The organism is Microbulbifer sp. HZ11 (assembly GCF_000708675.1).
Classification (GTDB): domain Bacteria; phylum Pseudomonadota; class Gammaproteobacteria; order Pseudomonadales; family Cellvibrionaceae; genus Microbulbifer.
This window is the reverse complement of the sequence record NZ_JELR01000002.1, coordinates 57672-173014: the sequence shown is the minus strand read 5'-3', so window position 1 is coordinate 173014 and position 115343 is coordinate 57672. Positions and strand designations below refer to the sequence as shown.

At 57.3% G+C, this 115343-nt stretch carries 85 protein-coding genes (2 of these 85 cut by a window edge); 53 read left to right on the top strand and 32 right to left on the bottom strand.

Translation table 11 applies throughout. The features are described from left to right. Both AU11_RS08570 and AU11_RS08565 read right to left on the bottom strand, forming a co-directional pair. On the bottom strand, positions 1-1475 hold the 5' portion of the coding sequence (locus tag AU11_RS08570) for a succinylglutamate desuccinylase/aspartoacylase family protein (RefSeq protein ID WP_081848170.1). 85 nt of this gene lie to the left of the window's left edge; 1475 of the gene's 1560 nt are visible here — the first part of the coding sequence; it begins with the start codon at positions 1473-1475; the stop codon falls past the left edge of the window. A gap of 109 nt (positions 1476-1584) precedes the next feature. Further along, entirely contained in the window at positions 1585-2940 is a 1356-nt protein-coding gene (locus AU11_RS08565; RefSeq protein ID WP_043320264.1) for an MATE family efflux transporter, read from the bottom strand. 146 nt (positions 2941-3086) lie between these two features. Between AU11_RS08565 and AU11_RS08560 the strand changes: the two genes are divergently transcribed. Continuing rightward, the gene (locus tag AU11_RS08560) at positions 3087-3713 is read left to right on the top strand and encodes a DoxX family protein (RefSeq protein ID WP_081848026.1); all 627 of its coding nucleotides are present in this window, start codon (positions 3087-3089) and stop codon (positions 3711-3713) included. Positions 3714-3879: 166 nt separating this feature from the next. Next, complete coding sequence (gene rhlB / locus AU11_RS08555; RefSeq protein WP_043318725.1) at positions 3880-5433, top strand: ATP-dependent RNA helicase RhlB; 1554 nt, start codon at positions 3880-3882, stop codon at positions 5431-5433. 88 nt (positions 5434-5521) lie between these two features. Here the strand turns inward: rhlB and cysZ are convergent, their stop codons facing one another. The 5 genes from cysZ to gatC form a co-directional block, all read right to left on the bottom strand. Beyond that, a complete protein-coding gene (gene cysZ, locus AU11_RS08550; protein WP_043318723.1) occupies positions 5522-6418 on the bottom strand; it encodes a sulfate transporter CysZ in 897 nt (298 codons plus the stop codon). Between the two features lie 3 nt (positions 6419-6421). Beyond that, entirely contained in the window at positions 6422-6718 is a 297-nt protein-coding gene (locus tag AU11_RS08545) for a PA4642 family protein (RefSeq protein WP_043318721.1), read from the bottom strand. Between the two features lie 455 nt (positions 6719-7173). After that, on the bottom strand, positions 7174-8625 hold the full coding sequence (gene gatB / locus AU11_RS08540) for an Asp-tRNA(Asn)/Glu-tRNA(Gln) amidotransferase subunit GatB (protein ID WP_043318720.1): 1452 nt from the start codon (positions 8623-8625) through the stop codon (positions 7174-7176). 11 nt (positions 8626-8636) lie between these two features. Then, the gene (gene gatA, locus AU11_RS08535; RefSeq protein WP_043318718.1) at positions 8637-10091 is read right to left on the bottom strand and encodes an Asp-tRNA(Asn)/Glu-tRNA(Gln) amidotransferase subunit GatA; all 1455 of its coding nucleotides are present in this window, start codon (positions 10089-10091) and stop codon (positions 8637-8639) included. A gap of 66 nt (positions 10092-10157) precedes the next feature. Next, positions 10158-10445 carry an Asp-tRNA(Asn)/Glu-tRNA(Gln) amidotransferase subunit GatC gene (gene gatC / locus AU11_RS08530; RefSeq protein WP_043318716.1) on the bottom strand — a complete coding sequence of 96 codons (288 nt, stop codon included), beginning with the start codon at positions 10443-10445 and terminating at the stop codon, positions 10158-10160. Positions 10446-10812: 367 nt separating this feature from the next. Here gatC and AU11_RS08525 point away from each other — a divergent pair, with 367 nt between their 5' ends. From AU11_RS08525 to AU11_RS08495, 7 genes are all read left to right on the top strand, one after another. Continuing rightward, entirely contained in the window at positions 10813-11847 is a 1035-nt protein-coding gene (locus AU11_RS08525) for a rod shape-determining protein (RefSeq protein WP_043318714.1), read from the top strand. A gap of 167 nt (positions 11848-12014) precedes the next feature. Then, positions 12015-12806 (top strand): rod shape-determining protein MreC, encoded by a 792-nt coding sequence (mreC, locus tag AU11_RS08520; RefSeq protein ID WP_051687107.1) that lies wholly within the window; start codon positions 12015-12017, stop codon positions 12804-12806. A gap of 4 nt (positions 12807-12810) precedes the next feature. After that, entirely contained in the window at positions 12811-13290 is a 480-nt protein-coding gene (mreD, locus tag AU11_RS08515) for a rod shape-determining protein MreD (protein ID WP_043318709.1), read from the top strand. Between the two features lie 171 nt (positions 13291-13461). After that, positions 13462-14115: a nucleoside triphosphate pyrophosphatase gene (locus AU11_RS08510; protein ID WP_081848023.1), complete on the top strand. Its 654-nt coding sequence runs from the start codon at positions 13462-13464 to the stop codon at positions 14113-14115. 11 nt (positions 14116-14126) lie between these two features. After that, positions 14127-15614, top strand: a complete 1488-nt coding sequence (gene rng, locus AU11_RS08505; RefSeq protein ID WP_043318707.1) for a ribonuclease G — start codon at positions 14127-14129, stop codon at positions 15612-15614. A 54-nt stretch (positions 15615-15668) separates the two neighbouring features. Beyond that, on the top strand, positions 15669-19766 hold the full coding sequence (locus tag AU11_RS08500) for a YhdP family protein (RefSeq protein ID WP_043318705.1): 4098 nt from the start codon (positions 15669-15671) through the stop codon (positions 19764-19766). A gap of 151 nt (positions 19767-19917) precedes the next feature. Further along, positions 19918-20757: a hypothetical protein gene (locus tag AU11_RS08495; RefSeq protein ID WP_043318702.1), complete on the top strand. Its 840-nt coding sequence runs from the start codon at positions 19918-19920 to the stop codon at positions 20755-20757. A 244-nt stretch (positions 20758-21001) separates the two neighbouring features. On the opposite strand, the gene AU11_RS08490 is transcribed toward AU11_RS08495, so the two are convergent. Both AU11_RS08490 and AU11_RS08485 read right to left on the bottom strand, forming a co-directional pair. Further along, a complete protein-coding gene (locus AU11_RS08490; protein ID WP_043318700.1) occupies positions 21002-21283 on the bottom strand; it encodes a peptidylprolyl isomerase in 282 nt (93 codons plus the stop codon). Between the two features lie 291 nt (positions 21284-21574). Next, entirely contained in the window at positions 21575-22483 is a 909-nt protein-coding gene (locus AU11_RS08485; RefSeq protein ID WP_043318698.1) for a neutral zinc metallopeptidase, read from the bottom strand. A gap of 152 nt (positions 22484-22635) precedes the next feature. Here AU11_RS08485 and AU11_RS08480 point away from each other — a divergent pair, with 152 nt between their 5' ends. The 15 genes from AU11_RS08480 (at position 22636) to AU11_RS08405 (ending at position 40506) form a co-directional block, all read left to right on the top strand. Beyond that, entirely contained in the window at positions 22636-23211 is a 576-nt protein-coding gene (locus AU11_RS08480) for an LON peptidase substrate-binding domain-containing protein (protein ID WP_043318685.1), read from the top strand. Positions 23212-23286: 75 nt separating this feature from the next. Further along, positions 23287-25947, top strand: a complete 2661-nt coding sequence (locus AU11_RS08475; RefSeq protein WP_043318684.1) for a DUF2339 domain-containing protein — start codon at positions 23287-23289, stop codon at positions 25945-25947. 158 nt (positions 25948-26105) lie between these two features. Next, on the top strand, positions 26106-27410 hold the full coding sequence (locus AU11_RS08470) for a glutamate-5-semialdehyde dehydrogenase (protein ID WP_081848022.1): 1305 nt from the start codon (positions 26106-26108) through the stop codon (positions 27408-27410). A 13-nt stretch (positions 27411-27423) separates the two neighbouring features. Further along, a complete protein-coding gene (gene nadD / locus AU11_RS08465) occupies positions 27424-28068 on the top strand; it encodes a nicotinate-nucleotide adenylyltransferase (protein ID WP_043318683.1) in 645 nt (214 codons plus the stop codon). Positions 28069-28125: 57 nt separating this feature from the next. After that, entirely contained in the window at positions 28126-28482 is a 357-nt protein-coding gene (rsfS, locus tag AU11_RS08460) for a ribosome silencing factor (RefSeq protein ID WP_043318682.1), read from the top strand. A 24-nt stretch (positions 28483-28506) separates the two neighbouring features. Continuing rightward, on the top strand, positions 28507-28983 hold the full coding sequence (gene rlmH, locus AU11_RS08455; protein WP_043318681.1) for a 23S rRNA (pseudouridine(1915)-N(3))-methyltransferase RlmH: 477 nt from the start codon (positions 28507-28509) through the stop codon (positions 28981-28983). A 207-nt stretch (positions 28984-29190) separates the two neighbouring features. Next, a complete protein-coding gene (gene mrdA / locus AU11_RS08450) occupies positions 29191-31104 on the top strand; it encodes a penicillin-binding protein 2 (RefSeq protein WP_081848169.1) in 1914 nt (637 codons plus the stop codon). After that, positions 31105-32250, top strand: a complete 1146-nt coding sequence (gene rodA, locus AU11_RS08445) for a rod shape-determining protein RodA (RefSeq protein WP_231491774.1) — start codon at positions 31105-31107, stop codon at positions 32248-32250. Between the two features lie 213 nt (positions 32251-32463). Then, positions 32464-33453: a lytic murein transglycosylase B gene (gene mltB / locus AU11_RS08440; protein ID WP_043318680.1), complete on the top strand. Its 990-nt coding sequence runs from the start codon at positions 32464-32466 to the stop codon at positions 33451-33453. A gap of 93 nt (positions 33454-33546) precedes the next feature. Continuing rightward, a complete protein-coding gene (locus AU11_RS08435) occupies positions 33547-34449 on the top strand; it encodes a septal ring lytic transglycosylase RlpA family protein (RefSeq protein WP_043318678.1) in 903 nt (300 codons plus the stop codon). 81 nt (positions 34450-34530) lie between these two features. Then, entirely contained in the window at positions 34531-35679 is a 1149-nt protein-coding gene (locus AU11_RS08430; RefSeq protein ID WP_043318676.1) for a D-alanyl-D-alanine carboxypeptidase family protein, read from the top strand. A 328-nt stretch (positions 35680-36007) separates the two neighbouring features. Continuing rightward, positions 36008-36289: a YbeD family protein gene (locus AU11_RS08425; protein WP_043320255.1), complete on the top strand. Its 282-nt coding sequence runs from the start codon at positions 36008-36010 to the stop codon at positions 36287-36289. Positions 36290-36369: 80 nt separating this feature from the next. Next, the gene (gene lipB / locus AU11_RS08420) at positions 36370-37056 is read left to right on the top strand and encodes a lipoyl(octanoyl) transferase LipB (RefSeq protein WP_369797828.1); all 687 of its coding nucleotides are present in this window, start codon (positions 36370-36372) and stop codon (positions 37054-37056) included. Continuing rightward, positions 37049-38113: a lipoyl synthase gene (gene lipA, locus AU11_RS08415; protein ID WP_231491771.1), complete on the top strand. Its 1065-nt coding sequence runs from the start codon at positions 37049-37051 to the stop codon at positions 38111-38113. Before lipB ends, lipA begins: the two co-directional genes overlap by 8 nt. Positions 38114-38454: 341 nt before the next feature. After that, positions 38455-40506, top strand: coding sequence for a cellulase family glycosylhydrolase (locus AU11_RS08405; RefSeq protein ID WP_156035232.1), 2052 nt, complete (start codon positions 38455-38457; stop codon positions 40504-40506). A 121-nt stretch (positions 40507-40627) separates the two neighbouring features. Here the strand turns inward: AU11_RS08405 and AU11_RS08400 are convergent, their stop codons facing one another. After that, positions 40628-40918 carry a DUF1540 domain-containing protein gene (locus AU11_RS08400; RefSeq protein WP_043320249.1) on the bottom strand — a complete coding sequence of 97 codons (291 nt, stop codon included), beginning with the start codon at positions 40916-40918 and terminating at the stop codon, positions 40628-40630. Positions 40919-41140: 222 nt separating this feature from the next. On the opposite strand from AU11_RS08400, the gene AU11_RS08395 reads away from it, so the two are divergent. Continuing rightward, complete coding sequence (locus AU11_RS08395) at positions 41141-44659, top strand: PAS domain-containing hybrid sensor histidine kinase/response regulator (RefSeq protein ID WP_081848021.1); 3519 nt, start codon at positions 41141-41143, stop codon at positions 44657-44659. A 117-nt stretch (positions 44660-44776) separates the two neighbouring features. Here the strand turns inward: AU11_RS08395 and AU11_RS08390 are convergent, their stop codons facing one another. Continuing rightward, a complete protein-coding gene (locus tag AU11_RS08390; protein ID WP_051687103.1) occupies positions 44777-45517 on the bottom strand; it encodes a response regulator transcription factor in 741 nt (246 codons plus the stop codon). Positions 45518-45679: 162 nt separating this feature from the next. Continuing rightward, entirely contained in the window at positions 45680-47647 is a 1968-nt protein-coding gene (acs, locus tag AU11_RS08385) for an acetate--CoA ligase (RefSeq protein ID WP_043320243.1), read from the bottom strand. A gap of 226 nt (positions 47648-47873) precedes the next feature. Here acs and AU11_RS08380 point away from each other — a divergent pair, with 226 nt between their 5' ends. The 3 genes from AU11_RS08380 (at position 47874) to AU11_RS08370 (ending at position 51349) form a co-directional block, all read left to right on the top strand. Further along, positions 47874-49211, top strand: coding sequence for a DcaP family trimeric outer membrane transporter (locus tag AU11_RS08380; protein WP_197023807.1), 1338 nt, complete (start codon positions 47874-47876; stop codon positions 49209-49211). A gap of 86 nt (positions 49212-49297) precedes the next feature. Continuing rightward, positions 49298-49645, top strand: a complete 348-nt coding sequence (locus tag AU11_RS08375) for a DUF4212 domain-containing protein (protein WP_043318672.1) — start codon at positions 49298-49300, stop codon at positions 49643-49645. A gap of 3 nt (positions 49646-49648) precedes the next feature. Then, positions 49649-51349 (top strand): sodium:solute symporter family protein, encoded by a 1701-nt coding sequence (locus AU11_RS08370; protein WP_043318670.1) that lies wholly within the window; start codon positions 49649-49651, stop codon positions 51347-51349. 19 nt (positions 51350-51368) lie between these two features. Here AU11_RS08370 and AU11_RS08365 read toward each other — a convergent pair whose 3' ends face one another. The 4 genes from AU11_RS08365 to AU11_RS08350 form a co-directional block, all read right to left on the bottom strand. Then, positions 51369-53351: an alkyl/aryl-sulfatase gene (locus AU11_RS08365; protein ID WP_051687100.1), complete on the bottom strand. Its 1983-nt coding sequence runs from the start codon at positions 53349-53351 to the stop codon at positions 51369-51371. 414 nt (positions 53352-53765) lie between these two features. After that, positions 53766-54278 (bottom strand): GNAT family N-acetyltransferase, encoded by a 513-nt coding sequence (locus AU11_RS08360; RefSeq protein WP_043318667.1) that lies wholly within the window; start codon positions 54276-54278, stop codon positions 53766-53768. A 55-nt stretch (positions 54279-54333) separates the two neighbouring features. Continuing rightward, a complete protein-coding gene (locus AU11_RS08355; protein ID WP_043318665.1) occupies positions 54334-56322 on the bottom strand; it encodes a choline BCCT transporter BetT in 1989 nt (662 codons plus the stop codon). Positions 56323-56384: 62 nt separating this feature from the next. After that, a complete protein-coding gene (locus AU11_RS08350) occupies positions 56385-58376 on the bottom strand; it encodes a choline BCCT transporter BetT (RefSeq protein WP_043318663.1) in 1992 nt (663 codons plus the stop codon). 113 nt (positions 58377-58489) lie between these two features. Here AU11_RS08350 and arfB point away from each other — a divergent pair, with 113 nt between their 5' ends. From arfB to AU11_RS08315, 7 genes are all read left to right on the top strand, one after another. After that, positions 58490-58906 carry an alternative ribosome rescue aminoacyl-tRNA hydrolase ArfB gene (gene arfB, locus AU11_RS08345; RefSeq protein WP_043318662.1) on the top strand — a complete coding sequence of 139 codons (417 nt, stop codon included), beginning with the start codon at positions 58490-58492 and terminating at the stop codon, positions 58904-58906. A gap of 26 nt (positions 58907-58932) precedes the next feature. Continuing rightward, positions 58933-59988, top strand: coding sequence for an Ldh family oxidoreductase (locus AU11_RS08340; RefSeq protein WP_043318660.1), 1056 nt, complete (start codon positions 58933-58935; stop codon positions 59986-59988). Between the two features lie 185 nt (positions 59989-60173). Further along, on the top strand, positions 60174-62774 hold the full coding sequence (locus AU11_RS08335) for a TonB-dependent receptor (protein ID WP_043318657.1): 2601 nt from the start codon (positions 60174-60176) through the stop codon (positions 62772-62774). Between the two features lie 131 nt (positions 62775-62905). Then, a complete protein-coding gene (locus AU11_RS08330; protein WP_051687099.1) occupies positions 62906-63775 on the top strand; it encodes a hypothetical protein in 870 nt (289 codons plus the stop codon). Between the two features lie 137 nt (positions 63776-63912). After that, the gene (locus AU11_RS08325) at positions 63913-65367 is read left to right on the top strand and encodes an amidase (RefSeq protein ID WP_051687098.1); all 1455 of its coding nucleotides are present in this window, start codon (positions 63913-63915) and stop codon (positions 65365-65367) included. After that, entirely contained in the window at positions 65364-66572 is a 1209-nt protein-coding gene (locus AU11_RS08320; protein WP_043318655.1) for a pyridoxal phosphate-dependent aminotransferase, read from the top strand. Before AU11_RS08325 ends, AU11_RS08320 begins: the two co-directional genes overlap by 4 nt. A gap of 250 nt (positions 66573-66822) precedes the next feature. After that, positions 66823-69423 (top strand): TonB-dependent siderophore receptor, encoded by a 2601-nt coding sequence (locus AU11_RS08315; RefSeq protein WP_043318652.1) that lies wholly within the window; start codon positions 66823-66825, stop codon positions 69421-69423. A gap of 63 nt (positions 69424-69486) precedes the next feature. Here the strand turns inward: AU11_RS08315 and AU11_RS08310 are convergent, their stop codons facing one another. From AU11_RS08310 to imuA, 4 genes are all read right to left on the bottom strand, one after another. Then, positions 69487-72582, bottom strand: a complete 3096-nt coding sequence (locus AU11_RS08310) for an error-prone DNA polymerase (protein ID WP_043320237.1) — start codon at positions 72580-72582, stop codon at positions 69487-69489. Between the two features lie 484 nt (positions 72583-73066). Further along, positions 73067-73363: a GIY-YIG nuclease family protein gene (locus AU11_RS08305; protein WP_043318650.1), complete on the bottom strand. Its 297-nt coding sequence runs from the start codon at positions 73361-73363 to the stop codon at positions 73067-73069. After that, positions 73360-74865, bottom strand: a complete 1506-nt coding sequence (locus tag AU11_RS08300) for a DNA polymerase Y family protein (RefSeq protein ID WP_043318648.1) — start codon at positions 74863-74865, stop codon at positions 73360-73362. Before AU11_RS08300 ends, AU11_RS08305 begins: the two co-directional genes overlap by 4 nt. Before the next feature lie 129 nt (positions 74866-74994). Continuing rightward, positions 74995-75714: a translesion DNA synthesis-associated protein ImuA gene (gene imuA, locus AU11_RS08295; RefSeq protein ID WP_043320235.1), complete on the bottom strand. Its 720-nt coding sequence runs from the start codon at positions 75712-75714 to the stop codon at positions 74995-74997. Positions 75715-75946: 232 nt separating this feature from the next. On the opposite strand from imuA, the gene dcd reads away from it, so the two are divergent. Genes dcd through AU11_RS18580 form a run of 3 tightly spaced genes read left to right on the top strand, consistent with a single transcriptional unit; the run spans position 75947 to position 77925 of the window. Beyond that, complete coding sequence (gene dcd, locus AU11_RS08290; RefSeq protein ID WP_043318646.1) at positions 75947-76516, top strand: dCTP deaminase; 570 nt, start codon at positions 75947-75949, stop codon at positions 76514-76516. Between the two features lie 18 nt (positions 76517-76534). After that, on the top strand, positions 76535-77740 hold the full coding sequence (locus AU11_RS08285; protein WP_043318644.1) for an NAD(P)/FAD-dependent oxidoreductase: 1206 nt from the start codon (positions 76535-76537) through the stop codon (positions 77738-77740). Then, positions 77740-77925, top strand: coding sequence for a hypothetical protein (locus tag AU11_RS18580; protein ID WP_043318642.1), 186 nt, complete (start codon positions 77740-77742; stop codon positions 77923-77925). The genes AU11_RS08285 and AU11_RS18580 overlap by 1 nt, the downstream gene beginning before the upstream one ends. Before the next feature lie 120 nt (positions 77926-78045). Here AU11_RS18580 and AU11_RS08275 read toward each other — a convergent pair whose 3' ends face one another. Next, the gene (locus AU11_RS08275) at positions 78046-80298 is read right to left on the bottom strand and encodes a S46 family peptidase (protein ID WP_369797827.1); all 2253 of its coding nucleotides are present in this window, start codon (positions 80296-80298) and stop codon (positions 78046-78048) included. 265 nt (positions 80299-80563) lie between these two features. Here AU11_RS08275 and AU11_RS08270 point away from each other — a divergent pair, with 265 nt between their 5' ends. Beyond that, on the top strand, positions 80564-80779 hold the full coding sequence (locus AU11_RS08270) for a DUF3820 family protein (protein ID WP_043320233.1): 216 nt from the start codon (positions 80564-80566) through the stop codon (positions 80777-80779). Positions 80780-80809: 30 nt separating this feature from the next. Here AU11_RS08270 and AU11_RS08265 read toward each other — a convergent pair whose 3' ends face one another. Both AU11_RS08265 and chaB read right to left on the bottom strand, forming a co-directional pair. Then, positions 80810-81079: a glycine zipper domain-containing protein gene (locus tag AU11_RS08265; RefSeq protein ID WP_043318639.1), complete on the bottom strand. Its 270-nt coding sequence runs from the start codon at positions 81077-81079 to the stop codon at positions 80810-80812. A gap of 84 nt (positions 81080-81163) precedes the next feature. Next, entirely contained in the window at positions 81164-81394 is a 231-nt protein-coding gene (gene chaB / locus AU11_RS08260) for a putative cation transport regulator ChaB (protein ID WP_043318637.1), read from the bottom strand. A 777-nt stretch (positions 81395-82171) separates the two neighbouring features. Here chaB and AU11_RS08255 point away from each other — a divergent pair. Together AU11_RS08255 and AU11_RS08250 are read left to right on the top strand one after the other, a co-directional pair. Then, positions 82172-85051, top strand: a complete 2880-nt coding sequence (locus AU11_RS08255) for a glycosyl hydrolase family 18 protein (protein ID WP_043318634.1) — start codon at positions 82172-82174, stop codon at positions 85049-85051. A gap of 94 nt (positions 85052-85145) precedes the next feature. Next, the gene (locus tag AU11_RS08250; protein ID WP_043318632.1) at positions 85146-86723 is read left to right on the top strand and encodes a glycosyl hydrolase family 18 protein; all 1578 of its coding nucleotides are present in this window, start codon (positions 85146-85148) and stop codon (positions 86721-86723) included. Between the two features lie 84 nt (positions 86724-86807). Here the strand turns inward: AU11_RS08250 and AU11_RS08245 are convergent, their stop codons facing one another. The 6 genes from AU11_RS08245 to gltA all read right to left on the bottom strand — a co-directional run bounded on the left by AU11_RS08245 (position 86808) and on the right by gltA (position 94741). Next, a complete protein-coding gene (locus AU11_RS08245; protein ID WP_043318630.1) occupies positions 86808-87356 on the bottom strand; it encodes a DUF3365 domain-containing protein in 549 nt (182 codons plus the stop codon). Between the two features lie 18 nt (positions 87357-87374). Next, a complete protein-coding gene (locus AU11_RS08240) occupies positions 87375-88721 on the bottom strand; it encodes a cytochrome c3 family protein (protein ID WP_043318628.1) in 1347 nt (448 codons plus the stop codon). Next, a complete protein-coding gene (locus tag AU11_RS08235; protein WP_081848020.1) occupies positions 88722-90752 on the bottom strand; it encodes an FAD-dependent oxidoreductase in 2031 nt (676 codons plus the stop codon). A 169-nt stretch (positions 90753-90921) separates the two neighbouring features. Beyond that, positions 90922-91422 carry a hemerythrin domain-containing protein gene (locus tag AU11_RS08225; protein WP_043318622.1) on the bottom strand — a complete coding sequence of 167 codons (501 nt, stop codon included), beginning with the start codon at positions 91420-91422 and terminating at the stop codon, positions 90922-90924. A gap of 305 nt (positions 91423-91727) precedes the next feature. Then, positions 91728-93248 (bottom strand): vanadium-dependent haloperoxidase, encoded by a 1521-nt coding sequence (locus tag AU11_RS08220; RefSeq protein WP_156035230.1) that lies wholly within the window; start codon positions 93246-93248, stop codon positions 91728-91730. A 203-nt stretch (positions 93249-93451) separates the two neighbouring features. Then, positions 93452-94741, bottom strand: coding sequence for a citrate synthase (gltA, locus tag AU11_RS08215; protein WP_043318620.1), 1290 nt, complete (start codon positions 94739-94741; stop codon positions 93452-93454). Positions 94742-95398: 657 nt separating this feature from the next. Here gltA and sdhC point away from each other — a divergent pair. The 9 genes from sdhC to sucD all read left to right on the top strand — a co-directional run bounded on the left by sdhC (position 95399) and on the right by sucD (position 106845). Next, positions 95399-95773 (top strand): succinate dehydrogenase, cytochrome b556 subunit, encoded by a 375-nt coding sequence (sdhC, locus tag AU11_RS08210; protein ID WP_043318618.1) that lies wholly within the window; start codon positions 95399-95401, stop codon positions 95771-95773. Further along, a complete protein-coding gene (gene sdhD, locus AU11_RS08205) occupies positions 95767-96135 on the top strand; it encodes a succinate dehydrogenase, hydrophobic membrane anchor protein (protein ID WP_043318617.1) in 369 nt (122 codons plus the stop codon). Before sdhC ends, sdhD begins: the two co-directional genes overlap by 7 nt. Positions 96136-96138: 3 nt before the next feature. Then, entirely contained in the window at positions 96139-97911 is a 1773-nt protein-coding gene (gene sdhA / locus AU11_RS08200) for a succinate dehydrogenase flavoprotein subunit (protein WP_043318614.1), read from the top strand. Between the two features lie 18 nt (positions 97912-97929). Beyond that, a complete protein-coding gene (locus AU11_RS08195) occupies positions 97930-98634 on the top strand; it encodes a succinate dehydrogenase iron-sulfur subunit (protein WP_043318613.1) in 705 nt (234 codons plus the stop codon). Between the two features lie 190 nt (positions 98635-98824). Then, a complete protein-coding gene (locus AU11_RS08190; protein ID WP_043318612.1) occupies positions 98825-101650 on the top strand; it encodes a 2-oxoglutarate dehydrogenase E1 component in 2826 nt (941 codons plus the stop codon). Positions 101651-101720: 70 nt separating this feature from the next. Continuing rightward, positions 101721-102923, top strand: a complete 1203-nt coding sequence (gene odhB / locus AU11_RS08185; protein WP_043318610.1) for a 2-oxoglutarate dehydrogenase complex dihydrolipoyllysine-residue succinyltransferase — start codon at positions 101721-101723, stop codon at positions 102921-102923. A 171-nt stretch (positions 102924-103094) separates the two neighbouring features. Further along, complete coding sequence (lpdA, locus tag AU11_RS08180; RefSeq protein ID WP_043318607.1) at positions 103095-104537, top strand: dihydrolipoyl dehydrogenase; 1443 nt, start codon at positions 103095-103097, stop codon at positions 104535-104537. A gap of 152 nt (positions 104538-104689) precedes the next feature. After that, entirely contained in the window at positions 104690-105850 is a 1161-nt protein-coding gene (gene sucC, locus AU11_RS08175; protein ID WP_043318605.1) for an ADP-forming succinate--CoA ligase subunit beta, read from the top strand. 122 nt (positions 105851-105972) lie between these two features. Next, complete coding sequence (gene sucD, locus AU11_RS08170) at positions 105973-106845, top strand: succinate--CoA ligase subunit alpha (RefSeq protein ID WP_043318603.1); 873 nt, start codon at positions 105973-105975, stop codon at positions 106843-106845. A 63-nt stretch (positions 106846-106908) separates the two neighbouring features. Here sucD and mnmH read toward each other — a convergent pair whose 3' ends face one another. Both mnmH and selD read right to left on the bottom strand, forming a co-directional pair. Continuing rightward, a complete protein-coding gene (gene mnmH / locus AU11_RS08165) occupies positions 106909-108015 on the bottom strand; it encodes a tRNA 2-selenouridine(34) synthase MnmH (RefSeq protein WP_043318602.1) in 1107 nt (368 codons plus the stop codon). A gap of 11 nt (positions 108016-108026) precedes the next feature. Then, positions 108027-109064 (bottom strand): selenide, water dikinase SelD, encoded by a 1038-nt coding sequence (gene selD, locus AU11_RS08160; RefSeq protein ID WP_043320230.1) that lies wholly within the window; start codon positions 109062-109064, stop codon positions 108027-108029. 201 nt (positions 109065-109265) lie between these two features. Here selD and AU11_RS08155 point away from each other — a divergent pair, with 201 nt between their 5' ends. From AU11_RS08155 to AU11_RS08145, 3 genes are all read left to right on the top strand, one after another. After that, positions 109266-110711, top strand: coding sequence for a catalase (locus tag AU11_RS08155; protein ID WP_043318600.1), 1446 nt, complete (start codon positions 109266-109268; stop codon positions 110709-110711). Positions 110712-110902: 191 nt separating this feature from the next. Continuing rightward, complete coding sequence (locus AU11_RS08150) at positions 110903-112969, top strand: protein-disulfide reductase DsbD (protein WP_231491760.1); 2067 nt, start codon at positions 110903-110905, stop codon at positions 112967-112969. Between the two features lie 37 nt (positions 112970-113006). Further along, positions 113007-113639 (top strand): thioredoxin family protein, encoded by a 633-nt coding sequence (locus tag AU11_RS08145; RefSeq protein ID WP_043318596.1) that lies wholly within the window; start codon positions 113007-113009, stop codon positions 113637-113639. A gap of 102 nt (positions 113640-113741) precedes the next feature. Here AU11_RS08145 and AU11_RS08140 read toward each other — a convergent pair whose 3' ends face one another. Further along, a protein-coding gene (locus tag AU11_RS08140) for a cellulase family glycosylhydrolase (protein WP_043318594.1) crosses the window boundary here: on the bottom strand, positions 113742-115343 show its 3' portion. Its footprint extends 288 nt past the window's final position; 1602 of the gene's 1890 nt are visible here — the last part of the coding sequence; the start codon falls outside the window, past its right edge — the gene reads right to left on this strand; the stop codon is at positions 113742-113744.

Here is a 115343-nt window from a genome sequence, read left to right as displayed (position 1 = left end):
TCTTCTGACGCGGCTTCTGTTGAGGGGGTGGCGGTTGCCGCTCCTGCTCCCGTTTCTGCAGAAACGGGCTCTGCTTCCGCTGTAACCTCCTCTGGTGCCGGAATCTGTTCTTCCGGTGCCTGAATGCCTATGTGGTAGGCGGCAAAGCCCGGTTGCACCACCTGGTTCATCGCCATACCCAGAATGCGGCCGTTGTATTCGGAGCGGATTTCCTTGCGGACGTTGGTGATGGGGTTGGTTACCGTTCCCAATAGGTCCCCTTTGCTGACGGATTCACCCAGCTCCACCTTACTGAAAATAATGCCGCCGGTGGTGGCGCGTTGCCAGGTGGAGTTGTAGTACACCGGCTCGGGGTCACCCCACAGGCGGAATTTGCTCACCATCCCCAATTGGTTCAACAGGGTGCGAATACCTTTTACGCTGTGGCTGACGGAGGGTTCGTCCAGCACCATGGGCGCGCCGGCCTCTAATGTGACCGTGGGAATACCGGCTTCTACTGCCGCACGGCGCAGAGTGCCCTCGGCGCCGTCGCTGTGCAGCACCACGGTGGAACCGAAGCCCTTGGTGAGTTTTACCACTTTCGGATTCGTCAGGTCGCCGCGCAGCTGCGGCAGGTTGGTGCGGTAGAAGGAGCCGGTGTGCAGATCCACAATGGCGTTACAGTGAGTGACTACTTCATCGAAAAACGAACGTGCGATACGGGAGGCGGATGAGCCCTGCTGATGGCCGGGGAAGTGGCGGTTCAGATCCCGGCGGTCAGTGAGATAACGGGAGCCGCGGTGAAACCCCTGCAGGTTGACGATGGGGACACCGATAACCGCGCCTTTAAGTGTTTTCGGGTTCAGGTTGTACATCACCCGGCGCACGGTTTCGATGCCATTCAGCTCATCACCGTGAATCGCGGCAAACAGGCACAGGGTAGGTCCGGCTTCGGCACCGTTGACCACCAGCACCGGCGTTGCGCTATAGACCCCTTCAAAATGCTGGCTGGGAGACCAGGCCAGGCGGGTGGAGGTCGCCGGAGACACTTCCGAGCCGAGTAATTGCAAAGGCTGGCCGACGGGCTCTTCCGGCTCTGATGCTTCCGGGGCGGCGCTCTCGGCGGGTACCTGAGGCATGGTTTCTGACTTGGCTTCGGTATTGTCCGCTTGCGGGGGCGCTACCAGTTCCTGTTCACTGACCGGCTTATCCAGCTCGATGCTTTTTGCCTTCGGCATCGGCTTTTCCGGCTGGGCATCGGTTTCCAGCTGCTCGCCTTCACTCAGTCCTTGCGCGGGCGGATCACTCTTGGGCTGTTCTGATTCCTGTGGCTGTGATTCCTGTTGTTGCTTTTCCGTTACCGCCTCAAGCGGCTGCTGGATTTCCACCGGCTCGCCGTTCTCGTCAGACTCCTCCGCCGGCAGGTTTACGGCATAACTGGCGAGAGCAAAAAACAGGGGCAGACTTGCAGAGAGGCTCAGAGAGCGACGGCGCATGAAAAACTCCATTGCGGGAAAACAGGTGTCAGGTTGCTGAGAGCGCGAGTATAGCCAATCGGTTCCCGCAGATTTGCGCGGCATTTGGCGATTTCGGAATGCAAGCGGGTTAGTGGGGGCGTACCAATGCTTTGTGGCTGGTGCGGCGCAATCGCAAGATCAGTAATACCGCAGCGGTACCGAGGCCGATACAGATGCCCACCCAGTAGCCGTATACCCCCCAGAATTGCTCGCCCAACCAATAGGCAGAGCTGAGCCCCACCAGCCAGTAGGAAAACAGCTGCAGGTACATGGGCACTCTGGTGTCCTTGTACCCGCGCAGAGCGCCCCAGGCCATGGCCTGAGCCACGTCCACCAGCTGGAAGGCGGCGGCCAGCAACAGCAGATTGGTAGCAACGGCAATGATTTCCGGGTTGTCGGTGTAAGCGAGCACCAACAGATTGCGCAGGCTGATCAGCACGATGCCGGTACACAGGGCGTAAATCAGGCCGCTGCCGACGCCGACGATACTGACAAATTTGGCCCGTTTGGGGCGCCCCTGACCGAGTACCTGGGCGGTGCGAATACTCACGGCCTGCGCCAGTGCCAGTGCCACCAGATAGAAAATCGAACCGATACTCAGGCCGATCTGGTGCGCGGCAACGATGGTGGCGCCGTAGGCGGCCAGCAGCAGGGTAAGGCTGGCAAAGAAGGTCACTTCACTGGCGGCGCCAATACAGATGGGCATACCCACTGCCAACAGGTGCTTCAGGGTAGGCCAGTGGGGGCGCGGAGGTAGCAGTTTCAGGCTTAGCGCGCGGTAGGCGGGATCGTGACCCGCGTGCCAGTATAGGGCGATGGCAATACACCAGCACACCAGACTGGTGGCCCAGCCACAGCCGGCACCACCCATTGCGGGAATCGGCCCCCAGCCAAATACCAGCAGGACATCCAGGGGAATATTGAGCGCTGCGGCGGCGAGATAGATCCGCATCACCGGTCGCACCTGCGCCATTCCCTCGCAGTAACCGCGCAGGGCGCTGCCAAAGGCAAAGGGCAGGGTGCCGGTGGCCAGTGCCAGCAAATATTGCACCATCACCTTGCGCACCGGCTCCTCGGTCTGGATCCACTGGCTCCAGAGGGGCGAGGCCAGCAGTGCGCCGGCTACCAGTAATCCGCCGATCAGCGCAATCCACACCGACTGGCTCATCTGTCGCGCGCAGCCCTGTTCGTCGCGAGCACCGCGCAGGTTTGCCACCACCGGCGAAACAGCGGCGAGCATGCCGATCAGCGTCACCGCACATACCGCCCAGATACTGGAACCCAGCGCCAGCCCAGCCAGGTCCACCTCGCCGGACTGGCCGGCAACGATGGTATCGGTGACGCCCATGCTGACCACCGCCAGATTGCTCACAACCAGTGGCCCACCGAGATTGGTGAGATGGCGCAGCTCCGTGGCTGTGGCGCGTTTGTAGAGTCTGAACATGGATTTGGTATGGGTAAAAGCTAGAGGCTGGCTAAACTGATCGAACTTGGTTCGGGACAGCGTGTAAGAATCCACTGTCTCCGGCGACCAGTCTTCAGTGAACAGTATGTTACTGAATTCAGTATTGTCGAAAACGGGAGCGGATTATGGATGGGGCACACAGCGGGTTCAATCGGATTTACAGCTGTTTTCTGCACGCACTGCGGCCATTGAGTGGATTGGGCCCACTGGCACTGCGCCTGTTTCTCGGCCCAATCTTTATTCTCGCGGGCTGGAATAAAATCACTGGCATCGACAATGTGGCGGCTTGGTTTGGTAACCCTGACTGGGGCCTGGGGCTGCCAGCGCCGCTGTTAATGGCGTGGCTGGCGGCGTTGACCGAGTTTTTCGGGGGTATCGCCCTGGTGCTGGGTTTGGGGGTGCGCCTCGCGGCCATTCCGCTGATGTTCACCATGGCGGTTGCCGCGCTAACGGCGCACTGGCAGTACGGCTGGCACGCGCTGCCGGAGCAAACACTGACCATGCCCTGGGAGTGGCGCAAGGACCTGATCGAAGAGGCGGTGGTACGCAAGGAGAAGGCGGTAGAGCTGCTCAAGGCGCACGGCAACTACCAGTGGCTGACAGAGGCGGGCAGCTTCACCGTGCTCAAGAACGGGATCGAGTTTGCGGCCACTTACTTCGTCATGCTGCTGGCGTTGTTGTTTACCGGTGGCGGACGTTATGTGAGCCTGGATTACTGGATCGCCCGCCGGCGGGGGCTGCTGCGGGATTGATGGCCGGTAATGGCTGGAACAGTGGAGTTTGCGCCAGTAACTCGCAATTCGCATATAGATGATATACTCGCCGATTATTTAACCCGTTTCCGTGGCCCGCTGGTCACGGCTGCAACCCCGGCCCGGCCATTTCCGGCCCCGCTGGCGCAATTGAGCGAGCAATCTTTTGATAGGCAAGTTTTTCCGTCGTTCCGCTGAGCAATCAGGCGCAGACAAGTCTGACAACGCATCCAAAGGGCAGAAGCCCGAGTCCAAGAAATCCGCTTCTGGCTCTGAAAAGCGCGTCGCAGAGAGCGGCAAAGCGGACGGTCGCTCCGGCGGTCGCCAGCGCAACCGTCGCCGCGGCGGGGGTGAAGGTGGCGGACAGGGCGGTCGCGACAAGCGCAAAGACACTCGCCAGAAGGCACCGGAAAAGCCCTGGAGCCTGGACGAGTTCCAGGTCCCGGAGCAGGAAGGCAAGGTGCGCTTCCACGATCTGGACCTGCCGCTGCCGCTGATGCACGCCATTGCCGATCTCGGCTTCCAGTACGCCTCGCCGATTCAGGGGCAGTCACTGCCCCACACCCTTAACGGCCACGATCTGGTGGGCAAGGCCCAGACCGGTACCGGCAAGACCGCGGCCTTCCTTATTACCGTGATCGACGACCTGCTCAAGAACCCATTTGAGGGCGAGCGCTACGCCGGTGAGGCCCGCGCGCTGATCATCGCGCCGACCCGCGAGCTGGTGATGCAGATCGCCGACGACGCCAAGGGGCTGTGTAAATACACCGATCTTGAAATACACACCCTGGTCGGCGGTATGGATTACCAGAAGCAGCAGAAGGCGCTGAACGAGCGCCTGGTGGATATCCTCGTTGCTACCCCTGGCCGGCTGCTGGACTTCGTCAGCAAACGCGACTGCTTCCTCGACCAGACCGAGATACTGGTAATTGACGAGGCGGATCGCATGCTGGATATGGGCTTTATTCCCGACGTGCGCCGCATCGTGCGCCAGACCCCGCGCAAGACCCACCGCCAGACCATGTTCTTCTCTGCCACGTTTACGCCGGAAGTGGACGACCTGGTAGAGCAGTGGACGTCGGAGCCCGTCATCGTGGAAATCGAGCCGGAGCACGTGGCCACGGATACCGTAACCCAGCATGTCTACATGCTGTCCGGCGACGAAAAATATCCGTTGCTGTACAACATCGTGCAGCAGGACGATGTAGAAAGCCTGATCGTTTTTGCTAATCGTCGCGATCAGTGCCGTCGCCTCCATGAAAACCTGGTGGCTCATGGTATTGCGGCGGGCCTGCTGTCCGGTGAAGTGGCGCAGAACAAGCGTGTGCGCACCCTGGAAGACTTCAAGACCGGCAAGTCCAAAGTGCTGGTGGCCACCGATGTAGCGGGCCGCGGTATTCATATCGACGGTATCAGCCACGTGGTGAACTACACCCTGCCGGAAGAGCCGGAAGACTACGTACACCGCATCGGCCGTACCGGCCGCGCGGGCAAGAGCGGCACGTCTATCAGCTTTGCCTGTGAAGACGATGCGATGCGCCTGGAGCCCATCGAAAAGCTGCTGGGCAGTAAACTGAAATGTGAAGTCCCGCCGGAAGAGCTGCTGGTGGCACCACCCAAAGTACACGTGAAGCGCAGTAGCGGTGGTGATCGCAATGACCGCGGTGGTCGGGGTGGAAGCCGTGACGGGCGCCGCGGCGGTGGACGTCCGCGCCGTTAATTGAGCGGTAGATGCGCTGCGCTTATCCACCCTACAGGTGGGGTATCCTTGTGTTCGTAGGGTGGATAAGCGCAGCGCATCCACCAGGTTATTTATCCGGGCCCTGAATGCCTTTCGGCCATTTTTTTTCGGAGGCCGCCGACTGCTCTACCGGAATATTCCTTCCATTGGGGCCCTTGCCCGGGTCACCATCGGCCCAGATTCTCTCGACCCACAGCGCAGTTCCCCCCGCCACTGCGGCAGGCATTACAAAAATATTCAGGATCGGCACCATCTTTGCCAGCATCACCGCACCGCCAAAGCCCAAGGTGGTGAACTTCTTGCGCATCAGGACACTTTTAAGCTCACCGAAAGAGCGCTGATGGTTGTCCAGCGGATAGTCCACATACTGGATTGCCATACACCAGGCTCCCCAGAGTGCGCCGAGAATTGCGGGGATAAACACCGTCCAGCTGGTAAGCAAGGCGATCACAAAAATCACGAGTCCCCAGCCAATAAAGTACATCAGTTTGCGCAGTTCCCGGCCGAGCGTTCGGAGTACCATGCTGTGCAGGGCTTCCGGGGGCGGTGGGTGGCCGGTAAGAAGTTCTTCGACTTTTTCTGCGAGAAAGCCGTTAAACGGGGCGGCGATGATGTTGGTGATAATGCCGAACAGGTAGCCGTAGACGAAGAAGAACAGGAGCACCACGACAATGGCGATCAGCCATGCGAGCCACTGGAATACACTCGCGGCCCAGTCTGCGCCTTTGGCGAGAATCGCACGCCACCAGGACATGTTGGAGGTGTCGACGGGGGTATCGGAGAGCAGGCTGCCGATATAGCGGCCGAGGTCGTCGAACTGGCTGATCATCAGGACACCCAGTCCGATAAACAGTACCAGGTTGATGAGCAGGGGAATAATGATGAATGGGCGCAGCTCTTTCCGGGTAAGCAGCTGCGCCCCCCGGATCAGTGCGTGTACGCCATGTGCCGGGTTGGAAGTCATGTTTTACTGTGCTCCTGCTGCCTTCAGAATGGCGGCGTATTCCGCACTCTGGTTGTGTTCGCTGATGCGCGCGAGCAGAGTCTGGCCTTCGGGGCTCTGGCTGTTCAGGTCCAGGCCCTGTTCTTTGAACAGGCGCACGAAGGTTTCAAAGTTCTCTGCTTTCATACCGCGGTAGGCGCGCTCCAGCAGGTAGAAATCCCGATTGAATCCTTCCGGTGCGTCACCCTCCAGAAAACCGGCGATACGCTCATCGTCGAATACTTCACCGAGGATTTTTTGTTTGTCTTTTTTCAGGCTCACTTGTTAATTCCTTTCGTGGTCTGTTTTCTACGTTTGTGTCTTTACCACCTCCGCTCCTTGTCGGGCGGTTTGGTGGCGGCGCTGCCGCCGGTATTTGTTTGCGAAACACGAGCTAGGCGCCCCCCGTTAACCCATCCATGGGGGCTCTTCCGCGAGGTCCCTCTCGCGGAAGGTTTCGCAAACAAATCCCGGCGACATCGCCTTCGCATCAATTTTTAGAGTGCTTGGTTAGCTCGCCGAGTTGATACGAAGTACATTTGTCGAAATTTAAGGTTGGGTGCCGGGTGAAGCTTTTCGAAAGCGTCGCAAACAGGGACGTTTGCGACGCAGCGTACAGGGACGTATTCCCAGGGGGACGCCTAGTTCGGTTTCGAAAAGCTTCACCCGGTGCACGACCGCCACTGAAGGTTGCTAGTAGGGACCTCTGAGCTAGAAGAACCCGACATGCAAGACTTCTACAGCAGTGCGTCCAGTTTCTCTTTCAGAATCTTGTTGATCATCTGCGGATTCGCCTGCCCCTTGGAAGCCTTCATGATCTGGCCAACAAAGAAGCCCATCATTTTCGGGCGCTTGTCCGGGTCGGCATTGCGGTAGTTTTCTACTTGAGAAGTAGAGGCCGCGATTACATCGTCCACCATCTTCTCAATGGCACCCGTGTCAGAAACCTGCTTCAGGCCCTTGGCCTCGATGACTGTGTCCGCATCACCGTCACCATTCGCCATCGCCTCAAACACCTGCTTGGCGATCTTTGAGGAAATGGTGTTGTCCTTGATGCGCGCGATCAGGCCCGCCAGGTGCTCCGCAGAAACCGGAGAATCGGCGATAGATTTTTCCTCGCGGTTCAACAGCGCCGCCAGTTCACCCATCACCCAGTTAGCTGCCAGTTTAGGCTCGCCAGACTTGGCTGCCACCTGCTCAAAGTAATCTGCAGTGGCGCGCTCCTGGGTCAGCTGATCCGCATCGTAGGCAGACAGGCCGTAGTCCTTCTCGAAACGCGCACACTTCGCATCCGGTAGCTCCGGCAGCTCGCTGCGAATCTGCTCCACGTAATCGTCGGTCAGAACCACCGGCAGCAGGTCCGGGCAGGGGAAGTAGCGGTAGTCGTTGGCCACTTCCTTGCTGCGCATGGAGCGGGTTTCGTTCTTGTCCGCATCGTACAGGCGGGTTTCCTGCGTCACCTTACCACCGTCCTCGATCAGATCGATCTGGCGCTGGGCTTCCACCTTGATCGCCTTCTCGATAAAGCGGAAGGAGTTCAGGTTCTTGATCTCGGTGCGGGTACCCAGTTCCTCTTCGCCTTTCAAACGCACGGAAACGTTGGCGTCACAGCGCAGGGAGCCCTGAGACATATCACCGTCGGAAATACCCAGGTAGGTGACGATGCTGTGGATCTTTTTCAGGTAGGCAACCGCTTCCGCAGCGCTGCGCATATCAGGTTCGGATACGATTTCGATTAGCGGCGTACCGGCGCGGTTGAGGTCGATGCCGGACATGCCGTGGAAGTCTTCGTGTAAAGATTTGCCCGCATCCTCTTCCAGGTGCGCGTGGTGCAAACGCACAGTCTTGCTGCTGCCATCTTCCAGGTGAATTTCGATCTGGCCGGCGCCGACGATCGGTTGTTCCAACTGGGTGGTCTGGTAGCCCTTGGGCAGGTCCGGGTAGAAATAGTTTTTGCGCTCGAATACCGAGCGCTTGCCAATTTCCGCATTCATGGCGAGGCCGAACATTACCGCAAAGCGGAAAGCCTCTTCATTGGGTACCGGCAGGGTGCCCGGCATGGCCAAGTCGACCGCGCAGGCCTGGGTGTTCGGCTCCGCACCAAAGGCGGTGCTGGCTCCGGAGAAAATTTTTGATTGGGTGGCCAGTTGCACATGCACTTCCAACCCGATGACGACTTCCCATTCCACGTCTCGTCTCCTTATTCTGCTGCCGGGGCGGTTTTCTGGTGCCAGTCACTGGCTTGCTGGAACTGGTGCGCGACGTTGAGCATGCGCGCTTCATCCAGATAGTTGCCAATGATCTGCAGGCCGACGGGCAGGCCGTGGGCAAAACCGCAGGGGATGGACATGCCGGGCAGGCCGGCCAGGTTGGTGGCGATGGTGTAAATGTCTTCCAGATACATGGCCACCGGATCGGCATTTTTCTCGCCCAGCTTGAACGCCGGGTTGGGGGCGGTGGGGCCCATAATGACGTCGACCTTGTCGAAGGCGTCGACAAAATCCTGTTTGATCAGGCGGCGCACCTGCTGGGCCTTGTTGTAGTAGGCGTCGTAGTAACCGGCAGACAGGGCGTAGCTGCCCACCAAGATGCGGCGCTTCACTTCCTCACCGAAACCTTCGCCGCGAGAGCGCATATACAGGTCGCGCAGGTCCGCCGGATTTTCACAGCGGTAGCCGTAGCGAACGCCGTCGAAGCGGGACAGGTTGGCGGAGGCTTCCGCCGGGGCGATCACGTAGTAGGCTGGCACCGCCAGTTTGCTGTGGGGCAGGCTGATTTCCACCAGTTCCGCGCCGAGTTTTTCGTAGTCTTTCAGTGCTTCCTGCACACGCGCACCCACTTCGCTATCCAGGCCTTCACCGAAGTACTCGCTGGGCACGCCGATCTTCAGTCCCTTGATGGAGTCGTTCAGATTGGCGGTGTAGTCCTGGGTCGGGCGGTCCAGGCAGGTGGAATCTTTCTTGTCTGGGCTTGCCATCACCGACAGCATCAGCGCGGCGTCTTCCGCGGTGCGGGTAATGGGGCCGCCCTGGTCGAGGCTGGAGGCGAAGGCAATCATGCCCCAGCGGGATACGCGGCCGTAGGTGGGTTTGAGGCCTGTGGTGCCGGTCATGGCCGCGGGCTGGCGGATGGAGCCGCCGGTGTCGGTGGCGGTGGTGCCGGGTACCAACAGCGCGGCCACCGCGGCGGCGGAACCACCGGAGGAACCACCGGGAATGCGCTCCACATTCCACGGGTTTTTTACCGCGCCGTAGAAGCTGGATTCGTTGGAGGAGCCCATGGCGAACTCGTCCATATTGGTTTTACCCAGGCTGACCGCGCCGGCCTGCTGGAAGTTATCCACAACGGTGGCGTCGTAGGGGGGCACGAAGTTGTCGAGCATCTTCGAGCCGCAGCTGGTGCGCACGCCATTGGTACAGAAGATGTCCTTGTGGGCGATGGGTACGCCGCACAGGGCCGGGGCGTCGCCCTGGGCCAGGCGGGCGTCGGCGGCGGCGGCTTCTTTGATCGCCTGGTCGCCGGTGACGGTAATGAAGCTGTTGAACTGGTTGTCCAGCTCCTGGATACGCTCCAGCAGATGGCTGGTGATCTCGACGCTGGAGAACTGTTTGTCGCGCAGGCCGCGAATGATCTCGGCGATGGTCAACTGATGCATTGGAAATCCGGTTTCTTGTCTATTCTGTATTCGCTCGGGACTGGTGATGCGATAATCAATGGCCTCTTAGTCGATGACCTTGGGCACCAGATACAGGCCCGCCTCTGTCTGTGGGGCCAGGGCGAGGAAGTCTTCGCGACGGTTGGGCTCGGTTACTTCGTCTTTGCGCAGTACCTGCACTTCGTCCAGGGGGTGCGCCATAGGCGCGACGCCGTCGGTATTGACGGCCTGCAACTGGTCCACCAGTTGCAGTACATCGCCCAGGCGGCTGCTGACTTCGTCTATGGTTTCTTCGGAAATGGCGATGCGGGCCAGTTCGGCCAGCTTTTCAACGGTTTGCGCGTCCACGGCCATGGGGATAGAGACTCCAGCTTCTCATTGGCTAAATTGCGGCCAAACCCGGGTTTAGCCGGGCCGGCGGGAACAGAAGGTGCGCAAATTTAGCATATCTGTGGGGGAAACTCTTAATCCTCATTCTTTTATGCTTACTATTTCGCCTTGCCCTCAACCCGCGCCGTTGTTAGAGTTTGCCGATTCTGGCTAGGCTACGAGTGTGTCTGGCTAATTTGTCGAAAAGCGGACGAAAACGCCGTCCGGAACACAGAATTATTTGCGTGGACTAATTACCCTGTGGCGCATCTTCGCCCGGGGCTTCTGTCGGCGCCCGCGGCACCCGACCCGGATTGGGTGTTGTACATCAGAATTAAGGTAACCGAATTCCATGTTTAAACGTTTGCGGGGCATGTTCTCCAGTGATCTCTCTATCGACCTGGGTACTGCCAACACGCTGATCTACGTGCGCGATCGCGGCGTAGTCCTTGATGAACCCTCTGTTGTCGCCATTCGCCACTATAACGGCACCAAAATCGTGGAAGCGGTAGGTGTAGAGGCGAAGCGTATGCTGGGCCGTACCCCGGGCAATATCACCGCCATCCGCCCACTAAAAGACGGCGTGATTGCGGACTTCCAGGTCACCGAGAAGATGCTGCAGCACTTCATCAAGAAGGTGCACGAGAACAGCTGGATGCGCCCAAGCCCGCGGGTTCTGGTGTGTGTTCCCTGCCAGTCCACGGAAGTGGAACGCCGTGCGATCCGCGAATCCGCCCTGGGCGCCGGTGCCCGCGAGGTGTGGTTGATCGAAGAGCCAATGGCCGCCGCCATCGGTGCCGGCCTGAAAGTAGAAGAAGCCTCTGGTTCCATGGTGGTGGATATCGGTGGTGGTACCACCGAGATCGCGATCATCTCCCTGAACGGCGTGGTTTACTCCGATTCCGTACGTATCGGTGGCGACCGGTTCGACGAGGCCATCGTCAACTATGTGCGCCGCAACTACGGCAGTGTCATTGGCGATGCCACCGCAGAGCGTATCAAAGAGGAAATCGGCTGTGCCTACGCTGGTAGCGAAGTGCGCGAGATCGACGTGCGCGGTCGCAACCTGGCGGAAGGTGTACCGCGCAGCTTTACCCTGAACAGCGACGAGATTCTGGAAGCACTGCAAGAGCCGCTGACCGGTATTGTACAGGCGGTGAAGAGCGCGCTGGAGCAGTCTCCCCCCGAGCTGGCATCCGATATTGCCGAGCGCGGTATGGTGCTGACCGGTGGTGGCGCGTTGCTGCGTGATCTGGATCGCCTGTTGATGGAAGAGTCCGGTCTGCCGGTGATCGTCGCCGACGATCCGCTTACCTGCGTCGCCCGTGGTGGCGGTCAGGCGCTGGATATGATGGACAAGAGCCGTCTATACCTGGTTTCCAACTGATAACGCCTGCCTGATTGATGGTGGTGCTCATGGATAGGGCGCCGCCGCTGCACCCGCGCACGGAATCGCGCCACAGCCAATAACAACATCATTGCTGAACTGGTCAATGGGGGCCGCCCATTAAACCGCTATTTACCCGAGGACCGTCGCCGGAGTCCCGCATCATCGTGCTGGGGGCATTGGCGACGGCGCTGATTCTGGTCAACCTTTACACCGACTGGCTTGACCCGGTACGCGAGCGCCTCTCCAGTCTCGCTGCACCTTTCTACTGGATTACCGGAACCCCGTCCCGTGTGGGTGACTGGGCCGGTGAGCAGCTGCGTACCCGCGAAGAGCTGGTGGAGGAAAACAGTCGCCTCAAGCACCAGGTGATGCTGCTGGAACAGCAGGCTCAGCTGCTGGCCGCAGTGCGCGCAGAAAATACCCAGCTGAAAGAGTTGATGAACTCTGCGGAAAGCGTGGACGAGCGAGTACTGGTGGCTCAGGTGATCGGCGTTTCTCCGGATCCCCTGGAGCACGTACTGATTATCGACAAGGGGCGCAGTGACGGTGTGCGGCAGGGTACCGCGATCATGGATGCCAGTGGCCTGCTGGGGCAGGTGATTGAAGCGGGAGACTTTTCCAGTCGGGTACTGCTGATTACCGACGCCAACCACGCTCTGCCGGTGCAGGTGCTGCGTAACAGTGTGCGTGCGGTGGCCGAGGGCACCGGTGACCTGTACCGTCTCAAACTGCGTCATCTGGCGAATACCAGTGATATCCGCGAAGGTGATCTGCTGCTGAGTTCCGGTCTTGGTGGCCGCTTCCCCGCAGGATATCCGGTGGGCGAGGTGATCTCCGTCAAGCGCGACCCGGGGAGGGCGTTTGCCGATGTGGATGTGCAGCCTCGCGGTCTGATGAATCGCAGTCGCTTCGTGCTTGCGGTGCTCAGCGAGACGTTGACAGACGGGCAGAACTGATCTCATGGATGCCCACAATCGCTGGTTTATCCTGTTCACCTTTGTCGTCGCCCTGCTGCTGGCGGTGATGCCTCTGCCCGCAAACTGGTTGTGGTTTCGCCCCGCCTTCTGTGCACTGCTGGTGATCTTCTGGACCACCCGTATGCCCCAGGAGCTGGGAGTGGGGTTTGCCTGGATCGCCGGGCTGGCGGAAGACCTGGTCACCGGTTCTACCCTTGGCGCCCACGCACTGGCGTTGGCGGTACTGGCTTATTTCAGTCTGCTGACTTATCGGCGCACACGGGCGTTCAATCCCGGGCAGCAGTTGATGTGGGTATTTGTGCTGGTGGGGATCAATCAGCTCCTCGGCAATTGGGTGCACAGTCTGGCGGGAAAGACGGTGCCCGGGCTGACATTTCTGTGGCCAGCGCTGACTACCGCATTGCTGTGGCCGCTGGTGACTCCCTGGCTGCACCGTATGGCTACCAGTCTGCGAATCCGGTAGTGGCAAGTGGTAGGGTCCTTAAATAGACGGTTGTCTTATTTGTGGCGTTGCCGGAGTCGAGAAGAACAATTGAAAAATAGTGTTAAGTGTCCGCGCAGGCCGGTTATTTTTCGAGCGTGGCCGCTATAATCAGGCCTTCTGCCAGCAAACACATAATCATAAGCGTTGCCCGTGCCACGATCAGACTCCCGACAAGCCAGTCCTTCCTCGCGCCTCATTCTCGCCTCCGGGTCCCCCCGGCGTGCAGAGCTGCTGATGCAGATCGGTGTTCCCTTTTCCTCCGCAGCGACCTCAGTTGAAGAGATTCGCCAACCCGGTGAATCCGGGCGTGAATACGTGCTGCGGCTCGCTCAGGAAAAATCCCGTGCGGGCCTCGCACTGGCCCATAACGATGCGACAGCCTGGTCATTGGGGGCGGATACGCTGGGTCTGGTAGACGATGAGATCCTGGAGAAACCCCGTGATTTCACCGATTTTGCGCGCATGATGCGGCTGATGTCCGGGCGCGAGCATACCGTGTTGACCGCCATCAGCCTGACTGGCACGGAGCAGTCATTTTGTGACGTTGTCGAAACCCGGGTGCGTTTTCGCCCGCTGGACCGAGCGCTGATTGAGGGTTACTGGAATACCGGTGAACCCCAGGACAAGGCCGGTGGCTACGGTATCCAGGGTATGGGGGCGCTGTTAGTGGAATCCATCCATGGTAGTTACAGCAACGTAGTGGGGCTGCCGCTGGAAACCCTGGCCGGGTTTCTGCAGCGAGCGGGTATTCCCTACTGGCAATTTGACAAGCGCTCTTCTGGGGCGGATGCAGGGACGATTTAGGAGTTACGCCCGTGAGCGAAGAATTACTCATCAACGTGGCGCCCATGGAAACCCGCGTGGCGCTGGTGGAAAACGGTGTGCTGCAGGAAGTGTATCTGGAGCGAACCGCCAGCCGTGGCATCGTCGGCAATATCTATAAAGGAAAAGTTGTACGGGTGCTGCCGGGGATGCAGGCTGCGTTTGTGGATATTGGTCTGGAACGGGCGGGGTTTATCCACGCATCGGATATCGCGCCCCTGGACGATGAAGGCATGGAATCCCGCGAAGGCGAAGTTGCCGATATTCGCGCTCTGGTGCGGGAGGGGCAGTCGCTGGTGGTGCAGGTGGTCAAAGACCCCATCTCCAGCAAGGGCGCGCGTCTCACCACGCATCTGTCCGTATCCGCACGCTACCTGGTGTATATGCCCCAGACCCGTCATATCGGTATTTCCAACCGCATCGAGGACGAATCTGAGCGCGAGCGCCTGCGCGAGCTGGTGGATCTTGCCTCGACCAAACTCGCCGATGAAGGATTGAGCGGCGATGGTGGTTTTATCCTACGCACCGTGGCCGAAGGTGTCAGCGAGGAAGAGTTACTGCGGGATATCCCGTTTCTTTACAAACTGTGGAAAGAGCTGGAGCAGCGGATCAAGTCGGAGAAAGAGCCGGCCATCATCTACGAAGACCTGCCGCTGTTTATGCGCGCCCTGCGGGATCTGGCGCGGCCGCATACGGAAAAGATCCGTATCGATTCCCGCGAGGCACACGCCCGCGCGGCCAAGTTCACCAGCAAGTACGCGCCGGAAATTGCCCCGCGTATCGAGCACTATCCCGGTGAGCGCCCGCTGTTTGATTTGTACGGTGTTGAAGAAGAAATCCGCAAGGCACTACAGAACAAGGTGACCCTGAAATCCGGCGGCTACCTGATCGTCGAGCAGACCGAGGCCATGAGTACCATCGATGTGAACACCGGTGCGTTTGTCGGCCATCGCAATCTCGAAGAGACCATTTTCAAGACCAACCTGGAAGCGGCCACTGCCATTGCCCGCCAACTACGCCTGCGCAACCTGGGTGGCATCATCATCATCGACTTTATCGATATGCAGGACACCGAGCACCAGCGTCAGGTCCTGCGCACCCTGGAAAAAGCGCTGGAGCGGGATCACGCCAAGAGCAGCATTACCGGCGTGTCCGAACTGGGCCTGGTGGAGATGACCCGTAAGCGTACTCGCGAATCTCTCGGTCAGATGCTTTGTGAGCCGTGCTCCGTCTGTGCCGGCCGCGGCACACTGAAAACGGCAGAAACCGTCTGCTACGAAATCTTTCGCGAGATCATTCGCGAGGCGCGAGCCTATGACAGCGACAAAATCATGGTCCTGGCCAGCCAGGTGGTGATCGATTTACTGCTGGATGAAGAGTCCGCAAATGTGGCGGACCTGGAAGAATTTATCGCGCGCCCCATCCAGTTTCAGGTGGAACCCATCTACAACCAGGAGCAGTACGACATTGTTCTGGTGTAACCGCCCGACTGTGACGGCTTTCGCGCGTGTCACCCCTGTGGGGGAGGCCGGCTGATGCTGTGGTTGCGCTGGTTTGCCCGCAAGTTCTGGTTGCTGGTGGTGATCACTGTGATCACTCTGGCAATCCTTGTGCAGACCGGTCGTATGCTCTCGCCACAGGTTGGCAAATACAGCGCGCAGATTGGCCAGGCGCTATCAGAACGCCTGGGAGCGCCGGTAGCGCTGGAACACATTTCTCTACAGTGGCAGGCCCTGGAGGTCGCGCTGCAGATCGATGGGCTGAAAATTGGCGCCGAGGGTCAGGTAAAACTGCAACGGGGGCTGTTCCACCTGGATCTGCTGGCGAGCCTGTGGAATCGCGAGCTGATCTGGAAAAACCTGGAAGTGGACGGTTTTTCCGCAGAACTGGAGCAGCGTCCGGAAGGCGGCTGGCAGGTGCGTGGTTTTCCCCTGGCCAGTAAACCGGCAGAGGAAAGCCGTGGCGGCGTGCGCCTTGGTGATCCGGCGCGTATCTTTCAGCTCGGCCCCAAGGTGCTGGTGCGGGATGCCAGCATCAGCCTGTCTCTCACCGATGGACAGTCCGCCAATCTGAATCTTAAGGAAATTCTGCTGGAGAACAGCGGCGGGTTTCACCGGCTGGTGGCCCGGGCATTTGTCACTGGCGCCATGGAGAGTCTACACAGCGGCGAAGAAAGCCTGCGGCTGGTACTGGAAGGACGCGGTAACCCGCGGCGCAGCGATGATTTTTCTCTGCGCGGATACGTTCAGCTCAATGAGCTATTGATCGATGCTGATCTGGTGGGGCTTCTGTACCAGCTGTCACCGCTACCGGAAAAACTGTATTGGCCAGGACGCAAGCTCGCCGGTGGGCGCTTGTGGTTGAGTTCGGATGCAACCTCCGGGTACAGCCTGCGCGGTAATTTGAGTCTCGCCCAGCAATCGGAAGAAACCGCCGGTGCTGTCGCCTCGACAAGTGCCGCCGGCGCACTGGAGACTCTGAATGCGACTTCCAGCAATATTTCCGGTCATTGGCGGCCGGGGAAAAACTGGGAGTTGGTGTTACAGGATCTGGGGTTGAACTGGCAGCAGCTGGAAGTTCCCGCCGTCAATATTCAGGCCAGCGGTGACCAGGATGGTGGCTTGCAGCTCGCCGTGGATCAGATTGAACTGCAGGCCTGGCACCGGGTATTGAAGGTGCTGGAACTGATTCCTGCGAAAGCCGATGAATGGCTGCAGGCGCTTGAGCCCTCGGGGGAGTTGCTGAATGTGCGTCTGTCCCGGTTGGATGGTGAAGTCACGGTTTCCGCGAACTTGCGCGATGTCGCGGCGGGAGCGCATCGCGGCGCACCGGCGGTTACCGGGGTCAACGGTTTTCTGTCGTTGAATGGAAAGGGGGGGCGCGTCGAACTGGACAGTGAGCAGGGTTTCAGTGCCCATTTTCCCAAGTTGTATGACACCCCGTTTCACTTTTCTATGGCTCGCGGCACCGTAGCCTGGGAAGTCGACCGGGAACACGAAACCGTATCGGTGTATTCGGGGCCGCTGTCTCTGGACGCAGTGGATAATGCAGGTAATGAAACCATACCCGGTGGCGGGGTCTTTATGGGGCAGTTCCTGCTGCAGATCCCGCTGGTGCCATTTACCCGGGCTGCGGACTTTACCCTGGCGCTGGGGCTGCGTGATGTGGCCGTTTCCGAACAGCGCCATCTGGTACCCACGGCGGTGAGCGACGACCTGCGTAACTGGCTCAACAGCGGTATCGGTGCAAACAATAAGGGCCGTATCCCCGCAGCGGGCTTTGTCTACCGCGGATATAGCTATCGGGATGGGGAGGACCCGGCGCTCCTCGCACTGGGACAGCATGCTCAGCGTCAGACAGTGCAGTTGCAGGCCGATATTGCCGATAGTCGATTGCAGTACAGTCCTGGCTGGCCAGCTGCCGAAGATGTGGATGGACACCTGGGGATTAATGATACCGAGGTCGTCGTCATTGCTCCCACGGCAAGGTTGTGGAATGTCGAAGGTACCAATGTCGCGGTGCGGATATCTCCCGCGCCCGGTGGCTCGCGTCTGGATGTATTTGCAGAATTGCAGGGGCCAGCGGCGGATGGCCTCAAATTGCTGCGGGAGTCGCCATTGCGTAACAACCTGGGGGACGCCTTTGACAGCTGGTCGTTGGACGGCGCCATGCAGGGAACACTGGAGATTGCGCAACCGTTAGGGGGGGCCGAATTTACCCCAGAACAAACCGTCGAGCTGGCACTTTCCGATGCCAGCCTGGAACTGCAACGTCTGAATCTGGAAATTCAGCAGCTCAATGGCAGCGTGCGCTATCACAGTGAGACCGGCCTCGAGGGCTCGCGTTTTCGCGGCCAGCTGTGGGGACAGCCGCTTCGGGCGTCAATTCAGCACCTGGGGCATGGCGATGAGCGAGATACCCAGGTCGTGGTGAATGGTACAGCGAGTACCGATGGTATCGGCGTGTGGAGTGGACGCCCGGAATTGCAGTGGTTGGACGGAGAGCTCGATTACCAGGCCCTAGTGACCATCCCTGCCAAATCCAAAGAAAAACCCTATCGTGCGATCCTGGAGCTGACATCTGACCTGCAGCAGGTTGCGGTCAACCTGCCAGTGCCTCTCGGTAAGCCCAGTGGCGACAAGTCCCGTTTCGTAATGCGCGTGCCTGTCGGCGATCAGGGGAACCTCTATCACATCAGCTACGGCGAGCATCTGCAGGGGCAGTTGTGGCAGGTGGATGGCAGGCTCGAGCGTGCAGCCATTGCCCTGAATGCGCCGGCGAAATTGCCGGATACACCCGGTATTTCGGTTGTGGGGGACCTCTCGCTGGTGGAGCTGGCGCCATGGAAGAAAGCGCTTGAGATATACACCGCGCCGACCGCCGAATCCAGCGCGGAACCGAGCGAGTCACCGCTGCCGATCAATCTGGACCTCAGCACAGATCTGTTGAAGGTGTCTGATGCGGTGCAGATTGACAATATTCACGTGCGTGGCCGCGGCCTTGGTGCGGATTGGCAGCTTGCGTTCGACAGTGAAATTGCCGCGGGTGAACTGAGTGGCATGCTTAACTCCGCGTCACCGCTGCGAGTAAAACTGGAACACCTGCGCTTGCCTGCGTTCGCAGCAGAAAACCCGCCGAGGGAAGACGCGTCAGAGGCGCAGCCTGTAGATGCGCTGATGTCAGACAGTGGACTTTCCCGGCCGGATCGCTGGCAAGGTTTTGATTTTACCAGTCTGCCACGAGTGGACTTTTCTACCGAACACCTGTGGTTGGGCGACGAGGCCATGGGGCCCTGGTCATTCCGCCTGCGCCCATCTGAGCAGCGCCTGGTCATCAGTGAAATTCAGGGTGCCATACGAGGTATCCGTGTCGAAGGGCGCGGTGAGGGCGAAAACAAGCTGGGCGCACAGTTGATGTGGATGCGCGATGAGGATGGTACCGAGTCCTCCCAGTTTATCGGTCGACTGCGTGGGGACAACCTTGGAGATGTCTTGCAGGCCTGGGGGCAGGAAGCGGCGATCGAGAGCCGCAGTGCGGTATTTGACACGGCTTTGCGTTGGAGCGGTTCCCCCGCCATGGTCAGCCCGAATGGTATGAATGGCGAGATCAGTATTGATATTCGCAATGGCCGTTTCCTGCGCGCCAGTGATAACGCGGGTACTTCACTGCTGCGTCTGCTGTCACTCTTCAATTTCGATACCTGGGCACGTCGCTTGCGTCTGGATTTTTCCGACCTGGTACAGAGTGGTCTTACCTTCGACCAGGTGCGCGGCGAAGTTTACTTTGAGGGGGATGGGGAGTTGCTGATCGCGGTGCCCATTCAGGTGGAAGGCCCGACCAGTGAACTACAGATGGCGGGGCGGGTGAATCTGCGCCGGGAAGACCTCAATCTGACGCTGGTGGCAACCTTGCCAGTGGGGAACAATCTCGCGTTTGTCGCAGCGTTGGCCGGAGGCCTGCCGGCGGCGGCGGGTGTCTACCTGATCAGTAAGGTGTTCAAGAAGCAGGTGGACCGGGTGGCTAGCGTGAGCTATCGGATCAGTGGCGAGTGGTCGGATCCGAAAGTGCAGTTCGACCGCCTGTTTGATGACGGTGCCGGGGCACAGGAGGCTGAGCGCGCGGGGGCGAACTGAATCTGTCTGTTGGTCAATCTGCATACGGATGGTTGCATAAACCGAACAATTATTCGATATTTACGTATCTTGCCGTGGATTACTGGCCGTTGGTTCTCGGTTAGGGCTGGGCAGAATAAAACAATAATTACGTGATCGAGGTGCGTCGCCAATGTCCGAGGTGGTTTCTTTGGCTGGTATTTCCGCTAACCGCTATACCCTGTTCAAAATCTTCAAGTACACCGTTTACTGCCTTTTGGCGTACAACGTGTATGCGTTCTTCGTCGAGAACCACGCAGCGGCCGGTACGGTATTTGCCGACGGTGTAAGCCTGAGCAAAATCATTGAGGCCTATAACGATTCCATCGATACGCTGGCGTGGGTATTACTGCTGTTGGTGTTCGAGCTGGAAACCTGGGTGCTCTCTGATGAGCGGCTTAAAGGCGCTACCAAGTGGGCGCTCAATGCGGTTTCCGCATTCTGTTATGTATTTATCATCTATTCGTTTTATGGCTATTTCTCGGAGATGGTGTCACTGACGCATCTTTTGCCGGTAACCGGTTCTGCCTGTGATCTGGCGGCCAGCGGTGGCTGGTCGATGGTGCTGGAACAGGACGATTACGTGGCGCTGACGGCGGCAAACTGCGGTTCGCTGGCGGATACGAGCTTGCTTCGTCTTGCCGATGCACAAATCTTGGGTGATGCGGAGATCTGGCGAGAGATTCAGTGGCTGGCGTGGGTGGATGTGATCAATGCCGGTGCCTGGCTGCTGGTGGTGGCGATCCTGGCATTCGATGTGTGGCTGCAACTGCGTCACCAGCTGTCGGACTCCATCATGCGTTATTCCCAGGTCATCAAGGGCCTGCTCTATTTCACCCTGCTGCTGTGCGCCATTTACTGGGGTATCAACGGCAGCTTCCTGGATTTCTGGGACGCCTTCCTGTGGCTGGTGGCCTTCTTCTTTATCGAGATGAACCTGTTCGAGTGGCAGGCTGAGACTAGCGCTGAGTAATGTGTTCGTAGTCTTGTGGTTCACGGGCGCTTCGTATCTGGCACCGTGGCGGTTCCGCTGTCGGGGGCAGTCTTACGAGACACGCCGTGAACCCATCCCTGGGGGCTCTGCAAAAAGTACCCAGCCGCTCCATGTATTCACGGCGCCTTCGGCCCTGTTTTTGAAGGTCTCGTAAGACTGCCCCCGACATCGGCACCTTCGATTCAGGCTTCAGTATTTCTTACGTGATGCCTGAATCGCGATATCAATCGGTACGGCTAGTTACTTCCAACAGGTGATAACCAAACTGGGTTTTCACCGGACCGTGTACCTTGTTCAACTCATCGTTGAAAACCACCTTGTCGAATTCCGGCACCATCTGACCCTGACCAAACTCACCCAGGTCGCCACCGTTGCGGCCGGAGGGGCACTTGGAGTATTGCTGGGCAACCTTTCCGAAATCGGCGCCGTCTTCAATTTGCTTTTTCAGGTCCTGACACTGGGCTTCGCTTTCTACCAGAATGTGGCGGGCTGTTGCTCTTGGCACGGGAATCTCCCTAATAGTTTGGTAATGAATAATTTCGTGAGCGGCAAGCTTAGTGTGTAACGAACTAAGGAGCCAGCATACACAGCCTTATAAGGACTCAAACGCCGAAGCGAAAGTGTCGATACCGGGTGCGGCTTCGCGAGACCTTCTAAAACAGGGATGTTTTAGGAGAGCCCCCATGGATGGGTTGAGGGGGGCGCCTAGCTCGTGTCTCAAAAGGTAGTACCCGGTAGCGGCGCTGCCACCGGGCTCGATTTCGACGTTTTTTTCGGACTACGAGGTACTGAACTGTTACTGCCCAGATAGTGCCGCAAAGGTATTGCACTTGTTGACGTCACCGGTGCTGAACCCCTGCTGGAACCAGTAGGCCCGCTGTTCGGCGCTGCCGTGGGTGAAGGCGTCGGGGGAGACGGCGCGGCCGGCTCGGCGTTGCAGGTGGTCGTCGCCTACCGCCGCAGCGGCACGAAGGCCTTCTTCAACATCACCGGGCTCCAGCATCTGCTTGTCGCGATTGGCATAGAACGCCCAAACTCCTGCATAACAGTCTGCCTGTAACTCCAGCATTACCGAAAGGCGGTTCGCCGTTACCTTGTCTGCCTGCATGCGCGCTTGCTGTACTTTCGCGGAGATACCCTGCAGATTCTGCACATGGTGACCCACCTCGTGGGCTATCACATAGGCGAATGCGAAGTCACCCGGCGCCCCCAGTTTTTTCAATTCGTTTAAGAAGCTCAGGTCCAGATACACCTTCTGGTCCCCGGGGCAGTAAAAGGGGCCGACTGCTGCGGAACTCAGGCCACACGCGGAGCGCACAGCATCCGTATAAAGTACCAGTTTGGGGGCAGAGTACTGTGAGCCCGCTTGCTGGAAAATCTGCCCCCAAACATCCTCAGTCGTTCCCAGAACAACAGAAACAAACTCCGCGACCTCGTCGTCCGCTGCCGGCGCTCCAGGTGCCGTCTGCGCGTCGGGCCCAAGGCTTGGAGATTCCGTGCTCGGCATACCGCTGAACAGGTTACCGCCAAAGTAATACAGCGCTGCCAGTGCCAGCAGAATCAGCCAACCTTTCTTGCTGCGCAGTAGGAAGGGTGCCAGTGCCACCAGGTTGCCCAGGCCGCCCATGCCCCCGCCGCCTCCCGCAGAGCGTTGCCCGCGGCGATCTTCAACGTTCGAACTTCTGCGACCTTCGCGCCAGCGCATGGGATACCTCTCACTGAATAACCGTTCGCATATAGATTTGAGCATAGAACAGTTGGCGCGAGTTTTTGTTTTGAGGTGGGGAGATTATTCTTGTGCCATCCACAGGAGTGGTATCTTTGTCGCCACCCCAAAATAGCCAGAGAGTCGAAATTTTGTCCCTTATCCCACTCTTTCCCCTCAACATGGCGCTGTTTCCTGGTGTGACCCTGCCGTTGCGAATTTTTGAGCAGCGTTACCTGCGGCTGGTGACCGACTCGTTGAAATCCGATACCGGCTTCGGGGTGGCACTTATCCGTAGTGGCAGGGAAGTGGGGCCGGCGGAAGTCTGGCCGCTGGGGTTGTATGTGCGTATCGTCGACTGGAGCCAGGGAGAGGAAGGGCTGTTGCATATCGATGTGGCCGGCGAGTCCCGCTTCCGCATTGTGGAAACGTTCCCCGAGGAAGATGGCCTGTTGATGGCAGAGGTAGAGTGGTTGCCGGATGAAGACGCCCACCCGGTACCGGAAACCTACGACGGGCTGATGGCCGTGTTAAACGAACTCAAGCAACACACCGCCACGCTCTCGCTGAAGTTTGCCCCGGTGGAAACTGCCGAAGCATTGTCCTGGCAGCTCGCCCAACTGCTTCCCCTGGACGATGCCGCACGTGTGGAGTTACTGGCCAGCCACGACCCTCTGGAGCGGTTGGCAAATATCGCGGCGAATCTGGATCGCTGGGCTAAAGAGTAACCGTCGCGTGGTGACATTGCGCAATGAGGTTGCGCAGGCGGACAATAAATAAACATAAAGAAACCCGATTTTCCTATGGATAACTTTATCTTTATCGGTGTGATGCTGATTCTCGCCATCATCATCGGTTCCTTTCTGGGCATTTTTGCATTCGCCGAAGTCAGGCAATTGCGCCGCGAAGTCACTCGCCTGCGAGAGCGGCTGGATGAGGTCGTGGATGGGCTAGCACAACCTCCTGCCACAGTGTCTCCGCCTCAAGAGCCGGCACTGGATGAGCTGAAACTCGATATCGAAATTGACGAACCAGAAACGGCGAGGCCGGCTCCGTCCCCGGCTCCGCAGGCCCCTAGCGATAAGGCGCGCTGGTCGAGTGCTCAGAATGCCAGGCCCGGGGCGCCAACGAAAAGTGGCCGTGGCAACCCCATTGTCGAAAGTCTGCAGGAAAACTGGATGGTGTGGCTGGGCGGCGCCTGTGTTGCGTTGTCCGGGGTTTTTCTGGCCCGTTACGGTATCGAGCAGGGGCTACTGGGGCCGAAGGTGCGGGTGATCCTGGGACTGCTGACCGCGCTTGCTCTGTATGTGGCAGCAGAAGTGCTGCGACGCAAAACCGGTAACACCCACCCCACGTTTGCCGCACTCGCCGGTGGCGGCGCCATTACCGCCTTTGCCGCGGTATTGTCCGCGGTGCACCTGTACACCCTGGTGGAGCCCGGCGTGGCCTTCGGCGTACTGACGCTGGTGGCCCTGATCACCATGTGGCTGGCGCGACTGCATGGCCCGGTACTCGCCGCCATTGGCATGCTAGGCGCCTATGCGGTGCCCATTCTGGTATCCACTGGCTCAGGCAATGTGCTGGGTGCGATGGCGTACGCACTGATTATTTCCATCTCGGTATTGTTGCTATTGCGTTATGTATACCGCAGTTGGCTATGGCTCGGACTGATGGCTGGCGCGCTGATGTGGTGGTTGATTTCACTGGTCGGGCACCAGGCCGATGGCTGGCGCGGTCCATACCTGGCGGCGCTGGGATACCTGGTGATTGCGGTTATTCCCGGGAACTGGCTGCTGCGGGAGCGGCTGCCGGCAAGCGGGTCGTCGGCGGCACTGGTGCTGCCGAGCCTGCTGGTGATTGCGACGGCTCAGTGCTTGTCGATTTTCCGTGAAGGTATTGAGCTTTCGGCGGTTTCAGTTCTCTCTCTGCTCGTCACCTGGAGCCCGCTGGCCCTGGTAGCGCTGATCGCCGGGCGCAGAAATTCCACACTGGCGCCGGTGTCATGGGCGCTGTTCCTTGGACAATTGGCGGCCTGGTTCGCTAGCCGACTGGATCAGGGGGACGCGGTGCGCCTGTTACCTGTGGCCGCGGAGGTGCAGGGCGCTTTTCTGTCGTACCTGCTGGTCACTGCGGTTCTGTTCAGCGCTATGGCCATATACAACTATGTCTCAATCAATCAGGCGAAACAGGGTAGCCATCGCGCTGCAGGTGCCTGGTGGGCGTCCCTTGCGGTGATGGCCCCGCTGCTGTCTCTGCTGATCGGATACGCACTGGCTGGGGACTATCTCTCCAAGTTCTGGTGGTGTCTGTACGCCGCTATTTTTGGTGCGGTGTTTATGTTTTTGGGCAGTCGCGGTGTCGGCCGGCACTGGTCCCGGGGCATGGTGGTGTGGCTGTTTATCGCCGCCCATTTCGCCTACAGCCTGGCGGTGTGCCTGTGGTTGAAGCAGGCGAGCCTGACCCTTGCGCTGGCGCTGCAGGCAATTTCTCTGGCCTGGGTGATTCGCCGGTTTGAAGTGCCGGCGCTGGGCTGGCTGCTGAAAGCAGTACTGGTACTGGTGGTTGTGCGCCTTACCCTGAATCCCTGGCTGCTTTCCTATGACAACGTGGCCCACTGGTCCCTGTGGACCTACGGTGGTTCCGCCCTGTGCGCGTGGCTGGCTGCGCGTCTTTTGCGGGAATCTCAGTTGAACCTGGCCCGCTGGGCTGAGGCGGCGGCACTGCACCTGCTGGTACTGACTCTGTGGGCGGAATGTCGCTACTGGCTTTACGACGGCAATGCCCTGGCCGGGGAATACCGATTTGCCGAGGCGGTGATCAATATGTGGCTGTTTACCGCCCTGGGGCTGGTGTACTACCGCAAAAGCCTTATTGCCGGCAGCTTTGTCAACTGGTACGACCGCTACGGTCGGCTGCTGATGGCTGGGGGGCTGATCAATTACCTGTGGATTCTGCTGGCCACCGCCACCAGCGAGCCCTGGGCGTGGCGCGCCATCGGCGAGCGGCCACTGTTCAATATGCTGCTGCCGGCGTTTGCCGGGCCGGTGTTGCTGGCTTTCGCTGTGAGTCGTCTCTATCTACCTGCGGTACGCCGCTACGCGGCGCTGCTGGCGGCATTTGCGGCGTTTGTATGGGTATCCCTGGAGGTGCGGCACCTGTGGCAGGGCAGTATCCGCCTGGATACATCTGCTGCCACCGGTGAGCTCTACACCTATTCTGCGGTATGGCTGGCGTTGGCGGTCACGGCCATTTTACTGGGTAGCTGGCGCGGCTGGCGCAACTGTTACCAGGGTGGTATGGCGGTGCTGGCACTCGTCATCGTCAAGTTGTTCCTGGTGGATATGTCGGGTCTTGAAGGACTGCTGCGGGTGGCGTCGTTTATGGGGATGGGGCTGGCGCTATTGGGGATTGCCTTTCTCCACCAGAAACTGGGGCAGCAGCGGCCGGAAGAAACGGTTCAATAACCATTTCTGGCCAATAACCGCTTTCGTTGGGCAATTTTCCGGCGCTGTTGCGGTATACTGCGCGGCCGTTTTCCGGCGGCCATGCCGGGAGATGAGAGATTTGACGCGGGATTGGCGACAATCCCGGCGAGATAGCGTGTTTTGCAAGGAGATCAGCAATGAACAGTGTCAGCGCCACCGAGCGAGAGCAGGAATCTACCGGCTCTACATCTGCCATGGAAACAATGCAGGCCATGGGCCGTGCGGCCCGCGCCGCTGCCCGCCTGATGGCTCGCGCTGACACCGGAATCAAGAATGCTGCCCTCAAGGCCATCGCCACGGAGCTGAACAATCAGCGACCACAGCTGGCGGCGGCCAACGCCCAGGATATGCAGAACGGCCGCGACAACGGCCTGGATGCGGCCCTGTTGGACCGCCTGGAGCTGAACGATGCGCGCATCGACGCCATGATCGACGGGCTCAACCAGATTGCCGAGCTGCCGGACCCGGTGGGTGAAGTCAGCGACCTCAAATACCGCCCTAGTGGTATCCAGGTGGGCAAGATGCGGGTGCCTCTCGGGGTAGTGGGGATCATCTATGAGTCCCGCCCCAACGTGACCATCGATGCGGCCAGCCTGTGCCTGAAATCCGGTAACGCCACCATCCTGCGGGGCGGCTCCGAGGCGCTGCATTCCAACCGCGCCATTGCGGTCTGTATCTCTGCAGGCCTGAAGCAGGTCGGCCTGCCGGAAACCGCGGTACAGGTGGTGGGTACCACCGATCGCGCTGCGGTTGGCGCACTGATTAGCATGCCGGAATACGTGGACGTGATCGTCCCCCGCGGTGGCAAAGGGCTGATCGAACGCATCAGTAACGATGCACGGGTGCCGGTGATCAAGCACCTCGACGGTATCTGCCACGTGTACCTGGACGATCGCGCGGATACGGAAAAGGCGTTCAACATTGCTCTGAACGCCAAAACCCACCGCTATGGTGTGTGTAACGCCATGGAAACCCTGCTGGTGGCGGAAGCGGTGGCGGCAGAGTTCCTGCCGCGCCTGGCCGCGGCCTACGGGGAAAAGGGCGTTGAGCTGCGGGGTTGCGACAAGACCTGCGCCATCCTGCCCCAGGCACTGCCGGCAACGGAAGAAGACTGGGGTACGGAGTACCTGGCCCCGGTACTGGCGATTCGCGTGGTGGCGGATATGGACGGCGCCATGGAGCACATTGCCCGTTACAGCTCCGGCCACACCGAGGCCATTGTCACCGAGGACTACAGCCGTGCCCGCCGGTTTATGGCGGAAGTGGATTCCAGTTCGGTGATTGTCAATGCCTCCACCCGCTTTGCGGACGGCTTTGAATACGGCCTCGGTGCGGAAATCGGTATCAGTACGGACAAGATTCACGCCCGCGGGCCGGTGGGCCTGGAAGGCCTGACATCGCAGAAATGGATCGTGTTCGGGGACGGCCAGATTCGTCAATGAACCCGAACCTATAATGAACCAGACGTCAAAAACCCTGGCCCTGTTTGGCGGCACCTTTGACCCGGTGCACTTCGGTCACCTGCGTATGGCGCTGGAACTGAAGCAGGTCCTGGGTTTTCAAGAGATGCGCTTGCTGCCGTCCCATCAGCCGGCGCACCGCGCCGCCCCTGGCGTCACCGCAGAAAGGCGGCGGGACATGCTGGCACTGGCATTGCAGGGCTGCCCTGAGCTGGTGCTGGATCCACGCGAGTTGCAACGAGCCGGCCCCACCTACACGGTGGATACCCTGGAAGAACTGCGCAGTGAGCTGGGAGATCAGATCTCTATCAGCTTCTGTATGGGGATGGATTCCCTGCTGGGCCTGCCCGGTTGGCATCGTTGGCAGCGGCTGCTGGAGCTGGCGCATCTGGTGGTTGTCGCCCGCCCCGGATTCGACATCCCCGGCGAAGGGGAGGTGGCTGAACTGGTGGCGGCAAAGCGCGGCGCCTTGGTGGACATCCAACAGCAGCCAGCGGGCTCTATTTTGCTGCAGGAACTCAGCCTGCTGCCGATTTCCGCTACAGACATTCGCGCTCAAATTCACAGCGGTCATTCTCCGCAGTTTCTACTGCCGGAGCGGGTGCTGGACTACATTCAAACTCATCGGCTCTATCTGTAAGAAAGAGCTCGGATCTCAGACTAGAACGGCGGAGCCCAGGCTCCCGAAACAGGTGTTATGACGGATATCAGATCAATTGCGGTAAACGCACTGGAAGACCTCAAGGGTAAAGACATTGTATCCATGGACGTGTCGGAGCTCAGTGACGTGATGGACACGCTCATCATCTGCACCGGTACCTCCAACCGTCAGGTGAAGTCCCTGGCCAACAATGTGGTCGAGGACGGTAAGGAAGCGGGCATTCGCCCCATCGGTGTGGAAGGCATGGAGCAGGGCGAGTGGGTACTTGTCGACTATGGCGACGTGGTGATTCATGTGATGCAGGCGGAAACCCGCGGCTTCTATGACCTGGAAAAACTCTGGTCCATGACCCCGAACACCCGCGAGGATGCGGACGGGTCCGACCCTCACTAAGCCCCAGGTGTCTTTGTTCTTCCTATGAAGATTCGAATCATCGCCGCCGGTGGCAAGATGCCCGGGTGGGTGCAGGAGGGTTACAACGAATACGCCAAGCGCCTGCCCCGGGAACTGACCCTGGAAATGGTGGAAATCCCCCTCGGCAATCGCGGCCAGAAAAATTCCCCGGCACTGGCGGAAAAGGCCCGCCAGAAAGAGGGAGAGGCGATGCTGGCGGCGATCAATCCGCGGGAGCATGTGGTGGCGCTGGAGGTAAAGGGCAAGGCCTGGAGCACCGAGCAGCTGTCCCGAGAGCTGGCGGACTGGCAGATGGGCGGCGACAACGTCTGTCTGCTGATCGGCGGTCCAGACGGGCTGGCACCGGCGTGCGTGGCGCGAGCCAATCAGAAGTGGTCCCTGTCCGCGCTCACCATGCCCCATCCTCTGGTTCGGGTGTTGCTGGCGGAACAGATCTACCGGGCCTGGACATTGCTTGCCGGGCACCCATACCACAAATAACGGCTAGCCAGTTCCCTATCAGCGTCGCGGTAGAGTGAACTGCTGCCAGCACTGGTTGTCATATTTCTGTGGCGCGGTGTTCAACCGATTTGCCCGTTGACCTGTTTCGAATTTGGCGTCATCTCCGCCGTTATCTCCGCATGAGCGGCAAACTTGTGTACACTCCGTGGTCATTTTCGCGCCACCGAAGAATCTGTTTTCACCAGCATGTCTGAAAACCTGCACTTTAAAGATCACCACTCGGAACAGCGGCTATTCCGCAACCGTATGCTGGTGGCCATCTTCGGTGTCGTGGCGCTGCTGAGTGTGCTAGTGGCGCGTCTGTACAATCTGCAGGTAGTCAATTATGAAGACTACCGCACCCAATCCGACCAAAACCGTATCCAGGTTCGCCCGGTGCCGCCCACCCGCGGGCTGATCTACGACCGCAACGGGGAACTGCTTGCGGACAACCGCCCCAGTTATACCCTGTCGATCGTGCGTGAGCGGGTCAAAGACCTGGACGCGACCCTGGAGCTGCTCGGCCAGCTGGTAGAGCTGGATGATAGCGATGTAGAAAAATTCAAGCGCCGTCTACCTCGTCGCCGTCCATTCGAGCCCGTTCCCCTGCGCTACCGCCTGAGCGAGGAGGAAATTGCCCGTATCAGCGTCAATGAGTTTCATCTGCTCGGGGTGTCTGTAGAGGCGGAGCTGGTCCGCTACTACCCGGAGAGGGAACTGTTCGCCCACAGTGTCGGGTATGTGGGGCGGATCAATGAGCGTGAGCTATCGAGCTTTTCCGAGGAAGACGTGAGCCGCTACCGGGGCACCCAGAGTATCGGCAAAGTGGGATTGGAGCGTTCCTACGAGGACTTGCTTCTAGGTGAAGTCGGCTATGAAAACGTCGAGACCAATGCCCGTGGCCGGGTTCTGCGGGTGTTGGAACGCCAGGACCCCAAACCCGGCGCGGAGCTGACCCTGCACCTGGATACCCGTCTGCAACAGGTGGCGACCGAGGCGCTGGGAGATAGCCGCGGCGCGGTTGTGGCCATCGATGTGAAAACCGGTGGTGTACTTGCCTTTGTCAGCCAGCCATCCTTCGACCCCAATCTGTTTGTGACCGGCATCAGTTTCAAGGACTACAGTGCGCTGCGGGATTCCCTGGACGTGCCGTTGTTCAATCGCGTGGTGCAGGGGCAATATCCGCCGGGCTCAACCCTTAAGCCGATGATGGGGCTGGGTGGGCTCGCCGCGGGGGTCATCACCGCTGAGACCAAGGTGGCGGACCCGGGTTTTTTCAAGTTACCCAACGATTCTCGTATCTATCGCGACTGGAAGCGCTGGGGCCACGGCAAGCACGTGGATCTGATCCAGGGCCTGGCGCAGAGTTGTGATGTGTACTTCTGGGACATGGCGCATCGCTGGGGCATTGACGGCATGTACGATATCGCCACCCGTTTCGGTCTCGGCGAGAAGACCGGCATTGACCTGCCCCGGGAATATCCGGGGCTGTTCCCCTCACGGGACTGGAAGCGCGGCGCGCGCGGCGTGCCCTGGTTTCCCGGCGATAGCCTGAATGCGGTGCTGGGGCAGGGCTTTGTGCTGGCGACGCCTCTGCAGCTTGCGGTGATGACCGCCACCATCGCCAATCGCGGTACGCACTATCGGCCGCAGGTAGTAATGGCGGTGGATGGGATCGAACAGCCACCGGAGATACTGCACCACGTGGACGCTCGCCCGGAACACTGGGATCTGGTGTTCGAAGGTATGGAGGCGGTGGTCTACAGCACCCATGGCACCGGTAAGCGCGCCGGTGCCGGCCTCGACTTCAAGGTGGCGGGCAAGTCCGGTACTGCTCAGGTCGTCGGTATCGCCCAGGGGGAGAAATACGACTCCGAAGCGCTCAAAGAGCGCCATCGGGACCACGCATTGTTTGTGGCCTTCGCGCCGGTGGACGACCCGCAGATTGCGGTGTCGGTCCTGGTGGAAAACGGCGAGGGTGGAGGCAGAGTCGCTGCACCGGTGGCCCGGGAAGTGTTCTTTGACTGGATGTCGCGGACCTATGAGGATACCGCTATGGGCACAGGCTGGCGGCCGCCAATGTCGCCGTCCGCCTTAAACGGACACAGGGAGGCGGGGTAAGTGGCGAGCCGCGATTATATGAACCGGCTGCCGGATACCGGCAGTAGTCTGCGCCGCCCGGAAAGCTTTTCCCGCCGCTGGCATATCGACTTGCCGCTACTGCTGTTGTTGTTGGCACTGGCGGGTGTTGGGCTGGTGGTGCTCTACAGTGCAGCCGGCGAGGAATTCCATTACGTGAAACGCCAGGCTGTGTTTATGGGGCTGGCGTTTATCGGCATGCTCATTGCGGCGCAGATTCCTCTGGAATTTTATCGCCGCTGGTCCCCCTGGTTTTATCTGGCCGGCTGCTGCCTGTTGGTGGCGGTACTGTTTGTGGGTGTCGGTGCCAAGGGGGCCCAGCGCTGGCTGCAAGTGGGTGGGTTTCGCTTCCAGCCATCTGAAGCCCTCAAACTGGCGGTGCCCATTGCTGTGGCGGCCTATTTGCACAAACGCACATTGCCACCGTCGTTGCTGACGGTACTGGGCGCGCTGGTGATTATCGCGGTGCCGGCGGTACTGATCGTGCGTCAGCCGGATCTGGGCACCTCCATTCTGATCGCCGCCTCCGGCATTTTCGCCCTGTATCTGTCTGGTCTCAGCTGGAAGATGATCGGCAGTGCCATCGTCATGGGACTGATGGCGGCCTGGCCCATGTGGATGTGGGGACTTCGGGATTACCAGAGACAGCGGATTCTCACCCTGTTCAATCCGGATGCAGATCGGTTGGGCGCCGGCTGGAATATTTTCCAGTCCAAGGCCGCTATCGGCTCCGGGGGGTGGTCTGGCAAGGGCTTTATGCAGGGCACCCAGTCGCAGCTGGATTTCCTGCCAGAAAGTCACACGGATTTCATCATCGCGGTACTGGCAGAAGAGTGGGGAATGCGGGGTGCACTGATCCTGTTGGCCCTGTACCTGTTGATCATCGCTCGGGGCATCTATATTAGTTTTATGGCCCAGCACGTATTCGGTCGGTTATTGGCGGGCAGTATCACGCTGACCTTCTTCGTGTACGTGTTCGTGAATATCGGAATGGTGACCGGTCTATTGCCAGTGGTAGGGGTACCTCTGCCGCTAGTCAGCCACGGTGGCACATCGGTGATTACCCTGATGGCGGGGTTCGGTATTCTCATGGCCGTCAGCACGGAAAGGCGCAGAGTACTTTTCTGACGATGCAGGCTGGAATTCCATCGCGAACGCAAGAACGTGAGCCGGTTCAGGCTGCCTTCACTTTTTCGGGTGTATCGTGCCACTTTTTGGCGCGGTTGTAGTCACAATAGCCAAACGCACCGGTCACCGGTTGGCCAGCGGGCGCGACTGAACAGCAAACATCGATAAGTGAAAAGTAGTTGGAAGTACTTTATGAAGACAGGAGCGGTTGTTTTGAAGTGGACCACGGGATTGTTGGCCGGCTTGGGGCTGGTGCTTGGCGCCTGTGCCCAGGAGCAGGGGCACGATGAAAATGCCCAGGCCAAGGCCTTTGTGGATTACATGGTGGCCGAGCACAATTTCAGCCGCGATGAACTTCAGGGGCTGATGCGGGAAGCCAAGCGTAAGGAGTCCATTCTCAAAGCCATCAAGCGCCCGGCGGAAAAAGCCAAGCCTTGGTACGAATACCGCAAAATCTTCATTACCGACTCCCGTATTCGCGGCGGAGTGGACTTCTGGGATAAAAATGCCGAGGCGCTCAAGGCCGCTGAAGAAAAGTACGGGGTGCCACCGGAGCTGATTGTGGCGATCATTGGAGTTGAAACCCGCTACGGTGGCAATATGGGAAGCTACCGGGTAATTGATGCGCTTTCCACGCTCTCGTTCAACTATCCCCGTCGCTCCAAGTTTTTCACCAAAGAACTGGAAAATTATCTGTTGCTGACCCGGGATGAAAAAATCGATCCCACCAGCCTCAAGGGATCTTACGCCGGTGCCATGGGGTTCGGCCAGTTTATGCCGTCCAGTTATCGCCACTACGCGGTGGACTTTAATGGCGATGGCCGAGTGGATATCTGGGAAGATACCGAAGATGCCATTGGCAGTGTGGCCAACTATTTTGTGGAGCATGGCTGGAAGACCGGTGAGCCGGTCACCGTAATTACCCAGCCGTTACCCAATGCGGATATGACCATCGTCAACGATGATCTCAAGCCCAACTGGACGGTGGGTGAGGTTGAGGCCAAAGGCTTCCCAACCACGGCACAGGTGACCAAAGATATGCCGGCCAATGTGTTTTCATTGAAAACCGAAGACGGCGAGCAGTTCTGGATCGGGCTGAATAATTTCTACACCATCACCCGGTACAACCACAGCCGCCTCTACGCCATGGCGGTTTACGAGCTGGGGCAGGAAATCATAAAAGCCCGTGGCGGCCGGTCCTGAACCGCCGCGAGCTCCAGACAAAGTGAAAACATAACGAATTAGAGCGATAACACACGGTTGCGGGCGGCGTCTGCCCGGCACCAGGGGGAAGTCATGATAAAACCACGACTCGGGTTTTCCGCCCGAATAGGCGGCGCCTGTGCGCTGTTATTGCTGTCGGCCTGTAGCACCGTGCCACTGAACGATAGTGGCCGTGCCAAGGTGGAGCCGGATGATGTGCCTTTCGATCAGATCCGCGACAGCGGTCCGGCTGTCCCGGTAGACATGCTGGCGACTCCGGAGGTAACGCCGGTGCGTGAGCCAATAGGTGTCGCTGGTAACAAATCCCCATATGTTGTGAATGGCGTCAAGTATCGGGTGCGTGAGGATGTAAAAGGGTATCGTGAACGGGGCCACGCCTCTTGGTACGGTACCAAGTTTCACGGACGCAAGACCGCAAATGGTGAGGTGTACAACATGTACGCCATGTCTGCCGCCCACAAAACCCTGCCATTGCCAAGTTACGCAAAGGTCACCAACCTGGATAACGGCCGCAGTATCATCGTGCGGGTAAACGACCGCGGTCCCTTCGTCCCCGGGCGTATTATCGATCTCAGCTACACCGCTGCGCAGAAGCTCGGTTATATCGACAAGGGGGTAGCGCGCGTCGAGGTAGAGGCGCTCGACCCAGAAAGTCTGCCCAGTGCCATCGAAACCCTTGCTGTGGAAAAAGATGCCGCAGCACGCAAAGGGCTTCCGCAGGATGCCAGCTTCAAACTCCCCGATAATACCTACCTGCAGGTAGGTGCCTATAGCTCATCCAGTCAGGCAGAAGAGATTCGTGCGCAGCTCGCCGCCGCATTCGGCTATCCTGTATCCGTTAGTCCGGTAAATCGCGGCGGGAAAATGCTGTACAGGGTCCGGATTGGGCCTATTGAACAGCAGCGGGCACTGGCTGCCTTGAGGGAATCCGTTGAACAGAAAAACTTCGGTCAACCTCAGGTAGTGGTGGATTAACCCTTATACTCGCACCGTCTTTTTCCCTGGCAGGCGCCGGGGATCTGACACACATTGATTGCAAGGAATAAAGAGAGACCCATGTTCAAACGCTTATTTGCCTGTCTGCTCCTGATCGTCAGCGCCAGCGTGGCCCAGGCCGATAAACCCCTGATTCCCGCGCCCCCGCAACTTGCGGCTACCGCTTACATCCTGGTAGATGCCCACACCGGTCAGGTACTGGTGGAACACGACGCCGATAAACAGATTCCCCCGGCCAGCCTCACCAAGATGATGACCAGCTACATCGTTTCTGAAGAGCTGGAAAAGGGCACCATCAAAGAGCAGGACTCAGTCAATATCTCTGAGAAGGCCTGGCGCAAGGGTGGCTCGAAAATGTTCGTCAAGGTTGGCGACAAAGTGCCGGTCATTGACCTGTTGCGCGGCGTTATCGTCCAGTCCGGCAACGACGCCAGCATCGCTCTCGCGGAATACGTCTCCGGAAGTGAGGAAGTTTTCGCGGAAGTCATGAACCAGCAGGCGCAACTGCTCGGTATGGACGACACCCACTTCGTCAACGCCACCGGCTGGCCCGCGGAAGGGCACCTCACCACCGCTCGTGACCTCAGCAAACTGGCGCGCGCGTTGATTCAGGATCATCCCAGCCATTACGCGCTGTACTCGGAAAAATACTTCCGTTTCAACGGCATCAACCAGCCCAATCGCAACCGCCTGTTATGGCGTGATCCCGCTGTTGACGGCATCAAGACCGGTCACACTGAGGAAGCGGGGTACTGCCTGGTAGCCTCCGCGGTCAAGCGGGGTATGCGCCTCATCTCCGTTGTCGTCGGCACCGACAGTGACGAAAAGCGCGCTGCGGAAACCCAGAAGCTGCTTGCCTATGGATTCCGTTACTTCCAGACCCACAAGGTGTATGGCAGCAACGACGTCTTGCAGACCGAACGCGTATGGGGCGGTAAAGCCGACACCGTCGGCGTCGCCGTCTCCCGCGATGTTTTCGTCACCATCCCCCGCGGCGGTGAAGAGAGCATCAAAGCCGACCTGATCATTGACGGCGAGCTCAAAGCCCCACTGGCCAAAGGCCAGCAGGTGGGTAAAGTCGTGGTGAATCTGGACGGCGAGACTGTTGCCGACGTAGCGGCGGTGGTAGCCGAGGATGTGGAAGAGGCCGGCTTCTTCAAGCGCCTTTGGGATTCCATCAAGCGCTTTGTGATGGGGTTCTTCCAGTAAGTGAGTCCAAAACTCAAGAACGGACAAAACCAGATGCGAAGGCACTGCTAGCAAGGTACCGCCTTCTGAGACCTTCGCCGCCATGGATGGCGGTACAGAGCCCCCAGGGATGGGTGCACGGCGTGTCTCAGTAGGCGGTACCTGCTGGCAGTACCGCCACCGCACTTTCCAAGAACTAGAACCCGGCAACTGCCCAGCATGTTTCATCTGCAATCTATCATCCCTGTCCAGTGCCTCGTCGGCACTGTATAATCGCCGCCCGGCCGCAACTCTTGCCGGAATAGTGACCGGCGATCCCACTTCTGACCTGCGGCCCAGTGAGAGTGGTATGACCCAGGATTCAGAGCAGCAACCTCCCAAAATCGAGTTTCCCTGTGAAGACTACATGGTCAAAGTCGTACGCGACTCCGATGACCAGGTACACGAATTCGTTCTCGAAGTAATGCGCCGTCACGCCCCCGAGCTGGACGAGAGCAAACTGACGCTCAAGCCCAGCCGCAACGGCAAATTTACCTCAGTGACCTTTTACATCCTTGCCACCGGCAAAGATCAGCTGCAGGCACTGACCGACGAACTCACCGCCCACTCGGGCGTTTATATGGTGATTTGATGCCCGCTTCAGAACCGGTTATCACCAAACCGGCCATCTGCAATTTGGGCCGCCGCGACTACGAAACCGTATGGCGCGCCATGGCCCACTACACAGACAACCGCGGCAACGACGCCGAGGATCAGATCTGGTGTGTCGAGCACCCCCCGGTATTCACCCAGGGCCAGGCCGGCAAAGCCGAACACCTGCTCAACACCGGCGATATTCCCGTAGTCCAGGTCGATCGCGGTGGCCAGGTCACCTACCACGGTCCCGGCCAGCTGGTGGTGTACCCGCTGCTGGACCTGCGCCGCAGCAAAATTGGCGTGCGTGATCTGGTCACGGCTCTGGAAGAAGCCACCGTCGCGATGCTCGGGGAATTCGGCATTGCCGCCGCACCGCGCGCCGATGCTCCCGGCGTGTATCTGACCGAGGGCCCACGCGCTGGCAACAAGATTGCCTCTATCGGTCTGCGGGTACGCCGGGGCTGCAGCTTCCACGGTATTGCCATCAATATCGATATGGACCTGGGTCCCTTTCTGCGGATCAACCCGTGCGGTTACGCAGGTATGCAGATGGTACAGATGGCGGAAATTATCCAGCCCACCCCCCAGTGGGATGCGGTAGCGAAATGCTTTGTCGCGGCTCTGCTGGATAAGCTGCAGTTACCGGGAGCCGACTGGCAGCCGGTGGATGAGCGAATATTTGACGACTCCTCGTCTGACGAGAAAGTAATTGAGGCGGCCGCACCTACGCAGGCTGCCGAATCAGGAACCAACAATGTCTGAACGATTCGACGCCGACCAGTCCGAAGTCAAGGCGACCACCGTGAATCCAGGTGAAGGAAAGGGTGCCAGCGCCAAGCCGGAAATCACTCCGGTAAAACGCACCCGTCGCCTGCAACAGGGTGAAAAACTCCGCGATGGCGACAAGGTAGAGCGCATCCCGGTGAAGGTGATCGCTAGCGACCAGACACTGCGTAAACCGGACTGGATCCGGGTAAAGGTGCCTTCGGTCAAAGCGTCCAAGGAAGTGGATCGGATCAAGAGTATCCTGCGCTCGCAGAAGCTCGCAACCGTGTGTGAAGAAGCCAGCTGCCCGAACCTGGGCGAGTGCTTCAGTGGTGGTACCGCCACCTTCATGATCATGGGGGAAATCTGTACCCGCCGCTGCCCCTTCTGCGATGTGGGCCACGGCAAACCAAACCCGCTGGACCCGGATGAGCCGCAGCACCTGGCCGAAGCCATCGCCGCCATGAGCCTGCGCTACGTGGTGATCACCTCCGTAGACCGCGACGATCTGCGCGACGGCGGTGCCGAGCACTTTGCTGAATGTATCAAACGCTCCCGCGAACTGTCGCCCAATCTGCAGGTCGAGATTCTGACTCCGGATTTCCGCGGGCGTATGGATATTGCTCTGGATATTCTGGAAGCGGACGCTCCAGACGTATTCAATCATAACCTGGAAACCGTACCGCGCCTCTATCGGGAATCCCGCCCGGGTGCCAACTACAAGTGGTCGCTGAAACTGCTGCAGGAGTATAAAAAGCGTCGCCCGGATGTGCTCACCAAATCTGGCCTGATGGTAGGACTCGGTGAGACCAGGGAAGAAATTTTTGAAGTGATGGACGATATGCGCGCGCACGATATCGACATGCTCACCATCGGTCAGTATCTGCAGCCGAGTAAAGAACACCTGCCCGTGCAACGTTACGTGCACCCGGATGAGTTCGAAGACTATCGCGTGTATGCCGAGAAAATTGGCTTTAAACACGCGGCCTGTGGGCCAATGGTACGCTCGTCTTACCATGCAGATAAGCAGGCGCACGGTGAAGTCGTCAGCTGATTAGGTACGCTGCCTGAAAAATCCCGGCCTGGTGTCGGGATTTTTTTTGCCCAATTTTTACTGTGATATCCCCCTCGTTTTACTTCCGTAACGGTTCACGCTGGTGATCCAGAAAAAATAAATTATTTCTCAACTGTAAAAAAATGGCCTGAAACTCATCTTTTTACGGGGTTCATTTTCTTTTTCCGCACGTTGCATCAGAGCGTCTCGAATGAGAACGCACTATGAAAATACTATTGAAAATACGTTGTTTCGCCGCTTTTTATCGGGGAATTGGTGCCTATCAATTTTCCACAGATCGATGATCGGTGGTGAATCAGTTACAACGACCGGAGAGAAAAATGGAAGCAAGTGTTTCGGGTAAACGACCCTTTCAGCGGCAATCGCTGTACCGGGCCTGCGCCAAGGCCGGGTTGGCCTTCTGGCTGGCCTCGTCATCGGCTGCGTTGATGGCGGCGGAAGCGGAAATGCGGATTGTCAGTGACTGGGGCGGTGGATTCCAGGGGGAAATTCTTGTCGTCAATGACGGCAGTGAGCCACTTACCGACTGGACTGTATCATTCGACATGGATGTGGATATCAACAACCTGTGGAACGGTGTGCTCGAGTCGCAAAGTGCCAGCCAATACGTTGTGGCAGCCGCCTCGTACAACAGTACCATTGCACCCGGCGGTGAAGTGATCATAGGTTTTATCGCCAACCCCGGCGGCCAGGCACCCGTGCCGGTGGTTGTGGATGGAAATGGTGGTGGTTCTTCCTCGGGCGGCTCGTCCAGTAGCTCCTCGTCCAGCTCCTCCAGTTCATCCGGCTCCTCTGGCGGCAGCTCTTCCAGTTCCTCGAGCTCCTCCGGTTCGTCGGGTGGTTCAAGTTCCGGCAGTGGTTCTTCCAGCTCCTCCAGCTCATCCGGTGGCTCCAGCTCAGGTGGCGGCTCGTCCAGCTCGTCCAGCTCCTCCGGTGGCAGTTCCGGTGGTGAGCCCACGGCAGGTCGTTTCCGTGTGGACGCAACCGGTAATATCACCAAAAACGGAGAAGTCATCCCGGTAAATTGTGGTTCCTGGTTCGGTCTGGAAGGGCGTCATGAGCCGTCCGATGCAGAAGTGAACCCCAGCGGTGCGCCTCTGGAGCTCTACGTGGGCAACACCTTCTGGGCCAACGGCAGTGCGGGTACCGGTCGTACCATTCAGCAGACCATGAGTGAGATCACCGCAATGGGAGTGAACGTGGTGCGCTTCCCGGTGGTACCGCAAACACTCGACCCCAACGATCCGCAGGCCAGCGGCGAAGTGTTGAAGAACCATGAATCTGTGCGTGTACCTAATGCGCGCCAGGCGATGGAAGAATTTATTATCGCCGCAGATCAGAACAACATTGAAGTCATGCTCGATGTGCATTCCTGCTCCAACTATGTGGGCTGGCGTGCGGGTCGCCTGGATGCCCGTCCTCCCTACGTGGATGCGGATCGGGAAATGTACGATTACCCGCGGGAAGACAGCTCTTGTGCCGCCACCGGCAACCCGGATTCCGTCACCAATGTGCAGGCGTATAACCGCGACATCTGGCTGGATAACCTGCGTGAGCTGGCTGGCCTCGAAGAAGCGCTGGGTGTGGATAACATCATCGGTATCGATATCTACAACGAGCCTTGGGACTACACCTGGGAAGAGTGGAAAAGCCTGACCGAAGATGCGTTTGCTGCTATCGACGAAGTCAGCCCGCATATGCTGTTGTTTGTGCAGGGTGTTTCCGCCACTGCCGGTAATCAGGACGGTACCCCGGACACCATTGTCCAGGTGCCGCACGGCAACGAACTGACCAACCCGAACTGGGGGGAAAATCTGTTTGAAGCCGGTGACAATCCGCCGGATATCCCCAAAGACCGCCTGGTATGGTCACCGCATACCTATGGTCCGTCCGTATTTGTGCAGAAAGGCTTTATGGACCCGGTGTCGCAGCCGGAATGTGAGGGCCTGGAGGGCGATGCGGCCGGCGATGCAGACTGTAATATCGTGATCGATGAAGAGTTGCTGCGCGCCGGTTGGGACGAGCACTTTGGTTACCTGCGGGAAATGGGCTATGCCATTGTGGTCGGTGAGTTCGGCGGCAACCTGGACTGGCCGGCAAAAGCCGCTCTGCGCGATCAGGCGCGCTGGGATCACATTCAGCCGGGTGTGGTTGATGCGCAGTGGCAGGATACTTTTGTCGATTACATGGTCGAGAAAAATATCCAGGGCTGCTACTGGTCCATCAACCCGGAGTCTGGTGACACCGGTGGCTGGTACGGCCATGCCTACGACCCGCAGAGCAATACTGCCGGGTGGGGTGAGTGGCTTGAGTTCGATCAGCGGAAAACCAATCTGTTGAACCGCCTGTGGGGCAATGCACCCGAGCAGTAACTGCAGAGAGTAATCTAGAGGTTGCAGTTGAGGGCTGGCAGAAAGCAATCTGCCAGCCCTTTTTCATTTGTGGCAAGGGCAGCACTCGGTTGCGTGTGCAGATGAGGCTTACTGTCGGGGCTCAGTGGGCGTAGGTCAGGCAGTTGACGGAGTCGCCACTGTAGCCGAGTTCTATCTGATCTGCGCCGCACTCGAAATCGACATTATGGCTGCACCCGGTGACCTTGCAGGCGCCAACACCGGCATTGCGTTCGCGCTTGGTGTGATGGCTGTTGCTGAAATAGGTGTCACAGTCCGGACTGGTGCCATCGCCGACCGTAATGGCGCGGGCGTGGCAGGCGGCATCGGTGTTGTAAGCGCATTCGATGGCGGTACAGCTGGATACTTCGGGCATATCGGTGGCGATGATCATGGCGCGATACTCTTTGATAATTGTCGAAGGGCCAAACTTCCCCATTAAGCCTAGTTCAGCATCGTGCCGAGTCAAGCCACGTGGGAGCGATCGATTGCCGGCCAACTGATCTACCGGGGCTCGAGGGTCTCAAGCGCACCATACGCTTCGACCTTTCTCCAATTGCCCCGGGGCCATTCCATCGGGTATACAGGTACGCCGAACCGGTTGCGCGAGGAACTCATGATCGGCACATCTCTGTTGCTGTTGTTTGCCCTGCTTTACGTGGCACTCCTGTTTGTGGTTGCCTGGCGGGCAGGGCGGCATATGGGGTGGATCCAGCATGTGCGCCCACTTCTGTACGGCCTTACCCTCGCGGTCTACTGCAGCTCGTGGACGTTTTTTGGCGCCGTGGGACAGGCGGTGAGCGATACCTGGAGCTACCTGCCAATCTATCTGGGGCCTATTCTGCTGTTTCTTTTTGCCGGCGGCTTTTTGCACAAGCTGGTTCAGGTGGGGGAGCGCCAGAAGATCACTTCCATCGCCGACTTTATTGGCTCCCGCTATGGCAAAAGTCGCGGGCTATCCGCTTTGGTCACCCTGTTGGCGATTGTTGGCAGCCTGCCGTATATCGCGCTGCAGTTGCGCGCGGTGACCATGGGCTGGGAGGTTATTGGCGGCGGTGATAGTGGTACGGACAGGTTTGCCAGTTTGGATACGGCACTCGCCACCGCGCTGTTGATGGGGTTGTTCGCGATACTGTTCGGTACTCGTCACCTGGAAGGGCGGGAACGCAATGTGGGGGTGGTGGCGGCCATCGCCCTGGAATCCCTCGTCAAGCTATTCGCCTTCGCTGCGGTGGCAGTGCTGGCTCTGTGGTTGTTAATTACTGGTGGCAGCGGATTGCCCGAAGTACCCTGGCAACCACAGCTACAATGGCTGATGCCGGATATTAATTTCGTTACCCAGACGCTATTGGCGATGGCCGCGATCGTCTGTCTGCCGCGCCAGTTTCATATGGCTGTTGTGGAATATCGCACGCCGGAAGATCTGCATACTGCCCGCTGGCTGCTGCCAGCCTATCTCGCCTTGTTTTCTATTTTGATTTTACCGATATCTCTTGCCGGCCAACCGTTGGTGGCAGCGGGGTTGAGTTCACCGGATACCCTGGTTCTGACTTTGCCGTTGCAGGCCGGTAGCACCGCGCTGACCACCCTCGCGTATATCGGAGGTTTCTCTGCCGCCACAGGAATGGTGATCGTTGCAGTATTGACGCTCTCGATCATGGTTTCCAATGAGTTGGTAGCGCCGCTTTGGCTATTCCTGAGTCGATTTACTCGCCTGACGGCGGTGTCTTTGGGCACACATCTTCGACTGATCCGCAGCCTCAGTATCCTTTTGCTGATGTTGATGAGCTGGGGTGTACACCACGGAATCTCCGGAACCGAAGCGTTGGCCTCTATTGGACTACTGTCGTTTGCCGCCGCGGCGCAACTGGCCCCTGCACTGATTGCAGGGCTCTATTGGCCACGGGCACACCGCCGCGGTGTCTGGGCCGGGTTGATCGCTGGTTATGGCCTGTGGTTTTTCTGCCTGGTACTTCCCTCCATGTACCCGGAATCGGATGTTTTGCGTCACGGTTTATTTGGAGTTGCTTTACTTCATCCGCAACAGCTGCTCGATGTTTCTGGGTTGGACCCGTTGAGCCATGGGGTTTTCTGGAGCCTGTTGGGGAATATCCTGCTATTGGTCGGTGTGTCGTTTTCCTGCCGACAGAACGAGAATGATCGGCGGCAGGCGCGGGCGTTTGTCACGCCTGCCCGGTCCGGGGAGCCGGCACCGGATCTGGTGCCTACCGGAATCCGCATGGGGCAGGTACGTAGCTTGCTGCAACCTTTCGTCGGGCCGGCGCGACTGGAGGAAATCTGGAATGATTTTGAGCTGCGCAGTCAGCAGCGACTGTTGCCGGATGATGCAGCCTCGCGCTTTGTGATTGCTGACGCCGAGCACATACTCGCGGGTATTGTGGGTTCCGCGGCGGCGAATCAGGTAATGGGGCTGCTCTATAGTAATCGCCCGCTGAAACTGGAAGACATTGCACGGCTGGTGGACCGTACCTCTCAGCGCCTGCGCTTTAGCCAGGAATTGCTGCAGACCACGGTGGAAACCATCAGCCAGGGAATCAGTGTGGTGGATGCGGATCTGAGGCTGGTAGCCTGGAACCGGCAGTACCTCGAACTGTTCGATTACCCGGAGCGGTTGTTGTATATCGGTTGTCCGGTGGCTTCCCTGTATCGCCACAACGCGCAGCGAGGGTTGTACGGTGATTCTGATAACCCCGAAGCGTTGGAGGCCCATGTACAGCGGCGCCTTGATCTGCTGCGCCACGGCAGCGCCCACCGCTTCGAGCGTCGTCTGCCCAGTGGTGCCATTGTCGAGGTGCGCGGCACACCCATGCCTGGTGGCGGCTTTGTAACAACCTTTACCGATATCAGTGAATACCGCGCAGCGGTGGATGCCCTGGAAGAAACCCGCCGCAGTCTCGAAGACCGGGTGCAACAGCGCACCGCAGAACTCTCCGAAAGTAATCGTGCGCTGCAGGAAGAAAACCGCCGCCGCGGGGAGGCGGAAATCAAAATTCGCGAACTGCATTCGGCAAAAACCCGTTTCCTCGCCCACACCAGTCACGATCTGTTGCAGCCGATCAATGCGGCGCGCCTGTTTATTGCCTCACTGCAAAACAAGGCTGCCGCCGGCAGCTGGCGGGAGATGGGTGACGACATTCACTACATCGACAGCGCACTGACGTCTGCCGAGCAATTGATTGGCGCCCTGCGGGAAATCAGCCGACTGGACGCGGGCAACCTGACACCGAAGCGGGACCATTTTCCCCTGCGTCATTTACTGGATGGCCTCAATGCGGAATTCTCCGCACTGGCCAGCGAGCGCGGCCTGACGCTGCACTATGTGCCTACCGACGCCTGGGTATACAGCGACCGCTATCTGTTGCGCCGGATTTTGCAGAACTTCCTGAGCAATGCGATCCACTACACCGCGCGCGGCCGCGTGTTACTGGGGGTGCGTCACCGCTCAGACCCTGCGGGAAATTCGTTGCTGGAAATTCAGGTGTGGGATACCGGTCCCGGTATTACCGACGACGCCAAAGAACAGATCTTCGATGAGTTTGTGCGCCTCGGCAGCAGCGAGCGCAGTGCCGATAAAGGCCTTGGTCTGGGTCTTGCCATTGCCCGCCGCAGTGCGGATCTGTTGGGCCACCAGTTGGGGTTGGCGTCTACCCCCGGGCGCGGTTCCATGTTCAGTATTCGCGTGCCGGTGGGCGAGCGTCGGGTAGCGCCGGTGGAATCCGATAGCGCCAGTGAAGCGGAGAATACGTCCGCTATACCTGTGCTGTGTATCGACAACGAGCAACAAATTCTGCGGGGTATGCAAAGTCTGCTGAGTGGCTGGGGGTGCCGGGTGGTTACGGCAGCGTCTCTGGATGAAGCGCTGGAAAACTGGGGCCAGCGCAAGCCACCGGCGCTGGTGATTGTGGATTACCACCTGAATGGCGGGGCGACGGGTGTCGATGCATTGGAATCGCTGTGCGAACACTGGCAGGTCGAACTGCCAGGCATTGTGGTGAGTGCGGATACGTCCGAGGAAGTGCGCAGTGCGGCCACCGGCCGCGGCTGGTTCTACTTACCCAAGCCGGTCAAGCCGGCGGTATTGCGTAACCTGGTGCGGCGATTAGGGCGGAGGTAGTCTTGGCTGTTCTGGGGATGGTGGATGCGCTTCGCTTATTCACCCTACAGGGCGGACTGCGGGGTAAGAACCGTAGGTTGGATAAGCGAAGCGCATCCAACAAAGCCGGGCTTTGAATCAATTGACTGAATTGTTTTTGGCTGCGGGTTTTTGCGGCGGGGCGAACTGCCCTGGCGCTTCCACATCCAGGCTGCTCAGTGCCAGTACTGCCTGGGTGCGGGAGTTGACGGCCAGCTTGCGAAATAGCGCGGTGAGGTGAGCTTTTACGGTGGCCTCGGTCACCTGCATTTCATAGGCAATCTGCTTGTTCAGCAATCCTTCTGCCAGCATGGTGGCCACGCGAAACTGTTGCGGTGTCAGCGTGGCGATCACATCCACCACTTCATTTTCTTCCGCACTATTGCCGGCTTCATAGCGGTCTGCAACTGCCGGCGGTAACCAGATTTCTCCGTTCAGGGTCTGCTGTAGGGAAGTGGCAATCTGTTCTACCGGGGCAGATTTTGGCAGAAAACCACAGGCGCCGTAATCGATGGCGCGGCACATGATTTCCGGCTTTTCATTGGCGGAGACCACCATTACCGGCAGTTGTGGATACTGGCCACTCAGAAAAATAAGCCCGCTGAAACCGTGGGCCCCGGGCATATGCAAATCCAGTAGCAGGAGATCGCAATCCGGGTGCTCGGCCACGCACTGCTGCAGGCTCTGCATATCGCAGGCTTCATGAATGGTCGCGTCGGGAAAGCTTTGCTGTATGGACAGGCGCAGGGCATTGCGGAACAGGGGGTGGTCGTCCGCAATAATAAATTGTCGGGCCGGGTGTCCGCTGTCGCTTTGCCCGGAAGCGGCTTGATTGTTCATCGCTTTGCATCCCTAGCGGGAGATTTTCCCGGCTCACTTTCACAACGTCGGGTGAAAAGTGTACCGAGAAAACCCCACCACTTCCTGTAAATTTTTACTTGTTGTTATTTTTTGGCGGGTCTGCTGCTTTGCTGTGTTTTGGCGGCGGAGGTGGAGGTTCGCTTAAACCGTTGCCGCCGCGCGGTTGGCCACCAGGTTGTCCACCACGCCGGGGTCGGCGAGGGTGGAAGTGTCGCCCAGCTGGTCACACTCGTCCGCGGCTACCTTGCGCAGGATTCGGCGCATGATCTTGCCCGAGCGGGTTTTCGGCAGCCCCGGCGCCCACTGAATTACATCCGGAGTGGCGATGGGGCCGATTTCCGCGCGCAGCCAGTTGCGCAGGGTCTGGTGCATTTCCTCGCTGGGTTCCACGCCGCTGTTCAGAGTGACGTAGATGTAGATGCCCTGGCCCTTGATGTCGTGAGGGTAGCCCACCACGGCGGCCTCGGCCACCGCTTCATGGGCTACCAGTGCGCTCTCCAGCTCCGCGGTGCCCATGCGGTGGCCGGATACATTGAGCACATCGTCCACGCGACCGGTAATCCAGTAGTAGCCGTCCTCGTCGCGGCGGGCACCGTCGCCGGTGAAATACATGTTTTCAAAGGTGCTGAAATAGGTATCGACAAAGCGCTGGTGGTCGCCGAACACCGTGCGCATCTGCCCGGGCCAGCTGCCCAATAACACCAGGTTGCCGTCGGCGGCACCGTCCAGAATATTGCCGTCGTTGTCCACCAGTGCCGGCTGTACGCCGAAGAAGGGTCGGGTGGTGGAACCGGGCTTGAGGGGCGTGGCACCAGGCAGCGGAGTGAGCATATGGCCGCCGGTTTCCGTCTGCCACCAGGTATCCACAATCGGGCACTGGTTGCGGCCGAAGGTGCGGTGGAACCATTTCCAGGCTTCGGGGTTGATCGGTTCGCCCACGGTGCCCAGCAAACGCAGGCTCTCCAGGCTGGCACCGGCCACTGGCTTGTTGCCCTCGGCCATCAGTGCGCGAATGGCGGTGGGAGCGATATACAGCACATTGATCTGGTGATCGTCGATGATCTGCGCCACCCGGGTCACGTCCGGGTAGTGGGGGACCCCTTCGTACATTACGGTGGTGGCGCCGTTGGCCAGCGGCCCGTAGACGATATAGCTGTGGCCGGTAATCCAGCCCACGTCCGCCGCGCACCAGTAGCGCTCGCCACGGCGGTAGTCGAAGACGTATTCGTGGGTGAGGGAGGCGTAGGTGATGTAGCCACCGCTGGTGTGCAGCACGCCCTTGGGTTTGCCGGTGGAGCCGGAGGTGTAGAGGATAAACAGCGGGTCTTCCGCACCCATCACTTCCGCCGGGCAGTCGTCGCTCTGGGCGGCCACCAGTTCGGCATAGTCGCGATCAATGGCCGGGTTCCAGTCGGTGGCGTCGTCGGTACTGTGCTGGGGAGAGCGGAACACCACCACGTTTTCCACGGTGGTTTCCTTGCACAGGGCAACGGCGCGGTCCACGTTCTGTTTGAGTGGCACCGAGCGGCCGCCGCGGCGACCGGCATTGGCGGTGATCAGGATGCGGGACTGACCGTCGTCCATGCGCCCGGCCAGGGCCTCCGGTGAGAAGCCGGCAAACACCACCGAATGCACCGCACCAATGCGGGCGCAGGCCAGCATCGCTACCGCCGCTTCCGGCACCATGGGCATGTAGATGGTCACCACATCGCCCTTCTGAACCCCCAGGCTCTTGAGACCGTTGGCAAAGCGGCAGACATCCCGGTGCAGCTCGCGGTAGCTGATCTCGCGGGAGGTGCCCGGTTCGTCGCCCACCCACAGGATGGCGGTGTCATCGCCGTGTTTTTCCAGATGTCGGTCCAGACAGTTGGCGGCCACGTTCAGCTTGCCGTCGGCAAACCAGCGGATATGCAGGTCGTCTTTCGCAAACGACGTGTCCTGTACCTGGGTAAATGGTTGGATCCAGTCGATGCGCTGGGCCTGCTCGCGCCAGAAACCATCCGGGTCCTGCACGGAGCGGTTGTACATTTCAAAGTAACCCGCTTCGTCCAGCAGTGAACTGGCGGCGTAGCTATCGGGAACGAGGTATGTCTCTGGTTGACTGGTCACGGATAGGCCTCTCATCAGTGCAATTTCTTATGCAGTGCATTCTGGCACTGGCGCCGCGACAGGTCGTATTAGACAAAAGTCGAAAGGCTGTACTGGAGGGAGATGGTTACCATGTGTTTCTATCTAGACATTGGTCGAATGTAGACCATTGGTTAATACCAGATTGATCCGCGAAGTTGTTTGCTTGGAGTGCTCACTCCAACAAACGACGGCAAGGACAAAGACTATGTCGGTAACAATAATAAAAAGCAGTTTGGCCGGTGCGATCGCGCTGGCAGCGATGGTGAATGGCTTACCCGCAACCGCGGCCGAGTCAGACAATCTTTCATCCCAAGCAATGACCGCCGAACAGTTGCAGCAGCGCATTGCCCAGCTACAGGCTCAGGTGAACCAGTTGGCGGCCAGTCAGCAGGCTCAGATTGTGGAAAATCCGGAACCGCCCAAAACGGCCACCTTTGGCAGTACCGAGATCCAGATTGGTGGTTACATCAAACTGGACAGCATTTTCAGTGATTACTCCGATGGCAGTGCGGCAACCGCGGGTATCGGTGAAGATTTCCTGGTGCCTTCCACCATTCCAATCGGTGGCGAGAGCGGGGGCGTGCACTACAACGCCCACGCAAAATCCACCCGCCTGTTCTTCAAGTCATCCACTCAGGCCGGTGCCGGCAGTGTGGATACCCATATCGAGATCGATGCCATGGCGGGCGGGCAGGGGGATGAACGTATCAGTAACTCTTATGCCCAGCGCCTGCGTCACGCCTATGTGAACTGGAATATCGATGGCGACCGTTCACTGCTGGCCGGTCAGGCCTGGTCCACGTTTTTCAATGTGGGTACCCTGCCGGAAGGGCTGGATTTTGTCGGCCCGGTGGGCACGATTTTCGAGCGCCAGCCGCAACTGCGCTATACCCAGGGCTTCGGCAGTGGCAAGGTGATGATTGCTGCGGAAAACCCGGCCACGACCCTCTACAACGGCGCCGAAAACCCCTACGACGACAACAGTCGTCCGGATATGGTGTTGCGCTATGACAACAATATCGGTGACCTGAGTTATTCCATTGCCTCCATGAGCCGCGAACTGGCCTACGACCACGCAGATGGCAGCAACGAATCCGAGCAGGGCTACGCCATCAGTCTCGCCGGTAAATGGCAACTGGGTCGCGACGACCTGCGCTTTATGTACAGCTACGGCAATGCCCTGGGCCGTTACCTCGGGCTGAACAGCTACCGCGGCGGTATTATCAATCCCGTTGATGGCAGCATAGATCTGATCGACCAGCACGGCGGCTATGTGGCCCTACGCCATTTCTGGAGCGATCAGTGGCGCAGCAATCTGGTGCTTTCCGCTACCGCGGCGGACAACCCTGAAATGGTTTCCGATATGACGCCGTCTTCCTACCAGAGCCTGCACCTGAACCTGATGTATTCGCCGGTACCCAAAATGACCCTGGGTGGTGAGTATATTTTTTCCAGTAAGGAAGTGGAGAACGCGAGTGGATTACTCACCGACGATGAAGGATCCCTTCAGCGCATGCAGCTTTCTGTGAAGTACGTTTTCTGACGGGAAATATCTTTTCTGATATTTTTTTGGGAATAGTTTCCATATTCAAATCGACAATAAGTAAACGATAAAGTGGAGTGAAGACGATGAGTTTCGAGAGTAAACAGAAGGCCAGTGATTACTGGCGGGAGAACCTCAAGCTGATGCTCAGCTTGCTGGTGGTGTGGTTTGTGGTTTCGTTTGGTTGCGGCATTCTGTTTGTGGAAGAACTGAACCAGATCCGCATGGGTGGATTCAAACTGGGCTTCTGGTTTGCCCAGCAGGGCGCCATCTATATGTTCCTCGCGCTGATTTTTGTTTACGTCTACAAAATGAATCAGCTCGATAAAAAGTACGGCGTCTACGAAGACGACGAACCTGCCGAGCAGACGAGTACCGCCGCTGCACCCGAAGCGCGACAATCCCAAGCACAACAGCTGCAGGGAGGTCACTAAACTATGGACGTACAGAGCCTTACCTTCCTGATAGTCGGTGCGACTTTCGTTCTCTATATCGGCATCGCCCTCTGGGCCCGTGCCGGCTCCACTAACGACTTTTACGTCGCCGGCGGCGGCGTACACCCGGTGGCCAACGGCATGGCCACGGCGGCGGACTGGATGTCGGCGGCCTCGTTTATTTCCATGGCCGGCCTGATTTCCTTTATGGGTTATGACGGTGCGGTATACCTGCTGGGCTGGACCGGCGGTTACGTGCTGCTGGCACTGTGCCTCGCGCCTTACCTGCGTAAGTTCGGTAAATTTACCGTACCGGACTTTATTGGCGACCGTTACTACTCCCAGGCTGCCCGTACCGTGGCCGTGATCTGCGCCATTTTTGTGTGCTTTACCTATGTGGCCGGGCAGATGCGCGGTGTGGGCGTGGTCTTCTCCCGCTTCCTGGAAGTGGATATCGCCACCGGTGTTGTGATCGGCATGGGGGTGGTGTTCTTCTACGCGGTCCTCGGCGGTATGAAGGGCATTACCTACACCCAGGTTGCCCAGTACTGCGTACTGATCTTTGCCTACATGGTGCCGGCGATCTTTATCTCCATCATGATGACCGGCCATGTACTGCCGCAGACCGGTTTCGGTGGCATGCTGTCGGACGGAACCTATCTGTTGGATAAACTCGACGGACTTTCTGCGGAACTCGGGTTTGCGGAATACACCTCGGGGACGAAAAGTACCATCGATGTGTTCTTTATCACCGCCGCATTGATGGTGGGTACCGCGGGTCTGCCCCACGTGATTGTGCGCTTCTTCACCGTGCCGAAGGTACGCGACGCGCGTAAATCGGCGGGCTGGGCACTATTGTTTATTGCACTGCTTTACACCACCGCACCGGCCATTGCCTCCTTCGCCCGTGTGAACATGATCGACACCATCAACGGTCCGGACGGCAATGGCACCGCCCACGCTGAAGCGCCGAGCTGGATTTCCAACTGGGAAGAAACCGGTCTGATCAAATGGGAAGACAAGAACGGCGATGGCAACATGTTCTACTCCGGTGACGAGCGCAACGAGATGAGCGTCGACCGCGACATCATGGTGCTGGCGAACCCGGAAATTGCCAATCTGCCGGCCTGGGTAATTGCCCTGGTGGCCGCCGGTGGCGTGGCGGCAGCGCTGTCCACCTCTGCAGGTCTGTTACTGGTAATTTCTACATCGATTTCTCACGACCTGTTGAAGCGCAACCTGATGCCGAATATCAGTGAGAAGAAGGAGCTGCTCTACGCTCGCGGTGCGGCCGCGGTGGCCATCTGTATTGCCGGCTATCTCGGGATCAATCCACCGGGCTTCGTGGCGCAGGTGGTCGCCTTTGCCTTCGGGCTTGCGGCGTCGTCCTTCTTCCCGGCGATCATCATGGGGATCTTCTCCAAGCGGATGAACAAGGAAGGCGCTATCGCCGGTATGGTTTCCGGTATCCTGTTTACCGCGGCCTATATCTGCTACTTCAAGTTCATCAACCCGGCGGCCAACACCCCGGACAACTGGTGGTTTGGTATCTCCCCGGAAGGCATCGGTACTCTCGGTATGATTATCAACTTCGCGGTGGCGATCGCGGTGGCGAAAGTGACCCGTGAGGCCCCGAAAGATGTGCAGGAAATGGTCGAGAGCATTCGCTTCCCGCAAGGCGCTGGCCAGGCCAGCGCGCACTGATCAATGGTGTGACCCCTGCTTAAGGGGTCACAATATTGAACCAGAAGGGGAAGTTATCCAGTAAGCCCACAAATTGGACAAAACTATCGGAGTCACCATCAATCTTGACATCACCCTGATTCACCGCTGATTTCAGGTCGGTCTCACCCAGCTGAATGGAATCCAGTACGGTTTTCGGGATATTGATGGTGGCATCCGGTTTAGTCATCGGCGTAGGGAAGTAATTCAGTACGCCATTTTCAACGATGACCGCGTATTCCTTTTTCAAATCCGGGAAATTCATATTCAGTGCGATTCTCTTACCGGCAGCTTTTGGACCATTGAGCCTGACCGCGAGGTAGTCAAACAGCATTTCCGGTGACATGGCACGTATAGTGTCCGGACTGGCGGCGTTGACACCGCCGGATGAGGGAGTGCCATTGCGTAATTCGAAGGCGGCCTGCAAATACTCCGAACGCCAAGTGCCGGCTTCCGCCTGGTAACCGAGCTGTTCGTAGGTATCTGCCAGCAGGTTTTTCGCTGCGGTATTGTCGGGTTCGGCAAACACCAGCTGGTTGAGTGCTTCTGCCACCCAGCGGTAATCGCCCTTGTCAAAATCTGCTTTGGCGCGCTTCATGATGGCGTCAGCACCGCCCATGTACTCGACATACTTCTTCGAAGCTTTTTCCGGCGGCAGTCGGTCCAGATGGGCGGGATTGCTGTCGTACCAGCCCATGTAACGCTGGTACACGGCGCGGGAATTGTGGCGCAAGGTGCCATAGTAGCCGCGGTTTGGCCAGAAGTCGTTCAGCTCTGGCGGCAGCTCGATCATGTCGGCAATTTCCGGCCCGGTGTACCCCTTGTTCAACAGGTTTACCGTTTGATCGTGGATGTATTTGTACAGATCCCGCTGCTTTTTCCAGTAATCCACAATTTCCCTGTTGCCCCACATGGGCCAGTGATGGCTCTGGAATTTCACTTTGACCTTGCCGCCATACAGGGCGATGGTCTCATTCAGATATTTTGCCCATACCAGCGGATCCCGTACCTGAGCGCCGCGCAAAGTCAGGATATTGTGCATAGTGTTGGTTGTGTTCTCGGCCATCCACATGGCATCCCATTGCGGGAACCAGGTGTTCATTTCTGCCGGTGCCTCGGTCCCCGGGGTCATCTGGAATATCATTTTCACGCCGTCAACAGTGATTTCTGTACCGGTTTTGGAAACGATCTCCGTAGGGGGAATCATTGTGATGGTGCCGGTGGAATTAGACTGCCCCAAGCCTGCATTCACACTGCCCTGGGCGTTGCGTGGTAGTACCGCGCCATACATAAAGACCGCGCGCCGTGACATGGCATTACCCGCCAGAATCATTTCGCTGACGGCGTGCTCCATAAAGCCCTCCGGCGCAATGATTTTCACCTTGCCCGCGTCAACATCGGCCTGACTGACAATGCCTTTGATTCCCGCGTAGTGATCCACATGGGAGTGGCTGTATACCACGGCCTGGATCGGGCGTTCGCCAAGTTCTTTTGTGACCAGCTCGTGCGCCGCCCTGGCGGTTTCGGTAGAAATCAACGGGTCGAAAACGATCCAGCCGCTATTGGTTTTCACATAGGTGATATTGGTAATGTCATAACCGCGGACCTGAAAGATGTTATCGGTTACCTTGTAAAGTCCGTACAGCATATTCAGTTGTGCATTGCGCCAAAGGCTCGGATTGACAGTGTCCGGGGCCGATTTGTCGAGACCGATGAATTTTTTGTAGGCCTCCATATCCCATACCACATTGCCTTTGGCATCTTTAATCGTCAGGCTCTCCGGTCGTGCGATCAAACCACGTTGGGCATTTTCAAAGTCGGCCTTGTCATTGAATGGTAATTCTTTCAGTACCTGGGCATTGGCGGCTTTGGTGGCCGCCGATGCAGGTTTGGGCTCTTCGCTGGATACCGCTGCCATCTGCAGTAGTAAAAATGCACCGAGCAACGCGCGCATTGGGGGATTGAGTTGGCGTGAATTTCTCATAAGTATCTGCTGGTTCCGTAAGCCAATTTGCGAATATGCGGAAAGCCTAGACCATGTCTTCATCCGGGAATGCGCTGAAAACTTCCTTGGTAGATGAATTTGAAGATTATTCACGCCAAAAAGCGCCAGCAGAAGGAAAACGAAATGGAAGGCACAGTTAGTCTGCCGTTGTTTTGGGAGGTATGACTTTTCGTCTGGCTCTGGTTTCCACGTTGAGCCGCGTTACTGGTAGAGCGTTTTATGTGGCTGAAGTTTATTTTTTCGGTTACCACACGATGCCGCGACCACTGGTGAGGTAATGTGTAGCGTTTAGTAGGGGCAGAAAGATACAGAAACCGGTAGTGGCAGGAAGTTGGTTCGGTGGGGGCAAGCGGTTTCAGAGAAACCGCGGATTAGATTTTGAGTGCCGCTTTGTCAAACTTCCCAGACCATCAGTAGCAGTGGGTCATTACTTCCAGGTAGGGTAATTCGACCTTGCTTCTTGAGCCCTATTTCCTCCAACACCCCAATGGATGGATGATTTTCCGGAGATGCAATAGCGACGATACGTTGTAGCCCCAGTTGCTCTTGCGCCCAGGCCATTACCGCGTGGGCAGCTTCTCGCGCGAATCCCTGTCCGCGATACTGCGGAAGAAATGCAAAGCCGATATCTACATCGTCCAGTCCATCGCGGCGAATCAGTCCTGCCTGACCGATGGGTGTGCCATTGTGCAGCTCCACACAGTACATGCCAAAGCCATGGGTCTTGTACATGGTTAGCGGGCCTTTTTTGAGGTACTCGCGGGCATCTTCCAGGGTCCGCACACCGCGGTCGCCAATAAAACGGTGAAAATCTGGATCGTTCACCAACGCGAGGGTGAAACGGGCATCGTCGTCGCTTTGCGTGAGCTCACGAAGCTGCAGGCGGGTTGTAATTAGTGGGGGCATGACCGGAGCACTCCATGGTTGATCCGGCCATTGTAACGGCAATTACGCGATAGGCTTAGCGTAGAGAGTGGAGGAACTGCAGGTGCCGTTCGTACTGGGACAGAATGTCGGTCAATAACTGATCGCTGGTCCAGCCCATTACATCGTAATCCTGGCCTCCCTCACTCAGGTGCACTTCAGCGCGAAAATAAATATCCGGGGAGCCATTGTCGTGGTTGTCGTCCAGCACCGTATCCGCATTGCTGGCATTGGGTTTCAGGTGTGCTTTGGGGTAAATACTGTAGAGAAAATCCACTTCATCACCTTGGTAGACGGTGAGATGAATAACTGCGTTCTCGTCTTCGGTGACTTCTGCAACAAATCCATTCTTCTGCATCTGCGCGGCAAATTTGTGCAGAGCCGGTTCGGCAATCTCTCGGATATACTCGTGTACCTCCTGAAGCGAAGGCAACTGCACCAGGTTGCGCAATCGACGCTCCCAGGAGACCGGGTTGCGTGCACTGATAGGAGCCACCGGTGCTGACTGTGCATCTTTTTTCGCTGAGTCCATGCGCAGTGCCTTGACCAGGCCGTATATGGCTACCAATAAAATGATGGAGAAGGGGAGTGCACTGGCAATGGCGGCGGTTTGTAATGATGCGAGCCCGCCGGCAAGAAGCAGTGCGATGGCCACGACCCCGATAATTGCTGACCAGAATATCCGTTGCCAGGCGGGGGTGTCGTCACGCCCGTGAGAAGAAAGCATGTTCATTACCATGGCTCCGGAATCTGCAGAGGTGATAAAAAATATCACCACCAGAATAATAGCGAGGCCGGATAGCGCCTGGGAGAAGGGAAATTGCTCCAGAAACTGGAACAGTGCCAGAGACTGGTCTTTCTGAATCATATCGGCGAGAGACTGCAAGCCGTCGTCCCGAATCAATTTGATCGCTGAGTTGCCAAATACCGTCAGCCAGATGATGGTAATCAGTGTAGGCATCAGCAGGGTGCCCACAGCGAATTCCCGGATGGTGCGGCCGCGGGAAATACGCGCGATAAATAACCCGACAAAGGGGGACCAGCTCAGGCACCAGCCCCAGTAGAAAATGGTCCAGCCACCGATCCAGTCTGTGGGGGCGTAGGCGTAGAGATTGAAAGTGCGGTTGACCAGAACAGAAAGATAGCTGCCGAGGTTCTGCACGAACGCCTGAAACAGAAATACAGTACTGCCCAGAACCAGAATGGTCAGGCACAGCAGCGCCGCCAACCCCATATTCAGTTGTGAAAGTCGCTTGATACCTGCATCCAGCCCCACTACCACGGAGACTGTGGCAAGGGAGGTGGTCACCACGATCAGTATGACCTGGGTTACCTCGCCCACGGGAATACCAAACAAATGATTCAGCCCCGAGTTCATTTGCAGCACGCCGAAGCCTAGTGTCGTGGCAACACCGCATACAGTACTGACAATGGCAAATACATCAATGGCGTGTCCGATTGGCCCGTGAATTCGTTCGCCAATCATCGGGTAGAGTGCCGAGCGCAGAGTCAGGGGAAGGTTGTGGCGGTAGCTGAAGTAACCGAGAATCAGCGCAACGCCGGCAAAAATAGCCCAGACGTGAAAACCCCAGTGGAAGATACTCAGGATCATCGCCTCACGAGCCGCCTCGATTGTACCCGGCTCGGCATCCGGCGGGTTTATATAGTGCATTACCGGCTCGGCCACACCAAAAAACAGCAGCCCGATACCGATGCCGGCGGAAAACAGCATGGCGAGCCAGGACCAGAATCCGTATTCGGGTTTTTCATGTTCCGGCCCGAGTTTGATGTCACCGAGCCGCGACATGCTGATGATGACTACCGTCACCAGTAACACCGCGACAATCAACACGTAGTACCAGCCCATGTAAGTGACGATGCCGCTCTGCATGCTCTGGAAGCGAGTGGTTGCATCCTCTGGAAAAAACACCGCGTACGCCACCAGTAAAAGCAGTAGGCCGGTGGCGGTATAGAACACCGGGGGATCAAATTTTGCTTTTCCGTCTTCCGTGGTGTGCGATTGCATTGGTCTGACTCGGTCGGGAAATGTCGGGTTGAATCAATCTCTCAGGGTTTTTACCGAAGAGACTAGCGTAAGGTGTGCAGAAATTGCAGGTGGCGTTCGTACTGGGTCACCATATCCGTAAGCAACTGATCTTTGGTCCAGCCCATGACATCGTAGTCCTGGCCACCTTCATAGAGATGGACTTCCGCGCGGAAATACGTATCCGGGGAGCCGTCATCGTAATCGTCTGCCAGTTCCTTGTCGGGCTGACTGGCATCGGGCTTGAGCGTGGCCTTGGGATAGATGCCGTAAACAAACCCGGTTTCATCCCCCTGGCATACGGTCAGCTGGACCCACTGGTTGTGTTTCTCCGTGACGGTGGTCTCGTAGCCGTTTTTCCGTATTTCCTCGGCGAACTCCTCCAGCGCGGGCTTACCCACGTCCCGAATATATTCGTGGACCTCCGCCAGAGACGGCAGTTTGAGCGCATTTTTCAGTCGCCGCTGCCAGACTACGGGGTTTCTAGCACTGATAGGCGCGACAATGGCGGATTGGGTGGTGCGTTTAACGGTGTCTGTACGCAATGCCTTGACCAGCCCGTACATCGCGCATAACAGAATGGCCGAGAAAGGCAATGCGCTGGCGATAACCGCGGTCTGGAGCGAACCCAGGCCTCCCGCAAGAAGCAGTGCGATAGCAACAACGCCGATCAGTGCACACCAGAAAATCCGCTGCCAGAGTGGAGTTTCATCTTTTCCGTGAGAAGAGAGCATGTTGACGACCAGGGCACCGGAGTCGGCTGAGGTGACAAAGAATACGATCACCATGATGACCGCGACAAAGGAGAAAACCGACGAGAAGGGGAACTGCTCCAGAAACTGGAAGAGTGCTACCGACTGATCTTTCGCAACGATTTCCCCCAACTGTGTCATCCCCTGATCGAGAATCATGTGGATGGCGGAGTTGCCAAAAAAGGTCATCCATAGCATGGTCACCAGTGCCGGAACCAGCATGGCGCCAATGACGAACTCACGAATGGTCCTGCCCCGGGATATGCGCGCAATAAACAGGCCCACAAAGGGGGACCAGGACATCCACCAGCCCCAGTAGAGAATTGTCCAGCCTCCGAGCCAGTCGGTGGGCTCGTAGGCAAACAGGTTGAATGTCTTGCTGACGATTTCCGATACGTAACTTCCGAAGTTTTGCACGAACGCCTGCAGCAGGTATACCGTACTGCCCAGTAACAACACCATGATCAGAAGTATCGCGGCGAGGGTCATATTGAGCTGTGAGAGGCGCTTGATCCCGGCATCCAGCCCGAGAACTACCGAGACTGTGGCGAGAATGGTGGTAACCACAATCAATACGACCTGCACCGACTGTCCCACTGGTAGCCCGAACAGGTGATTGAGCCCGGAGTTGATCTGCAATACGCCGTAGCCGAGCGTAGTGGCGACACCGCACACGGTACCGACAATAGCGAATACATCCACCGCGTGGCCAATGGGGCCGTATATACGCTCGCCGATCAGTGGATACAGGGCGGAGCGCAGGGTGAGAGGGAGTTTATGGCGATAGCTGAAGTAGGCGAGTATCAGGGCCACAATGGCGTAGATGGCCCAGGCGTGGAAGCCCCAGTGGAAAAAGGTCAGCACCATGGCTTCGCGGGCGGCAAATACGGTACCCGTTTCGCCAACCGGTGGCTGCAGGTAGTGCATGACCGGCTCGGCCACGCCGAAAAACAGTAATCCTATCCCCATACCAGCGGAAAACAGCATGGCGAACCAGGAGGTAAAATCGTACTCGGGCTCCGCGTGCTCCGGCCCCATTTTAATTTCGCCGAATCGGGACATGGCAATAATGATGGTGCCAATCAGAATCACCGCCACCGTTAACACGTAGTACCAGCTCATATGCGTTACGATCCACGTCTGCATGGTTTTAAACGTGGATGTCGCGTGGTCGGGAGCCAGAACGGCATAGGCGACCATCATCAGCAGTACCGCGGTGGCCGAGTAAAATACCGGTGGATTGAAATGAGCCGGTTGTTTACTACTGTCGATAGTGTCAGGCATTCCCGAGTCCTAAAATGTACCACCCCTACGTAGAGGTATAATTTTGCGCCGATTGCTCACAGCATAGACGAAAGTTAGCCTTATAAACACAGCTCATATTATTGCCGGTTGATATGTGGAAAATTTCTCAAACTGTCGAAATTCCTCTGGAAGAAGTCGAGATGCACGCGATGCGGTCCGGTGGCGCCGGCGGCCAGAATGTCAACAAGGTGTCCACGGCGATTCACCTGCGCTTTGACATTCAGGCCTCCAGCCTTCCCCCCGTAATAAAGGAGCGCTTGCTTGGCTTGCGCGATCAGCGGATTACCGCCGATGGCGTGGTGATCATCAAGGGGCAGCGCTTCCGTACCCAGGAAAAAAACCGGGCGGATGTACTGGAGCGCTTGAGTGAGCTGATTGTCAGCGTGGCGAAAGCCCCGAAAAAGCGGGTACCCACCAAGCCCACTCGCGGCTCCAGAGAGCGTCGCTTGCAGCACAAGTCCCAGAGGGGGAAGATAAAGTCTCTGCGTGGAAAAATCACCGATCACTGAACGCCCATATATCAGAAGGAGAATTCATGCCCACCCGATACAGCGCGCGTGACCTGAAACAATTTGCCAGCGATCTGTTTGCATCAACGGGCCTCGCTCGCGTACGTGCCGATGTGATGGCGGAAACGTTTTTGCAGGCGGATCTGATGGGGTTTACTACCCATGGGTTGCACCGTGTGGCGAGCAATCTCAATTGGCTGGAAAGCGGTGCTTCACGCATTGAGGGTAACCCTCATGTACTGTCGGACCGCGGAAACTGCTTTAACTGGGATGCGGAATTCTTACCCGGTCCCTGGATTGTCAGTCTGGCCATTGACCAGGCGCTCGAGCGGGTCCAGGAACACGGCGTTGTGACCGCAACCATTCGCCGCAGCCAGCATATTGCCTGTCTGGCCGCCTACCTTCCAAAGATTATCGAGCGCAATTGCGTAGGAATTCTCACCTGCTCCACCCCCGCAGAAGAAACCGTTTCTCCACAGGGCTGTAAAACGCCCCTGTTTTCCGCCAACCCTCTCGCTTTCTGCGCGCCTGCCGCAGACTACCCCCTGTTATTTGATATCAGTATGTCGGTGACCGCCGGTGGCTATGTCGCACGTGCGGAGCGAGAAGGTAAGCAGTTGCCGGAAAGATATCTCAAAGACAGTGACGGTAAGCTGTCTGCTGATCCGGCAGTCTTTGCCGAGGGCGGTAGTATTCTGCCCGTGGGGGGAGCAGATCACGGTTACAAGGGCGCGGCTTTGTCCGCCATGTTGGAAATTCTCACCATGGGGCTTGGCGGCTATGGTCGCGCAGATGATGTGGCAGCGGATGATGAAGCCAATTCTGTATTTCTGCAGATTATCGACCCTAAAGCATTTGGCAGTGAGCAGAGCTTTCTTCGCCAGACCGCAGCACTCACCCATCTATGGGAGTCCTGTGAGACGGATGGCGGCGGGGCCCCACGGGTACCCGGCAAGCGGGCCTGGGATCTGCGTCGCGAGCAGATGGCACAGGGCGTTTCACTTTATCCCACCATCGAAGAAGATTTGCAGAAGCTTTCCAGTGAATACGCCATTCCCATGCCGGCGGTGATAGGTGACTGAAAACCATTTTCAATTTCACCACTGGTGAAATATGGGTTACCGGGATAGCTGGTAACTTACTGTTCACTGACCGGTCATTTTAGTGGCACCTTAGTGTCACTTTGCCCCCGTATGGTGCTGTCAACTACACGGCGGGGCCAAGAGATTCCGTCGACTTTTCAACGACACACTCTCTGGGGGCAATCATGGCGTCTTTGCGTCACCTATTTCCTGTATCAACTCTCACCCTGGCAGTCCTTGCCAGCACCAATATCGCCAGTGCACAGGATGCCACTGTGACAACGGAAACGACCGGGCTCGAAGAGGTGGCAGTCACCGGTCAGCGTCTGTCCCGTACGCGGGCGCTGGATATCAAGCGGGACATGCCGGTGGTAATGGAAGCCCTGGCAACCGATGACCTTGGCCGCCTGCCGGACAAGAACGCGGCGGAATCCCTGAATCGCCTGCCCGGTGTCTCCATTCTCATTGAAAAAGGTGAAGGTCGCTTCGCGTCTATTCGCGGTATCAAACCTGACTGGAACCGGGTGAACGTCAATGGCTTTGTCACCGGATCTCCGGAAAAAGATGGCAGCGGTCGCTCCATGCCGTTGGACCTTCTCGGCGGTGAGTTGTTGCAGCGCGTGGAAGTGTACAAGGCGAAGACCGCGGATATGGACGGTGAGGGCATCGGCGGCGCCATCAATATCGTGACCAAGCGCCCTCTGGAAGGCGACGAATTCAATGCAACCGCAAACCTGCGCATGGGATTGGAAGAGGCGGATCAGGAAAATCCGTACTACGACGGTAAAAACCCTCAGAACTTCGACTTGGCCGTCTCCGGAAAAATCAGTGAAAAACTGGGCTGGAACCTGGGGGCTTCTTCAACGGAACGGGAGTATCTGGCGCAGGGTATCTATCAGGACGACTGGGCCGAAGTGGATGGCCTGATGTTCCCGGAGCAGACAAAAAACAACTACTACGTGATCGGACGCGACCGCGTAACCCTGATCGGTGGCCTGGAATACCGCCTCAATGACACCACCGATATTCTCGCTCAGGGTTTTTACAGTGAATTCGAAGAGTTCCAGCACCGCAATCGATTCCGTCAGGGTATCGAGCAGGATGCGGACCTGATCGACCGTATAGAGGGTGACAGGGTGTATATGGCCGAGGGCGGCACTTATATCCGCGCTGACCTGCGCCGTGAGGATGTGGAGAAAACCCTGACCAACTTCAGTCTCGCGGGCAACACGGATCTGGATCTGTGGAAACTGGATTACGGTGTCAACCTGAGCCGCAGTGAGCTGCACGAAACCAATTCGGACTGGTCTTTCCGTCAGGACGATTCTGTGGTGATGGGCCCGGACAGTTTTGTCGTTAACGGCGATGGCGTTGTCGAGATCAATCCAGGCGCGGCCGTGCACAACGTGGCCGAGAACCTGCGCTTTGACTCGGTCGGTTATCAGAATGATCGCGCAGAGCAGGACATCCAGAGTGCGCGTTTCGATGTGGAGCGTTTGTACGACTTTGCCGGATCCGAGTCGAGCGTGAAATTCGGCCTGAAGGTGACCGCCAACGAAAAGCACTTTGATTTCGGCAATCGGGATTACGGTGTGATCCGCGATACGCTGAGTAACTATCCAGTGACCGATGGCAGCTTCCAGAACGATGTCAATGGCATGCGCCAGGACAATCTCTGGTTTGATCTCGACGCACTGAATGCACTGTATGGCAGCAACCCCGGCCTGTTTGATGCCGACAGCGGCAATGTCGCTGCCCAGCTGGGGAGCGACCGCACTGTGGAAGAGACCACCTCTGCGGCCTATGTGATGAATACCCTGCGTTTCGATCGCCTGGATGTGATTGCGGGCCTGCGCTACGAGCAGACCGATCTCGCCTCCAGTGCCTCGCAACAGGATGCGGAAGGCAACTACTCCACCGTGTCGATTGAGGGTGACAGTGATGTGCTGCTGCCGTCCCTGGTGGCCAAATATCTGATCCGCGATGACCTGATCGCCCGCGCATCTTTCACTACCAGCCTCGGGCGCCCGGATTATGCCGACCTCAGCGCCAGCTCCCAATTTGGTGTTAACGATGACGGGGACGCGGTGCTGTCCATTGGCAACCCGGACCTGTTGCCCTATGAAGCGGACAACTATGACCTATCCATGGAGTGGTACCCCAGTGAGTCCAGCGTCATCTCCCTGGCCTGGTTCCGTAAAGATATTGATAACATCATCGTCAATGATGAGCAGGTAATTGACGGCGGGGTGTATCTGGGCAGTGACTACGGTGTGGAAGAGTTAACCGTGCGCACCGTCAAAAACGCGGATACCGCAGAGATTACCGGCTACGAATTCAATCTGCAGCATCAGCTGGTCAACCTGCCCGCGCCGTTTAATGGATTGGGGGCCAGTTACTCCTACACGGATATCGACGCGACCTTCTTTGACAGTAACCTGGGGGTAAACCGCAAGCTGGAAGGGCAGCCGGAGGAAATTCAAAGCTTTACCTTTTTCTTTGAAAACTACGGTTTCTATGCGGGGCTTACTTACAACTATAACGCCTCATTCCTGACCGACCTCAACAGCCTGGAAAATGTGGCGGATGATATTGAGCAGGGTGAGTTTGGACGCTGGGATTTCCGTGCCTCTTATGCGGCAACCGACAGCTTCTCGGTCTATCTGGATATCAATAACCTGAACAATGAACCCACCACCGAATTCCAGGGGGGGGATGAGAGTATGAATACAGAATACGAATATGTTGGCTCCACCTATTACCTGGGTGCCACTTACGCCTTCTGACGTATTTGGTGGGTTAATGGGCTCTCCCTGGGAGAGCCTTTTTTTGTTTCTACATTCTGAGAAAAAAGGTTGGCATGAAATTGGCAGAGTATTTTACAGGGTCGACAAGCAACGTCAGGCTAACAAGTGTCATGCAGCTGTTGCTGCTGTGGATAGTAGCAATATCGGTTACTGCGGATGAGCGATTGCGTGCAACCACCCTGGAGACATTCGATACTTTCGATGCAAGGCAGGGAATTGCAGTGGATAAGCAATTTTTTTATGCGGTGAACAATTTCCGTATCACCAAGCACCGCAAGTCCGATGGCGCACCGATACTGCAGTGGGATGGTATCAGTGAACAGGGGCCGTTGATACATATGGATAGCGGAATGGTGTGGAAAGGAAAACTTTACGCATCCCACTCAAATTATCCAGAATGGCCAATGACCAGTTCGGTGGAAGTATGGGATACCGAGACCATGGAGCATATCGCAACCCACAGTTTTGGCATCGAGCTCGGGTCCTTTACCTGGTTGGATCGCCATAACGGTTACTGGTGGGGTGCCTTTGGAAATTACGACAAGGTACAAAAAGGGCAGGAGATCGCCTACGGTCAGACCATACGCACACAGGTAGTGAAAATGGATGAGCGTTTTCAGGTTCTTGCGCGCTGGACACTGCCGGAAAATGTGCTCAGACGCATTGCGCCAATGAGCAATTCTGGGGGCAGTTGGGGCCCGGACGGGTATCTCTATCTGACTGGTCACGATCATCCGGAAATTTATGTTATGCAGATTCCGGCCCATGGATCGGAACTGCGCTGGGTCGCAACAATTGAGGCACCGGAAATACACGGGCAGGGAATTGCCTGGGATCGCAGTAGTCGCCAGCGAGAGATCTGGGGGATCCGCAAGCAGGATCGCAAGGTATTCCGCATGCAGGTTCCGCTAGTGACGGCGCCAGTTGACGCCGCGATCGGCAGTCAGATACGTGGTCCCGGACAGTTCAGCCAGGATTGAACGGCGGCATCGGGGCGGGTTGTTCGACGTGTATTTTGCCGAAACGGCGCCGTTTAGGTCTACATTAGGGGGACGTGTCTTAAAAAGACCGTTTCCCAGCGACGTTAGGCGAATACACAACACGGAGAATAGCGCCGATGACCGAGTTCCTTCGACTGTCTGCACTGGAATTGCTCAAGGGGTACAAGGAAAAACAATTCTCTCCGGTTGAAGTAACCCAGGCCATGCTCTCGCAGATAGAGCGCTGTAATCCGCTGGTGAACGCCTACAACCTAGTTGATGAAGAAACCACACTCACTTTTGCAAAAGAATCTGAGCAACGCTATCAGCAGGGGAATCCTAAGGGGACTCTTGATGGAGTGCCCGTCGCCATTAAAGATGTATTCCTCACTCCGCAGTGGCCCACCATCAAGGGCTCCAAAACCATTGACCCGAACTCTACTCTTGGCAAGGAAGCGCCGAGTGTCGCGGCACTCAATCGCCACGGCGCCGTGCCATTGGGCAAAACCACCACGCCGGAGTTTGGCTGGAAAGGGGTGACCGACAACCCGGTAGATGGCATTACCCGAAACCCGTGGAACCCGGACAAGACGGCCGGTGGCTCAAGTGGCGGCAGTGCCGCTGCAGTTCCCCTTGGAATGGGACCTTTGGCGCTGGGTACCGATGCGGGAGGCTCCATCCGGATTCCCGCCGGATTCAGCGGCCTGGTGGGGCTCAAACCAAGCTTCGGCGAGGTACCGCACTGGCCCGCGAGCCCATTCGGCACACTCGCACACGCGGGCCCCATGACCTGGACGGTGGCGGACTGTGCACTGCTGATGAACGTACTTTCTGAAGCGGACTACCGGGATACCAACGCTATTCCCCGCCGTAATATCGATTACCTCGCGGCCCTGGAAGGTGAACCGCAGGATTTGCTACGCGGTGTGCATATCGCATTCAGCGCAACCCTCGGGTATGTGCAGGTGGACCGCGAGGTGGAAGAGAGAGTGCGCGCTGCAGCGGAGTTATTGCAGTCACTTGGCGCGGAAATCACCGAAGTGGCCCCCGGCTTTGATGATCCGCTTGCGGCTTTCGGTCATCTGTTTTACGGCGGGGCCGCCAATGTTCTGCGCAATATCAGCAAAAAACAGCGCATGATCATGGACCCTCAGCTGGTTGCGGTATCTGAAAAAGCCGCGCAGCTTTCCATGCTGGATTATCTGGAGGCGGCGAACGAACGCGCTGCGTTATGTGAGCGTATGGCGGCCTTTCACGGAAAATATGATTTGTTGCTGACACCCACATTGCCGATTACGGCATTTACCGCCGGTCGCGAAGTGCCCGAGGACTGGCCTAGCACTCGCTGGCCCTCATGGACGCCTTTTACTTATCCGTTCAACATGACAGGACAACCGGCTATTTCGGTTCCCTGTGGCTTTGACAGTGCCGGTCTGCCCATTGGTTTGCAGCTTGTGGGAGCGCGCTTTGATGATCGCTCGGTTCTGCGCGCGGCCCAGGCATACCAGCTGGCAGCGCCGCTCACCGACAAGCGCCCCGAGCTTTTCTTTGCGAATTCTGCGGCAGATACCACCGAAGGGGCCGGTTCATGAGTCGCATAGATTTTGACTTTTACGAATCGGAAGATCCGGTCTGGAACCCCGCACTGTTAACGATACCGGTGCCGGGAATTCGCAAGATGGTCAATATGGCGGCGTCCATGGAGGATGTTATCCATCTGTCCATCGGGCAGCCTGATGCGCCTACACCACCTCATGTGGTTCAGGCAACGGTGGATGCTTTGAATGCGGGGCAGACTGGCTACACCATGGATGCGGGTTTGCCGGAATTGCTCGACGCACTGGCGGAATATTACGGAGAGCGTTCGGGGCGCACAATCAGCCCGGAAAATATTCTGATTACCACCGGAGCCACCGAGGCAATTTATCTGGCGCTGACCGCTGTCTCCGCGCCAGGTCGTGAATTCATCGTGCCTGACCCCTCATTTATGTTGTATGCGCCATTGATTCGTATGAATGGTGGGGAAGTAAAATACATTCCCACGCGGGCGGAAAACAATCATCAGCTGGACCCGCAGGAAGTTATCGATGCGATCGACACCAATACCCACGCCATTATTCTGAATTCTCCGAGCAACCCCACCGGCACGGTTTATCCGCGGGAAACCGTGGAAACCATTGTGCAGGAAGCGGCCTACCGTGGAATTTATGTGATCAGCGACGAGGTATACGATCATCTGATCTACGACGAGCGCGGCCTCGACAGTTACGCCAGTGTACTGTCCTGCTGTTCGGATCTGGATCATGTCATGGTCATGAGCAGTTTTTCCAAAACGTTCAGTATGGCGGGTATGCGGGTCGGCTGGTTGATTGCGAGTCAGGGCGCCATCCGCAAGTTGCGCCGCTACCATATGTTCACGACAACGGTGGCTAACACCCCGTGCCAGTGGGGAGGCGTGGCCGCTCTGAAGGGAGACCGAAGCTTTGTCAAAGATACGGTGAATACCTACAAAAAACGCCGCAATCGCCTGGTGGAACTGGTAGATGAAACGCCGTTTCTGGAAGGCTATGTACCGGAAGGTGCTTTCTATATGTTTCCCGCATTGCCCGAAGGGGTAAATGGCAACAATGTGGCACTGCGGCTGCTCCGGGAAACCGGCGTGTGCACGATTGCCGGTGATACCTTTGGAGATAGCTGTCGCAATGCCTTGCGGTTCAGTTACGCCACCTCCATCGAAAATATCGAGCGCGCTTTCGAGCGGATTATTCCGTGGATGGAAAAGCAGGATTTTGGCTGAGCAGAGATATTCGGCCGAGCCGAGTGTCGTCGACCCGCCCGCAAGCTTTTTCTTATGGCTTGCCGGGGCGGTTTCATGACGCCATTTTTATTTTTTGCATTGAATATTGATGCGACCCCTTAATTGCCCTACTCTGGTGCAGCTTCAATCCAGAAAACAATAATGAGATTTGGGTCACGATAGAATTTCGTGACGAAGTACAAAGCGATCTATCGGTCCCGATTTCATAAAAATAATAGGACGGGTAATTATGCGAGAATTCAGAACCAAGGCACTGACCCTGGCAGTAATGGCGGCAGCGGCACTGCCGGTATCACCGGCGTTTTCCCAGGAGCAGGGCGATCCCGCAAGCAGTGATCACGGGGTGATGGAAGAGGTCATCACCACGGGCACCCGCAAAGAGGGGGTGTCTCCTACCGAGACTCTTTCACCGGTGGATGTGCTCGGCGGCAGTAAATTTTCCGCTCAGGGCAGTTTTGATCTCACCGAGTCCCTGGCTAAAGTGGCACCATCGTTCAATACCCAGCGTTTTCCCATTGCCGATGGCACCGCGTTCATTCGTCCGGTGACACTGCGCAACCTTTCTCCGGATCAGACTCTGGTTCTGGTCAATGGCACCCGCCGTCACCGCTCTGCACTGGTGAACCTGCAGCTGGCACCGCTGGGCACCACAAATCAGGGTGCGCAGGCGGTGGACTTTGCGGCGCTGCCTTCCATGGCCATCGAGCGTGTTGAAGTGCTGCGCGACGGTGCTTCCGCACAGTACGGCTCTGACGCCATTGCCGGTGTGGTCAACGTGATTCTGAAAGACGACGCAGAGGGCATCGCGCTTTCCGCTCAGACCGGTGAATACTTCGACGGTGACGGTGCCCGTACCACGCTGGCGGCGAACGGCGGTTTTGCTTTGGGCGACCAGGGTTTTGTTAACGCCACCATCGAACATTCCACCGCCGACAAAACCTGGCGCGGTGCTGCGCGTCCGGATGCGGTTGCGGTCGCTGAAGAGGTCGGTGTGGAAAACGTACCGCTGGATGGACTCGGTCAGCGCTGGGGTGACCCGGAAGTGGAAGCGCTCAAGTTCTTCGTAAACACGGGCTTCGAGCTGAATGACGCCACCGAGCTGTACGGCAACCTGGGATATTCCAAAAACGAGACCATTTCCGATTTCTTCTACCGCGGCCCGGTACTGGATCCGTCTGCAGAATTCACCGCCCGTGAAACATTGCAGGCAGACGCAGACGGCGACTATATGCCGGACGATGCCCCCCAGTCTCTGGTGGACGATATTATTGCCCAGGGCCTGAACCCGGCAGACTATCTGGTGGCGGATAGCAGTAGCGATAGTGGCTTCGTACTGCGTAACCCCATCTACACCCAGTTCCCCGGTGGCTATAACCCGGCCTTCGGTGCGGATATTACGGATTTCTCTGCAGTGATTGGTGCCCGTGGTGAATGGGCCAACGGTATCAGCTGGGACCTGCGTGCGCGCAGTGCCGAGAACGAGGTTTCCTACGTTCTGGAAAACTCCATCAACCCGAGCCTGGGGATCAATTCCCCGCTCACTTTCAATCCCGGCACACTCACCCAGTCCGAGACCAGCGTAAATGCGGACTTTGTAAAACCTATCGACGTTACCGCATTCGCCTCACCGCTGAATCTCGCATTTGGTATGGAGTGGCGGGATGAAACCTACGAGATCGGTGCCGGTGACGAGGCCTCCATTGCCGTGGGCCCGACCGCCTCGGTGTTCGGTGTTGGCTCCGATGGTTTCCAGGGTTTCCCGGTGGAGGCGGCCGGTGAGTACAGCAGTGTAAGTACCGCGGCCTATGTGGATCTGGAGGCGGATGTTACCGACAAGTTGCTGCTGGGTGCGGCGCTACGTTTTGAAAACTTTGAAGAGTTCGGCTCCACCTTCGACTGGAAACTGTCTGCCCGCTACGACTTCACCGAAAACTTTGCCCTGCGCGGCACCGCGAATACCGGCTTCCGTGCGCCAACCCCGGGGCAGGTGAATACCCTGAACGTGACGACCACTTCAGATGCGGATGGCAATCTGATTCCAAACGGCACCTATCCGGTGAATCACCCGGTGGCAATGGCGCTGGGGGCCAAGGAGCTGACACCGGAAGAGTCCACCAGCTTTACCCTGGGTGCGGTGTGGAGTCCGCTGGATAACACCAGTGTGACCATCGATTACTACAACATTGAGATTGAAGACCGCCTGGCACTGCGCAACAACACCATTGGTGATGCAGAAGTGGCGCTGCTGGAAAATGCCGGTGTAGCCAATGCGTCCCTGCTGAATGGCAGTAACGCCAACTATTTCGTCAATGCCTTTGATTCCGATGTTTCTGGTATTGATCTGGCGGTCACCAGTGATTTTGATGTGGCCGGTGGCCTTCTGGTGATGGACCTGCGTCATAACCACAATCAACAGAAGGTGGACAAGGTTGCCCCGGACACCATCAATCAGTCCCGGGTCTTTGATCTGGAAAACCAGGTGCCCAGCGATCGTACCACCCTGACCTTCGATTACGACTCCGGTGACCTGTTCAACGGCTACCTGCGTTTTAACCGTTACAGCGGTTGGGAGAGCACTTTCGGTCTGTTCGGCCCCGGTGATGCTTCCGATGCTTCTGCTTACGACGGTGAGATCCTGGTCGACCTCGAAGCGACGATTACTCTGGCGGAGAACTACAAGCTCTCCCTGGGTGGCGAGAATATCTTCGATGTGCGCCCGGATGATGAAGCGGACCCGACACTGCAGTTTCTCGGTGTGCGCCAGTCACTGACCTCACCGTTTGGTTTCAATGGTGGTTTCTGGTATCTGAGAGCCAGCGCGGAATTCTGATTCCGTTACAATTTCATTGACGGTAAACAGGCCTCCCTCGGGAGGCCTGTTTTGTTAAGGGTTTCAGTGAAAGCTACGTACGTGCTGGATTTCTTTCCAGACAATACCGTCGAGCTTTTTCCCGATCAGATGGATCACAGAAAATTGCTGCTGTTTCGCGTCCCGGCTGATCTGCAGGTTGCCTTCAATCAATAGAATTTTTCCGCTGAGAATTTCCTTGCGGTAGCGCTCCTGTACCTGCTGCCACAGCACCACATTGATTACACCGGTCTCATCCTCCAGGGTCAGAAACAGCACACCGGCCGCACTGCCTGGGCGCTGTCGGCAGGTGACCAGACCGAGCACCCGTATTCTGTCGCCATCCCTGCGCCTTTCCAGATCGCAGGCGCGGACAAGATTGTTAAAGCGCTTCTGCCTGCGCAGCAGTGCCACCGGGTGTTCGCGCAGGGTCAGGCCGGTACTCTGATAATCGCTGTAGATATTGTCTTCCTGGCTGGTCTCCGGCTGATGTTGTGGCGGGGTCGCGTGTTCCAGTTGTGTGTTCAGTGCCTGCCAGGTGCTGTGGAAACGGTTCTCGCCAATACTGTAAAAACAGTTGGCATGGGCGAGGATGGCGCTCTGCTGTTGGGGGATATCGACCCGTTGGGCAAAGTCCTGCAGTGACTGGAAGTTGCCCTGAACTCGCTCTGTCTCAATAGTTTCCACGGTTTCTTCGGCCAACCCTTTTACCAGGCGCAAGCCCAGGCGGATGGCGGGGGCCACCGGAGTTTTGCCATCGGTACCCTTTGTGCCATCGGCCAGCGCCAGGCTGTGGTGCCAGCTGCTGTGATTCACATCCAGCGGTAGGACCTTCACATTGTGACGCTGGGCGTCGTATACCAGTTGCGCCGGGGCGTAAAACCCCATGGGTTGGCTGTTCAATAGCCCGCTGTAGAAAGCGGCGGGGTGGTGGCATTTGATCCACGCGGAAAAGTAGGCGAGCAGGCCGAAGCTGGCGGAGTGGGATTCCGGAAAACCGTAAGAGCCGAAACCTTTCATCTGCTCGAACAGCCGCTCTGCAAGGCTGTGCTCGTAGCCATTGGCCAGCATGCCGTTGATCAGTTTTTCACGAAACTGCAGCAGGTTGCCGTTCTTGCCCCAGCTAGCCATGGCGCGGCGCAGGGCATCCGCCTCACCGCCGCTGAAGCCGGCGGCCACCATGGAGAGCTTGATCACCTGCTCCTGGAAAATCGGCACACCCAAGGTGCGCTCCAGTACCGGGCGCAGGTTTTCATGGGGGTAGTTGACGGGCTCGAGTTTCTGCTTGCGGCGCAGATAGGGGTGCACCATGCCTCCCTGAATCGGGCCCGGGCGCACGATGGCAATTTCTATTACCAGCTCGTAAAAGGTCTGCGGCTGCAGGCGCGGCAGCATGCTCATCTGCGCGCGGGATTCGATCTGGAATACCCCCACTGTATCCGCGTGGCACATCATTGCATACACCGCCGGGTCGTCGGCGGGAATATCCTGCAGGCGCATGCGCTTGCCGTACAGTGCCATATAGCTAAGGGACTTGCGCAGGGCGGTGAGCATGCCGAGGGCGAGAATATCCACCTTCATCAGCTTCAGGTCTTCGATATCTTCCTTGTCCCACTGAATGATGGTGCGGTCATCCATGGCCGCATTTTCGATGGGCACCAGCTGGCTCAGCGGCAGCTCGGTAATCACAAAGCCGCCCACATGCTGGGACAGGTGGCGGGGGAAACCGTAAATCTGCTCCAGTAGCCTGGGCAGCATGCGCCCGGCTACGCTCTCTGGAGCGATGCCAACCTTTTTCATCTGCTGTGGAAAATCCTCCAGCTTGTCCCACCAGCTGCGTTCCGCCTGCAACTGTTCAATAACTGCTGCCCCGAGCCCCAGTGCCTTGCCGATATCCCGCAGTGCACTTTTAAAACGATAGGTGATTTTGGTGGCTGCGAGCCCGGCGCGCTCGCGGCCGTACTTGCGGTAGATGTACTGGATGATTTCCTCGCGCCGCTCGTGCTCGAAGTCCACATCGATATCCGGCGGTTCATTGCGTTCGCGGGAAATAAACCGTTCGAACAACAGGCCGATCTTGTGTGGATCAATCTCGGTGATAAACAGGCAGTAACACACCACCGAGTTGGCCGCGGAACCGCGCCCCTGGTAGAGGATGTGCTGTTTGCGCGCGTACTGGACGATGTCGTAAATGGTGAGGAAATAGTGCTCGTACTGAAGCTCGGCGATCAACGCCAGCTCGGTTTCGATTTGCTGACGAATATGCGCTGCTGGCCCATGAGGCCAACGGATCGGGATACCGGTTTCCACCAGGTCTCGCAGGTAGTCACTGGCACTTTTGTTTTGCGCAACTACTTCTGACGGGTAGTGGTATTGCAGTTCTTTCAGACTGAAGGTGCATTGCTCAGCAATTTTCAGTGTGTTGTCGATGGCACTCTGTGGATAAAGTGCAGTGATTTCCGGCAGGCTGCGCAGGTAGCGTTCCGCATTTTGCTGCAGGCGGTAGCCCAGCTGGTCCAGGGTACAGTTGTGGTAGTTTGCGTTCAATACATCCTGCAGTGGTTTGCGGCTACGGTTGTGCATAAGTACCGCGTTGGTAGCAACCAGCGGTAGCCGCTGGGATCTGGCAAAAGCCAGTAGCTTGTGCAGCCTCTGGTTTTCACTAGGGAGCAGGTGATGGCTCAGGGCGATAGAGAGCCGCCCGCCGAAATGTTGTTTCAGCGTATCGGGAAGTGTGAAGGGCTCGCTGCCTGGAAGCCACAGGCACAGTGCATGTTTGCAGTGATTGAGGAGGTCCTGAATAAACGTCCGGTACTGGCCTTTTTCGGCGCGCAGGCACGAAGTGGAAATCAGCTGGCAGATTTCGCTGTAGGCAAGCCTGTCCGGTGCGAGTAAAACCACTTGCTGCGATTCTTCCTCCAGGCGAAAGAAACTGCCACAAATCAGCTTTAACTGACTGCCCTCGGCTTGAAGTTTCTCCAACTCTGCATAAGCCCGCACCACCCCCGCCATGGAGCATTCATCGGTAATCGCAATTGCGCAATAACCGAGTTGATGTGCGGCCGCAATCAGCTCCTGTGGATGCGAGGCACCCTGCAGAAATGAAAAGTTACTCTGACAAAAAAGTTCGGCGTACTGCATACCGATAAATATCCGATACGTCATACCGGTGTATTCCGGTATCAGTTGCTCGGTGGATTCGTTGGCCTCCTGTAACCTGGATCCCGGATCAAGTCCGGGATGACGAGGTGAATGGTTGAAGTGTTTACGTGAAACCCCATCGCTCGTCATGCCAGCGTAGGCCGGTATCCAGTTGCTCGGTGGTCGTTAGACTCCTGCAGCTGGATCCCGGATCAAGTCCGGGATGACGAGGTGAATAGTTGGAGTGTTTACGTGAAACCCCATCGCCTGTCATGCCGGCGTAGGCCGGTATCCAGTTGCTCGGTGGTCGTTAGACTCCTGCAGCTGGATCCCGGATCAAGTCCGGGATGACGAGGTGAATGGTTGAAGTGTTTACGTGAAACCCCATCGCCTGTCATGCCGGCGTAGGCCGGCATCCAATTGCTCGGTGGTCGTTAGGCTCCTGCAGCTGGATCCCGGATCAAGTCCGGGATGACGGGGGCGATTAGAGGATGTCGTAGTACAGATCTCGCCACTCTGGATTGCTACTTTCAATCAGGTTCAGCTTCCAGCTTCGCCGCCAGTTCTTTATCGCTTTCTCTTTTCGAATGGCACTTTCCATCGTGTCATGTAGCTCGTACCATGCAAGGTTTTTCACTCCATACTCCCGAGTGAAACCTTCGACAACGCCTTCCTTGTGTTGCCAGATACGCTGCACAAGGTTGGATGTAACACCCGTATAAAGTGTGCCATTACGCTGGTTTGCAAGAAGGTAAACACAGGGTTGTGTTAACCCAGTCATGAATAAACCCCGTGCAGATACCAGTCCTCTGACGCCAGATCCTGGTATACCCAGTAGAGACTGCCGTGGGCGCCGCGGGCGATGTAGTAATCGCGGGCGTGGCGGCGGTGTTGCCACCAGTAGCCGTCGATGCGTTCCGGACCCTGCAGCAAATGCAGCTCGCCGTCGTAAAACAGTTTGTGATCGCGCTGCTGGATGCGGTCGGGCCTCGGCAGCAGCCAGTTGGGGCGGGGAGCGTTTACCGGGGTGAGCTGGTGGCTGCGGGATTTACTCTGCAGGGTGAGGCTGTCGGCGTTTTGCCAGGCTTGTTCCGGCAGGTAGCTTTCCTTGAGGGTGACGCCGGAGAGGGCCTGGTGCCCGAGGCGGGCCTTGAGCTTGTCGATCAGCTGGTAGCTTTCGTGCAGCTTGCTGCCCTCGTCAAAAAAATCCTCCCGCAGGCTGTGACTTTCAATGGGACGCAACTGCTGGCACTTGAGGGTCAATGCCTGCACCGGCTCTTTCAGTTCTACCCGTTCAAACTGTAATTTTGTCAGTGCGATCAGGCGTTGGGGGTCGAGCAGCGGGCGGGAGATATCCACATGGACCTGCTGGTGACCGCGGCTGCCGTAATCCAGAACCCAGCACAACTGCTGACTGTATAACTGCCGACGCTGCAACTGCCGGCACAGCTCACGCACCAGACGGCCGGCGGGGAATAGCAGTTGCTCACTGTTATCCAGTGGGCTCGGGAAAAACAGCTCGCTGTGAAATTCTGCCGGCGGCTCGAAGCTAGGTACCGGATCCGGGCGGGTGCCGTTCAGGCGGGCGAGGTAGTCGATGAATCCGCGACCGAAGCGACTGCCCACCTCCGACAGTGGAATTGCCAGCAACTGGCTGACGCGCTTGATACCGCAGGCATACAGCTTGGCGATGGCCTTGTGATTACAATCGAGCAGTTTGCTGGGGGCGAAGCTGATCCACTGGCGCCACTGTTGAGGGGCCGGGGCGGTTTTGGCTTCTGCCAGCCACTGGCGGTGTTCCGGCAACTGGCTGAGCAGGTGTGCGGCGCTGGGGCTGTGGCCCAGGCCCATAAAATGATGGATGCGCATCTTGCGCAGCTCTTTGCCCAGTTGTTGCAGCAGGGGCGCCAGGCCGTGGTGTGCCTTGAGGCTGCCACTGATTTCCAGATACAGGCAGGCGAAATTGTTGTCTGCCTGGTTCTGTTCGCGCTCGGCGTTGCGTGGGGAAACCACCGGGGTAAAGCTGTAGGCCCACAGGGCCAGTTGCTGTAACAGCTGTTCTTCCCGCTGCGGGTCCCGCTCCAGCAATTGCAGTTCGGCGCAGTAGGCGCAGGCGGTGGCGATGCTGAGTCCGGGTTCCACATTGTGGGCATTGGCCGCGGGGTTGGCTTCAATGATGAGACTGTTCTGGGCCACGGCCACCGCGGCACTGTCACCGGCGCGGTGGGCGCGGGTCAAGGCTTCCAGGGGAAGTTTGGGGAGCTGGATGCAGAGCCAGAGCATGTTGGGATCTCCTGTCGGAGCCTGGTTAATTGGTAGATGCGCTGCGCTTATCTACCCTACGGCCTTGTTGCTGGTGGCCGTTTGTAGGGTGGATAAGCGCAGCGCATCCACCAGGGGCACGCCGTTGATTCAGTGCAGCGGCTGGTCTCGCCGCACCAGGTCCGGGTTGCGCGCCAGATGCACGCGCTGGCCGGACTTGCCACTCAGTTGTTTGAACAGGTGCAGCGCCAGCTGCTCGCCGTCGCTCTTCAGTTGCAGGCGCAGTGCTGCCGGAGACGGGGTTTGTGCACAGGAGCCGGGGCGGAAGTGGAAGTGCAGGCAGTCGCCATCGCGGGCGGCTATCTGCAGCCGACGCAGGTCTTTGTCGGCCGGGGCTTCCCTGTTCTGCCACTGGATCAGCGCACCGCAGGCGCCGGATTGCAGGGACTGCTCTGCCGCCCACAGCTGATCCCGCTGTCCTCTGGGGTGCAGGATCAGCAGTTTCTCCAGTTGCACGCCGGCCTGTACCAGTGCCGGGGCGTAGGGGATATGCGGCGGGTTGATCAGGATCACCATGCGCCCCTGACGGGTGAGTTCCGCGAGGGTCGGCAGGATCAGTGACATCTCGCCGATACCAGCCTTGTCGACCAAAAACTCCGTGCTGGCCGCGCGGGGCCATCCGTGCCCGACCAGCAAGGCATCCAGCCCGCGGTAGCCGGTACTGATTCCGGTGCGGGGACGGCGCTGGCCACTGGCCAGTTGCCAGATGTCCGGGCGGGTCAGCAGTTGCTGCAGCGGCTCGTCACTGGCCTGCTTGGCTGGCTGATCACCTAACTGCTTGTTTTGCAAAAAGTTTTCGGCGCTGTTCACGATCGGCTCGCTCCACACGGGTGGTCTGATAGGGCTTTGCTGTATGGGTATACAGCGTCTACTGGTAATTTATACAGTAGTCGTCCAGTGTCGGCAAGCCCGCACCAGGTCTGTGTGCGTCAAATTCGACACGCCTCTGTGGCACTTTTTTGAACAAGGTAAAACGGCTATGATTCGGCCTCTTCAAATGACCGCCAGAAATGGACCAATACCAGATAAGCGAGGGGACAGGGTGAGCATCAAATCCGATAAGTGGATTCGTCGTATGGCTGAGAATGAAGGCATGATCGAGCCCTTCGAACCGGGCCAGGTACGCCACGGGGCCTCCGGCGATCGCCTGATCTCCTACGGCACCTCCAGTTACGGCTACGATGTGCGCTGTGCCAACGAGTTCAAAATCTTCACCAACGTGCACTCCGCCACCGTGGACCCGAAGGCGTTTGATGAAGACAGCTTCGTGGATGTGCAGGGCGACTACTGTGTCATCCCGCCCAACTCTTTCGCCCTGGCGCGCACCGTGGAGTACTTCCGCATCCCGCGTTCGGTGCTGACCATCTGCCTGGGCAAGTCCACCTACGCCCGCTGCGGCATCATCGTGAATGTGACGCCGCTGGAGCCGGAGTGGGAAGGGCATGTGACCCTGGAATTCTCCAACACCACCAACCTGCCGGCGAAGATCTACGCGAATGAAGGCGTGGCACAGATGCTGTTCTTCGAATCCGATGAAATCTGCGATGTGTCGTATAAAGACCGCGGTGGTAAATACCAGGGCCAGCGCGGCGTTACTCTGCCGAAGACCTGATCCTTAGACCACCAGCAAATGACAGACCTTCCCACCCAGGCCGATGTACTGATCATCGGCGCCGGCGCCGCCGGCCTGATGTGTGCCGCGGTGGCGGGCAAGCGTGGCCGCAGCGTGCTGGTGCTGGACCACGCCAACAAGGTCGGCAAAAAGATCCTGATGTCCGGCGGCGGTCGCTGCAACTTCACCAACCTGTACACGGCGCCGGACAACTTCTACAGCGAAAATCCGCACTTCTGTAAATCCGCCCTGGCCCGCTATACCCAGTGGGACTTTATTGCCCTGGTGGAAAAACACGGCATTCCGTATCACGAGAAAACCCTCGGCCAGCTGTTCTGCGATAACAAATCCCGCGACATCGTGGATCTGCTGCTGGCGGAGTGCCGCGAAGCGAAAGCCCAGATTCGCACCCGCTGTGAGATCCAGCGTGTTGAGCCTCTTAATGAAGAGGGTGCGAAAGGCTTTGAGGTGCACACCTCTCTTGGCAAAGTGGTGTGTGAATCCCTGGTAGTCGCCACCGGCGGCCTGTCGATCCCCACCATGGGCGCCACCGGATTTGGCTACGACCTCGCCAAGCAGTTCGGCCACAACATTATTCCCACTCGCGCCGCACTGGTGCCTTTCACATTGAACAAGCGTGCACTGGCGCGGCAGCAGGAATTACCCGGGACCTCACTGGCAGTGAATGCCAGCTGTGCCGAGGGCCATTTCCACGAGCAGATGCTGTTTACCCACAAGGGCCTGAGTGGCCCGGCGGTGTTACAGATCTCCAGCCACTGGAAAGAGGGGATGCCGGTCAGCTTCAACCTCGCACCGGGGCTGGATCTGTCCGGGTGGCTCTGTGAGCAGCGCGGCAAAAAGCAGGAGAGCTTTCTGCATACGGTGCTGGCGGAGTTGTGGAGCAAAAAGCTGGTACAGTTTTTCCTGCAGAGAAATGGCCTGGAAAGCAAACCACTCAAGCAGTACAGCGAACAGGCGCTAAAGGATGTAGGCGAAAAGCTGCAGATCTGGACGCTGATCCCCGAGGGCACGGAAGGCTACCGCACCGCAGAAGTCACCCTTGGTGGCGTGGATACCAATGAGGTGTCATCCCGGAGTATGCAAAGTATGAAGCAAGCGGGGCTCTACTTTATTGGTGAAGTGCTCGACGTGACAGGCTGGTTGGGCGGGTTTAACTTTCAATGGGCCTGGGCGTCTGCCCACGCGGCTGGCGGGGAGGTCTGATGGGTGACGTGCTGCCATTTAAGCGGAAAACCGCTTGGGAAAAACACAAGGGTAGCAGTTTGTGCCGCGAGGGTTTTCACAAGTGGAAGGTGGTGACCGAGCGCAAGTTTGATGTGAAACAGGGGAAGCTGGTAACGGAATATCGCTGCCAGCGCTGTGGAAAAACGAAAACAGAGCTCGTGTAGTCAATCGTCATACCGGCGAATGCCGGTATCCAGTTGTGCAGAGACTTTGTGCTCTCTTGCCACCCTCTTGCTGCTGGACCCCGGAACGCGTCCGGGATGACGATATTCTAAATTGGACGGTTACTGTGGTTTTTGTCCCTCTGGTGCAGCAACCCCCATCTCTTCCAGCAGATTATCTGCGTGGTCGACGTTTTCCATCACCCACAGCATATATTCCACATCTACGTGAATCGCGCGGGTATTGTCATTGAAGTCCCAGTCCGCGTTGATGCTGTCGTAGGTGCCATCAAATACCAGGCCGATAAATTCACCCTTACCGTTCATGGTGGCGGAGCCTGAATTACCGCCGGTGATGTCTACGGTGGTGAGGAAGTTCACCGGAACGGAGTCCAGGTTTTCATCATAGAAACGGCCGTACTCCTTGTTTTTGATCGCGTCCAGTTGTGCCTGGGGTGCATCGAAGGGGTCTTCACCGGTGTACTTGGCCTCGATACCGCGCAGGGTCGTGAAAGGCACAAAGCCGTCCTTGCCATCGTTGCCGTCAGCTGCGCCTTTGATGGTGCCTGCGGGCGGGGTGTAGCCTTTTACCAGACCGTAGGTGAGGCGCAGGGAGCTGTTGGCATCCGGGTAAACCGGTTTGCCCTGCTCGTTGTAATAGGCAATCAGCAGGTCCATATACTGCGGGCGCAGTTCGGCAAAACGGCCGGCCATGGTTTTCTCATGCTGTTCTATCGCGAGCCGGTCGTCATAGGTGGCTACCGCCAGCTGGATGAACGGATCATCGCTGTTGCGGAAGTCTTCCGGTGATTTTTCCATCCACGCGAGGCGGGTTTCGGTATCTGTGAGCCCGGTTTCTTCGTACATGGCAGAAAGCTTGCTCTGCAGAGCGTCGCCACTCAATTCCCCATCAAAGAAATTGTCGAAACTTTCCAGGTGCTGATCCTGGGGCAGGGCGTTATAGCGCTCGAGGAAGTAGGTCCAGATGGCCTGGTCCACACTTGGCTCAAAGCTCCGTTCGATGCGTTTCATGCTCTCGCTAAAACGGGTCATGTCGCGCTCCTGGTAACCGGGTTCACGCTCCATGTTCGGCTTTTGTTTCTCGAGGCTGAGACGGTAGAGGCGCTGTGCGCTACTCAGCATGGCCGAGCGGTTCATGTAGCCCAGCAGCAGATCGCGCTCCTGAGTGGATTGCTCTTCGGCGATTAACTGTTTCAGGTCCGCGATGACCGAAGCGTACTTCTTCTTGGATTCCGGATTGGCTTCGATCCAGGCCTGCAGATCTTTTTCCAGCTGCTGCTTGCGCTGTAGCAGATCGCTGCGCTCGTAGCCTTCCATCATACCGGTGAAATTTTTCGCGTAGTTATTGAGGCCGGCAACCAGGCTTGCGTACTTGAGCGCGGCATCCTTGTTGTCCTCGGTGGCTGAGCCGATCACCTCAGACCACTCCGCCAGCACTTTCTGCATGGTGGGGTAATACCAGCTGAAATTGTTGCTGACTTCTTCCGCGGTGCGGTAGCGGTTGGTGCGCCCCGGGTAGCCCGCAACCATCACGAAATCGCCTTCTTTCGGCCCTTCGGTAGCGACGGTCAGGTGGTGCTTGGGTTTGTAAGGCACATTGTCTTTGGAGAAGTCGGCAGGTTTTCCGTCCGGGCCCACATAGGCGCGGAGGAAGGAGTAGTCGCCGGTATGACGCGGCCACATCCAGTTGTCGATGTCGCCACCGAATTTGCCGATGGAGGCCGCTGGCGCGTGTACCAGGCGCACATCGCGAATGGCCAGCTGCTTGACCAGGTAGTAGCTGGCGCCGCCGTAATAGCTGTAGACCTCGCAGCGGTGACCCGGGTCGGATTCACACTCGGCCACCAGCGCTTTTTCCGCATCTTCGATGGCTTTGAAGCGGGTGGCGCCGTCCATGTCATCGCTGAGTTTGCTGTTGATCTTGTCCGTAACTTCGTTCATGTCCACGGTGACATAGATACGCGACCCCGGTGCGGCAGGCACCTCCTCTTCCAGGGTTTTGGCGAGGAAGCCGTTGGCCAACAGGTCGTTGTCTTCGGTGGAGTTGTAGGAAATGGAGCCGTAGGCGCAGTGGTGGTTGGTGGCGACCAGGCCCTGCGGGGAGACGAAGCTTGCGGAGCAGCCACCCAGGCTCACCACGGCATTCATCGGGAATTTGGTCAGATCCGTCATGGTTTTCGGATCCAGCTCCAGGCCGAGGCCTTTGAGTTTGTCACCGATTTCCGGTAGCTGGCGCGGCATCCACATGCCTTCGGTGGAGACGGTCTCGGCTACAGGGGCACTCTTCTCGGTGCTAGCCTCTGCGGAAGAGGCATCTTCCTCTGTGGGTTTGCCACAGGCGGTGAGCAGGGCAATGGATAGCGCCAGCCCGAATTTTTGTGTGAGCTTTATGTTGTTCACTGTCATTCCTTCAGCGGATTTATCAGGATCGTTTTTGTGGTTATTGGGGGATCTTCCCGGCTGCACAAAAAATGGTCGGCCACAGAGGTGGCCTGCCCTACATACTGCCATAGATCCTTAGGCACAAAAATTGATCGTGCGCCCAGAGGAGCCGATACCGGGCCAAGTTTGTTCCAGTGTAGAATCCAGCGGGAAACGGATGGAAGTTTTTGGGGCAAACATGCTTGATAAGCAGGATCTGGTCGATATCGCACGCACGGAAATGCCCTTTGGCAAGTATGCAGGGCGTGTACTGATTGATCTGCCTGAAGAGTATCTGCTGTGGTTTGCCAGAAAAGCTTTCCCCGAGGGGCGGCTTGGCTACCTGATGGCGCTGACCCTTGAAATAAAGGTCGAAGGACTGGAGGGATTGGTAAAACCGCTAAAAAAACAGTGAGCTCCTGAGGAGCCCACTGTCTGAGTCTGATTAACGGTAGACCCGACGACCGCGGCTGTCATAGTAGTAATGCTTTTTCTTCTCGCGATCGTAAAGCCAGCCACCAGCACCACCTAACGCAGCACCAACAGCGGCACCGCCAATATCACCGCCGGTCACCAGTGCTCCGGTCACCGCACCAATACCGATACCGGTACCTACCCGGCGATCCGTGTCACTCATATTGGCACAGCCGGCAGTCGTTAGGGAGAGCGCCAGGGCACATGTTACACCGGCGCGTTTTAGTGTCTGGAATTGCATAAATACTCCGCTTGTACTTGCTCTGACATAGCGCTTGGAGTGTATGGTGCCGGCATCCGGCTCCCAACTGAAATTCGCAGGGGGTCAGTGTTTTTTGTGCCACTGATCGTCGTCGCCTTTCTCGTACTTTTCCCTCACCGCAGACCAGGCCACTGCGTGAGCGACTTCTTCCCGGCTTTTGTCTCCCTTCCGGTCGTCGGGGTCCGCATATTGGTCCCACGCGCTATTGAAAGCGGATTGGTAAATATCCTGGGCGTGTGGGGGCAGCACACTTCTGACATTGTCGGGCAGTTCTGAGCGGCTGTCGTAGGGCATGGTTGACCTCCTCAATGGATGGATAGCGCGAGTGTAGGATTACCAAGTACCGGCCAGTAACCCCGGATGTCAGGGGGTGGTGGTTAGGAAGTGATGGGGAAGACTGAACCGGGAAGAAGGTAGGTAGACAATGTATTCATTAAAAGCAGTCAGAGCCCGATGTGTAAAAAAGACTTGGGAGCAGCCCGAGCCACTCTACACTGGTATCAGTCCCGGGAAGACTCCCCCATCGCAAGACGAGGTGGAGTGCCAACAACAAGCGGTCCGTAACTAGGACTGAACATGACCGTAAATAGGCCCACAGCGGGTGACCACTGATCTGAGATTGATGGATTTCAGCGAGTGAACGAGCGGGAAGTTTCAGTCAGCTTGATTGGGAAAATGGGGTGAAGCGGTCGACAGCGTTCGGCCGCTTTTCTTTTCCTGTGCCTTCTTTCTTCATTCCCGCAGGTCGCAGAAGCGAAAAATACCGCCAGAAACGCAATCTTCTGTGTGACTTACCTCTCAGGACTGCCTTAGGGGGCTGGTCAAGGGAAGGGTCCGGGGGTATTGTGAAAGAGTAATGACACCGCTGTCATGATTTCATGAAGAATGACAGCGGTGTCATGGCGAAAAGAGGTACTGTTAAAGAAATAACAAATGAAGTACCGGTATCCAGATATTACTGAATGCCGTTCAATCGGGGGCAGCGCTGCCCGTTGAGGTAAGACGGACATTACACCGCTGCTCTCATTGATAGATCCTGATCAATAAAAGATAACGACAAGGTGAACATCAATGAAAGGGCTCACTCCCAGTCCCTGGCGCCGCGCGCTCCTTGCGCTCGGTCTCGCCACCAGCTCCACCGCCATTGCCGCACCCGGCGCCCCCACCATCGAGTGGATGGAAACCAGCTTTGCCATCATCGAGGTGGACGATGCGGCCACAGCCTACGAGCAGCTGATTACGGTAAACGACTACGCAGAAGTACCGGTTGAGTGGACCAAATGGTCCGGTGATCCGGCCACGACGGCGCAGTATCTGCTCAACGGGCAGGTGGTGCTGGAGCAGACCGTTACTGGCGGCGATACGCAAACTGGCTCCGCGACTCTGCAGATTGCCGAGGGCGGTCAGTACTCACTGCAGGTTGCACTGTGTAATGACGATGGCTGTGCGACTTCCGCAGCCACCGATATTGTGGTTGCGGACACCGATGGCAGTCACCTGGACCCGCTGACCATTACCGCTGGCGAGAATAACCAGCCGTACGAAAACACCAGTAATTCCGTAGTGGGTACCTACTTTGTGGAGTGGGGCGTTTACGGGCGCAAATTCTCCGTGGACATGATGCCGTCCTACAACCTGACCCACATCATCTACGGCTTTATTCCGATCTGTGGTGGTGACGGTATCAATGACAGCCTGAAGGAAATCGAAGGCTCTTTCCAGGCGCTGCAGCGTTCCTGTTCCGGTCGTGAAGACTTCAAAGTATCTCTGCACGACCCATTCGCTGCAGTGCAGAAGTCGCAAACCGGCCAGACTTACTCCGACCCGTATAAGGGTAATTTCGGTCAGCTGATGGCACTGAAGCAGGCCTATCCTGACCTGAAAATCCTGCCTTCCATTGGTGGCTGGACACTGTCAGACCCCTTCTACTTCTTCGGCGATGCGGCCAAGCGTCAGACTTTCGTAGACTCGGTCGAAGAATTCATGCGCACCTGGAAATTCTTCGACGGTGTGGATATCGACTGGGAATACCCGGGCGGCCAGGGCGCCAACCCGAATCTGGGCGATCCTGCCACCGATGGCGAAACCTATCGCCTGCTGATGCGCGACCTGCGCGCCATGCTCGATGGGCTCGAGCAGGAAACCGGTCGTGAGTATCAGCTCACGTCAGCCATTGGTGCTGGTTCCGACAAGATCGAAGATGTGGACTACGCCGATGTACAGCAGTACATGGATTACATCTTCATGATGACCTATGACTTTTATGGTGGTTGGAGCAACGAGGTGCTTGGACACCAGGCGGCACTGTACGCCCCGGCCTGGCGCCCGGATACCGACTACACCACCCACAATGGCGTCCAGAACATGCTGAGCCTCGGTGTTGATCCGGGCAAGCTGGTGGTGGGTGCGGCCATGTACGGTCGCGGCTGGACCGGTGTATCCGGGTGGACCGGCAACGACCACATGACCGGTACTGCAACCGGTATGGTCAATGGCACCTGGGAAGCGGGCGTCGTGGACTATCGCGATGTAGCAGAGCGTATAGCTACCGGCGAGTGGGAGGAGTACTACGACGAAACCGCCGAAGCGCCTTACATCTTCAAGCCGAGCACCGGCGACCTGATTACCTACGATAACCGCCGTTCGGTATTGGCCAAGGGCGCTTATGTCCAGGCCAACAACCTGGCGGGCCTGTTCTCTTGGGAAATCGACGCGGACAACGGTGACATCCTCAATGCCATGCACGAAGGCCTGGGACATGGCGGCGGTCAAAACAACCGTGCTCCGACGGCGCGGGCCGGTGGCGACCAGTCTGTGGATGGTGGTGCAAGTGTCACCCTGAATGGCAGCAGCTCCAGTGACCTCGACGGTGACCCGCTTACCTACAGCTGGGCGCAGGTTTCCGGTGCCAGTGTGAGCCTGCAGAACGCCAGCAGCGTTTCCGCCAGCTTCACTGCGCCTTCCGTTACTGCCGACGAAGATCTGGTGTTTGAGTTGACCGTCACCGACGACAGCGGCGCCAGTGATACCGATCAGGTAGTGGTCACGGTACTTGCCGACCAGCCGAATCAGGCGCCGAGTGCCGACGCAGGGGCCGATCAGATCGTTATCACCCCAGCCACCGTTACGCTTAACGGTAGCGCTTCCAGCGACCCGGATGGCGACGCTCTTACCTACAGCTGGAGCCAGGTTTCCGGAACGCCGGTAACCCTGAGCAGTGCTTCTGCGGCCAACCCGAGCTTCTCCGCTGCGGAAGTGTCTGCAGAGCAGGAACTGGTATTCGAGCTGAGCGTCAGCGACGGTTCTCTGAGTGACGATACCCCGGACCAGGTCAGCATCTTCCTGCTGCCACCGGACGCCAACACGCCTCCGGAGGTCACTGCTCCGGCCCAGGTCACCATCCAGGAAGGCGCTACTGACTCGATTACTGCAGTGGGCACCGATGCCGATGGCGACACGCTGACCTACACCTGGAGTGGTATGGAAAGCGGTACCGGCGACACCATCACAATCACCGCACCGCAGGTAGAAGCCGATACTGACTTCACCCTGACGGTAACCGTGAGTGATGGTATCGACAGTGCCAGCGCCAATGTCACCGTGACCGTAACCAACAGCACCGGTGGTGGCGGTTGTGAAATGACCGACCCGAATGCGGGTAACTACCCGGCCTGGCAGTCCGGCAGCACCTACCTCGGTGGTGATGAGGTCAGCCACGACGATCTGGTATGGGAAGCCAAGTACTGGACCCAGCAGGAGCCGGGCTTCAGCGCCGCGGACTGGAAGCTGATCAGCGACGTGGAAGTGCCCTGGAATGCCAGCACTGCCTACAACGGCGGTGACGAGGTCAACCACGATGGCAAGCGCTACCGCGCCAAGTGGTGGACCCAGGGGCAGGAGCCGAGCACGTCTTCCGACTGGGAAGAGATTGGCGATGCCACTTGTAACTAAGTGTTAAAGCTGTAAACAGAGGGCGCCACGGCGCCCTCTGTTCTTTTCGATGTCTGTGTAAGCAAACCTTCCAAAAATAACTTAGGAAAACGCTATGAAAAGGCAATTAATGAGCCTGCTTGCGCTCGGGTTGTTTTCGATCGAGGCCGCGGCAGTAGACTGTAGTGCGCGACCGGATTGGCAGAGTGCCGGTATTTATGTAGGAGACGATTCGGTTCAGCACCTGGGCAACGCCTATACCGCCAAATGGTGGACACAAAACGAAAATCCGGCGACCCACTCAGGTACTTGGGATGTGTGGGCTTACGACGGTGCCTGTGATGGCGGCTCGTCCTCATCCAGCTCTTCGTCAAGTTCCTCATCCAGCTCCTCCAGTTCTTCGTCATCGAGTTCTTCTTCCAGCTCTTCATCGAGCTCCAGCGGTGGATCCGGCGGCGGATCCTGTACCTCTATAGAGTACGTGGCGGGTACCAGCTACACCGCGGGCCAACTGGTGCAGAATGTTGGTCTGGAATTTCAGTGCAACATTGCCGGGTGGTGTTCTTCCAGTGCCGCCTGGGCCTATGAGCCCGGGGTGGGTGCGCACTGGCAGGACGCCTGGAGCCAGGTCGGTGACTGCGGTAGCTCCTCATCTTCCAGTAGTTCATCCAGTGGTGGCTCGAGCTCGTCATCCAGTTCCAGCGGTTCGTCCGGTGGCAGCTCTTCAGGGGGGAACAGTGGCCTGCTGCCGAAACATGCGCTAGTGGGTTACTGGCACAATTTTGACAACGGATCCGGTTTGTACCGTATTAGTGAGGTTTCTGATGTCTGGGACGTGATTGTGGTGGCTTTTGTTGACGACGCGGGCAATGGCAGTATCGAATTCAACCTCGATCCGGGCCTCGATAAGCAGCAGTTTATTGCCGACATTGCCGCCAAGCGTGCCGCAGGGAAAATAGTGATCGCATCCTACGGTGGTGAGAAGGGCACCGTGACCCTCAACACCGAAGAAAACGTCACCAACTTCGTCAACAGCACCGCGGCGATGATTGATGAGTATGGCTTTGATGGAATCGATATTGATCTGGAGTCCGGTGCCGGTGTCATGCATGGTGCTCCGGTGATCCAGAATATGGTCAATGCGGTCAAACAGTTGAAGCAGCGTTATCCCGGAATGTACCTGTCCATGGCGCCGGAGCATCCCTATGTTCAGGGTGGCTACGTCTCCTATACCGGAATCTGGGGGGCATACCTACCCATGATTGACCAGCTGCGCGACGACCTGGATCTACTGCATGTGCAGCTGTACAACAACGGCGGTCTCGCAACTCCCTATCGCGGCCAGGCCTATGCGGCTGGTACCGTGGATATGATGGTGGCCTCAGCGTTGATGCTGATCGAAGGATTTCCCCTGGGATATGGTGATGCGGGATTCTTTGAAGGCTTGCGTCCGGATCAGGTTGGACTTGCACTGCCATCCGGTCCCAGTGCAGCGGGCAGTGGCCATGCAACGCCAGCGGATATTAACCGCGCCCTGGATTGCCTGACCCAGCAGCTGAACTGTGACACACTCACACCGTCACAGTCATACCCGACCTTCAATGGCGTTATGACCTGGTCCATTAACTGGGATATGCACGACGGGGGTATTTTCTCCGGGCCCGTAGGTAGCCACGTGCACAACCTGCCGTGACAGACCCGAGATAAAAATGAAAAGCCCCGGAATTTCCGGGGCTTTTCATTTCAGTGGTACTGAGAGTCTGAATAGAGAGATTGCTCAGAGCGGGAATCGAATAACAACGCCGCCCATAGTGTCGCCAATCTCGAAATCGGTGCGAGGACTGTCGACATGCTCATTGTGGCAACTGACACAGGCCGGGGATACGGCGACGTCAGGGTATATGGCAGTGAAATACTCGGTGTCACCCAGGGTTTCGGTGCCGTAGAAATTCTGCCCGGGGTTCTCATTGATAAACTCCAGGCCCTGTTGTTCCAGTTCCGTGCGAGGCTTGTTCTGTTTATTGATCGCCCATTCAGATAGCAGAGCATAGTTGAAACCTGATTCCTGTTCCGCCACACGCTCGGCACCCATGCGCATCATTTGCGCGGGGAGTGGTAGTGCTTTACTGTCCTTCCAGTGCTCCTCCGCTTTAATAACCTTTTCCTCATTGGCGAGGCGATTCACTACATAGTTGGTGTAGCTGGCTCTGTCTGCCTCGATAACAGCAAAAATGGCATCCGCCATTCTTTCCGGTGCGATACCACTTTTTTCTCCACAGCCTGATAAAAGGGCGGCTGAAATAACGATGGAAATGAGACTACGCATGTTCCCCTCCTGATGGGATTACTGAGTGGTTTTAATCCGGGCTATACGCTCGCGAATCAGCTCGAAAGTCTTGTGTTCCATTGCTGGCGCGTCGGAAAAATTATTCTCAATCAATGCCTTGTCCGCCAATGCGGCCACAGCGAATTCAACACCGTGACAGCTCAGGCACACCGGCAACATTTTTTCATTTGGACGCAGGTTATGATTCTGGTTGTGATTTACCAGAATCTGCCCATCATGCTCTTCCCTTGGCATATGACAATTTGCACAGCTGACGCCACCCGACTGCTGGTCACTCCAGAGACGGAAGTGCTGTGATTCCTGGTACGCCAGGCTATGAGTGTCGTTGTGACAGCCCAGGCAGGCCTCCACCGAGGCAACACGGGTATCGAGATCATGGGGGTTATGGCAACTGGTGCAGCTCAGTTCCTTCGCCAATTCGATGGCGTGGGGGTGCATTGGCAGTTTCGCTTCCTGAACATTCATGGGGAGTGATTGTGGAAGGTCCGCAGAAAGCCGCATGCCGTGCTTGCCGCGGGTGAACTGTGCGAGCTGGCTGCTGTGGCAGTCGCCACAGCTCTCCACGACGACTGCCGTCTCCATCCCTGTCCCTCCGTTTTGGTGACAGGCACTGCAGTTGGTCCCGGAATGCGCGTGGGCTGAATTGCCCCAGGCCTGGGTGGCAGACGCAAGCGATACACCCTGCTGTGAATTGGCAACATCCACAGGGAAGTCGGCATCGGTTGCGCTGAGCGCGAGGCCGTCGGCGTCTTCAGCCTGCCATTTGAGTACAAGTGACCTCATCGGCAGCTGGCCTCCGGGAATCAATGCCGGGCTGTCAATGCGCGAAGCAAGGAATTCCTCGTACAGGTAACGGTTATCGTGATAATTATGGCAACCAGCGCTGGCACAGGTTTCAAAACCCAGACCGGAATGGTTGGGTCGGTTTTCGGCGATATCACTATGGCAGTGGAAACAAAAATCTCCCGCAAGAGACACGCCCATCTCATGGGTGATTTCAGGTTTGTGCTCGGTGTGACAGGAAATACACTGGCGTGCATCCAGGTGTGCCAGTAGGCCGGCGTTGCGCGGATCCAGAAACTTACTGCGGGGATGGCTATCGTTTGCCTGGATCAGCTCTTCCTGGTGACAACCCAAGCAGGCGTTCTGAATAAATTTCTGTCCAGCAAAACCATCACCGTGACAGGTAGAACAGGCCATTTCGATCTGATGGTGCCCATGGGTGACCTCGCCACTGAGAAAAAACGATTTGTCGTCAGCCTGGAGGTTGTAGGTGATCAACACTGCCGCAGCGAGAGTGACCATCAAGCCGTAGTGCCAGAATTTGAATTTATAATTTTTCATCTAGAAGTAATACACGGCGAAAATATGATAGAAAAGCAAAACCGGCAGGGTCCAGAGCAACGCGTAATGGACTCTTGACCACCACTTGCGGTGTTCGCGCAGTTTCAGGTCCGTCCAATGGTGATTGCGGGCCATGAATACGCCTACCAGGGAGCCGGTACAGGTGGCGGCAAGAAATACCAGCATCAACACCAGATTCAGATTTTCTCCCAGGCGAAACCCGGTATGTACCAATAGAACAAGCAGTGCTGCGAAACCGATAACACTGTGGAGATAGCGCCAGTGGTCGAGGTGCCCCAGGTTGATGCTCTGCAGGCGTTTGCGCATCGAAAGGCTCGCCGTCAACAGGCAAAGTGTCAGCAAGGTATAGCCACTGACCTGTTTCCAGAAACTGTCATACCAGATTTTTTTCAGATACCAGCTGACCTGCACACTGTCGGAAATGGGTGGGGGAGGAGCGATTACCGCAATGGCTATCAGAATGAGGGAAAGTATCGAGATAATCAGAATACCGCGTGCGTGGCGCATCACCAGGTTTGGTGCCGGAATATCCAACAGTTCGGCCATCAGCGGACGGCAACTGCCACAGGCCGAGCCAGCATTGGTCTCCAGCTCCAAGTCCTGCAGGGTGCGCTTGCCACGGGCGATTACGCCGCAGAGCTCCCCTTTACTTACACCATTACACTGACAGACCAGATAGTTGTCAGGCTGTTGCTTGATGGTCTGCACGGCAGCTTTCTGCCAGAGATTGCCATGCTCGCGGAAATTTGCCAGTTGTCGCTCGCTGACACTGGCACCATCTTCGATGGCCTGCTTCAGTAAGTGTGACTCATCCCAGCTCCCCACCATGACCGCGCCTATAAGCCGGCCATTGCGCACATACAGCTCCCGGTAATGACCCTTGAAGCGGTTTTCAAAGGTGTCTACCTGGACCTCCTGCAGATTGTCTGGTTCGGTTTCCCCGATCACGAGGCACGGAATATGGGAAATCTTCAGTTGGATATCGTTGCGGCTGCCGTGATACGACGGCGCATTCCTGGCTTGTTCTGTGGTTGCGCAGATATGTCTGCTGCAAATTTCAGCCTGCTCAAACCCAGGGCGTACCAACTGATAAAGCTGCTCGTCATACTCAGCGCATTCCCCCACCGCATAAATGTCCGGGTCACTGGTTTGCATATAGGGAGAAACCAGGATGCCGCGCTTAGTGTCGAGTCCCGATCGGGTAGCAAGGGTAGTTTCCGGGTTGATCCCAGTGCAGAGAACCACACAGTCGGTGCTTAGGCTGCTGCCATCTGACAGGTTAATCTGTTCCACAGCGTGGCTGCCAGAACAGCCGACCAGTCCGACGCCTTCGATTACTTCAACCTGCAGTGCACAAAGAGCGGCGCTCAAGTAGCTATTGGCAGTGCTGGAGAGGCGATTTCCCAACAGCCCTCTCCGCGCCAGCAGTACCACACGATTATTACTGGTTTTGAGCGCAGCGGCGGCCTCCAGTCCGAGGGCTCCGGCACCAACAACAACGAAGGTTTGCACCGTTTCTCGTAACTTGATCAGGTCACGTGCATCTTGAAGGTTGCGGAACCCGACGACATTTTTCAGCCCAATGCCTGGAAGTTCCGGCAAGATCGGTGTTGACCCGGTTGCCAGTATGAGCTTGCTGTAGGGTTGGTGCTGTCCGTCTCGATCTATCAGAAGCTTTCGTGTTCTGTCGATTTCGACAATATTGCGACCGTAAAACTCTGCGAGACGTGGATGGGGTTCACGAGAGACGGGGTTGTCCAGCTCGGACGACTCCAGGTTGTCCGCCAGATACTGAGACAGGCGCACACGATTATATGGCTGAGTGTCTTCGCCCCCGATCAGTACGACCTGAGCATCGCTACTGTATTCGAGCAAACGCTGCGCGCAACGAACACCGACCGGCCCCGCTCCGACAACGACAAAAGTCTGGTAGCCCTGCGTTTCAGAAAACGGCTTACCTACCTCGAGCGGATGTTGCTCGTGATCAAGTTCTGGAAGGTTATTAGTCACGGTTCGCCTCCCGAGTAGTTCTTCGCTTCACTCAGTGAAGCCATACCTCGAGCCATGTCTTTACCCGTTGTTATTGTTTTAGTTGTGCTGGGTTGATCGTCCCTGATCTACCCTAAAGGAGTGAGCATACTCCTGAAAAGCTACTGCCAGACTACTGGTAATCGGCCTGTCAGTTTGGGTTGTATAAGGTGTAAAGTTCTTTTTCCTCTAGCGATACCCGGCGGGTGAGTGCTTCACCAATCTTCTCGTACTCCCCTTTAAACCGAACCAGGTCTTCACGAGTGAGATTATCCCGCGAATAACGTTTGCAGAACTGGACTACCGCATTCGCGATATCGTTCATATCGGTGCGGAAGTCCTTGACGATCTGGAGCGTGTGACGATCCTCGGCAAGGGATTGTTCAAGGTACACATAGAAGCTGACGTTTTCTTTAATCAGATGCGCCTGGAATGTCGACTTGAAGACCCCAAGTAGTTCCGAGAGTTTGCGATAGTTCTGTTGCTCGTATCCTTCCGACCATATGCGCTGATAGATGTTGATCAACTCGTGGTGGTCGTTTTTCAGGGCCAGAATAAGTGAGGGATCGTACTTGATCGTGCGCCGACTATTACTGCTACTATCCTGCTCTTTGTCGGTATCGCGGGACTTGTTGGAAAAGAGTCGGAACATGGAGGCCTGTCTCACTACTGGAATTGGTGGTTTTGAGAATAAAGTTCGGCTCAAAGGCTGTTCTTCGGGAACTTTTTACCATAGGCGCTTTTTTTAACTTATTTCTTGAACAGATGTGCCTCTTAGTTGTTCTGACTGTGAGGCTCGTCACAAAAAAATTAAAGCCGATAACGGGGTGCAATCGGTACTGAGGTACAGACGCGCGAATTTAAAAATCGGCAGCTTTCATTTTTGTACTTGTTTTGTATTTGCCGGACATCCCCGCACCGTTACCGGCGCAGGGATTTTTAGCGTGGGCTAAGCGATTACTTACGGCGCCCGCGCAGTCTATCAGCCGGCTCCCGCTCCGGCGCAGTACCTGCAACCAAAGTCTGTAGGTAGTTGTAGGCATTGTCTCCGAATACACCGCAGATGCGACGTCCTTCATCGACAGCGGCCTGGAAGTGTACGCCTGCCCATACCCGGCTCTGACCACAGTTCTCTTCCAGGGACGTCCAGGTAGGGAATTTCAGGGTCATATCATTGGCGGGGGTGACCCCAGGCTCGATACGGGAAGACCCTGCGGTGTAGGGGACACTCCAGTTCAGCGCGTCGCTGCCCAAGTACTGCCGCGCGGACTGCGCATGGGCGGTGCAAAAGCATGTAGACGCAGAGGGGTACTCGGGATGGTCGGCCTCTTCCAGGTAAGACTTCCAGGTGTTCGCAGGAATGCTCTGAGTGCCTTGCCCCGGACCACCCCAGGCGGTGACTGGCTGCTTGCCGTAAATATATTGAATGGCGCTGAACGGACGCACGGCATCGTAGCGGCGCTTCTCCTGCCACACAAAAATGCCTGCGTCATGGGCGGCCATGTTGGTCAGGAAGTCGAAATGGATAAACTCCATTAAGCTGAGTCCCTGTGACAGTGCGGCAAACCCTGCGGAGAACCCCAGAGATTCGATTTTGTTATCGAACAGTTCTGCCATCAGCTTTTGTTCATCAGTGAGGTTGGCTGATGCGGCGAGAACCTCGTCCGCTTGCTGTTTGTAGGCGGCAAAGTTCCAGTGGAAGCTCGCGAACGGCGGAAGGGCGCGGTATTTGCGCGGCGACTTGTATGAGTAAGGTTCGGTCAATGCATATTGTGGGGTGACAAACTGCTGGATTTTATACAGGCCCATCCCCTTACGCTGAATATCCGGCTGCCAGCGGGACGGGTTGAAGAGGGTATAGGCGGTATTGATCGGCTGGTAGCCTGTGTAATCCATATAGGGCATTGGGTTGGCTGCGCGCAGGGGGCCCGATCGGGTTTCATCGCCCACCTGGTTCATGCCATCCCGCAGTCGCCCCTTGGCAACGGCCGCACCGGCGGCATTGCCAATGCCGATAGGGCTAGTGAGGTCTGTGCTGTTATCGTCCGGGTCCAATCCCTGTGCTTCCAGCATGGCGCGCCAGGTCGCGTGTTGCAGCGGCAGCAAGGTGTTCAGAACCCGATAACTGGCGAACAGCAGTGCGATATTGATGTTGCGGTTGTTTGCCGATTCGTTCGCCGGGCGCCGCCCGAGTCGTGAGTAAACACCCACTGCAGTGGGATGGTAGGGGGCGCTGGCATCAAACCAGGCGTTGGTTATCTGGGTGGTGATCCGCAGCACCAGGGTGGCGTCGCCGCCGGTGGCGGAGACGTACTCAAATGTGACCGGAGCGACGTATGGAATAACCGCTTCAATTGCGGCGTTGCCATTATCGAGATCCACTGGCGGTGGCGTAGTGGGTTGGGCCTGGGTATTTAAAGCGCAAAAAGCCAGTGCGGTGCCGCAAAGCACTGCACGGAGTAACATCCCTATTTTCATGTATGTATTCCTGGGTTGGTGTTCGAAATACCGTGCTATGTGCCGGTGCCCCGGGTTATACAATAAATAGGTGAACGCTTGGTCACAGACTCGAGGTGTGAAACGCCATTATTTTTTTTATGCGGGCTAATCAGGAAAAAAACCTGAAGTGAGGACATAAAAAAACCCGGCGTTTGCCGGGTTTTCTGTTCTGGAGTAGCCGCTTAGCGGTTGTCCAGGGATACGTAGTCGCGTGCGGTGTAGCCGGTGTACAGCTGACGCGGACGGCCAATCTTGTAAGGATTGGAGATCATTTCGTTCCAGTGGGCGATCCAGCCGGCGGTACGGCCGGTGGCGAAGATCACAGTGAACATGTCGGTAGGAATACCGATGGCCTTCATGATGATGCCGGAGTAGAAGTCTACGTTCGGGTAGAGCTTCTTCTCGACGAAGTACTCGTCTTCCAGGGCGATCTTTTCCAGCTTCTTGGCGATGCGCAGCAGCGGGTCGTTTTCGGCACCCATAGCACCCAGAACTTCGTCGCAAATGCCCTGCATTACGCGGGAGCGCGGGTCGAAGTTTTTGTAAACGCGGTGACCGAAGCCCATCAGACGGAACGGATCGTTCTTGTCTTTGGCCTTGGCAACGTACTCGTCGATACGGCTCTCGTCGCCGATCTCTTCCAGCATGTTCAGAACCGCTTCGTTGGCGCCGCCGTGTGCCGGGCCCCACAGGGTGGCAATACCGGAGGAGATACAGGCGAAGGGGTTGGCACCGGAGGAGCCGGCCAGGCGCACGGTAGAAGTAGACGCGTTCTGCTCGTGGTCTGCGTGCAGCAGGAAGATCACGTCCATGGCCTTGGCCACAACCGGATCGATCTTGCTCGGCTCGCAGGGGTTGCCGAACATCATGTGCAGGAAGTTCTCGGAGTAGCTCAGGCTATTGTCCGGATACATGAACGGCTGGCCTTTGCTGTGCTTGTAGCACATGGCGGCCAGGGTTGGCATCTTGGCGATCAGGCGGTCCGCGGAGATCTTGCGGTGCTCCGGATCAGTGATGTCCAGGGAGTCGTGATAGAAAGAGGCGAGGGCGCCAACCACGCCACACATCATGGCCATGGGGTGGGCGTCGTAACGGAAGCCCTTGAAGAAGTTGACCAGAGACTCGTGCACCATGGTGTGGTTCATGATGCTGTTTACGTATTCTTTCTTCTGCTCGGCGTTCGGCAGTTCGCCATTCATCAGCAGGTAGCAGGTTTCCAGGTAGTCGGATTTTTCTGCCAGCTGTTCGATGGGGTAGCCGCGGTGCAGCAGTACGCCTTTGGCGCCATCGATGTAGGTGATCTTGGATTCGCAGGAGGCGGTGGACATGAAGCCCGGGTCGTAGGTGAACAGGCCTTTGCTGGCCAGGCTGCTGACGTCTACAACGTCGGGACCGGCAGTGCCTGAGTAGACCGGCAGGTCGTAAGGTGCGTCGATACCGTCGACCGTGAGTTGAGCTTTCTTGTCGGACATTGTGGACTCCTAAAAACTATTCTTTCGCCAGCTTTTTATTTCCACACAAATCACTAAATGAATTCGGTGATTCTACGGCCCGGGGAGGGGCGCAATCCGCGTGCATCTGTGATCACCTTTTTATGGCAAGGTGTATCCAGATGTTTTCAGTACGCAAGCAAAACCCGGAAAGTGCCGGATTCTGCGGGCTCGGAGGGCCTTCGTTGGCGGCATCCGGACGCGGATATGGGGCTAGCGGGCTTTTGAGCGCGGCCAAACTTAAGTGCCGCGCCCCAAATTGTCAAACCAAATCGAATTGGTTGACCAATTCTGTGCCCGCAGGATCTTCCGCTCAGGGCATAGGTGGCAGGGATTTTGCCTGCTTGGGGAGGGATTCTGGCGTGTAAATTTGGGCGCGCTGGGAGCCGGGGCGGTATCGTGTCTCATACCATGGTCTGGTGTGTGTCGTGAATTGCAACTGGTACAAAGCCGTCACTGGCGACTTTCGGTTCGTTGTGTTTTGAATTTTGAATGCCTATAATCCGCGCGGCTTGCGCCTTGGTAAGGCCACTTTGTACAAGACCTCGTCAGGTTGCGTGGATAGTGAACAGCAAGCTCGCCCGGTAAACAGAAAACTAACGGGCGCCCCGTCTTTCAGGGCAACAAGGTGTTTTTCCTGTGAACAAAAACAGACCTGTCAATTTAGACATTTCTACTATCAAGCTCCCTGCACCAGCGTTGGTTTCAATTCTGCACCGTATTTCCGGTGTGGTGCTTTTCGCTGTAGTTGCACTTCTATTGTGCATGCTGGACTCCAGTCTGGAATCCGAGCAGGGTTTTAATAAAGTAGCTGAGTTTTTTACCAGCGTTCCGGCCAAGCTCGTGCTGTGGGCTTCACTGGCCGCACTGATCTATCACCTGATCGCCGGTGTGCGTCACCTGATCATGGATCTGGGTGTGGGTGAGAGCCTGGAAGGTGGTCGTCGCGGCGCGGTCATCGTCTTGGTGCTTTCTATTGTGCTCATCCTGCTAGCGGGGGTTCTGGTATGGTAAAGGCTGTTACTGGCTTTGGCCGCAGTGGTCTGTACGACTGGTTTATTCAGCGCATCAGTGCCGTAGTGCTGGTGGCTTATACCTTCTTTATAGTGGGTTTCATTTTTCTCTCCAAAGATTTTGGCTACGCCAGCTGGTCCGCGCTGTTTGAACAGCGCTGGGTACGCGTTTTCAGTCTGGTTGCCCTGATTTCCACCCTTGCTCATGCCTGGATCGGCCTCTGGTCCGTGGTTACCGATTACCTCACAAACCGGATGATGGGCGGCAAAGCCACTGTTTTGCGCATCCTGGTTGAAGTGCTGTTGGGCGCGGTCGCCGTGTTCTACGCGGTGTGGGGCTTTGAAATTCTGTGGGGTGTGTAAACCATGTCGAATATGCGAACAATAACCTTTGACGGTATCGTGATCGGTGGCGGCGGCGCAGGTATGCGCGCGGCGCTGCAGATGGCCCAGTCCGGCTTCAAGACCGCGGTAATCACCAAGGTATTCCCGACCCGTTCTCACACGGTGTCTGCCCAGGGTGGTATCACTTGTGCGATTGCCAGTGATGACCCCAATGACGATTGGCGCTGGCATATGTACGACACCGTCAAGGGTTCCGACTATATCGGTGACCAGGACGCGATCGAGTATATGTGCTCCGTCGGCCCCGAAGCCGTGTTCGAGCTCGAGCACATGGGCCTGCCGTTCTCCCGTACTAAAGAAGGGCGTATCTATCAGCGTCCGTTCGGCGGTCAGTCCAAGGACTATGGACGCGGCGGCCAGGCTGCGCGTACCTGTGCGGCGGCGGACCGTACCGGCCATGCCCTGCTGCACACGCTTTATCAGAACAATGTCAAGCACAACACCGTATTCCTGAACGAATGGTTCGCGGTGGATCTGGTGAAGAACCAGGACGGTGCGGTGGTTGGTGTTATCGCCATCTGTATCGAAGACGGCGAAGTGGTATTCATCAAGTCCAAGGCGACCGTATTCGCCACCGGTGGTGCGGGTCGTATTTTCGCCTCTACCACCAATGCGCACATCAATACTGGTGACGGTGTTGGTATGGCGCTGCGCGCTGGTATGCCGGTGCAGGACATCGAGATGTGGCAGTTCCACCCCACCGGTATCGCCGGTGCAGGTGTACTGGTCACGGAAGGTTGTCGCGGTGAAGGCGGTTACCTGATCAACAAGGATGGCGAGCGCTTTATGGAGCGTTACGCACCGAATGCCAAAGACCTGGCATCCCGCGACGTTGTTGCCCGCTCCATGGTTCTGGAAATCCTGGATGGCCGCGGTGCCGGACCCAATGGCGACCACGTATTCCTGAAGCTGGATCACCTGGGTGAAGAACTGCTGCACAGCCGCCTGCCTGGTATCTGTGAGCTGGCCAAGACCTTCGCTCACACCGATCCGGTAAAAGAGCCGATTCCGGTTGTGCCGACCTGTCACTACATGATGGGTGGTATTCCCACCAATGTGCACGGTCAGGCCCTGACCCAGGACGCTTCCGGTAACGACCAGGTGATCGACGGCTTCTACGCCTGTGGTGAAGTTGCCTGTGTATCCGTGCACGGCGCCAATCGTCTGGGGGGCAACTCCCTGCTGGACCTGGTGGTCTTCGGCCGCGCTTCTGGCCTGTTCATCGAGAAAGCCCTGCGGGAAGGTATCGAAAACCGCGAAGCGTCCGAGTCCGATATCGAAGCGGCCATGGATCGTCTGAACCGCCTCGAGACCACTAACGACGGTGAGAAAGCGGCCGACCTGCGCACCGAGCTGCAGGGCGTGATGCAGAACCACTTCGGTGTATTCCGTCGCGGCGACTACATGGCCGAAGGCGTGAAGAAACTGGAAAGCCTGCGCGAGCGTATCGCGAATGTGCGTCTGGATGACAAGTCCAGAGCGTTCAACACCGCGCGTATCGAAGCGCTGGAATTGCAGAACCTGCTGGAAGTGGCCGAAGCCACTGCCATCGCAGCAGAGGTACGCACCGAGAGTCGCGGCGCTCACGCCCGCGAAGATTTCCAGGAGCGCGACGACGAAAACTGGCTGTGTCACTCCATGTTCTTCCCGGCGGAAAAGCGTGTGGGTAAGCGCGCGGTCAACTTTGCGCCCAACACCGTAGACGCTTTCGAGCCGAAAGCGCGTACCTACTAATTCGGGAGCGGAAAGAATATGTTGAAAGTAAGCATTTACCGTTACAACCCGGAGACTGATTCTGCACCCTATATGCAGGACTACGAGCTTGACACCCAGGGTAAAGACCTGATGGTGCTGGACGTACTGGAACTGCTGAAAGCCGAGGACCCGACCCTGGCTTTCCGTCGCTCCTGTCGCGAAGGTGTTTGTGGCTCCGACGGCATGAATATTTCCGGTAAGAACGGTCTTGCCTGTATCATGCCGATCTCTGAAGCAGCGCCGAAAGGCAAGCTGGTACTGCGTCCGCTGCCCGGACTGCCGGTCATTCGCGACCTGGTGGTAGATATGGAGCAGTTTTACACCCAGTACAAGAAGATTGAACCTTATCTGCAGAACAGCTCGCCGGCTCCGGCCATCGAGCGCCTGCAGTCCCCGGAAGACCGTGCAAAACTGGATGGCCTGTACGAGTGTATTCTCTGCGCCTGTTGTTCCACGTCTTGTCCTTCTTTCTGGTGGAACCCGGACAAGTTCATCGGCCCGGCGGGCCTGTTGCAGGCTTACCGCTTCCTGGCGGACAGCCGCGATGACGCCACCGACGAGCGTCTCGGCAACCTGGATGACCCGTTTAGCGTATTCCGTTGCCACGGTATTCAGAACTGCGTCAACGTTTGCCCCAAAGGTTTGAATCCTACCCGGGCGATCGGACATATCCGCAACATGCTGATAACCCGCGCCGTGTAGGGAATTTCCCTCTTGGGGAACGCGGGTTTCCCACCAAAAATAATCACAATTAGGCCGACAGCAGCGCAGGTGTCAGGTCTATACGAAAAAGGGGAGGTGTCTTTTCAGCACCTCCCCTTTTGTGAGTGAAAAGACAGGAAAGAGCGGCGCAAAATTCAAGGGTGCGCGCCGTCAATTGAGGTAGGCATTAATGCACGAAAGCTCTATGGAGGCGCTCTGGCGGACTTCGCATATCTCTGGTGGCAACGCCGGATACGTGGAAGATCTGTACGAGACCTATCTGCACGACCCCAGTGGTGTACCGGAAGAATGGCGCAGCTACTTTGACAGTCTGCCGCGGGTAAATGGCGGTGATGTCTCACATGCCGCGATTCGTCAGCATTTTGAGCTGCTGGCGAAAAACCGTACCCGCCCACTCGCCGCTCCCGGCGCCGGCTCGGTCAATATTGAACACGAGCGCAAGCAGATTAAAGTTCTGCAACTGATCAATTCCTACCGTCACCGCGGCCACAAAAAGGCCACCCTTGACCCGCTGGGCATCATGGCCCGCGAGCAGGTGCCGGATCTGCAACTGAATTATCACGGCCTCACCGAAGGTGACTTCGATACCACCTTCCAGACCGGAGATCTGTTCTTCGGCAACGGCGAAGCCACGTTGCGCGAAATCGTTGAGGGCCTGGAAAACACCTACTGCCGTAATCTCGGTGCCGAGATCATGCACCTGTCGAATCTCGACGAGCAGCAGTGGTTCCAGCAGCGCCTTGAGCGCAGCCAGTCCAAGCCGACCTTCGGCAATGATATTCGCGTCGAAATTCTGCAGCGCCTGTCAGCGGCAGAAGGTCTCGAGCGCCACCTGGACTCCAAATACCCCGGTACCAAACGTTTCGGCGTGGAAGGTGGCGAGAGCCTGATTCCGCTGATGGATGCGCTGATCCGTCGCTCAGGTACCTATGCGGTCAAGGAAATTGTCATCGGCATGGCCCACCGCGGTCGTCTGAACACACTGGTCAATATTCTGGGTAAGAACCCGGCAGACCTGTTTGAAGAGTTCGAGGGCAAGAAGACCCTGGATACTTCCGGTGATGTTAAATACCACCAGGGTTTCTCTTCCAATGTGATGACCCCCGGTGGCGAAGTGCATCTGGCACTGGCATTCAACCCCTCGCACCTGGAAATCTGTGCGCCGGTGGTCGAAGGCTCCGTACGTGCCCGTCAGGACCGTCGTGGCGACAGTACCGGCGAGAAGGTGATGCCGATCAATATTCACGGTGATGCGGCCTTTGCTGGTCAGGGTGTTGTGCAGGAAACCCTGCAGATGTCCCAGACCCGCGGATACTACACCGGCGGTACCATTCACCTGGTATTGAACAACCAGGTGGGCTTCACCACCAGCAAGCGCGAAGACGCCCGCTCTACCGAGTATTGTACCGACGTGGCGAAGATGATCGACGCCCCGGTACTGCACGTTAATGGCGACGATCCGGAAGCGGTAGTGCTGGCCGGTCTGCTGGCGGTGGATTACCGCTACGAATTCAAGAAAGACATCGTCATCGACCTGGTGTGCTACCGCCGTCGCGGCCACAACGAGACCGACGACCCGTCTGGCACTCAGCCACTGATGTACCAGACCATCCGCAAGCACAAGACCACCCGTACCCTGTACGCGGAAAAGCTGATTGCCGAGGGTGTACTGGACAAGGCGGCGGCGGACAAACTGGCCAACGATTACCGGGACAAACTGGACCGCGGTGAAGATGTGGCCACCGGCCTGGTGAAAGAGCCGGACTCTTCCATGTTTGTGGACTGGCGCCCGTATCTAAATCACGAGTGGACCGCCGAGGGCGACACCAGCTTCCCGATGAAGAAGCTGAAAGACGTGGCCACCCGCATGACCACCGTGCCCGATGGCATTGTCATGCAGCGCCAGGTTGCCAAAATTTACGATGACCGCCGCAAGATGGCCGGTGGTGGCCTGCCGCTGAACTGGGGTATGGCAGAAACCCTGGCTTACGGCACGTTGTTGGAAGAGGGCTATATGGTCCGCTTCACCGGTGAGGACGTGGGGCGCGGAACCTTCTCCCACCGCCACGCGGTTATCCACAGCCAGAAAGATGGTCAGAGTTATGTGCCTTTGCAGCACATGTACGAAGGTCAGCCGCGCTTCGATATGTACGACTCACTGCTGTCCGAAGAAGCGGTGCTGGCGTTCGAATACGGCTATGCCACCACCACGCCTAAATCCCTGGTGGTCTGGGAAGCGCAGTTCGGTGACTTCGCCAATGGTGCCCAGGTGGTGATTGACCAGTTCATCACTTCCGGTGAACACAAGTGGGGTCGTATGTGCGGCCTGGTGATGCTGTTGCCGCACGGTTATGAGGGCCAGGGACCGGAGCACTCCTCCGCCCGTCTCGAGCGCTTTATGCAGCTGTGTGCCGAGCACAATATCCAGGTGTGTAACGCCACTACCCCGGCTCAGATCTTCCACCTGCTGCGCCGTCAGGCCATTCGCCCGATGCGTCGTCCGCTGGTCATCATGAGTCCCAAGTGGATTCTGCGGCACAAGCTGGCCACTTCCAGCCTGGACGAGCTGGCCAATGGCAAGTTCCACAATGTTATCCAGGATGACGCTGTGGATCCCGCCAAGGTGAAGCGCTTGGTGATCTGCTCCGGTAAGGTCTACTACCATCTGCTGGAAGCGCGCATGGAGCGCGAGCAGGAGGATGTTGCTCTGGTTCGACTTGAGCAGCTGTACCCCTTCCCGGACGATGAGTTCCTGTCTGCGGTTTCCGCATTCAAGAACATCAAGAGTGTCGCCTGGTGTCAGGAGGAGCCCATGAATCAGGGCGCCTGGTACTCCAGCCAGCACCACCTGCGTCGCTTGCTGAAAGAAGCACATCCCAAGCTGGAACTGGAATATGTCGGCCGCGCAGCCTCCGCTGCACCGGCGGCGGGCTATATGTCCACCCATCTGGAAGAACAGAATAAGTTCATCAACGAGGCGCTGACTGTCGAATAAGGCAGCAGTACAACGAAGAGCAGGGCGTTGGTCAATCTGGCGCCCAAGACAATCTCAGGAAACAGGAACAATGACCATCGAGATTAAAGCGCCAACATTCCCGGAATCTGTACAGGACGGCACCGTTGCTACCTGGCACAAACAACCGGGTGAAGCTGTGTCCCGCGATGAACTGATCGTGGATATCGAAACTGACAAAGTTGTGCTGGAAGTAGTTGCACCGGCTGACGGCGCCATTAGCGAAATTATCAAGGGCGAGGGCGATACCGTTCTGTCCAATGAAGTTATCGCCAAATTTGAGGAAGGTGCCGGCGGCAGCGCTGGTGATTCCTCTGAAGCCGCACCGGCTCCAGCCGAAGCACCGGCCGCGGAAGCCCCGGCTGCCAGCGGCGAAAAAATTGCCATGCCGTCTGCCAAGAAAATGGCGGCGGAAAAAGGCGTAGACCTGGCCGGTGTTGAAGGCACTGGTAAAGGTGGTCGCGTTCTGAAAGAAGACGTGATGAAAGCCGGCTCCGCCCCTGCGGCGAGCGCACCGGCGGCTGCCGCCCAGGTTGAAGTTGCTGCGGGTGAGCGCGTTGAGAAGCGTGTACCCATGACCCGTATGCGCAAGCGCATCGCCGAGCGTCTGCTCGACGCGTCCCAGTCCACCGCCATGCTCACTACCTTCAACGAAGTGAACATGAAGCCGATCATGGATCTGCGCAAGAACTACAAAGACCTGTTCGAGAAAACCCACAACGGTACTCGCCTGGGCTTTATGGGCTTCTTCGTAAAAGCGGCCGTAGAAGCACTGAAGCGCTACTCAGCGGTGAACGCGTCCATCGATGGTGACGATATTGTTTACCACGGCTACCAGGATATCGGTGTTGCGGTTTCCTCCCCGAAAGGTCTGGTGGTCCCGATTCTGCGTAACGCGGAAAACATGGGGCTGGCGGATATGGAAAACAATATCCGTGATCTGGGCGTTCGTGCCCGCGATGGCAAACTGTCCATCGAAGAGATGACTGGTGGTACCTTCACCATCACTAACGGTGGTGTGTTCGGCTCCCTGCTGTCCACCCCGATCCTGAATCCACCGCAGACAGCGATCCTGGGTATGCACAAAATCCAGGAGCGCCCGATGGCGGTCGACGGCAAGGTAGAAATCCTGCCGATGATGTACCTGGCGCTGTCTTACGATCACCGCCTGATCGACGGCAAGGAAGCGGTTGGCTTCCTGGTTGCGATCAAGGAAATGATCGAAGATCCTGCGCGCATCCTGCTGGAAGTGTAAGCAGAGTATTTTGGAGATGGGGTGGCAGTCGTTGCTGCTGCCCTAAACAATGAGTCAGCCATTCGCGCTGGCATCAACGGCATCAAGACCGTCTCAGGGAATACCGGGAGCTCCCCGGTTATGCGGGTAAATACTCGCATACGTTGAATCCACTCAAATTTGGAACAGACCATGTCAGAAAAATTTGACGTAATCGTAATCGGCTCCGGCCCCGGTGGTTATGTCGCTGCTATTCGCGCAGCGCAGCTGGGTCTGAAAACTGCCTGTGTTGAAAAATGGGTAAGTGAAGAAGGCAAGACCGTAAATGGCGGTACCTGTCTGAACGTGGGCTGTATTCCTTCCAAGGCGCTGCTGGACAGCTCCTGGAAATACCATGAAGCCAAAGACTCTCTCGACGTGCACGGCATCGATACCGGCAAGGTAAAGATCGACGTCAAGAAAATGATCGAGCGCAAAGAAGGCGTCGTAAAGCAGATGTCTGGCGGCATCTCCGGCCTGTTTATGGCCAACAAGGTTACCTCGATCCAGGGCACCGGCAAGCTGCTGGCTGGCAAGAAAGTGGAAGTAACCGATAAAGACGGCAAGACCACCACCTACGAAGCGGAGAATGTCATTCTCGCTTCCGGTTCCGTACCGGTAAATATTCCGCCGGCACCGGTGGACAATAAAGTGATTGTTGACTCCACCGGCGCACTGGAATTCACCGAAGTGCCCAAGCGCCTCGGTGTGATCGGTGCTGGTGTTATCGGCCTGGAATTGGGCTCCGTGTGGAATCGCCTGGGATCCGACGTGGTGGTACTGGAAGCGCTGGACAGCTTCCTCGCGATCATGGACCAGCAGATCGCCAAAGAGTCTCAGAAAATCTTCAAGAAGCAGGGTCTCGATATCCGTCTTTCCTGCCGCGTAACCGGCAGTGAAGTGAAAGGCAAAGAAGTCGTTGTCACTTATCAGGACAAAGACGGCAAAGAGCAGACCGAAACCTTCGACAAGCTGATCGTGTGTGTGGGCCGTCGTCCGTACACTGAAGGTCTGCTGTCTGAAGATGCCGGTGTAAAGCTGGACGAGCGCGGTTTCATCTACGTCAACGACCTGTGCATGACTTCTGCACCGGGCGTATGGGCGATCGGTGACGTGGTGCGCGGCCCGATGCTGGCTCACAAGGCGTCTGAAGAAGGTGTAGTGGTTGCCGAGCGCATCGCCGGCCAGAAGCCAATGATGAACTATGACGTGATCCCGAACGTGATCTACACCCACCCGGAAATCGCTGCGGTTGGCCGCACCGAAGAGCAGGTGAAGGCCGACGGCGAGCCCTACAACGTAGGTGTGTTCCCGTTCCTGGCGGTAGGCCGTGCGGTTGCGGCGAACGAATCCGGCGGTATGGTGAAGATCATCGCTCATGCCGAAACCGATCGTGTCCTGGGTGCCCATATCGTAGGCCCGAGCGCTTCCGATCTGGTGCAGCAGGTAGCGATTGCCATGGAATTCGGTTCCAGCGCGGAAGACATCGGTATGACCGTATTCGGTCACCCGACTTTCTCCGAAGCGGTCAAGGAGGCGGCACTCGCCGTCAACGGTCACGCCATTCATATGGCCAACCGTAAAAAGCGCAAGTAAGCGACCCGTTATACCGGGGCGGAAAGCAGTTTCCGCCCCGGATTCATTTCAGGGTGCTGATTTTTGTAATGAAGCAGAGTCAGAATCCTGTCTAAAGGTGCAGAGCAATCTGCAATTGGTAAACACATTTCAAATGTGAATTGGTATTGACTATGAACTTGCATGAGTATCAGGGCAAACAACTGTTTGCAGCATACGGATTGCCGGTTTCCAAAGGCATTGCAGCGGAAACCCCGGCAGCGGCAGCAGCGGCAGCAGACGAAATCGGCGGCGACAAGTGGGTTGTTAAAGCCCAGGTACACGCTGGTGGCCGCGGTAAAGCGGGCGGCGTAAAGCTGGTAGATTCCAAAGCGGAAATTGAAGAATTTGCGAAGAAGTGGCTGGGTAACAACCTGGTAACGTATCAGACAGACGAAAACGGCCAGCCGGTTTCCCGCATCCTTGTGGAAAGCTGCACCGACATCGAACAGGAACTGTACCTGGGTGCGGTGGTAGACCGCTCTACCCGTCGTATCGTTTTCATGGCCTCCACCGAAGGTGGTGTCGAGATCGAAAAAGTCGCGGAAGAGACTCCGGAAAAAATCCTGAAAGCCACCGTTGATCCGCTGGTAGGTGCTCAGCCTTATCAGGGCCGTGAACTGGCGTTCAAGCTGGGCCTCGAAGGCGACCAGATCAAGCAATTCACCAAGATCTTCCTGGGTCTGGCGAAAATGTTTGAAGAAAAAGATCTGGCGCTGCTGGAAATCAACCCGCTGGTCATCACTCCAGAGAAGAACCTGCACTGTCTGGACGCCAAGATCGTGATCGACAGTAACGCGCTGTACCGTCACCCGGACCTGCGTGAAATGCACGACCCGTCTCAGGAAGACGAGCGCGAAGCACACGCAGCCAAGTGGGACCTGAACTACGTAGCGCTGGATGGCAACATCGGCTGCATGGTAAACGGTGCTGGCCTGGCAATGGGTACCATGGACATCGTCAACCTGCACGGCGGCAAGCCGGCCAACTTCCTGGACGTTGGTGGCGGTGCGACCAAAGAGCGCGTTGTTGAAGCGTTTAAAATCATCCTGTCTGACGAGAACGTAAAAGCCGTTCTGATCAACATCTTCGGCGGTATCGTGCGTTGCGACATGATCGCAGAAGGCGTAATCGGCGCTGTGAAAGAAGTGGGCGTTAAGATTCCGGTAGTTGTTCGCCTCGAAGGTAACAACGCAGACCTGGGTGCCAAGGTTCTGAGCGACAGCGGCCTTAACATCATCGCTGCAACCAGCCTGACCGATGCTGCAGAGCAAGTGGTTAAAGCTGCGGGCTGACATAGTCCGGAAACTGAGTGTTTCCGCAGCTTTGTCAGCGACCGGCCATGGATGGCCGGGCCGGAATGCGGCTCCAGGGATGGATATCACTCCGTAGCGAGCAAGAATTTGAGGACTCATCAATGAGCGTTTTGATTAACAAAGACACTAAAGTAATCTGTCAGGGCTTCACCGGCTCTCAGGGTACTTTCCACTCCGAGCAGGCGATCGAGTACGGTACAAAAATGGTCGGCGGTGTAACCCCGGGCAAAGGCGGCCAGACTCACCTGGGCCTGCCAGTATTCGATACTGTGAAAGAAGCTGTAGAAGCTACCGGGGCAGAAGCCTCGGTCATCTACGTGCCGGCGCCTTTCTGTAAGGATTCCATCCTGGAAGCAGCCAACGGCGGCATCAAGCTGATCGTGTGCATCACCGAAGGCATCCCTACTATGGACATGCTGGACGCCAAGGTTAAGTGTGACGAGCTGGGCGTACGCCTGATCGGCCCGAACTGCCCGGGCGTGATCACTCCCGGTGAGTGCAAAATCGGTATTATGCCGGGTCACATCCACAAGCCGGGTAAAGTGGGCATCGTTTCCCGCTCCGGTACTCTGACTTACGAAGCCGTAAAGCAGACTACTGACCACGGCTTCGGCCAGTCCACCTGTGTGGGCATTGGCGGCGACCCCATCCCGGGCTCCAACTTCATCGACATTCTGGAACTGTTCCAGAACGATCCACAGACCGAAGCGATCGTTATGATCGGTGAGATCGGCGGTTCCGCTGAAGAAGAAGCGGCTGCTTACATCAAGGAAAACGTCACCAAGCCGGTCGTTTCCTACATCGCGGGTGTAACCGCTCCTCCCGGAAAGCGCATGGGCCACGCCGGTGCGATCATCTCCGGTGGTAAAGGTACCGCGGACGAGAAATTTGCTGCTCTGGAAGATGCCGGTGTTAAAACCGTACGCTCCCTGGCGCAAATTGGCGATGCACTGAAGGAAGTAACCGGCTGGTAAGTTTTGCCATTTGTGTTCTTTCGAAAAACGGGCCTCATCGAGGCCCGTTTTTTTATGTGCGCTCTAATCACTTCCCGCCTGAAGGTATTCAATTACCTCATGGCGACGACCCCGATACAGGGTGCGCTCGGCTTTGCTTGCTATCTGGTGCTGATACATTGGGTCGTAGTAGTCCCGTAGCAAGAGGGTGATCCAACACCGGTGTCTGCTGGTGTCGCCGCAATCGAGTTGTTGCCGCAGCGCCTCCTGCATAATGGCATCGACTTCCTGAAAACGTTTTCCGCCGAGGCGTTTAGCAATCCTGAACAGGTTTTGACGGAGCGATGCCGCGTAAATCTCTGCGCCACGTTCACGACCGTGCGCTCGAATAAATGCGTCACAGAGTTTAATGACATAGTCGTCAAGGATACGATCAACCCGTTGTTCGAAATCGTCTTCAAGCCATACGATGGGGCTTTGCTGCATTTTTCGGTGAAGGGAAAAAGGGATGGAGCATTTCCCGATCAGGCGACTCTCGTCTTCCAAGACAAAGTGATTCTGTTTACGGGCGCGGCGCTTTAACAGGTCAATGGCCAGTCCATTCTCAAAGTTGATCTGCGTCGGTTGGGGCGTGGCCTTTTTGCCGAAACTGGAGCCGCGGTGATTGGCATGCCCTTCAAGATCTATGGCATTCGATAGTTGCGCGATGATTTCTGTTTTTCCAGTGCCAGTCATGCCGCTCAGGATGGTAAACCGGCAATCGTGTGCGGCAATTTCCAGTTCATCAATCAGGAAGTTTCGCATGGCTTTGTAGCCACCGGTAATCCGCGGGTAATCAATACCGGCTTCGTGCAGCCAATGCTGGCTGATTTGGGAGCGCAGGCCACCGCGAAAGCAGAATAAGTAGCCGTCTGGGTTGTCTCGGGCGTATTGTACCCAGGCGGATACTCGTGCTTCCTTGGTCTTGCCGGACACCAATTCGTGCCCAAGAGCAATGGCTGCCTGTTGGCCCCGCTGTTTGTAACAGGTGCCCACCGCTTCGCGCTCGTTGTCGCTCATCAATGGTAGATTGATAGCGGTGGGAAAGGACCCTTTGATGAATTCCGTGGGTGCACGGGTATCAATCAGTGGCCGGTCGTCTAGAAAGACTGACCGGTAGTCTGCGGTATCGGACCGATGATTTTCTCGCACCGCTTATTGCCTCATTCCACAATTACAGCCGGGCCGCCGGTGTACGAATTTTCCAGCGTTCCGATCGGCAATAATTGCAGTCCATTCTGAGCCGCCGTGGAGAGAAATTCCGCGTTGCCTTCAGGTTCTACGGCAAGCAACAGGCCACCACTGGTCTGCGGGTCGGCCAGTAGAGGTTTTTGTAACTCACTGGCAAGTCGTACCCGCTTGCCGTAACTGTCGAAATTGCGCTCGGTACCACCGGGGATACACCCCTGATCCACGTAGTATTCCACTCCATCAAGTCGCGGCACGGCATCGTAATTGATACGCGCGCAGAGCCTGCTGCCATCCGCCATTTCCACCAGGTGGCCGAGTAAACCAAAGCCGGTGACGTCGGTCATGGCTCTAACCTGCGGGAGTTTTGCAAACACGCTGCCAGCACGGTTAAGGGTGCACATTTGCTGCAATGCGCTGCCGATATCTTGTTCTCGCAGCTTTCCCTGCTTTTCCGCTGTGGTGAAAATGCCGATGCCCAGTGGTTTGGTGAGGTACAGCGCGCAACCAGCGGTTGCGGTGTTATTTCGTTTCAATTGCTGTTTGTCGACGATTCCGGTTACCGCGAGTCCGAAAATAGGCTCCGGTGCATCAATGGAGTGACCTCCGGCAAGTGGAATACCAGCGTCTGCGCATACGGCTCGCGCGCCGCGAATGACTTCTCGTGCCACTTCCGGCGGCAAAAGGCTGACTGGCCAACCGAGTATGGCGATAGCCATCATAGGGGCTGCCCCCATGGCGTAGATGTCACTGATGGCATTGGTGGCGGCAATGCGGCCAAAGTCGTAGGGGTCGTCTACGATGGGCATAAAAAAGTCGGTGGTGGATACCACGCCACGGGATTCATCAAGGGCGTATACGGCCGCATCGTCGCGGGAATCATTACCTACCCAGAGGAGGGGATCCGCGCTGCTTCCACTGTTTGCCAGAATCCTGTCCAGCACCGCGGGAGCGATCTTACAGCCGCAGCCTGCGCCATGACTGTACTGTGTCAGACGAATGGCTTTGTCGATATTGGAAGCTGGCATACTGGTCTCATTTTGCTTCGCACCCTGTAAGTTGGAGCAGTTGGTGTCAATTGGCGTTCATTTTAGCAGTGGGTGTGTCTGGGTTCATTCAATGTGGGCATGAGTGCACTATGGTTTCCTCTGTTTCCTAATGATTCCGGTGCGCGGTATCCGGATCCAATATCGCGATAATCTGAGGAGCAGAACGTGAAAAAAGACGACTCGAAGCGCACGACCAATGACGCCGGTATTCCGGTAGCCAGTGACGAATACTCTCTGACAGTGGGCGCCCAGGGCCCCATCATTCTGCAGGATCACTATCTGATCGAGCAGATGGCCAATTTCAATCGGGAGCATATTCCAGAGCGCCAGCCCCACGCGAAAGGTTCCGGTGCTTTCGGGCACTTTACGGTTACCCGGGACGTGAGTGCATATACCAAGGCTGCGGTATTTCAACCCAATACCAAAACCGACACACTGATCCGGTTTTCTACCGTGGCTGGAGAGAAGGGCAGCCCGGACACCTGGCGCGACCCACGGGGTTTTGCACTTAAATTTTATACCTCTCAGGGTAACTACGATCTGGTGGGAAATAACACGCCGGTGTTCTTTATCCGCGACCCGATGAAGTTTCAACACTTTATCCGATCTCAGAAACGCCGCGCCGACAACGGCTTGCGCGACCATGATATGCAGTGGGACTTCTGGACCCTATCGCCGGAATCAGCCCATCAGGTGACCTGGTTGATGGGTGACCGGGGTATTCCCAAGTCTTATCGACATATGAATGGCTATTCCAGCCATACCTATATGTGGGTGAATGCCAAAGGAGAACGCTTCTGGGTGAAATATCACTTCAAGTGCGACCAGGGTGTGGAGTGCCTGACTCAGGAAGAGGCGGATCGTATTGCCGGGCAGGATTCTGATGCACACCGTCGCGACCTGTTTGAGGCTATCGCCAGCGGAGATCACCCCAGCTGGACACTACACGTGCAGATCATGCCCTATGAGGAAGCCGCGAACTATCGCTTCAACCCTTTTGATCTGACCAAAGTATGGCCGCACGGAGACTATCCGCTGCACGAAGTTGGCAAACTGGTGCTGGATCGCAATCCGACGGATTTCCACACCGAGATCGAACAGGCGGCGTTTGAGCCCAACAACGTGGTACCGGGTATCGGTTTCAGTCCAGACAAGATGCTGCAGGCACGGGTGTTCTCATATGCGGACGCCCACCGCGCGCGTATGGGGGTCAACTACAAACAGATCCCGGTAAACCGGCCAAAATGCCCGGTACACAGCTACAGCAAGGATGGTGCGTTGCGGGTCGACAATGTTACCGATCCAGTATATGCCCCCAATAGCAAAGGAGGGCCCAGTGCAAACCATAGCTACACCGAGAAATGGGAAGCCAGTGGTGAATTTATGCACGCTGCCTATATCCCCCACAAAGAGGATGACGATTTTGTGCAGGCAGGTACGCTGGTGCGTGAGGTCATGGACGATGGGGGCAGGGAACGCCTGGTGTCCAATGTCGTGGGGCACCTCTCCGCTGGCGTCTCCGAAGAAGTCCTGAAGCGCGCTTTCGAGTACTGGCGCAACGTGGACAGGGACATCGGTGACCGTATTGAGAAGGGCGTGAAAGGGCAGTGATCAAGGTGCGGGCCCTCTGTTTTTCCGCCGGGCTGAGCCCGGCTACCCGGCTCCCCTCAGCATCCGCTTATCGCACCCGTTCTCACCTTATCGAATCCCCCCTTGCAGCCGGGCCGACAATCTATTTGAATGATCGGCGCGTATAACAATATGACCGGTCGACCGGTTCTGGCTGTCAGGTGGAGTCTCTTTTGTCGAATACGTACGTGCACCGCACTCTATTTCCCTTGTTGTTCCTGCTGCTTGTAAGTGTGTTTACGGGCTGGAGCACACTGTCTTCCGCTCAGGAAACGGCCAGTGGCGACCATGTAAACGTTCGCTGGCTGGCGCCGGATACCTTCGGCCCCGGTGAGGAAACCATTGGTTTTTACTTCGAGGTTGATCCCGGTTGGCACGTCTACTGGCGCAACGCTGGCGATTCCGGTGCTGCACCGCGCTTTGATTTTATCGGTGCCAGCGGCAAGGTTGGCGAGATCCAGTGGCCGTTCCCGGTGCGTTTACCCATCGAGCACCTTACCAACCTCGGCTATGAAGGTGACGTGGCCTACCTGTTCACAGTGACACCGGAAGCCGAGCGCATGGAGCTGGTGGTGAATCTGGAGTGGCTGGTGTGCAAGGTGGACTGCATCCCCGGCTTCGGTGCCATGAGCCTATCGCGCCCGGTGGCGGACCAGGTGGTGTGGCCGCAAGGCGACAGAGCGCTGCGAGATCGGTTTGCCGCGCAGATTCCGCTTGCGGTCAGCGGCAATACCGGTTTTCCCTGGTCTGTGCGGAACGTTACCGCGGAAGCGGACGGCGACAGTCTGCAGCTGGTACTGGAAGCGGGTGAAGGCGCTTCCTCGGAAGCGCCGGCGGTCTTCCCCCTCGATGGAAACCTGCTGACCGCCAAAGCCCCTCAGATTGCACAGTCCGGCAGCACCACCGGCTACACCTTCCAGCGGGTGCCCGGTGCGCCCTTACCGGACAGCACCGGTTTTGTGATCAGCGATGGCTCTCGAGCCTGGCAGCTGGAGCAATTAGATATTCAGGCGGCGGCCACTGCTGCGCCGAGTCCGGTGGATGGCGGACAGCCTCTATGGCTGCTGGTGCTGGCGGCCATTGCCGGAGGGGCCATTCTCAACCTGATGCCCTGCGTGTTTCCGGTGCTGTCGATCAAGCTGTTTGGCCTGGTCGGCCCGGAAAAGCACGCCGGTGAGCGTCTGGACGAGGGCCTGCGCTATGCCGCCGGGGTTCTGGTGACCTTTGCTGTGCTGGGAGCGCTGCTGCTGGTTCTGCGGGCCGGTGGCGCAGCGATTGGCTGGGGATTCCAGTTGCAGTCGGCACCGGTGGTGCTGGGGCTGATTCTACTGTTCTGGGTTATGGCGCTGTCGTTCAGTGGTCTGTACGAGTTTGGCCATCACCTGATGAACCTGGCCGGAAACAGCCGCGGGGGATCTTTTGTCACCGGCGTACTGGCGGTATTTGTGGCAGCTCCCTGTACGGGACCGTTTATGGGTGCCGCGCTGGGTGCCGCCACCTTACTGCCGGCATACGGCGCCATGGCGATCTTCCTCGGGTTGGGCATCGGGCTTGCATTGCCGTTTGTTCTACTGTGCGCTTTTCCCGCGTTACTAAACCGCTTGCCGGCGCCGGGGGCCTGGATGGAAACCCTGCGCCAGTTCCTCGCGTTCCCGCTGTACGCCACGGTGATCTGGTTGCTGTGGGTGCTGGGTCGCCTAGTGGGTGAAAGCGGTTGGCTGATCGGGGCCATGCTGATGCTGACCATCGTGTTCGCTTTCTGGCTCGGGCGCCATGGGTTCCGCGGTAGCCGCTGGCTTGCGTGGGGGCTGGTGCTGGCGGCACTGGTATTGAGTTTTGGTGCCGCCAACAAGCTGCAGCATAGTGGCGCCGCAGGAGCGGCACTGGCGCAGGAGAGCAGCAATTGGCAGCCCTATGATCGCAGTGCGATCAATCAGGCGCTGTCCCGTGAGCAGGGCGTATTTATCGACTACACCGCAGCCTGGTGTATTACCTGTCAGGTGAACAAAAAGCTGGTGCTGGAGTCCCAGGAAGTTGAGGCGCTGTTCCGGGAGAATGACGTGTATCTGGTGCGGGCCGACTGGACCGACCAGAACCCGGAAATCACCCGGGCACTGGGGGAGCTGGGAAGAAACTCGGTACCGGTTTACGCCTGGTATGCACCGGGAGAAACGGAGCCAGTATTGCTGCCGCAGATTTTGAAGACGGACATGATTGAAGCCCTATTCGACAACAAGTAATTTTTTACCCTATTTTCAACCAAGAGGATGCGTCATCGTGAATACTCAGCGTGTAAGTGGTAAACGGTCTTTTCGTCAATTTATCAGCAGTGTCGCGCTGTTTGCGCTACCGGCGTTGGCAATGGCAGTCGCGGTCCCCGGCGAGCAGGCACCGGCGTTCAGTGAGGTGGATGCAAAAGGCGAGACCCGCAGCCTGGAAGACTACAAAGGTCAGTGGTTGGTGCTGGAGTGGTTCAACAAGGACTGCCCTTATGTGAAGAAACATTACGGTAGTGGCAATATGCAGGCACTACAGAAAAAGTACACCGACCAGGACATCAACTGGCTGACCGTTATCTCTTCTGCGAAAGGCAAGCAGGGCTACCTGGAACCGGCGCAGGCATTGGAAGTGGCGGAGAGCCACAAGCTCGCGGCAAGCGCTCCCTTCCTGTTGGATACCGACGGCAGTATGGGGCGCGCGTACGGGGCCAAGACTACACCACATATGTTTATCATTAACCCGGAAGGGCAGGTAGTTTACGCCGGTGCGATCGACGATAACGATTCCGCCAATCCCGCGGTCATCCCCACCTCCAACAATTATGTGGCCGCAGCATTTGATGCAGCACTGAAAGGCGAGCAAGTGGCGGTGGCTTCGAGTCGTGCATACGGCTGTAGCGTCAAGTATTGATTTCGTTATTGCTGAATCACAAGTCGTGCAAATAAAAAGGCCCTCGGGGAAGTATCCCTGAGGGCCTTTTCAGTTGGTGCTCTTAGTTCCCGGGTACGGAAATCAGTTCGCCGTACAGGTGGGCTCTACATAGCTTCCGGTATGAGTACCCTGTAAACCGAAGCTGGCACTCGCACCGGGCTGCAGGTTGCCGTTCCATGCCAGATTGCTAACGGTGACCAGAGTGCCCCCATTTTCTGCGGTGAAGTTGCCACCCCAGCCGCTGTCAAAGGTATTGCCCCCGCTGAAGTTCAGTTTGACCTCCCAGCCGCTTACCGCGCTGTCGCCGTTGTTGGTGACAGTGATGGTGTTAAGTACAAATCCGTCTGTCCAGCTGTCGGCTTCACCGGGTACACAGGCAATGTCGGATTCCGGTTCTGGATCCGGTATCACTTCATCAACCACCTGAATCTGTACACTATCCGTTGCAGACAGCTCGATACCCGCGCTGTCCAGCGCGACAAGCTCTAACAGGTAGCTACCTGTTGCTGCCGGTGCGGTAATGGTGGTGGGGCTGCTTTCCGCACTGGCGACCAGGCCACCATCGATATAGATGTTGGCACCGCTGCTTTTGCGCTGGTTGAAGGCGACGGTGATTGTTTCTTCTACCAAGTATTCACTACCGGAAGTCGGCGTCACGATATCCAGCACCGGATTATCATTGCCGTAAAACTCGCTTACCGTAATACCTGTTTCACTGCTGCCAAGTGGCACCTGGTGATCCAGGCCTACAAACTTGCCATCCGTGTTCTGCCACAGTGCCGGTTTGAGCAGCGCGTACTTTTCTTCATCCCAGGTTTTCCAGTCATAGCCCCAGAGACCGCCGGTATCGCCGGAGTTGGGGTTCAAGCACCAGAAGGTGTGGTGCAGCTTGTGCTCCACAATCAGATCGCGGGCGTAGGTCATCCATTTTTCGTTCTGACCGCCGTCCATAAAGCCGCCCCATTCACCGAACAGCAGCGGCGAAATTCCCTGTTCATACAGGTAGAACCAGTTGTCTCTCCAGGCGTCCTCCATCAGGGATTCATAGGTAAAGTCCGGCTCAAACCAGGGCTGAAGGTAGACCGACGGACCGTAGATATGGGGTGAGTAGACCAGCTGATCCTGGTGCGGGCCGAGATCGATCGGGTGATCTGCCACACCGCGCAGGTTGCCGCCCCACCAGTAGTTGTGAAAATCTTTACTGGAATCGCTGTCCCAGGTCACGCCGTCCTTCGGGTAAGACTCGATGCCTTCGCACAGAACCAGCACGTTGGGATTGATGGCGAGAATACGCTTGGACGCAGTTTCGCAGGCGTATTTCCAGTTGTTTTCGTCAGTAGAGCTGTCCCACTTGGCGTAGGGAGAATCCGCCCAGGGTTTGCCGTGAGGCTCGTTCTCAATATCGAATGCAATGACGGTGTCATCATTTTTATAGCGATCCGCCATCCACTCCCAGGTTTCGTAGAAAATTTCGGAAGTGAGCTCTTCGTTGTACCACATGGGCGCGAAGTGACCGGAGTTATCCGCTTTGGCACTGTGTACATCCACCATGATTTTGACGCCGTACTTTTTCGCAAGCGCCACTGTGGTGTCGAAAATCTCAAGTGTGGTTTTCCCGGCAATCTCCGGGTTGGCGTAGTCGTTGATGCTCGGCACTGCGGCCATACCGCTTTGCCACTCGTA

Bases quoted from the DNA above. Each gene is read 5' to 3' on its own strand.
- AU11_RS08560 (WP_081848026.1), top strand. From the start codon at position 3,087: ATGGATGGGGCACACAGCGGGTTCAATCGGATTTACAGCTGTTTTCTG.
- AU11_RS08355 (WP_043318665.1), bottom strand. From the start codon at position 56,322: ATGCAATCGCACACCACGGAAGACGGAAAAGCAAAATTTGATCCCCCG.
- AU11_RS08320 (WP_043318655.1), top strand. From the start codon at position 65,364: ATGAGTCGCATAGATTTTGACTTTTACGAATCGGAAGATCCGGTCTGG.
- AU11_RS18580 (WP_043318642.1), top strand. From the start codon at position 77,740: ATGGGTGACGTGCTGCCATTTAAGCGGAAAACCGCTTGGGAAAAACAC.
- lpdA (WP_043318607.1), top strand. From the start codon at position 103,095: ATGTCAGAAAAATTTGACGTAATCGTAATCGGCTCCGGCCCCGGTGGT.
- AU11_RS08305 (WP_043318650.1), bottom strand. From the start codon at position 73,363: ATGACTGGGTTAACACAACCCTGTGTTTACCTTCTTGCAAACCAGCGT.
- AU11_RS08340 (WP_043318660.1), top strand. From the start codon at position 58,933: ATGCCCACCCGATACAGCGCGCGTGACCTGAAACAATTTGCCAGCGAT.
- mrdA (WP_081848169.1), top strand. From the start codon at position 29,191: ATGTCTGAAAACCTGCACTTTAAAGATCACCACTCGGAACAGCGGCTA.
- AU11_RS08315 (WP_043318652.1), top strand. From the start codon at position 66,823: ATGCGAGAATTCAGAACCAAGGCACTGACCCTGGCAGTAATGGCGGCA.
- rlmH (WP_043318681.1), top strand. From the start codon at position 28,507: ATGAAGATTCGAATCATCGCCGCCGGTGGCAAGATGCCCGGGTGGGTG.
- AU11_RS08270 (WP_043320233.1), top strand. From the start codon at position 80,564: ATGCTTGATAAGCAGGATCTGGTCGATATCGCACGCACGGAAATGCCC.
- AU11_RS08485 (WP_043318698.1), bottom strand. From the start codon at position 22,483: ATGCGCTGGCGCGAAGGTCGCAGAAGTTCGAACGTTGAAGATCGCCGC.
- AU11_RS08265 (WP_043318639.1), bottom strand. From the start codon at position 81,079: ATGCAATTCCAGACACTAAAACGCGCCGGTGTAACATGTGCCCTGGCG.
- AU11_RS08190 (WP_043318612.1), top strand. From the start codon at position 98,825: ATGCACGAAAGCTCTATGGAGGCGCTCTGGCGGACTTCGCATATCTCT.
- mreD (WP_043318709.1), top strand. From the start codon at position 12,811: ATGGATGCCCACAATCGCTGGTTTATCCTGTTCACCTTTGTCGTCGCC.
- rsfS (WP_043318682.1), top strand. From the start codon at position 28,126: ATGACGGATATCAGATCAATTGCGGTAAACGCACTGGAAGACCTCAAG.
- AU11_RS08375 (WP_043318672.1), top strand. From the start codon at position 49,298: ATGAGTTTCGAGAGTAAACAGAAGGCCAGTGATTACTGGCGGGAGAAC.
- gatC (WP_043318716.1), bottom strand. From the start codon at position 10,445: ATGGCCGTGGACGCGCAAACCGTTGAAAAGCTGGCCGAACTGGCCCGC.
- AU11_RS08365 (WP_051687100.1), bottom strand. From the start codon at position 53,351: ATGAGAAATTCACGCCAACTCAATCCCCCAATGCGCGCGTTGCTCGGT.
- AU11_RS08380 (WP_197023807.1), top strand. From the start codon at position 47,874: ATGTCGGTAACAATAATAAAAAGCAGTTTGGCCGGTGCGATCGCGCTG.
- nadD (WP_043318683.1), top strand. From the start codon at position 27,424: ATGAACCAGACGTCAAAAACCCTGGCCCTGTTTGGCGGCACCTTTGAC.
- AU11_RS08250 (WP_043318632.1), top strand. From the start codon at position 85,146: ATGAAAAGGCAATTAATGAGCCTGCTTGCGCTCGGGTTGTTTTCGATC.
- AU11_RS08195 (WP_043318613.1), top strand. From the start codon at position 97,930: ATGTTGAAAGTAAGCATTTACCGTTACAACCCGGAGACTGATTCTGCA.
- cysZ (WP_043318723.1), bottom strand. From the start codon at position 6,418: ATGACTTCCAACCCGGCACATGGCGTACACGCACTGATCCGGGGGGCG.
- AU11_RS08430 (WP_043318676.1), top strand. From the start codon at position 34,531: ATGTTCAAACGCTTATTTGCCTGTCTGCTCCTGATCGTCAGCGCCAGC.
- AU11_RS08255 (WP_043318634.1), top strand. From the start codon at position 82,172: ATGAAAGGGCTCACTCCCAGTCCCTGGCGCCGCGCGCTCCTTGCGCTC.
- AU11_RS08405 (WP_156035232.1), top strand. From the start codon at position 38,455: ATGGAAGCAAGTGTTTCGGGTAAACGACCCTTTCAGCGGCAATCGCTG.
- chaB (WP_043318637.1), bottom strand. From the start codon at position 81,394: ATGCCCTACGACAGCCGCTCAGAACTGCCCGACAATGTCAGAAGTGTG.
- AU11_RS08310 (WP_043320237.1), bottom strand. From the start codon at position 72,582: ATGCAGTACGCCGAACTTTTTTGTCAGAGTAACTTTTCATTTCTGCAG.
- AU11_RS08390 (WP_051687103.1), bottom strand. From the start codon at position 45,517: ATGAACAATCAAGCCGCTTCCGGGCAAAGCGACAGCGGACACCCGGCC.
- AU11_RS08350 (WP_043318663.1), bottom strand. From the start codon at position 58,376: ATGCCTGACACTATCGACAGTAGTAAACAACCGGCTCATTTCAATCCA.
- arfB (WP_043318662.1), top strand. From the start codon at position 58,490: ATGTGGAAAATTTCTCAAACTGTCGAAATTCCTCTGGAAGAAGTCGAG.
- AU11_RS08370 (WP_043318670.1), top strand. From the start codon at position 49,649: ATGGACGTACAGAGCCTTACCTTCCTGATAGTCGGTGCGACTTTCGTT.
- AU11_RS08500 (WP_043318705.1), top strand. From the start codon at position 15,669: ATGCTGTGGTTGCGCTGGTTTGCCCGCAAGTTCTGGTTGCTGGTGGTG.
- AU11_RS08425 (WP_043320255.1), top strand. From the start codon at position 36,008: ATGACCCAGGATTCAGAGCAGCAACCTCCCAAAATCGAGTTTCCCTGT.
- AU11_RS08470 (WP_081848022.1), top strand. From the start codon at position 26,106: ATGAACAGTGTCAGCGCCACCGAGCGAGAGCAGGAATCTACCGGCTCT.
- lipA (WP_231491771.1), top strand. From the start codon at position 37,049: ATGTCTGAACGATTCGACGCCGACCAGTCCGAAGTCAAGGCGACCACC.
- gltA (WP_043318620.1), bottom strand. From the start codon at position 94,741: ATGTCCGACAAGAAAGCTCAACTCACGGTCGACGGTATCGACGCACCT.
- AU11_RS08240 (WP_043318628.1), bottom strand. From the start codon at position 88,721: ATGAAAAATTATAAATTCAAATTCTGGCACTACGGCTTGATGGTCACT.
- AU11_RS08335 (WP_043318657.1), top strand. From the start codon at position 60,174: ATGGCGTCTTTGCGTCACCTATTTCCTGTATCAACTCTCACCCTGGCA.
- AU11_RS08435 (WP_043318678.1), top strand. From the start codon at position 33,547: ATGATAAAACCACGACTCGGGTTTTCCGCCCGAATAGGCGGCGCCTGT.
- sdhD (WP_043318617.1), top strand. From the start codon at position 95,767: ATGGTAAAGGCTGTTACTGGCTTTGGCCGCAGTGGTCTGTACGACTGG.
- AU11_RS08300 (WP_043318648.1), bottom strand. From the start codon at position 74,865: ATGCTCTGGCTCTGCATCCAGCTCCCCAAACTTCCCCTGGAAGCCTTG.
- gatA (WP_043318718.1), bottom strand. From the start codon at position 10,091: ATGCATCAGTTGACCATCGCCGAGATCATTCGCGGCCTGCGCGACAAA.
- AU11_RS08565 (WP_043320264.1), bottom strand. From the start codon at position 2,940: ATGTTCAGACTCTACAAACGCGCCACAGCCACGGAGCTGCGCCATCTC.
- AU11_RS08285 (WP_043318644.1), top strand. From the start codon at position 76,535: ATGACAGACCTTCCCACCCAGGCCGATGTACTGATCATCGGCGCCGGC.
- sucD (WP_043318603.1), top strand. From the start codon at position 105,973: ATGAGCGTTTTGATTAACAAAGACACTAAAGTAATCTGTCAGGGCTTC.
- AU11_RS08395 (WP_081848021.1), top strand. From the start codon at position 41,141: ATGATCGGCACATCTCTGTTGCTGTTGTTTGCCCTGCTTTACGTGGCA.
- AU11_RS08225 (WP_043318622.1), bottom strand. From the start codon at position 91,422: ATGTTCCGACTCTTTTCCAACAAGTCCCGCGATACCGACAAAGAGCAG.
- AU11_RS08360 (WP_043318667.1), bottom strand. From the start codon at position 54,278: ATGCCCCCACTAATTACAACCCGCCTGCAGCTTCGTGAGCTCACGCAA.
- AU11_RS08325 (WP_051687098.1), top strand. From the start codon at position 63,913: ATGACCGAGTTCCTTCGACTGTCTGCACTGGAATTGCTCAAGGGGTAC.
- AU11_RS08400 (WP_043320249.1), bottom strand. From the start codon at position 40,918: ATGATCATCGCCACCGATATGCCCGAAGTATCCAGCTGTACCGCCATC.
- sucC (WP_043318605.1), top strand. From the start codon at position 104,690: ATGAACTTGCATGAGTATCAGGGCAAACAACTGTTTGCAGCATACGGA.
- AU11_RS08525 (WP_043318714.1), top strand. From the start codon at position 10,813: ATGTTTAAACGTTTGCGGGGCATGTTCTCCAGTGATCTCTCTATCGAC.
- AU11_RS08495 (WP_043318702.1), top strand. From the start codon at position 19,918: ATGTCCGAGGTGGTTTCTTTGGCTGGTATTTCCGCTAACCGCTATACC.
- sdhA (WP_043318614.1), top strand. From the start codon at position 96,139: ATGTCGAATATGCGAACAATAACCTTTGACGGTATCGTGATCGGTGGC.
- AU11_RS08245 (WP_043318630.1), bottom strand. From the start codon at position 87,356: ATGCGTAGTCTCATTTCCATCGTTATTTCAGCCGCCCTTTTATCAGGC.
- AU11_RS08220 (WP_156035230.1), bottom strand. From the start codon at position 93,248: ATGAAAATAGGGATGTTACTCCGTGCAGTGCTTTGCGGCACCGCACTG.
- AU11_RS08330 (WP_051687099.1), top strand. From the start codon at position 62,906: ATGCAGCTGTTGCTGCTGTGGATAGTAGCAATATCGGTTACTGCGGAT.
- odhB (WP_043318610.1), top strand. From the start codon at position 101,721: ATGACCATCGAGATTAAAGCGCCAACATTCCCGGAATCTGTACAGGAC.
- AU11_RS08475 (WP_043318684.1), top strand. From the start codon at position 23,287: ATGGATAACTTTATCTTTATCGGTGTGATGCTGATTCTCGCCATCATC.
- lipB (WP_369797828.1), top strand. From the start codon at position 36,370: ATGGCCCACTACACAGACAACCGCGGCAACGACGCCGAGGATCAGATC.